77 protein-coding genes and 2 pseudogenes (1 of these 79 only partly in view) are annotated in these 95,060 nt (G+C 56.2%); 38 read left to right on the top strand and 41 right to left on the bottom strand.

Translation table 11 applies throughout. The features are described from left to right. From cadA to KO1_RS05505, 4 genes are all read left to right on the top strand, one after another. Positions 1 to 531 carry the final stretch of a lysine decarboxylase CadA gene (gene cadA, locus KO1_RS05490; RefSeq protein ID WP_004099846.1) on the top strand. The gene continues 1,617 nt to the left of window position 1, outside the view, so 531 of the gene's 2,148 nt are visible here — the last part of the coding sequence; its start codon lies off the left edge, out of view; its stop codon occupies positions 529 to 531. A 60-nt stretch (positions 532 to 591) separates the two neighbouring features. Continuing rightward, positions 592 to 2,067: a dipeptide permease DtpD gene (dtpD, locus tag KO1_RS05495; protein WP_004099848.1), complete on the top strand. Its 1,476-nt coding sequence runs from the start codon at positions 592 to 594 to the stop codon at positions 2,065 to 2,067. A 374-nt stretch (positions 2,068 to 2,441) separates the two neighbouring features. Further along, positions 2,442 to 3,959 (top strand): lysine--tRNA ligase, encoded by a 1,518-nt coding sequence (gene lysS, locus KO1_RS05500; protein ID WP_016808758.1) that lies wholly within the window; start codon positions 2,442 to 2,444, stop codon positions 3,957 to 3,959. A 334-nt stretch (positions 3,960 to 4,293) separates the two neighbouring features. Beyond that, positions 4,294 to 4,707 carry a hypothetical protein gene (locus KO1_RS05505; protein ID WP_016808759.1) on the top strand — a complete coding sequence of 138 codons (414 nt, stop codon included), beginning with the start codon at positions 4,294 to 4,296 and terminating at the stop codon, positions 4,705 to 4,707. A 287-nt stretch (positions 4,708 to 4,994) separates the two neighbouring features. On the opposite strand, the gene KO1_RS05510 is transcribed toward KO1_RS05505, so the two are convergent. After that, entirely contained in the window at positions 4,995 to 5,867 is an 873-nt protein-coding gene (locus tag KO1_RS05510) for an extended-spectrum class A beta-lactamase OXY-2-2 (RefSeq protein ID WP_023329386.1), read from the bottom strand. Between the two features lie 161 nt (positions 5,868 to 6,028). Between KO1_RS05510 and KO1_RS05515 the strand changes: the two genes are divergently transcribed. Next, positions 6,029 to 7,060, top strand: coding sequence for a Gfo/Idh/MocA family protein (locus tag KO1_RS05515; RefSeq protein ID WP_004111092.1), 1,032 nt, complete (start codon positions 6,029 to 6,031; stop codon positions 7,058 to 7,060). 43 nt (positions 7,061 to 7,103) lie between these two features. On the opposite strand, the gene KO1_RS05520 is transcribed toward KO1_RS05515, so the two are convergent. Beyond that, positions 7,104 to 8,111, bottom strand: a complete 1,008-nt coding sequence (locus KO1_RS05520) for a Gfo/Idh/MocA family oxidoreductase (RefSeq protein WP_024273868.1) — start codon at positions 8,109 to 8,111, stop codon at positions 7,104 to 7,106. A gap of 103 nt (positions 8,112 to 8,214) precedes the next feature. On the opposite strand from KO1_RS05520, the gene KO1_RS05525 reads away from it, so the two are divergent. From KO1_RS05525 to KO1_RS05540, 4 genes are all read left to right on the top strand, one after another. Then, a complete protein-coding gene (locus KO1_RS05525; RefSeq protein WP_004099857.1) occupies positions 8,215 to 9,234 on the top strand; it encodes a LacI family DNA-binding transcriptional regulator in 1,020 nt (339 codons plus the stop codon). 449 nt (positions 9,235 to 9,683) lie between these two features. Then, positions 9,684 to 10,607 carry a sugar ABC transporter substrate-binding protein gene (locus KO1_RS05530; protein ID WP_004099858.1) on the top strand — a complete coding sequence of 308 codons (924 nt, stop codon included), beginning with the start codon at positions 9,684 to 9,686 and terminating at the stop codon, positions 10,605 to 10,607. Positions 10,608 to 10,631: 24 nt separating this feature from the next. After that, complete coding sequence (locus tag KO1_RS05535) at positions 10,632 to 12,116, top strand: sugar ABC transporter ATP-binding protein (protein WP_024273869.1); 1,485 nt, start codon at positions 10,632 to 10,634, stop codon at positions 12,114 to 12,116. Positions 12,117 to 12,135: 19 nt separating this feature from the next. Further along, positions 12,136 to 13,158, top strand: a complete 1,023-nt coding sequence (locus KO1_RS05540) for an ABC transporter permease (RefSeq protein ID WP_174545005.1) — start codon at positions 12,136 to 12,138, stop codon at positions 13,156 to 13,158. A 45-nt stretch (positions 13,159 to 13,203) separates the two neighbouring features. Here the strand turns inward: KO1_RS05540 and KO1_RS05545 are convergent, their stop codons facing one another. The 7 genes from KO1_RS05545 to KO1_RS05575 are packed head-to-tail and all read right to left on the bottom strand — an operon-like array spanning position 13,204 to position 19,673. Then, on the bottom strand, positions 13,204 to 14,448 hold the full coding sequence (locus KO1_RS05545; RefSeq protein ID WP_004111098.1) for a Zn-dependent hydrolase: 1,245 nt from the start codon (positions 14,446 to 14,448) through the stop codon (positions 13,204 to 13,206). Beyond that, the gene (locus KO1_RS05550; RefSeq protein WP_004099867.1) at positions 14,445 to 14,927 is read right to left on the bottom strand and encodes an L-2-amino-thiazoline-4-carboxylic acid hydrolase; all 483 of its coding nucleotides are present in this window, start codon (positions 14,925 to 14,927) and stop codon (positions 14,445 to 14,447) included. Before KO1_RS05550 ends, KO1_RS05545 begins: the two co-directional genes overlap by 4 nt. Positions 14,928 to 14,944: 17 nt before the next feature. Next, positions 14,945 to 16,102: a branched-chain amino acid ABC transporter substrate-binding protein gene (locus KO1_RS05555; protein ID WP_024273871.1), complete on the bottom strand. Its 1,158-nt coding sequence runs from the start codon at positions 16,100 to 16,102 to the stop codon at positions 14,945 to 14,947. Positions 16,103 to 16,129: 27 nt separating this feature from the next. Continuing rightward, positions 16,130 to 16,849, bottom strand: a complete 720-nt coding sequence (locus tag KO1_RS05560; protein WP_024273872.1) for an ABC transporter ATP-binding protein — start codon at positions 16,847 to 16,849, stop codon at positions 16,130 to 16,132. After that, positions 16,842 to 17,609, bottom strand: coding sequence for an ABC transporter ATP-binding protein (locus KO1_RS05565; RefSeq protein WP_016809094.1), 768 nt, complete (start codon positions 17,607 to 17,609; stop codon positions 16,842 to 16,844). Before KO1_RS05565 ends, KO1_RS05560 begins: the two co-directional genes overlap by 8 nt. After that, positions 17,606 to 18,712 (bottom strand): branched-chain amino acid ABC transporter permease, encoded by a 1,107-nt coding sequence (locus KO1_RS05570; protein WP_004111103.1) that lies wholly within the window; start codon positions 18,710 to 18,712, stop codon positions 17,606 to 17,608. Before KO1_RS05570 ends, KO1_RS05565 begins: the two co-directional genes overlap by 4 nt. Before the next feature lie 10 nt (positions 18,713 to 18,722). Continuing rightward, the gene (locus KO1_RS05575) at positions 18,723 to 19,673 is read right to left on the bottom strand and encodes a branched-chain amino acid ABC transporter permease (RefSeq protein ID WP_016809096.1); all 951 of its coding nucleotides are present in this window, start codon (positions 19,671 to 19,673) and stop codon (positions 18,723 to 18,725) included. Positions 19,674 to 19,844: 171 nt separating this feature from the next. Between KO1_RS05575 and KO1_RS05580 the strand changes: the two genes are divergently transcribed. The 6 genes from KO1_RS05580 to KO1_RS05605 all read left to right on the top strand — a co-directional run bounded on the left by KO1_RS05580 (position 19,845) and on the right by KO1_RS05605 (position 26,890). Further along, the gene (locus KO1_RS05580) at positions 19,845 to 20,774 is read left to right on the top strand and encodes a LysR substrate-binding domain-containing protein (RefSeq protein WP_004111106.1); all 930 of its coding nucleotides are present in this window, start codon (positions 19,845 to 19,847) and stop codon (positions 20,772 to 20,774) included. A gap of 211 nt (positions 20,775 to 20,985) precedes the next feature. Then, the gene (locus KO1_RS05585; RefSeq protein WP_024273873.1) at positions 20,986 to 22,866 is read left to right on the top strand and encodes a beta-glucoside-specific PTS transporter subunit IIABC; all 1,881 of its coding nucleotides are present in this window, start codon (positions 20,986 to 20,988) and stop codon (positions 22,864 to 22,866) included. Beyond that, positions 22,863 to 24,287 (top strand): glycoside hydrolase family 1 protein, encoded by a 1,425-nt coding sequence (locus KO1_RS05590; protein WP_024273874.1) that lies wholly within the window; start codon positions 22,863 to 22,865, stop codon positions 24,285 to 24,287. Before KO1_RS05585 ends, KO1_RS05590 begins: the two co-directional genes overlap by 4 nt. Then, a complete protein-coding gene (gene licT / locus KO1_RS05595) occupies positions 24,284 to 25,123 on the top strand; it encodes a BglG family transcription antiterminator LicT (protein WP_023320493.1) in 840 nt (279 codons plus the stop codon). The genes KO1_RS05590 and licT overlap by 4 nt, the downstream gene beginning before the upstream one ends. A gap of 149 nt (positions 25,124 to 25,272) precedes the next feature. Next, positions 25,273 to 25,611, top strand: a complete 339-nt coding sequence (locus tag KO1_RS05600) for a helix-turn-helix domain-containing protein (protein ID WP_023320494.1) — start codon at positions 25,273 to 25,275, stop codon at positions 25,609 to 25,611. Beyond that, entirely contained in the window at positions 25,601 to 26,890 is a 1,290-nt protein-coding gene (locus KO1_RS05605; RefSeq protein ID WP_032726132.1) for a type II toxin-antitoxin system HipA family toxin, read from the top strand. The genes KO1_RS05600 and KO1_RS05605 overlap by 11 nt, the downstream gene beginning before the upstream one ends. Before the next feature lie 84 nt (positions 26,891 to 26,974). Here the strand turns inward: KO1_RS05605 and KO1_RS05610 are convergent, their stop codons facing one another. The 5 genes from KO1_RS05610 to cscK form a co-directional block, all read right to left on the bottom strand. Then, on the bottom strand, positions 26,975 to 27,979 hold the full coding sequence (locus tag KO1_RS05610) for a LacI family DNA-binding transcriptional regulator (RefSeq protein ID WP_004099902.1): 1,005 nt from the start codon (positions 27,977 to 27,979) through the stop codon (positions 26,975 to 26,977). Positions 27,980 to 28,009: 30 nt separating this feature from the next. Next, complete coding sequence (locus tag KO1_RS05615; RefSeq protein WP_023329394.1) at positions 28,010 to 29,410, bottom strand: sucrose-6-phosphate hydrolase; 1,401 nt, start codon at positions 29,408 to 29,410, stop codon at positions 28,010 to 28,012. Continuing rightward, positions 29,410 to 30,780, bottom strand: a complete 1,371-nt coding sequence (locus KO1_RS05620) for a sucrose-specific PTS transporter subunit IIBC (protein ID WP_004111111.1) — start codon at positions 30,778 to 30,780, stop codon at positions 29,410 to 29,412. Before KO1_RS05620 ends, KO1_RS05615 begins: the two co-directional genes overlap by 1 nt. Positions 30,781 to 30,915: 135 nt before the next feature. Then, positions 30,916 to 32,433, bottom strand: coding sequence for a carbohydrate porin (locus KO1_RS05625; RefSeq protein WP_004111112.1), 1,518 nt, complete (start codon positions 32,431 to 32,433; stop codon positions 30,916 to 30,918). A 164-nt stretch (positions 32,434 to 32,597) separates the two neighbouring features. Beyond that, entirely contained in the window at positions 32,598 to 33,521 is a 924-nt protein-coding gene (cscK, locus tag KO1_RS05630; protein ID WP_017146430.1) for a fructokinase, read from the bottom strand. Positions 33,522 to 33,910: 389 nt separating this feature from the next. Between cscK and KO1_RS05635 the strand changes: the two genes are divergently transcribed. Both KO1_RS05635 and KO1_RS05640 read left to right on the top strand, forming a co-directional pair. Further along, the gene (locus KO1_RS05635) at positions 33,911 to 34,300 is read left to right on the top strand and encodes a KPN_00521 family repetitive protein (RefSeq protein WP_004099916.1); all 390 of its coding nucleotides are present in this window, start codon (positions 33,911 to 33,913) and stop codon (positions 34,298 to 34,300) included. A 312-nt stretch (positions 34,301 to 34,612) separates the two neighbouring features. After that, positions 34,613 to 35,110, top strand: coding sequence for an RcnB family protein (locus tag KO1_RS05640; protein ID WP_023320497.1), 498 nt, complete (start codon positions 34,613 to 34,615; stop codon positions 35,108 to 35,110). 95 nt (positions 35,111 to 35,205) lie between these two features. Here KO1_RS05640 and KO1_RS05645 read toward each other — a convergent pair whose 3' ends face one another. The 5 genes from KO1_RS05645 to KO1_RS05665 all read right to left on the bottom strand — a co-directional run bounded on the left by KO1_RS05645 (position 35,206) and on the right by KO1_RS05665 (position 41,281). Further along, positions 35,206 to 35,931, bottom strand: a complete 726-nt coding sequence (locus KO1_RS05645; protein WP_023329395.1) for a fimbrial biogenesis chaperone — start codon at positions 35,929 to 35,931, stop codon at positions 35,206 to 35,208. Then, complete coding sequence (locus KO1_RS05650; protein ID WP_004099930.1) at positions 35,928 to 37,259, bottom strand: fimbrial protein; 1,332 nt, start codon at positions 37,257 to 37,259, stop codon at positions 35,928 to 35,930. Before KO1_RS05650 ends, KO1_RS05645 begins: the two co-directional genes overlap by 4 nt. Before the next feature lie 16 nt (positions 37,260 to 37,275). Next, positions 37,276 to 39,804 carry a fimbria/pilus outer membrane usher protein gene (locus KO1_RS05655; protein ID WP_024273878.1) on the bottom strand — a complete coding sequence of 843 codons (2,529 nt, stop codon included), beginning with the start codon at positions 39,802 to 39,804 and terminating at the stop codon, positions 37,276 to 37,278. A 47-nt stretch (positions 39,805 to 39,851) separates the two neighbouring features. Further along, a complete protein-coding gene (locus KO1_RS05660) occupies positions 39,852 to 40,562 on the bottom strand; it encodes a fimbrial biogenesis chaperone (protein WP_004099932.1) in 711 nt (236 codons plus the stop codon). A gap of 161 nt (positions 40,563 to 40,723) precedes the next feature. Beyond that, positions 40,724 to 41,281 carry a fimbrial protein gene (locus KO1_RS05665; RefSeq protein ID WP_004099933.1) on the bottom strand — a complete coding sequence of 186 codons (558 nt, stop codon included), beginning with the start codon at positions 41,279 to 41,281 and terminating at the stop codon, positions 40,724 to 40,726. A 1,473-nt stretch (positions 41,282 to 42,754) separates the two neighbouring features. Between KO1_RS05665 and KO1_RS05670 the strand changes: the two genes are divergently transcribed. The 9 genes from KO1_RS05670 (at position 42,755) to KO1_RS05710 (ending at position 54,599) form a co-directional block, all read left to right on the top strand. Beyond that, positions 42,755 to 43,933 carry a M20 aminoacylase family protein gene (locus KO1_RS05670; RefSeq protein ID WP_004099935.1) on the top strand — a complete coding sequence of 393 codons (1,179 nt, stop codon included), beginning with the start codon at positions 42,755 to 42,757 and terminating at the stop codon, positions 43,931 to 43,933. A gap of 19 nt (positions 43,934 to 43,952) precedes the next feature. Beyond that, positions 43,953 to 44,729, top strand: coding sequence for an ABC transporter substrate-binding protein (locus tag KO1_RS05675; RefSeq protein ID WP_004099939.1), 777 nt, complete (start codon positions 43,953 to 43,955; stop codon positions 44,727 to 44,729). A 131-nt stretch (positions 44,730 to 44,860) separates the two neighbouring features. Continuing rightward, entirely contained in the window at positions 44,861 to 45,814 is a 954-nt protein-coding gene (locus KO1_RS05680; RefSeq protein WP_004099940.1) for an aldo/keto reductase, read from the top strand. Positions 45,815 to 46,155: 341 nt separating this feature from the next. After that, positions 46,156 to 47,238, top strand: a complete 1,083-nt coding sequence (locus KO1_RS05685; RefSeq protein ID WP_064406854.1) for a YncE family protein — start codon at positions 46,156 to 46,158, stop codon at positions 47,236 to 47,238. 57 nt (positions 47,239 to 47,295) lie between these two features. Next, entirely contained in the window at positions 47,296 to 49,497 is a 2,202-nt protein-coding gene (locus KO1_RS05690; protein ID WP_064406855.1) for a TonB-dependent receptor, read from the top strand. Positions 49,498 to 49,637: 140 nt separating this feature from the next. Continuing rightward, on the top strand, positions 49,638 to 51,014 hold the full coding sequence (gene pheP, locus KO1_RS05695; RefSeq protein ID WP_004099947.1) for a phenylalanine transporter: 1,377 nt from the start codon (positions 49,638 to 49,640) through the stop codon (positions 51,012 to 51,014). A 150-nt stretch (positions 51,015 to 51,164) separates the two neighbouring features. Then, positions 51,165 to 52,406 (top strand): MFS transporter, encoded by a 1,242-nt coding sequence (locus tag KO1_RS05700; RefSeq protein WP_023320506.1) that lies wholly within the window; start codon positions 51,165 to 51,167, stop codon positions 52,404 to 52,406. 16 nt (positions 52,407 to 52,422) lie between these two features. Continuing rightward, positions 52,423 to 53,451: a sugar phosphate isomerase/epimerase family protein gene (locus tag KO1_RS05705; protein ID WP_017146419.1), complete on the top strand. Its 1,029-nt coding sequence runs from the start codon at positions 52,423 to 52,425 to the stop codon at positions 53,449 to 53,451. Continuing rightward, on the top strand, positions 53,448 to 54,599 hold the full coding sequence (locus KO1_RS05710) for a Gfo/Idh/MocA family protein (protein WP_023329402.1): 1,152 nt from the start codon (positions 53,448 to 53,450) through the stop codon (positions 54,597 to 54,599). Before KO1_RS05705 ends, KO1_RS05710 begins: the two co-directional genes overlap by 4 nt. 36 nt (positions 54,600 to 54,635) lie before the next feature. Here the strand turns inward: KO1_RS05710 and KO1_RS05715 are convergent, their stop codons facing one another. Both KO1_RS05715 and KO1_RS05720 read right to left on the bottom strand, forming a co-directional pair. Beyond that, positions 54,636 to 55,052, bottom strand: a complete 417-nt coding sequence (locus KO1_RS05715) for an Exc2 family lipoprotein (RefSeq protein WP_004111133.1) — start codon at positions 55,050 to 55,052, stop codon at positions 54,636 to 54,638. Positions 55,053 to 55,179: 127 nt separating this feature from the next. Continuing rightward, positions 55,180 to 55,929: an SDR family NAD(P)-dependent oxidoreductase gene (locus KO1_RS05720; protein ID WP_004099957.1), complete on the bottom strand. Its 750-nt coding sequence runs from the start codon at positions 55,927 to 55,929 to the stop codon at positions 55,180 to 55,182. Between the two features lie 180 nt (positions 55,930 to 56,109). Between KO1_RS05720 and KO1_RS05725 the strand changes: the two genes are divergently transcribed. Then, on the top strand, positions 56,110 to 57,039 hold the full coding sequence (locus KO1_RS05725; RefSeq protein WP_016809118.1) for a LysR family transcriptional regulator: 930 nt from the start codon (positions 56,110 to 56,112) through the stop codon (positions 57,037 to 57,039). A gap of 259 nt (positions 57,040 to 57,298) precedes the next feature. After that, positions 57,299 to 57,996 (top strand): annotated as a pseudogene (locus tag KO1_RS05730) (helix-turn-helix transcriptional regulator). Positions 57,997 to 58,002: 6 nt separating this feature from the next. Here the strand turns inward: KO1_RS05730 and KO1_RS05735 are convergent. From KO1_RS05735 to KO1_RS05765, 7 genes and pseudogenes are all read right to left on the bottom strand, one after another. After that, positions 58,003 to 58,686: a fimbrial biogenesis chaperone gene (locus tag KO1_RS05735; RefSeq protein ID WP_004111136.1), complete on the bottom strand. Its 684-nt coding sequence runs from the start codon at positions 58,684 to 58,686 to the stop codon at positions 58,003 to 58,005. After that, complete coding sequence (locus KO1_RS05740) at positions 58,683 to 60,317, bottom strand: fimbrial adhesin EcpD family protein (RefSeq protein WP_064406856.1); 1,635 nt, start codon at positions 60,315 to 60,317, stop codon at positions 58,683 to 58,685. Before KO1_RS05740 ends, KO1_RS05735 begins: the two co-directional genes overlap by 4 nt. Further along, positions 60,307 to 62,844: a TcfC E-set like domain-containing protein gene (locus tag KO1_RS05745; protein WP_064406857.1), complete on the bottom strand. Its 2,538-nt coding sequence runs from the start codon at positions 62,842 to 62,844 to the stop codon at positions 60,307 to 60,309. Before KO1_RS05745 ends, KO1_RS05740 begins: the two co-directional genes overlap by 11 nt. 8 nt (positions 62,845 to 62,852) lie before the next feature. Beyond that, a complete protein-coding gene (locus tag KO1_RS05750) occupies positions 62,853 to 63,530 on the bottom strand; it encodes an EcpB family pilus assembly chaperone (RefSeq protein ID WP_017146413.1) in 678 nt (225 codons plus the stop codon). Positions 63,531 to 63,594: 64 nt separating this feature from the next. Beyond that, positions 63,595 to 64,173, bottom strand: a complete 579-nt coding sequence (ecpA, locus tag KO1_RS05755) for a common pilus major fimbrillin subunit EcpA (protein ID WP_017146412.1) — start codon at positions 64,171 to 64,173, stop codon at positions 63,595 to 63,597. 70 nt (positions 64,174 to 64,243) lie between these two features. Then, complete coding sequence (locus KO1_RS05760) at positions 64,244 to 64,861, bottom strand: LuxR C-terminal-related transcriptional regulator (protein WP_064406858.1); 618 nt, start codon at positions 64,859 to 64,861, stop codon at positions 64,244 to 64,246. A 680-nt stretch (positions 64,862 to 65,541) separates the two neighbouring features. Next, positions 65,542 to 65,940 (bottom strand): annotated as a pseudogene (locus KO1_RS05765) (NUDIX hydrolase). Positions 65,941 to 66,151: 211 nt separating this feature from the next. Here KO1_RS05765 and KO1_RS05770 point away from each other — a divergent pair. After that, positions 66,152 to 67,132 (top strand): LacI family DNA-binding transcriptional regulator, encoded by a 981-nt coding sequence (locus KO1_RS05770; protein ID WP_004099966.1) that lies wholly within the window; start codon positions 66,152 to 66,154, stop codon positions 67,130 to 67,132. A 3-nt stretch (positions 67,133 to 67,135) separates the two neighbouring features. Here KO1_RS05770 and KO1_RS05775 read toward each other — a convergent pair whose 3' ends face one another. Together KO1_RS05775 and KO1_RS05780 are read right to left on the bottom strand one after the other, a co-directional pair. Then, positions 67,136 to 68,380 carry a mechanosensitive ion channel family protein gene (locus tag KO1_RS05775; RefSeq protein WP_024273885.1) on the bottom strand — a complete coding sequence of 415 codons (1,245 nt, stop codon included), beginning with the start codon at positions 68,378 to 68,380 and terminating at the stop codon, positions 67,136 to 67,138. Positions 68,381 to 68,457: 77 nt separating this feature from the next. Continuing rightward, positions 68,458 to 69,885 (bottom strand): MFS transporter, encoded by a 1,428-nt coding sequence (locus tag KO1_RS05780; RefSeq protein ID WP_004099971.1) that lies wholly within the window; start codon positions 69,883 to 69,885, stop codon positions 68,458 to 68,460. Positions 69,886 to 69,994: 109 nt separating this feature from the next. Between KO1_RS05780 and KO1_RS05785 the strand changes: the two genes are divergently transcribed. The 3 genes from KO1_RS05785 to KO1_RS05795 all read left to right on the top strand — a co-directional run bounded on the left by KO1_RS05785 (position 69,995) and on the right by KO1_RS05795 (position 74,913). Beyond that, complete coding sequence (locus KO1_RS05785; RefSeq protein ID WP_064406859.1) at positions 69,995 to 70,861, top strand: helix-turn-helix transcriptional regulator; 867 nt, start codon at positions 69,995 to 69,997, stop codon at positions 70,859 to 70,861. 193 nt (positions 70,862 to 71,054) lie between these two features. After that, a complete protein-coding gene (locus KO1_RS05790; RefSeq protein WP_016809122.1) occupies positions 71,055 to 72,092 on the top strand; it encodes a hypothetical protein in 1,038 nt (345 codons plus the stop codon). Positions 72,093 to 72,183: 91 nt separating this feature from the next. Beyond that, entirely contained in the window at positions 72,184 to 74,913 is a 2,730-nt protein-coding gene (locus KO1_RS05795; RefSeq protein WP_004111156.1) for a sigma-54-dependent transcriptional regulator, read from the top strand. A gap of 52 nt (positions 74,914 to 74,965) precedes the next feature. On the opposite strand, the gene KO1_RS05800 is transcribed toward KO1_RS05795, so the two are convergent. The 9 genes from KO1_RS05800 to KO1_RS05840 all read right to left on the bottom strand — a co-directional run bounded on the left by KO1_RS05800 (position 74,966) and on the right by KO1_RS05840 (position 81,578). After that, a complete protein-coding gene (locus tag KO1_RS05800) occupies positions 74,966 to 75,952 on the bottom strand; it encodes an SIS domain-containing protein (RefSeq protein WP_004099979.1) in 987 nt (328 codons plus the stop codon). Positions 75,953 to 76,016: 64 nt separating this feature from the next. Next, the gene (locus KO1_RS05805) at positions 76,017 to 77,078 is read right to left on the bottom strand and encodes an SIS domain-containing protein (protein WP_017146407.1); all 1,062 of its coding nucleotides are present in this window, start codon (positions 77,076 to 77,078) and stop codon (positions 76,017 to 76,019) included. Positions 77,079 to 77,095: 17 nt separating this feature from the next. After that, positions 77,096 to 77,950 carry a PTS system mannose/fructose/sorbose family transporter subunit IID gene (locus KO1_RS05810; protein WP_004099982.1) on the bottom strand — a complete coding sequence of 285 codons (855 nt, stop codon included), beginning with the start codon at positions 77,948 to 77,950 and terminating at the stop codon, positions 77,096 to 77,098. Between the two features lie 2 nt (positions 77,951 to 77,952). Further along, entirely contained in the window at positions 77,953 to 78,696 is a 744-nt protein-coding gene (locus KO1_RS05815; RefSeq protein ID WP_004099986.1) for a PTS mannose/fructose/sorbose/N-acetylgalactosamine transporter subunit IIC, read from the bottom strand. A 14-nt stretch (positions 78,697 to 78,710) separates the two neighbouring features. Next, the gene (locus KO1_RS05820; protein ID WP_004099987.1) at positions 78,711 to 79,181 is read right to left on the bottom strand and encodes a PTS sugar transporter subunit IIB; all 471 of its coding nucleotides are present in this window, start codon (positions 79,179 to 79,181) and stop codon (positions 78,711 to 78,713) included. After that, positions 79,174 to 79,608, bottom strand: coding sequence for a PTS sugar transporter subunit IIA (locus KO1_RS05825; protein WP_004111161.1), 435 nt, complete (start codon positions 79,606 to 79,608; stop codon positions 79,174 to 79,176). The genes KO1_RS05820 and KO1_RS05825 overlap by 8 nt, the downstream gene beginning before the upstream one ends. A gap of 248 nt (positions 79,609 to 79,856) precedes the next feature. Beyond that, a complete protein-coding gene (nfsB, locus tag KO1_RS05830; RefSeq protein ID WP_004111163.1) occupies positions 79,857 to 80,510 on the bottom strand; it encodes an oxygen-insensitive NAD(P)H nitroreductase in 654 nt (217 codons plus the stop codon). Positions 80,511 to 80,628: 118 nt separating this feature from the next. Next, positions 80,629 to 80,997 carry an MmcQ/YjbR family DNA-binding protein gene (locus KO1_RS05835; RefSeq protein WP_004099993.1) on the bottom strand — a complete coding sequence of 123 codons (369 nt, stop codon included), beginning with the start codon at positions 80,995 to 80,997 and terminating at the stop codon, positions 80,629 to 80,631. Beyond that, positions 80,997 to 81,578, bottom strand: coding sequence for a TetR/AcrR family transcriptional regulator (locus tag KO1_RS05840; RefSeq protein ID WP_004111165.1), 582 nt, complete (start codon positions 81,576 to 81,578; stop codon positions 80,997 to 80,999). Before KO1_RS05840 ends, KO1_RS05835 begins: the two co-directional genes overlap by 1 nt. A 190-nt stretch (positions 81,579 to 81,768) precedes the next feature. Between KO1_RS05840 and KO1_RS05845 the strand changes: the two genes are divergently transcribed. Both KO1_RS05845 and KO1_RS05850 read left to right on the top strand, forming a co-directional pair. Next, entirely contained in the window at positions 81,769 to 82,869 is a 1,101-nt protein-coding gene (locus KO1_RS05845; protein WP_004111167.1) for an MBL fold metallo-hydrolase, read from the top strand. A gap of 32 nt (positions 82,870 to 82,901) precedes the next feature. Further along, positions 82,902 to 83,243: a RamA family antibiotic efflux transcriptional regulator gene (locus tag KO1_RS05850; RefSeq protein WP_004099996.1), complete on the top strand. Its 342-nt coding sequence runs from the start codon at positions 82,902 to 82,904 to the stop codon at positions 83,241 to 83,243. 36 nt (positions 83,244 to 83,279) lie between these two features. Here the strand turns inward: KO1_RS05850 and KO1_RS05855 are convergent, their stop codons facing one another. After that, entirely contained in the window at positions 83,280 to 85,424 is a 2,145-nt protein-coding gene (locus KO1_RS05855) for a TonB-dependent siderophore receptor (protein WP_004111170.1), read from the bottom strand. Positions 85,425 to 85,577: 153 nt separating this feature from the next. On the opposite strand from KO1_RS05855, the gene KO1_RS05860 reads away from it, so the two are divergent. Next, positions 85,578 to 87,200 (top strand): alpha/beta hydrolase-fold protein, encoded by a 1,623-nt coding sequence (locus KO1_RS05860; RefSeq protein WP_023320518.1) that lies wholly within the window; start codon positions 85,578 to 85,580, stop codon positions 87,198 to 87,200. Here the strand turns inward: KO1_RS05860 and KO1_RS05865 are convergent. Continuing rightward, positions 87,129 to 87,377: a DUF1158 domain-containing protein gene (locus tag KO1_RS05865; protein WP_004100000.1), complete on the bottom strand. Its 249-nt coding sequence runs from the start codon at positions 87,375 to 87,377 to the stop codon at positions 87,129 to 87,131. The genes KO1_RS05860 and KO1_RS05865 overlap by 72 nt on opposite strands. 503 nt (positions 87,378 to 87,880) lie before the next feature. Between KO1_RS05865 and KO1_RS05870 the strand changes: the two genes are divergently transcribed. The 3 genes from KO1_RS05870 (at position 87,881) to KO1_RS05880 (ending at position 94,850) form a co-directional block, all read left to right on the top strand. After that, complete coding sequence (locus KO1_RS05870; RefSeq protein WP_097365599.1) at positions 87,881 to 90,595, top strand: cation-transporting P-type ATPase; 2,715 nt, start codon at positions 87,881 to 87,883, stop codon at positions 90,593 to 90,595. A gap of 69 nt (positions 90,596 to 90,664) precedes the next feature. Further along, positions 90,665 to 91,747 (top strand): efflux RND transporter periplasmic adaptor subunit, encoded by a 1,083-nt coding sequence (locus KO1_RS05875; protein ID WP_017146402.1) that lies wholly within the window; start codon positions 90,665 to 90,667, stop codon positions 91,745 to 91,747. Between the two features lie 10 nt (positions 91,748 to 91,757). Next, entirely contained in the window at positions 91,758 to 94,850 is a 3,093-nt protein-coding gene (locus KO1_RS05880) for an efflux RND transporter permease subunit (RefSeq protein ID WP_064406860.1), read from the top strand. Positions 94,851 to 95,060 lie beyond the last annotated feature (210 nt).

Below are 95,060 nucleotides of genomic sequence, written 5' to 3' on the forward strand. Positions count from 1 at the left end.
GGTATCGATAAAACCAAAGCGCTGAGCCTGCTGCGCGCGCTGACCGATTTCAAACGCGCGTTCGACCTGAACCTGCGGGTGAAAAACATGCTGCCGTCGCTGTATCGTGAAGATCCTGAATTCTACGAAAACATGCGCGTTCAGGAACTGGCGCAGAACATTCACAAATTGATTGAGCATCACAACCTGCCGGACCTGATGTTCCGCGCGTTCGAAGTGCTGCCGACCATGGTGATCACGCCGTACGCCGCGTTCCAGAAAGAGCTGCACGGTCAGACCGAAGAGGTGTATCTCGAAGAGATGGTGGGTCGCGTTAACGCCAACATGATCCTGCCGTATCCTCCGGGAGTGCCGCTGGTCATGCCGGGTGAAATGATCACCGAAGAGAGCCGTCCGGTGCTGGAGTTCCTGCAGATGCTGTGCGAAATCGGCGCCCACTACCCGGGCTTTGAAACCGATATCCACGGCGCCTATCGTCAGGCGGATGGTCGTTACACCGTTAAAGTGCTGAAAGAAGAAAACAACAAATAATCGATGCACAACAGGGAAGTGGCTTGCCACTTCCCTTTTTTCACGCTGCAAGGAGAACATATGAAAACACCCTCACAGCCGCGCGCGATTTATTACATCGTTGCGATCCAAATCTGGGAATATTTCAGCTTTTACGGCATGCGTGCCTTGCTTATCCTCTATCTCACCCATCAGCTCGGCTTTGATGACAGCCATGCCATCAGCCTGTTCAGCGCTTACGCCTCTCTGGTGTACGTCACTCCTATTCTCGGCGGCTGGCTTGCCGACCGCCTGCTCGGCAACCGCACGGCGGTGATTGCCGGCGCGCTGTTAATGACGCTTGGCCACGTGGTGCTGGGCGTCGAATCCACTTCCACCTGGAGCCTGTATCTCGCGCTGGCGATCATTATCTGCGGCTACGGCTTGTTCAAATCCAACATCAGCTGCCTGCTGGGCGAACTCTATGCCGTTGACGATCGGCGCCGCGATGGCGGTTTCTCGCTGCTGTACGCCGCCGGTAACGTCGGCTCCATCGCCGCGCCCATCGCCTGCGGGCTGGCGGCGCAGTGGTACGGTTGGCATATCGGCTTTGCGCTGGCGGGGATCGGCATGTTTGTCGGCCTGATGATCTTCCTCAGCGGTAGCCGCTACTTCCGTGATACCCGCGGCGTCGATAAACAGGCGCTGCGGACGGTGAAGTTTGTGCTGCCGACCTGGGGCTGGCTGGTGGTGATGCTCTGCGTTGCGCCGGTGTTCTTTACGCTGTTGCTGGAAAATAACTGGTCCGGCTACCTGCTGGCGATAGTTTGCGTGTTCGCCGCCCAGATGGTAGCCCGCATTATGGTCAAATCCCCGGAACATCGCCGCGCGCTGTGGCAGATCGTTCTGCTGATGCTGGCCGGTACCCTGTTCTGGGTTCTGGCGCAGCAGGGCGGGAGCTCGATTAGCCTGTTCATCGACCACTTTGTGAACCGCCGCTTGCTGAATATTGAAGTGCCGACCGCGCTCTTCCAGTCGGTTAACGCCGTGGCGGTGATGGCGGCGGGCGTCGTACTGGCGTGGTTGATGCGTCCGGAAGGTTCCGTGCGCTCGGCGCTGCGCGTATGGCTGAAGTTCGCCTTTGGCCTGGTGCTGATGGGCTGCGGCTTTATGCTGCTGGCGCTTAACGCACGCCACGGCGCGGCGCAAGGGCAGGCATCGATGGGCATGATGGTGGCCGGACTGGCGCTGATGGGCTTTGCCGAACTGTTTATTGACCCGGTGGCGATGGCGCAGATCACCCGCCTCAATATGCCCGGCGTTACCGGCATGCTGACCGGCATTTATATGCTGGCGACCGGCGCGGTCGCTAACTGGCTGGCGGGCGTCGTCGCCCAGCAGACCACCGAGTCGCAAATCAGCGATACGGCAATTGCCGCGTATCAGCACTTCTTTGCGCAGATGGGCGAATGGACGCTGGGCTGCGTGGCGATCATTGTCGTCGTCGCCTTCGCCGCCGCGTTCAGCGTTGGCAAACGCCGCGCGGCCGCCGGTGAGCTTCCCGGAGGCGGCGCCTAGCCTTCGGCTGGCGACAGATGCGGCTTTGCGGGAAATCTCCCCCCGGTCGCGCTGCGCTTACCGGGGCGACAAAATTGTGCTGCCTGGTAGCCCGGCTAAGGCGTTTACGCCGCGAGCCGGGGATCGGCAATCTCAACAGCGGAGCGACAAGCCGCTCCTTGCACCCTTTACTGAACAGGAGGAGGATATTCTGGCGAGCGCGGAAGCCGAAGATAAAAAAGTGTTACTGAAGCGATGGCTGAGTGAAATCAGCCGGAATTGAAGCCAGGCTCCTGAAGATTGTTCTTTGGTGTCGTCACCGGGACAGGCCGCGCTGGATAGCACCTGGTTCAATTATCGAAGCAAGTTTGCAAGCAGGGTTATGAGGAACCAACATGTCTGAACAACAAGCACAAGGTGCCGATGAGGCAATTGACCTTAATAATGAACTGAAAACCCGTCGTGAAAAACTGGCCGCGCTGCGCGAGCAGGGCGTGGCGTTCCCGAACGATTTTCGCCGTGACCACACTTCTGACCAGCTTCATGCGGAGTTCGATGGTAAGGAAAACGACGAGCTCACCTCTCTGAACGTCGAGGTCTCCGTGGCTGGCCGCATGATGACTCGCCGTATAATGGGTAAAGCCTCTTTCGTTACTTTACAGGACGTCGGCGGCCGCATTCAGCTGTACGTCGCGCGCGACGATCTGGCGGAAGGCGTCTACAACGAACAGTTTAAGAAATGGGATCTCGGCGACATCATCGCCGCCCGCGGTAAGCTGTTTAAAACCCAGACCGGCGAACTCTCCATTCACTGTACCGAGCTGCGCCTGCTGACCAAGGCATTGCGCCCGCTGCCGGACAAGTTTCACGGCCTGCAGGATCAGGAAGCGCGCTATCGTCAGCGCTATCTGGATCTGATTTCCAACGAAGAGTCGCGCCACACCTTCAAGGTGCGTTCGCAGATCCTCGCCGCCATGCGTCAGTTCATGGTTGCGCGCGGCTTTATGGAAGTGGAAACCCCGATGATGCAGGTGATCCCCGGCGGCGCTTCCGCGCGTCCGTTTATCACCCATCATAATGCGCTCGATCTGGATATGTATCTGCGCATCGCGCCGGAGCTGTATCTGAAACGGCTGGTGGTCGGCGGCTTTGAACGGGTATTCGAGATCAACCGTAACTTCCGTAACGAAGGTATTTCCGTACGTCATAACCCAGAGTTCACCATGATGGAACTCTATATGGCCTATGCGGATTATAAAGATCTGATCGAACTGACCGAGTCTCTGTTCCGCACGCTGGCGCAGACCGTGCTGGGTAAAACCGAAGTGCCGTACGGCGACCAGGTGTTCGACTTCGGCAAACCGTTTGAAAAACTGACCATGCGCGAAGCGATCAAGAAATACCGTCCGGAAACCGAGATGGCGGATCTGGATAACTTCGATGCGGCAAAAGCGCTGGCGGAATCCATCGGTATTCACGTTGAGAAGAGCTGGGGACTGGGGCGTATCGTCACCGAAATTTTCGATGAAGTCGCGGAAGCGCATCTGATCCAGCCGACCTTTATCACCGAGTATCCGGCGGAGGTTTCGCCGCTGGCGCGCCGTAACGACGTGAACCCGGAAATCACCGACCGCTTCGAGTTCTTTATCGGCGGGCGTGAAATCGGCAACGGCTTTAGCGAGCTTAACGATGCGGAAGACCAGGCGCAGCGTTTCCAGGATCAGGTCAACGCCAAAGCGGCGGGGGATGACGAAGCGATGTTCTATGACGAAGACTACGTCACCGCGCTGGAATATGGCCTGCCGCCGACCGCTGGCCTGGGCATTGGTATCGACCGCATGGTAATGCTGTTTACCAACAGCCATACCATCCGCGACGTGATCCTGTTCCCGGCAATGCGCCCGCAGAAGTGATTGCGTGGCGTGAAAGCAAAACCCCGGCCTGCCGGGGTTTTTTAGCACTTGCAAAGCGACTTTCATCCTGCACTCGCATTTCATCAAGAGCTAACCCGCTGCCTTACAGCAGGTTATAAGGAAGCAGGATTGCGATTAGGAAAAATATCGCAGCGATCTCCGAGGCTGTATTACGTACGAAATTTCCCCCTTTTCTGATGAACAGGCATAGCGATTTTTTAAAATACCGCTCCGGATTTTAAACCTTAAATACGGGACTCTATTTAGAAGTAGCTTACTCCATGCATCTTATATGCTATAACAGCGCGCATAAAAAACATAAGGTGTTAATTAAATGAAAAAAATAAAGCTAATTGTTGGCAGCGTGATCTGTGCAAGTTATTTATTAGCGTCAGTGTTATCAATGGCAAGTGATAAAATAAACAGTAATGCCGTCCATTTTGATAAAGGCAGCAGCGGTACGATAATAAAAAGTACCGTGACCGGGAACGATGTCAATGATTTTACGCTGATGGCGAAAGCGGGCCAGATGATGCATATCAGCATGACGAGCCCGTGGCCGCATCCTTATTTTAATGTTATCGCGCCTGATAATAATTCCATTTATAACGGTTCAATGAGCGGAGATACCTTTGAGCAGCGTCTGGCCGTCAGCGGTCAATATACGGTGCGGGTCTATCAGATGGGCGGCGCGCGTGATGAAGGTAAAACCAGCGGTTATGCGCTGACGTTTAAAATCACCGACTAATATTTGGCGGCTGTCTGTTCAGGCTGTCCCGGAGGCGGCGCGTTAAGCGCCGCCCACGGGAGCAGAGTGCGGAGTGGCTGAATTTCCCGGAGGCGATGCTGCGCATCTGTCCGGGCTACCCAACGGCAGACGTCGGTGAATCATGGTGGTTACCGGCCCGCAGACGGCGGTGAATTATGGGGGCTCCCGGTCCGCAGACGGCAATGAACCCGTAGCCCGGCAAGGCGCGTTGAGCGCCGCCCCCGGGAGCAGAGTACAGAGTGTTGCAGAACGGGCCTGTTCCCGGCTTAAAGCCCTTCGGTCACGATTTTTGCCGCTGCGGCTAACACCTCTTTGCGGTTTTTCGCATCCTGCTGCGGCTGGGTAAAGTAGGTGACTAATATCAGCGGAGCGTGATCTTCCGGCCAGATAACCGCAATATCATTGGTGGTGCCGTAATCTCCGGCGCCGGTTTTATCGCCGACCACCCAGCTTTCAGGCAGGCCCGCGCGAATGCTTTGCCCGCCGGTGGTATTGCCTTTCAGCCAGGTGACTAACTGGGCGCGTTGCTGTTCGCCCAGCGCATCGCCAAGCGTCAGCTTGCGCAGGCTTTCAGCCATCGCCAGCGGCGTGCTGGTATCACGCTCATCGCCCGGGATGGCGGTATTCAGCGTGGGCTCCGTACGATCGAGACGAAAGGTGGCATCGCCGATACTGCGGGCGAAGGCGGTGACTTTTTCCGGCCCGCCAAGGTAGCCGATGATCAGATTCATCGCCGTATTGTCGCTATATTGCAGCGTCGCCGCGCTTAGCTCAGCCAGCGTCATTCCGCTCTGGAGATGTTTTTCGGTAATCGGACTCCAGACCACCAAATCGGCTGCGTTAATCTCCAGCCTTTTATTTACCACCTCTTTATTGCTTTCGCTCTGTTTTAATACCGCGGCGGCGGCCATCACTTTACTGGTGCTGCACATGGCAAAACGCTCGTCGCCGCGATATAAGATTTGAGAATTATCTGCCGTGTTGATTAGCGCCACGCCCAACCTGCCGCCTGAACGCTTCTCGAGATCTGTCAGCTTCTGATGGATAGCATCGGTACTGGCCCACAGTGCGCCGCTCGCCAGCAGCAGCGGAACGGCGGCGGCTAGCATTGCAATTTTACGCCACGAACTTTTTATCATTTCTGATTCCTTGAGAGTGATAAGTCGCAGCGGACTATCTGCGACTCCCGCTATTTTGACAAGCAATTTATTGATGATGGAATTCCATCATCAATTCGATATTTGTCCTTCCAGCGCCTGCTTATAGTGTCTCGCCAGACCCATAAAAATAAGGAGCCGCTATGTTCCCGTCACAGTTACCGAAACCGCGCCATCCTGCCGCTGCGGCGATCCCCTCGCTGCGCTGGGCCATTATTGGCCCCGGCTGGATTGCCGAGCGCTTTGTGAAATCGTTAAAAGAGCTCAGCCGCCAGCGGGTGGTTGCCGTCTCCTCGCGGACGCAACAAAAGGCCGATAGCTTTGCCGCCCGCTGGGGGATTCCGCAGGCTTACGCTCAGGTGGACGAGATGCTGGCGCGACCGGATATTGATGCGGTTTACGTTGCCACCCCGCATAACCACCACTTCCCGGACGGGCTGCGGGTTCTGCAGGCGGGCAAACATGTACTGATTGAAAAGCCGTTTGCGCTGAACCGGCGGGAAGGCGCGGCGCTAAAAGCAGAAGCCCTGAAACAGGGGAAGCTGGCGATGGAGGCGATGTGGTGCGATTACGCGCCGAAATATGACGTGATTCGCCAGCTGCTGGATGACGGCGCGCTGGGCGATCTGCATACGCTGCTCGCCGATCACGGTGAATATTTTACTCCGGATCATCGCATTTTTAATGCCGATCTTGCCGGTGGACCGATGATGGATCTCGGCAGCTATCTGACCTCATTCAGCGTGATGGTCGGCGGCGTGCCGCAGGACATTGTCGCCCGCGGGCGCCCCGCCCAAAGGGGCATCAATGGGCAAATTTCGATGCTGTTTAACTGGGAAAACGGCTTACAGGGATTGCTCAACACCACGCTATTCAGCAATACGCCGGGCGGCGCGGTGGTGGCCGGGCGCGACGCGACCCTGGTCCTTGACGGGCAATTCTATGCGCCGGGGAATTTTACCCTCGCCGCCAGCCAGGGGGGACAGGTACTGCGCTGGGAAGAGCCGCGCAACCGCTACGACCAGCTGTTTTATCAGGCCGAACATTTTGCCTGGTGCGTGGGGCAAGGGCTCACGGATTCGCCGATTCGCCCGCTGACCAGAGTTCTGGAAAACCTGAGCGTCATGGATGAAGTGCGGCGGCAGATTGGCGTAATATTTAACGAGGAGCGTTAACGGCGCGCCGTTGCCCCGTATGCCGACCGCATACGGGGCTTTTTTACGCCAGCGGTTCGACGCTGACAAATTGCCCTTGCTGCAGGGAAAGCACGGCGGCTTCGGCGATAGCCTGCGCCCGCAGCCCGTCCAGCAGCCCCGGCAGGTCCGGCTCCTCTTCTCCGCCTGACGAGCGGACAAAAGCATCCAGATGCGCGTAGTACGACTCCTCGACGCGGCTGAACCAGTCCGGATAGAGGCCGGGCTGAATGCAGCGCGCTCCCTGCCACAGCGTCACGCCGCGCGAGGCCTGACTGCCGGACTCCAGTACGCCCTCCGGGCCGAGCAGGCTGATGCGTTCATCGTAGCCGTGGCCGGTGCGCCGGGTGTTGTCCAGCTGCGCCAGCGCGCCGCCGCGCATCCGCAGCATGAGAATGGAGGTATCGACATCGCCGATCCCGGCGAGCTCCGGCAGCGCCAGCGCCTCTCCCATGGCGGCAACCGTTGTCACTTCATCGCCGGTAAGAAAACGCAGCAGATCGAAAAAGTGGATTGCCTGGTCGCGCATCTGGCCGCCGGAGCTGCGCAGATACGCCAGCGGCGGCATAACCGATGCCCGGCACACCATCTGCACCAGTTCAATTTTACCGATAACGCCAGCCTCGACCTGGCGACGCAGCTGCTGGTGGCTGGCGTCAAAGCGGCGGTTAAAGCCCACGGTCACCGGCACGCCGAGCGGCAAAACCCTGTCGACAACCTGGCGCGCACGGGCCAGCGAAAGGTCGATCGGTTTTTCGCAGTAAACGGCCTTCCCGGCGCGCGCTGCGGCCTCCAGCAGTTCCGCATGTGAAGGGGTCGAGCTGGCGATGAGCACCGCATCAATGGCATCGCTACTGATGGCCTCGGCGACGGTGGTTGCCCGCGCGCCGTAGCGGGAGGCCAGCGTTTTCGCCCGCTCGGGCTTGGCGTCTGCCACCATGGCCAGAACGGTTCGCTCATGGCGAGCGAGGTTGGCGGCGTGAACCTGGCCTATAAAACCGCTGCCTAATAACGCAAAACGAATGCAGGTCATTTTGTTCTCCAGAAAGAGGGATTTAGCGTTGCCAAATTAATCTGTTTGCTACACTGACCAACACGGGCGTTTTGATGGATTTCCATCATGGGTGAGGGGAACGATGAAAAGCATTTCACTGGCGGCGCTGGCTAAACGGATCGGCGTGGGCGTGGCGACGGTTGACCGGGTGCTTAACGAACGCGGCGGCGTGTCGCCGGAAACCACGCGCCGGGTGCTGCAGGCGGCGCGTGAAGCCGGTTTAAAGCGTATTTTGCCGGAAGAACGTCGTCTGCCGTGGCAAATCGAAGTGTTCCTGAGCGCTAACGACTCGCGCTTTTTCTCTCGCCTGACGCAGGATTTCGCCGACGTGGCGGATAGCCTTGGCTATCGCCGACTGACGCTGCACCGCACGCTGGTGGCGGAATCCTCCCCGGAAAAACTGGCGAAAAGCCTTCTTCGCAGCAGTAAAAAGCGCCATGCGATAATTGTCTTCGGCAACGAACATCCGCTGGTCTATGAAGCCCTGCGCCAGTGTCGCGAAGCAAACGTACCGGTAATTACGCTGGTCACCGACCTGCCCGGCGCGCAGAGGCTTTGCCATGTGGGAATCGATCAGCAGCAGGCGGGACGTACCGCGGGCATGATGATGGGGCTGATGGCCCATCAGCCCGGGGAAGTGTTGATGCTCTGCGGTCGTCAGGATTTCAGCGCCCACCGCTCCCGGATTCAGGGATTTCGCGAGGTGATAAGCCAGCGCTTTCCGCATCTGCAGCTTGGTGAGGTGCTGGCGGGTGAGGATAACCGGCAGCGGATCGACCGTTTGCTGGAAGAAGCCCTGAACCGTAACCGCGACGCGGTGGGCATCTACAATACCGGTCTGGGCAATAGTCTGGTGGCGCAGGCGCTGGCCCGCCATCGCCGTTATGGTAAGTGCTGTTGGATTACTCATGAACGCTATAGCACCACCCGCGAACAGCTGGCGCAGGGTGGGATGGCGTTGACGGTCGATCAAAATCCTCATCAGCATGCCAGGCTGGCGGTGGAGCTGGCCCTGCGCCACCTGGAAACCGGCTATCAGCCCCATCTCTTTCGTGACGGCAAGGTCGAGTTTATCCTCTATAGCGCTGAAAACGTCGACTGAGCGCCCGCGGCCTGCCGGGCTACATCCCTTTTTACACCGTATCTCCTGTCCCGTTTTAAACCGCTGCCGCTATCGCCGCGCCGGGCGGCAAACCGTCGCCTGCCTCTCATTTTTTGCGCATTTATGCGTCAATGTTAGATGTGTGTCAAAGTTCTGTTAACACGCAGTTTTAAAATTTTCATTTCGGTTATTTACTTATAAACGTTTCATATGTGTTGTTAATGAAATAAACGGTCTGTAATTTTCACCTCGTGATAAATGGACTGATGTTTCAGAAAATCATTTTAAAACAACTGAATTTTGTGATGGCGGTCGGCATTAAAAAATGACGTAGCGCGAAGCCTGTTTTTCCGAAACGCTGAAAAAGCAGGCGCTTAATGCACAATTAATGAAACTAATTTTTCATTTTACCTTACCTAACCGATGTACCTGTGAATAAAGGATCAACTATGAATATCAAGAAAACGGTTGTTGCCTCTTTGATAGCCTGCATGCTGCCAGCGGTCGTGATGGCGAAAGATATTTCGGTCGGTGTTTCTATGGCGCTTTTTGATGACAACTTCCTGACCATTCTGCGCACCGCCATGCAAAAAGAGATGCAAAAAGAGGGCGTGAAGTCCCAGATGGAAGATGCGAAGGGCGACGTCTCGCAGCAGCTACAGCAGGTGCAGAATTTTATTGGCCAGGGCGTCGACGCCATTATCGTTAACCCGGTCGATACCAACGCGGTCAAACCGATTATGGACCAGGCGACCAAAGCGGGCATTCCGCTGATCTTCGTTAACCGTCGTCCGCAGGCGCAGCTGACCGATAAAATGGCCTACGTCGGCTCCGACTCCGTGCTGGCGGGGCGCTTACAGATGGAAGCGCTAGCCAAAGCGATGAACGGCAAGGGCAACGTCGCCATTCTGCTCGGCGACCTGGCGAATGAATCGACCCGCGACCGGACCAAAGGGGTCGAAGAGGTGGTGGCGAAATACCCCGATATCAAAATCGTGCAGAAGCAGACCGCCAAATTTATGCGTAACGACGCCGTTGACGTAGTCAGCAACTGGATGACCAGCGGCGAAGACATTCAGGCGATCGCCTCCAATAACGATGAAATGGCCATCGGCGCGCTGCAGGCGCTGGGGAAAAACCCCAACCATATCCTGATTGCCGGGGTGGACGGAACGCCAGATGCCCTGCAAATGCTTAAAAACGGCAAGATGATCGCCACGATTTTCCAGGATGCCAAAGGGCAGGGCGAAGGCGCGGTAGATGCCGCTATTAAGCTGGCCAATGGCGAAAAAGTGGAAAAGGTCATCGACGTCCCTTACCAGCTGATCACCAAAGACAACATGGCTGAATTCATCAATCGCAACCAGAAATAGTCATTCAGGGTACGGAGGTGAAGTATGAACGCTTTTGCACTTGAAGCCGAAGGGATCAGCAAATTCTTCCCCGGCGTGAAGGCGCTCGACAACGTCTCATTACGCGTGCGCCCGGGGACGGTGCACGCGCTGATGGGCGAAAACGGCGCCGGGAAATCCACGCTGATGAAATGCCTGATCGGGATCTACCGTCCCGATAAGGGCGCGATCCGCGTCAAAGGGGAGCCGGTCCAGTTTCAGGATACGATGGACGCGCTGCGCTCCGGGATTTCGATGATCCATCAGGAGCTTAATCTGGTACCGCATATGACGGTGGCGGAAAATATCTGGCTCGGTCGCGAGCCGATGAAATACGGTTTCGTCGATCATCGCCAGCTTGCCCGGCAGACTCAGGAACTACTGAATAAACTGAATATTCGTTTATCCGCCGATCGCCTGGTAGGGGAATTAAGCATCGCCGCCCAGCAGATGGTGGAGATTGCCAAAGCGGTTTCGTGGAATGCGGATATTGTGATTATGGACGAACCGACCTCGGCATTAACCGAGAGCGAAGTGGCGCATCTGTTTACCATTATTCGCGATTTACGCCAGCAGGGAAAAGCCATTATTTATATTAGCCATAAGATGGATGAAATTTTCACCATTACCGATGAGATCAGCGTATTTCGCGACGGCTCCTGGGTAGGAAGTCAACCTACCACCGAGTTTACCCGCCAGTCGCTGATTACCCGGATGGTCGGGCGGGAGCTTACCCAGCTCTTTCCCAAATTCAATAATACCATTGGCGAAGAGGTGCTGACCGTGCGCAACCTGTCGCGCAAGGGGGTCTTTCACGATATCAACTTTAGCGTGCGCCGCGGGGAGATCCTCGGCGTGGCGGGGCTGGTGGGGGCCGGGCGCAGCGAAGTGATGGAAAGCCTGTTCGGCATGGAGAAAGCCGATAGCGGCGAAGTGCTGATTGACAGTGTGCCGGTCACTATTGATTCGCCTTCGACGGCAATTGAAAAAGGGATGGCGCTGCTGACAGAAGACCGCAAAAAGTCCGGCCTGTTCCTCGTACTGTCGGTGCTGGAGAATATGAGTATCGTCAAAATGCCGGAATATATCGGTAAAACCGGTTTTGTTCAGCACCTCAAAATGGCCGAGGACTGTATGGAGCAGATCCGCCGCCTGAATATTAAAACTCCCACCATGGATCAGATTATTAATAACCTTAGCGGCGGCAATCAGCAGAAGGTGCTTATTGCCCGCTGGCTGCTGGCTCAGCCGAAAATACTCATTCTCGATGAGCCGACCCGCGGAATTGACGTCGGGGCGAAAGCGGAAATATATCATCTGATTAGCGAACTGGCCAACCGCGGCGTGGCGGTCATTATGGTTTCTTCTGAATTACCTGAAATTCTCGGGATGAGCGACCGGGTGATGGTGATGCATGAAGGTCGGATTACCGGCATCCTCGATAAAGAGGACGCCGATCAGGAAACCATTTTGTCGTTGGCATCCCATTGAGGCACAGAGAATGAGCAATATGAAAATAACGGCGACCCCGATCGATGAGAAACCCTCTTTCTTTGGGCAATTACGCCACCGGCTGCCGAAAGATACCGGCATATTTATCGTCATGCTGGTGATTGCCCTGACTTTTGAAATTGCTGGCTGGTACGTCCGCGACCAGTCCTTTTTATTAAACACCAATCGCCTGATATTAATTGTTTTACAGGTAGCGATTATCGGTATTATCGCAGTCGGGGTTACTCAGGTCATTATTACCACCGGGATTGACCTCTCCTCCGGTTCGGTGATCGCGCTCGCCGCCGTGGTGGCGGCGAGCCTCGCGCAAACCTCCGACAGCCTGTCGCCGATGTTCCCGTCGCTGGTCAATATGCCGGCGATAATCCCGATTGGCGCCGGCATCGGCGTCGGTCTTCTGTGCGGCTTAACCAACGGTTTTCTGGTGACCCGCACCGGCATCCCGCCGTTTATTGCCACCCTGGGGATGATGGTGTCGGCGCGCGGTCTGGCGCAGTATTACACTCAGGGCAACCCGATTAGCTTCTTATCCGACAGCTTCACCGCCATCGGTCAGAGCGCGATGCCGGTGATTATTTTCTTCGTCGTTGCCGCGGTCTTCCACATCGCCCTGAAGCATACCCGCTACGGTAAATACGTTTATGCTATCGGCGGCAATATGACCTCGGCGAAGGTCTCCGGTATCAACGTGAATAAATACCTGGTGATCGTCTATACCATCGCCGGGGCGCTCTCCGGCCTTGCAGGCGTAGTGCTGGCGGCGCGCGTCAGCAGCGGCCAGTCGAGCATGGGAATGTCCTACGAGCTGGATGCGATCGCCGCGGCGGTTATCGGCGGCAGCAGCCTGATGGGCGGGGTAGGGCGCATCACCGGCACTTTAATCGGCGCCATGATCCTCGGCCTGATTAAGAGCGGGTTTACCTTTGTCGGCGTTGACGCCTACGTGCAGGATATTATCAAAGGCATCATTATCGTCGCGGCGGTGACTATCGATATGCGCCGCAACCGCAAAAAGCATTGATCGGCAATAGCCCACGGCCCTGGCTGGCGTGGGCTGTATCGCGTTTTACGTCGCGCTGCGAGCGGGCAGCTCATCGGCGGCAAGGCGTAAACTGTTGAGCAGCACGTTAGCCCCTTTCTCGGCCCACGCGGGCAGAATATTTTCCGCCTCGTTATGGCTAATTCCCTTCTCGCAGGGAATGAAAATCATGCTGGCGGGCGCGACCTTGCTGATATAGCAGGTATCGTGACCGGCGCCGGAGACCATGGTTCGCGCGCTATAGCCCAGTTCGTCCGCCGCTCGCTGGCTGCGCGCCAGACACTCGCGATCAAAAGCAATGGGCGCATAATCAAAAATGCGCTCGACGTTTGCCGCCACGCCGCGCGCCGCCAGCGCTTCAGCGGCACGATGCAGCGCCCGTTCCATGGCTTCCAGCGCCGGGGATTGCGGATGACGAAATTCGACGCTGCACGCCACGCCTCCCGGTACTACGTTGCGCGATCCCGGAATGACCTGCGCCATCCCGATAGTCGCGCGCCCGTCTGGATTATGGGCGATGCCGATTTGCTCCACCGCCAGCGCCAGCTCGGCGAAGGCGGTCAGCGCGTCGCGGCGGCTGCCCATCGGCGTGGTTCCGGCGTGGGCGGAAAAGCCCTCCAGGGTGACGTTGAACCAGCGCTGGCCCATTGCCGCGTGAACGAGGCCGATATCAACGCCTTCTTCTTCCAGAATCGGCCCCTGTTCGATATGCACTTCGTAGCAGGCGTGGAGCGGGCAGGCGGCGGCAGGACGCTCCCCACGATAGCCGATAGCCTCCAGCGCCTCGCCGACGCTGATGCCGTCGCGATCTTCGCGGGCGAGCGCGAAGGACTCGCTAAACTGCCCGGCCCAGACGCCGGACGCCAGCATCGCCGGGGCAAAGCGCGCCCCTTCTTCGTTGGTCCAGTTCACCAGCACGATATCGCGTTCGGTCGCAATGCCGCGGTCGTTCAGCGTGCGCAGCGCCTCCAGCCCGGCGAGGACGCCGTAAATGCCGTCATAGCGGCCGCCGAGCGGTTGGGAATCGACGTGCGAACCGGTCAACACCGGGGGCAGATGCGAATGTTTACCGCAGCGGCGAATAAACATATTCCCCATACTGTCGACTTCGCAGGGGAAGCCAGCTTCACGCGCCCACTGGCGCAGCAGATTGCGCGCCTGGCGGTCCTCTTCGCTAAGCGCCAGTCGGGTCACGCCGCCCGCCGGCGTGGCGCCGAGCTGCGCCATCTCGTTGAGCGTCGACCACAGACGTGCGCCGTTGACGGTTATCATGGCTTATCCTTTTTCACGCGATAGCGGAAGTCGCAGCACTTTCCGCCCTGCATAATGGTGGTGGTACGGGTCAGCTCCACATCCGGGGCATAGCCGACGATAAACTTATCGTCGCGGGCGCAGGAGAGCAGATGGCCAATTTCGCCGAGGCCCATTTCGTGGTACATCTCGGCGTAGCGGCAGCGGTTCACGTTGTAGTTATACTGCTGGTCGTCGGCGTCCAGTACCTTGACCTCCAGGGCGTTATCTTTTTCCCACAGGTACTGCAGCGCGACAAAGCTGCGAATATCCGCGCCGTTCGGCTCCTGGCGGGCAAAGGCTTTCCCCGCCTCAATCGCAGCGTTTTCAATCGCTTCGCCGATGACCGCCTGGGCGCGAGCCTTACCTATCTCCCGCACCAGGATGTCGTAAATCGGCTTGATTATTTCTGCTTCAATTTTGCGGCGGGCGAGAATGCCCAGCTCGTTATTATCACTCATCACATTGCCTCACTGCGTTACTTCGTTGTTGCGCCGCCGAGTACGGTTTGCGGCTGCCATTTGCCGTCGACGACTTTATAAACGGTAAAGGTTGGCGATTTCAGGTTGCCCTCTTTATCAAAGGCGATTTGTCCGGTCACGCCGGCGTAGTTAATGGCGCGCAGGGCGGGCAGATAGTCGGCGGGATCGACGGAGTCGGCTTTTTCCATCGCCGCGACCAGCACGCGGGTAGCGTCATAGGCGAACGGCGCGTGCAGTTCGATATGGGTGTGATAGCGCGACTGGTAGGCCTGCTCGAAGGCTTTACCGCCCGGCATCTGCTCAACCGGCAGTCCCGGCTCCAGCGCCACCACGCCGTCGCCCTCTTTTTGCGCCAACTGGAGGAAGGTCTGGCTAACGAAGCCGCCTGCGCCCATCAGGGTGGCATTCATGCCCAGCTGTTTGATGCGGCGCGCCAGCGGGGCGGCCTGACTATCGACGCCGCCAAAGAAAATCAGATCGGCGTTTTTGCTGCGGATGGCGGTCAGGACGGCGCTGAAATCGACGGTTTTGTCATCGACATACTGACGGTCAACGATTTTGATACCCTGCGCTTCCAGCGACTTAATAAACTCATCCGCCAGCCCCTGGCCGAAGGCGGTACGGTCATCAATAACCGCAATGCGTTTGGCCTTCAGGGTTTGTACCGCGTACTGTCCGGCAAACTGTCCGCCGTCATCGTCGTGGCCCATCACGCGGAAGCTGGTGTCGAAACCCTGTTTGGTGTAGGCGTGCCCGGTGGCGACCGGCGCGACCTGGGCGATGCCCGCATCGTGGTAAACCCGCGCAGCGGGAATGCTGGTGCCGGTGTTCCAGTGGCCGACGACGCCCGCGACGCCGCTATCCACCAGACGCTGGGCGACGGCGACGGCGGTGCGTGGGTCGGACTGATCGTCTTCCGATTGCAGCTTGAAGGTCACCGCCTTGCCGCCGATGGTCGGGTGCTGCTTGTTGATATCGTCAATCGCCAGCTGCGCGCCGTTTTCCAGATCCTTGCCGATACGCGCGGAAGGGCCGGTGAGCGGGCCTGCCAGGCCGATAATGACGGTTTCGCTGGCCGCGGACCACGCGGCGGATGAGGCAAAACCACTGAGCAGAATAGCGGCGCTGAGCGCGCTGATTTTTACGGTTTTCATTGTTTTTCCCTGATGCTGGTTGGTGTGTTAAACGGGCATTTCGCCCAAATAAATCTGTGCTATACGATCGTCGGCCAGCAGCGTCTGCGACGGACCGCGCTCGACGATGCTGCCGCTATCCATTACCCAGGCGCTGTCGGTCGCCTCCAGCGCCAGGCGTGCGTTCTGCTCGATCAGCAGCAGCGCGACGCCGCGCTGGCGCAGGGTGGCGATAACGCGAAAAATGTTCTCGACCATCAGCGGCGCCAGGCCCATTGACGGCTCGTCGAGGATCAGCAGGCGCGGCTGGCTGAGCAGGGCGCGGTTGAGCGCCAGCAGCTGCTGTTCACCGCCGGAGAGCAGCCCCGCCAGCTGATGCTGGCGTTCGGCGAGGCGCGGGAAATTAGCGAAGATGGCGCCCATCTCCTGCTTTACCGCCGCCGCGTCGCGTCGGAGCCAGGCGCCCATTTGCAGGTTTTCCAGCACCGTCATGCGCGCAAAGATGCCGCGTCCTTCCGGCACCATCACGAGTCCTTCGCGCAGCAGGGATTCGGCCCGGCGTTTGCGTATCGGTTTGCCGTTAAACAGAATTTCGCCGCTAAAGGGTTCCAGCCCGGTAATGGCGCGGACGGTGGAGCTTTTGCCCGCGCCGTTGGCGCCGATAAGCGTGGTCTGCTCGCCCTCTTTCACGCTGAATGAGACGTCGCGCACCGCCTGGATGCCGCCGTAGTGGACGCTAAGCTGGTTAACGGTTAATAAATCAGACATGGGCGCTGCCTCCCAGCCAGGCGGCGATCACCGCCGGATCGCGGCGTACGCTATCCGGCGTGCCGCTGGTTAACGTTTTGCCGTAATCCAGCACCATCAGGCGATCGCAGATCCCCATCACCAGCTTGACGTCATGCTCAATCATCAGCAGCGTTTTGCCGTCGTCGCGAATACGCAGCAGCAGTTCGCCAAGGGCCATCTTCTCGGCGGCGTTCATCCCGGCCGCTGGTTCATCCAGCGCTAACAGTCGCGGATCGGTCGCCAGCGCGCGGGCAATCTCCAGCCGCCGCTGGTGGCCGTAGGCGAGGTCGCAGGCGCGGTAGTGGGCGAACTGCGCGATACCGGTATAATCCAGCAGGTGCCAGGCCAGCTCGCGGGTTTGCGCTTCCTCAGCGCGGGCGCGTTTATGGCGGGAGAGCGCGGCCCACAGGCCATTACGGGTGCGCACGTGGCGGCCCACCATTACGTTCTCCAGCACCGACATGTCGTTAAACAGCCGCACGTTCTGAAAAGTGCGGGCGATCCCTGCGGCGGTCACTTTCTCAATATTCTTCGGAAAATAGGCTTCGCCGCCGATAGCGAACTCGCCGCTGTCCGCCGGGTAAAGCCCGGTAATCAGATTAAAACAGGTGGTTTTTCCCGCGCCGTTGGGGCCAATCAGGCCGTAGATTTCGCCCTCGTTGATGCTCAGCGATACGTTGTCGACCGCCGTCAGACCGCCAAAACGCTTGGTCATATGGCGTACGCTTAACAGGCTCATGCTTTTGCTCCTTGATGTCGCGCGGGCCAGATGCCCTGCGGGCGCAGCAGCATGACCAGCACCAGCGCCAGACCGTAGAACAGCTGGCGCAATACTTCCGGGTCAATCAGCACTTCGCCAAACAGCGCCTGCTGTACCGGCGCCGCCTGGCTGCGCAGCAGTTCCGGCAGCGCGGTCAGCAGCACCGCGCCGAGGATCACGCCGGGGATGTGCCCCATCCCGCCCAGCACCACCATCGCCAGGACCGCAATCGACTCCTGCAGGGTAAAGGATTCCGGCGAAACAAAGCCCTGAAATGCGCCGAACAGCGCGCCCGCCACGCCGCCGAATGAGGCGCCGATAGCGAAAGCCAGCAGTTTGTAATTACGCAGGTTGATGCCCATCGCGCGGGCGACGTCTTCGTCCTCGCGGATCGCGTGCCAGGCCCGACCAATGCGTGAATGCTGTAGCCGCAGGCAGACGAAAATAATCGCCACGATCGCCAGCATCAGCAGGTAGTACCACAGCCACAGCGCCGGGACTTTAAAACCAAACCAGTGATAGACGCCGCTAAACTTGAGGCCGAACAGATTCAGCGAATCGACCCCGGAAATGCCTTTTGCGCCGTTGGTGATGTTGACCGGACGGTCGAGGTTGCGCATCAGGATGCGAATAATTTCACCGAACCCGAGGGTGACGATGGCCAGATAGTCGCCGCGCAGCTTGAGCGTCGGCGCGCCCAGCACGATACCGCAGCCTGCCGCCACCAGCGCGGCGAGCGGAATAATCACCAGCCAGGAGGTGTGCAGGCCGTCCGGAAACCAGCTATTTAAAATCGGGAAGACGTCCAGCAGATGCGGCGAGGCCAGCAGCGCCGCCAGATACGCGCCGACGGCGTAAAAGGCGATAAAGCCCATATCCAGCAGGCCGGTGTAGCCGACCACAATATTCAGCCCCAGCGCCAGCATAACGTAGAGCAGGGCGAAGTCGATGACTCGCACCCAGTAGTTGCCGCCGAGCTGGCTGGCGACCATCGGCGCCACCAGCAGCGCGCAGACCAACAGGGTCATCCCGGACCAGAAGCGGCGGGAGACGACAGGCGTATCGAGTTGTGCCGTTGTCATGATTTTTCTCCTAAGCCCGGTGCGCGACGCGTTCGCCGAGCAAACCGGCCGGGCGGAAGACCAGCACCAGGATCAGCACCATAAAGGCGAAGATATCCTGGTAGTTGCTGCCGAAGACGCCGTGGGTCAGGTCCCCGAGATAGCCTGCGCCAAGAGATTCGATAAGGCCCAGCAGCAGGCCGCCGATCATCGCGCCGCGAATATTACCGATGCCGCCGAGCACCGCGGCGGTAAAGGCTTTAATGCCGGGCAGAAAGCCCATGGAGAAGCTGGCATTGCCGTAGTTGCTGGCCATCATGACGCCAGCGAGCGCGGCGAATATGCCGCCGATGGCGAAAGTGAGGGCGATAATTGCGTTAGGGTTTACGCCCATTAGCGTGGCGATGCGCGGATTTTCCGCTACCGCGCGCATACCGCGACCTAAACGGGTGTACTCCACCAGCAGCCACAGGCCAAGCATCACCGCGAAGGCCAGCGCGACGGTGACGATTCCGGTGACGGTAACGAGAGCCGGCGGATGCGCTGCGCTGCCGTGGGTCACGGCGATGGCATCCATTGACAGGATCTGCGGGAACATCAGCGGATTACGCGACCAGACGATCATTGCCACGGTTTGCAGCAGTACCGAGACACCGATCCCGGAGATCAGCGGCGCCAGGCGCGGGGCGTTGCGCAGGCGGCGGTAGGCAAAGCGTTCGACCGCCATCGCCAGCAGGGCGCAGACCGCCATGGCCAGCACCAGCGCCAGCCCCAGCTGCGCCAGCGGCGGCAAAGTGGGGAAATGGGCGTTCAGCGCGTGCATCCCGGAAAGCGTGGTCAACGCGCCGACCATCAGAATATCGCCGTGGGCAAAGTTAATAATGCGCAGGATGCCGTACACCATGGTGTAGCCGAGCGCGATCAGGGCGTAGATGCTGCCGAGCATGACCCCGTTGATGATTTGTTGTATGAGTGTGTCCAACTGATTGTTCCGACAAGATGCTCAAATAATAGCTACCATCCAACAAATGAATTAAATTGTAAAATACGCATATATTCTTTCTTATTATAAATGTGTGGTTAACTATCTTTATGATTTTAAATATAATTCAATAATGCATCGGATAGCGAAATGCGCTAAGAAAATCAACATATGAAAAAAACAGAACAATCAGAGGGGCCGGTTAGCTGGTCGGAGAGTACGTTGGCCAACGATCCCCCGCTGCGGGCGGTGCGCGCCTTCGAGGCGATCGCACGCCTCGGCAGCGTAACCCTGGCGGCGCAGGAGCTGGCGATATCGCCCTCGGCGGTCAGCCATCAGCTCAAAGTGCTGGAAGGCTATTTGCAGATCCCGCTCACCGCACGTCAGGGGCGACGGCTGACCCTCAGCCAGCAGGGGCGGGAGTATTACCGCTCGATCCGCGCGGCGTTTAACGTGCTGCGTCAGGCCACTGAGCACCTGGTCGATCAGGTGCAAACCCAGCAGGTGACGATCAGCCTGATCCCGCTGTTTGGCATGGGCTGGTTTATTCCCCGGCTGCCGTCATTCGTGCACGCGAATCCGCATACCGAAATCAACGTGGTTTACGCCAACCACCGCAACTATCTTAGCGACGCTTCCGATATGTCGATCCGCTTTGGCAACGGTCACTGGGTTGGCTATCAAAGCGAAAAGCTGATCTCCGGCAGAATGGTTCCGGTATGCAGTCAGGCTTTTCTCCGCCTCCATGGGCATATTGATACCCCGGAACAGCTGTTACAAATGCCGCTGCTGCATGATGAGGAGCGCACCACGTGGAACCAGTGGTTTGTGCAGCAGGGAGTGAAGCGCCCGCCGCGATCGACCGGGCCGATGTTTGAGGATGGTCTGCTAACCCTGGCGGGCGTACAGGCCGGGTTGGGCTGTGCGCTAATGCGCGAGCCGCTGATCGCTCCCTATCTGAAGAGCGGCGAGCTGGTGAAAATCTTCGATGCGGCAATAGATGATGGCCGGGATTATTATCTCTGCGTGCGCCAGGATAGCGAGATGACCCCCAATGGCAAACTATTACAAAGCTGGCTTCGTCAGCAGGCCTTCGGCTGATATTTACTTAAGAATTTACTTAATCCAGCTCACACTTTTGTCCGGTCATCATTGAATTCATCAAAGGCCGCTTAGATAATCCGCCGAAATAACCCATTTTTATGATGGCGTGCTACTGCGAAAGCAGGCAAGACCAAAATAGAAATGCTCTCCCGCCAAGGGGAGCGTCTCTGTTTTGGTCTTTTTTTTTGCCCCAACACCAGGGAACACTATGAACTATAACGAAACAGCAGACAAAATCCTCCACGCGGTGGGCGGTGCGGAGAACATCCGTATGCTCACCCATTGCGCGACCCGGCTGCGCATGGAGTTCAACGACCGCGCAAAGGTTAACGATGCGCAGATTGGCGCCCTCCCCGGCGTGATCAGCGTAGTGGAGAAGGGCGGCCAGTTCCAGATAGTTATCGGCAATGAGGTGCAGCAGGTTTATCGCCTGCTCAATAAGGCGCTGCCGGAGAAAAAAGGCCCGGCAGGCGGCGATAAAAACGCGAAGCCGGCCGGCATCGTCGCCCGGATTATCAGCGTTATTTCGACCACCTTTACCCCGGTGATCCCGGCGATTACCGGCGCGGGGATGATTAAAGCGCTGCTGGCCATTCTCAAGCTCACCGGGGTGATTAGCGAAACCAGCTCGACGTATCAGCTGCTGAATATTATTGCCGACGCCGCCTTCTTCTTCCTGCCGGTGCTGCTGGCCTACGGCGCATCGCTGAAGTTTGAATGCAACCCGATTCTGGCGATGACCCTCGCGGGCGTGCTGCTGCATCCGGGCATCGGCCAGATGCTGGCGGCCGGTAAAGCGGTGGATTTTGTCGGCATCAACGTCCTGCTTTCCGATTACGCCGGTTCGGTGCTGCCGATTATTCTGACCGTGTGGCTGATGTCGTGGGTGGAGCGCTTCGCCGAAAAAGTGTCGCCATCGATTATCAAGTTTTTCGTTAAGCCGATGCTGATTCTGCTGATTACCGCGCCGCTGGCGCTGGTGGTGGTCGGCCCGGCGGGCATTTTGCTTAACGACCTGGTGGCTGCGGGGGCGGGCGCTATCGACCGCCACGCCAGCTGGTTAATCCCGATGCTGATGGGCACCCTGCAGCCCTTCCTGATCATTACCGGCACCGCCTGGGCGATGACGCCGATCGCCACCGGTCAGCTGAGTAAAAGCGGTTACGAGATGATTAACGGCCCGGGGATGCTGGCCTCAAACGTGGCGATGGGAGCGGCGACGCTGTGCGTGGCGCTGAAAACCAAAAATAGCAACCTGCGCCAGCTGGCCTCCTCGTCGGGATTTACCGCACTGCTGGGGATCACCGAACCGGCGCTGTACGGGGTGCTGCTCAAGTTCCGCCGCGTGCTGATTGCCGCGATGATCGGCGGCGGCTGCGCCGGGGTCTATGCCGGGGTGAGCGGGCTGGTGCGCTACGCGTTTGTCTCGCCAGGCCTCGCGGCGCTGCCGGCGTTTATCGGTGAAAACCCGATGAACATCGTTCATGCGCTGGTGACCTGCGCGATTTCGATCGTGGTGACCTTTACCCTGACCTGGTTTCTCGCCTTCAAAGATGTTCCTGAGGAACAAGAAGCGGTGGACGAGGCGCCGCAGCCTGCGGCGAGCGCTAAAAGCGAGGGGGAGACGGAGGTATTAAGCCCGCTGCGCGGTCAGGTGGTGGCGCTCAGTGAAGTGAATGACGACGTCTTTTCCGGCGGTCTGTTGGGCGAGGGGCTGGCGATTCGTCCCGAAGAGGGAGTACTGCGCGCGCCGTTTAGCGGCACGGTGATGATGTTCCTGCCCTCCTGCCACGCCGTTGGCCTGCAGAGCGACAGCGGGGTTGAGCTGCTGATCCATATCGGTATTGATACCGTTAATCTTAACGGCCAGCACTTTAGCTCATCGCTGAAGGTGGGGGATAGGGTGGAGGCGCGGCAGGTGCTGATCCGCTTTGATATTCCCGCCATCGAACAGGCCGGATACGACCTGATTACGCCAGTCATTGTGGTCAACGGCGATGGGCAGTACGCTCTGCGCTTTACCGACGCCGCCCGGGTGGATTACGGCGAGACGCTGATGGTGCAATCCGTTAAGGAGGCGCAGCCATGATTTATCAACAGCAGGCCCGGTTCCCGGACGGTTTTCTGTGGGGCGCGTCCACCTCAGCCTATCAGGTTGAGGGCGCGTGGAATGAAGACGGTAAAGGACCGTCGGTAGTCGACATGCTTAGCCATCCGCCGGGAACGGCGGACTTCCGCATCGCCAGCGACCACTATCATCGCGTGGAGGAGGACGTCGCGCTGATGGCGCAGATGGGGCTGAAGGCCTACCGTTTTTCGGTGGCCTGGTCGCGGGTGATACCTGACGGCGATGGCCCGGTGAATCAGGATGGGCTGGCCTTTTATCACCGCCTGATCGACGCCCTGACGCGCCACGGGATCACCCCCATCGTGACACTCTACCACTTCGACCTGCCGTGGGCGCTGGAGCTAAAAGGCGGCTGGCTGAACCGCAAAACCGGGGAGGCATTCGTGCGCTATGCCAGGCTGCTGTTCAGCGAATTTGCCGCCAAAGTTCCGCTCTGGCTGACCATCAACGAACAGAACACCATGATTCTGCATCCCGGCGCGATTGGCGTGCCCGCCGATCGTGAACTGCCGGATAAGAAGGCGCTGTACCAGCAGAATCATCATATGATGCTGGCCCAGGCGCAGATCTTCGCCCTGTGCCACCGTGAGTTCCCCGGGCTGCGCATCGGCCCGGCGATAAACACCACGTCGATGTACGCCGAAAGCTGTAAGCCGGAGGACGCCATCGCCGCGCATAACTGGGAGACGCTGCGTTGCTGGAGCTTTCTGGATGTTGCGGTGCATGGGCGCTACAACGCCCTGGCGTGGGCCTATATGCAGGATCGCGGCCTCGCGCCGGAACTGCAGCCGGAGGATGCGCTGATTTTGCAGCAGGGGAGGCCGGACTTTATCGCCATTAATTACTACTCGACCGCCACCATTGCCGCCAGCCGGGGCGACGGCGGGGACGTTGCGCCCCGCGCGGGCGATCAGCAAATTATGCTGGGCGAAGAGGGGGTTTATCGTCCGGCGGAAAATCCATGGGTCGGCAAAACCCCCTACGGCTGGGTGGTCGATCCGGTTGGGCTGCGTCTGACGCTGCGTAAAGTGTGCGAGCGCTATGGTCTGCCGATTCTGATTAGCGAAAACGGGATGGGCGCGCCGGACAAGCTGGAGCCTGACGGGACGGTGAATGACGACTATCGCATCGCTTTCCTCGACGCGCATATCGCACAGATGCGGCTGGCGATTGCCGACGGCGTCGAGCTGATGGGCTACTGTCCGTGGGCGGCGATTGACGTGGTCAGCACCCATCAGGGATACGCCAAGCGCTACGGTTTTATTTATGTCGATCGCGGCGAGGATGACCTGAAGCGCCTGCAAAGGATCCGCAAACGCAGCTTCTGGTGGTATAAGGATGTCATCGCGCAAAACGGCAACCACGACGAGTCGCAGAGATGATTGTTCAGAAGGTGCTCAATAATAGCCTCGTGCTCTCGATGGACGACGATAACAGGGAAGTTATCGTCATGGGGAAAGGCATTGGTTTCAATAGCAGGCCCGGCGATGCAATCGCCCCGGAGAAGATAGAGAAGCTATTCGTAACCCAGGCGCTCGGCGCACGCAGCGGCTATCTTGAGGCGCTCTCCGCCATTCCGGATGAGGTCATTGAGATGGCCGCAATGATTATTTCCCGCGCCAATATGCAGCTCGCCAGCAAAGTCCGCGAGCAGATTTTCTTTACCCTCGCCGACCATCTGACTTTCGCCATCGAGCGCAGCCGCAAAGGGATCGCTATTCAGAACCGCCTGCTGCCGGAAGTCAGGCGCTTTTATCCGCAGCAGTTCCGCGTCGCCAGTGAGGCGGTGACGATTATTCGCCAACAGTACGGGATTGAACTGCCGGAGGAGGAAGCCGGGAATATCGCCTTTCATCTGGTTAACGGCCAGAGCGAGGGCGACGACGTAGCGCAGACCATGCAGTCGGTGAAAATGCTGAAGGATATTTTTAATCTCGTGCAGTACCACTTTAAGCAGCAGATAGACACCGAATCGATAAACTACTCGCGCTTTCTGGTCCATATGCAGTTTTTCCTCCAGCGTTTACAGGAGGGGGAGCTGGACGGCGCGCGGGACAGCTTTCTGCTGGTGCAGGTGATTAAGGCGTATCCGGACGCTTACCGCTGCGCGCTGCTGATCCGCGACTACGTCAAAGCCCAGCTCGATATCACCCTCGGCGGCAACGAGCTGCTGTGGCTCACCGTTCATCTGGTGCGGATCGCGGGGCTGGATGTGTGATTTTGTTCTATTAATGGGGCGTAATAGCCATTTCTGTTTTTTTTATGGGACATGAGCTCTTTGGAATGACTGAGTTGGCTCATTTGTAGTGTTCTATAAACGGGTTATAATCGCTAACTACGTTCTATTAATAAGGCATGAGAAGCATTATGGCAAAGCCGTCGACCCGAACCTACTCTCGTTACAGTCGCGACGCAGCACGGTTGCTGGGAATGATGATCCGTACCGCACGCATAGAATCCAGACTCACTATCGAGGAGCTGGCAGAACGTGCTGGCGTGTCGCGTGGGCTGGTTTATCGTGCTGAGGAAGGCGATATGGGATGTGCGATTGGCGCGGTATTTGAACTGGCGACAATAGTGGGCGTGCCGCTGTTTACGCCAGAGCGTTCTGCTCTGGCGTTACATATTGCTAATGCAGAGAAAACGCTGTCATTAATGCCGCGTGCGGTTCATCACTCAAGGAAGGTGATAAATGATGACTTCTGAGAATAGCCTTGAGCAAGTGTATGTCTGGATCTGGCTGCCTGGAGCAACAGAACCCGTTGTCGCCGGAGTGTTAAGCAGAGACAACGGTCGGTTTATTTTCAACTACGGCCGCAGTTATCTGGAGCGGAAAGAGGCGATAGCGGTTTATGTGCCGGAGCTTCCTTTAGTCAGAGGCGCAATTGTACCTGCCCCTGGTTTGCAAATGGCTGGCGCGTTACGCGATGGCGCTCCTGATGCCTGGGGGCGGCGAGTTATTCTGAACCGACTGATGGGCGCACAAGGCAGAGATACCGATCCCAACACCCTGGATGAAATGACCTACTTACTTGAGTCCGGTTCCGATCGGATTGGTGGGCTTGATTTTCAGCGCTCTGCGACGGAGTATGTTCCACGCGCGGCCCGAGGAGCATCGCTTGAAGAGCTTATGCAGGCAGCGTCGATGGTGGAAAACGGTATACCGTTAACCGTCGATCTTGAACAGGCGTTATTTCACGGCACTTCACTCGGTGGAGCACGACCAAAAGCGATGATCGAATTTGGGAATCGTAAATTTATCGCTAAATTTTCTTCTTCAACAGATACCTATAATGTTGTTAAAGGCGAATATATCGCCATGCGCCTGGCAGGCTGCGTTGGGTTGAATGTTGCGCCTGTTCTCTTTCGCCATACTGCTGGTAAAGATGTTTTGCTTATCGAGCGTTTTGATCGCGTCCAAAGCAAGACCGGTTGGCAACGCCGCCTGATGGTGTCAGCGCTGACTATCTTTGGTCTTGATGAAATGATGGCAAGATATGCGAGCTATGAAGATTTGGCGGACATTATACGTCAGCGTTTTAGTGCCCCTAAAGAGACGCTGCGGGAGCTGTTTGGGCGACTTGTTTTTAACATTATTTGTGGTAATACCGACGATCATGCCAGAAACCATGCGGCATTTTGGGATGGTAAAAGGCTTAGCCTGACGCCTGCATATGACATTTGTCCTCAAGGGAGAGCCGGCAATGAAGCCACGCAGGCTATGCTGATCGTAGGCGAAAATCGGATGAGTAACCTTGCGGTTTGCCTGTCGGCTGCCGACCGTTTTTTACTGAGCAGACGTGAAGCCATTGAGCTTATTGCCCATTATCTTGATACGGTCCATATGAACTGGAAAGCCCTCGGTGATGAGGTGGGGTTAAGTGAAGTGGACAGAAAACTCTTCTGGGGAAGGATGTTTTTTAATCCTTTCATATTTGAAGGCGCGCCAGAAGAGATTTTGAGGCTACGTAAGTCGTGGCTTTAACGCGTCCGGTGCCACTGCATTTTCAACGCGGCAAGACAAATAGTCCGTTAACGCGTTTCGATAACCTTTTAAACCTCCGTAGTATCACCGATGCCGAAACTGCAGCGTCGCCGGCAGGTAGCGCTGTAGCGGTTCAGGCGTGTTGCCCTCGATCAGCTGACTGATTAAATCGTAGCAGTGCCAGGCCAGCTGGCGGTTATCCTGCTGTACGGTATCAATACGCAGCGACAGCGAATCGTAGAGATAGTGATCGTCAAAGCTCGCCAGGTGGATGTCGGAGTCGAGTAAATGGTGCTGGCTCATATAGCGCAGTACCCCTTCCAGCAGCCCGCAGGCGGCGGTAAATAGCGCCTTAGGCGGCCTTCCCAGGCGCGCGCAGAGGGCGGCGAACATCTCATAGCCGGAGCTGGGATGGTAGTTGCCGTTGATCACCCACTCCGGGCGCAATTCAATACCCGCCTGGGCCAGACCCTGCGTAAACCCGGCCAGACGATCGCGGGAGGGCGACAGACGCGGCTGGCCGCCTAAAAACCAGAACTCATCGCTATGCTGAGGCGCGATGCGGGAAATCAGCTCCGTCGTTGGGGTAATCGAATCGGTCATCACCAGCGGCAGCGCGCTTTCATTAGGACAGCGGTCAAACAGCACCACCGGCAGCTGTTCGCTGAGCTTAAGGTAGTCGGCATCGTTGTGCATACAGGAGGCGACGATCAGACCGTCAACCTGGCGGGCAATCATGTTATTGACCACCATGCTCTCCTGACCGGGGTTTTCATCGGTACAGGAGATCAGCAGCTGGACGCCCGCTTCGCGGCACAGCATCTCCAGCTCATGGGAAAAGACCGCAAAGCCGTAGTTGGTGATTTCCGGCACCACCAGACCGATGGTGTGGCTACGGTTGTCGCGCAGCGAGCGGGCGTGGATGCTCGGCTGATAGTGCTGCTCGCGGGCAATCGCCAGCACGCGCTCGCGCGTTTCCTGCGCCACGCGCAGCTCTTTGCCACGACCGTTCAGCACCAGGCTGGCGGTCGCTTTGGAAACGCCCGCCAGTTCGGCGATATCTTTAATGGTTACGCGTTTGGTTTTCATTACGACGCCATGAGCCTGAAAGCAAAACGCTTATTCTACCATGCATGTTCGCAGCGGCCAGTAGCAGAATGCGTCCGGCGCGCTGCCGGAGAAAATCAGCTGCGCCGGATAAGCCGGGAAGCAGCGGCTGCTCATCACCCCCTCGCCGTCGTTGATGAAAATCTCCACGCTCGACCGGTCGATGAAAATCCGCAGCGAACGGACCTCGCCGCGCCAGTAACGATAGTGCATCTCGTCGCCGGCGAGGCTGCGTCGCGCCAGGCGAATCCCGCGGGTATCGCGCTCAAGGGTCAACGCGCCGCCGAAATCGAGGCTTAACGCATCGTCCCGGGCGGTTTGCAGGGCGATCTCCATCGGCGCCAGCGGCAGGGCGTTCCCCGGCCAGCCGTGCGCTTCGCCGCGCAAAGCGGTCAGCTCGCGCAGCGGACGCTGGTAGAGCTGACCGTCGATCAACTCCAGCTCACGCAGGCAGGTCATCTGATGGATCCAGCCGTTGGCAAGAGTCGGCTGAAGCATCTCTTCGCCGTCCGGCACGCCCATCCAGCCGACCAGCAGACGGCGGCCATCGCGGGTGTGCATGGTTTGCGGGGCATAAAACTCAAACCCGGCGTCCAGTTCGCGCAGCTCGCGGTGGCTGAAAGCGGCGCGGTCGTAGTCGAAATCACCGGCCATCCATACCGCCGGATAGGTATTGAGGAAGCGCTCTTCTTCGCGAGCCATCCCCTGCGGGCAGCAGATCAGAATATGCTGGTCGCCGAGCGGAAACAGATCCGGGCACTCCCACATATAGCCGGCGTCGTCGAGGCCATTGAGGCCGTAGCCGGCGATTTCGCCCTCACTCGTCCACTGATGGAGGTCTGCGGAGCTGAACAGCAGCACCTTGCCGCGCTTTTGCCGATCCTGCGCGCCCAGTACCATGTACCAGCGTCCTTCGTGCCGCCAGACTTTCGGGTCGCGTACGTGGCCGGTGTAGCCCTCCGGCAGGGGCTGGACCGGGCCAATTTTGCGGAAGGTGCCGTCGGCGTTTTCCGTTGCCAGGCACTGCCAGGCGGTTCGGCCGCCATCGGCAAACTTCACGTTGCCGGTATAGCACAGGGTGAGCGTACCGTTGTTATCCACCGCGCTGCCGGAGTAGCAGCCGTTACGGTCATACTCTTCGTCCGGCATCAGCGCAATCGGCTCATGCTGCCAGTGCAGTAAATCGGCGGAGCTCCAGTGCCCCCAGCACTTAAATTTATGATCGCAGGCGAGCGGGTTCCACTGATAAAACAGGTGATAGCGTCCGGCAAATTCGACAAAGCCGTTGGGGTCGTTCATCAGCCCGGTAACCGGCGCATGGTGCCAGCGCGGATAGTGACTATCGGCCAGCGCGCGCGGCTGGCCCTGCATAACGGCCTGCAAAATCGCAGGCAGCCGTGATGGAAGTGACATTATTCAGCGTCCGTTTTGTATTTCAGCACCAGGGAAACCGTAAAGGCGACGCCAAAGGCGATAACCATTCCGATAATGTAGTTCAGCAGCGAGCTGGCCTGCACGATGGCCATGCCGGGGATCGCCGTCAGGCCTACCGCGGTCATGTAGACGTGCATGGATACCACCCACGCGCCGCCCGCCGCGCCGCCGATCAGCGCCGCGATAAACGGCTTCACAAAGCGCAGGTTGATACCAAAAATCGCCGCCTCGGTGATGCCCAGCATGGCGGAAAACGCTGAGGGCAGCGTGATGGCTTTAATTTTTGCGTCTTTGGTTTTGAACCACACCGCCAGGCAGGCGCCACCCTGAGCGACGTTAGCCATCGCCCAAATCGGCAGCAGGAAGTTGACGCCGATGGAGGGATTGCCGAGGAGTCCGGCTTCGATGGCGTGGAAGCTGTGGTGAATACCGGTAATGACGATAACCGAATAGAGACCGCCAAACAGCAGACCAGCTAGCCAGCCGGCGTGGCTAATCAGGGTGCTGAGGACAAACGAAATACCGTCGCCGAGCGCGCGACCGGCCGGGCCGATAATCAGCAGGGCGATAAAACCGGAAATAATCACCGTCAGGAACGGCGTCAGTATCAGGTCCAGGGCATCGGGGATCGCGCGGCGCAGCTGCTTTTCAACGATGCTCATAAACCAGACCGCCAGCAGCACCGGGAACACCGTACCCTGATAGCCGATCATGGCGATTTCGAGGCCGAAGAAGTTCATGGTATGGAAACCGGCGGCGACTCCCCAGGCGTTCGTCAGCGCCGGGTGGGTCAGAATGCCGCCGAGCGTTGCGCCGAGATAGGGGTTACCGCCGAATTCGCGGGCGGCGGTAAAGCCAATCAGAATCGGTAGAATGATAAACGCCGCCGAGCTGCACATATCCAGCATGATGTAGATGGCGTTGCCTGGGTCAACCCAGCCGTAGGTTTTGACCATTCCCAGCAGGCCCATCAGCAGACCGGAGGCGACGATGGCCGGGATAATCGGCACGAAGATGTTTGACAGCAGGCGGGCGATGCGCTGGAACGGGTTAAGCTTTTTCGCCGCGATGTCGGCGGCTTCCGATTTACTGGACTCGCTAATACCTGCCGCCTGAATAAAAGCGGCATAGACTTTATTCACCACCCCGGTGCCGAAAATAATCTGCATCTGCCCGGCATTACGAAAGCAGCCCTTAACCCCTTCAATTTTGCCGATGGCCTGCTGGTCAGCCAGCGCGTCATCAACCAGCACCAGGCGCAGACGCGTGGCGCAGTGCGCGGCGCTGGCGATATTTTCCTTGCCTCCCAGAAGCGGAAGCAGCGAGCGGGAAATCTGTTCAAAATCCATAGTACCCTCTGAATGCGTAAACATTTTCGTGTTGTCGTCCCGTGTTCACGGGGGCGCAGTTTCTGCGTCGTTATTGTGTCCGGGGCGACGAAGGCGTTTTGCCGCCCCGGCGGTTCCTGTCGTCTGATGTAACCGTCAGAACCAGGTTTCCATCTGCATACCGAACGACCATTCGCCGCCCGAGTTAAAACCGTTGCTGCCCAGCGCGTCATCGCTGGCGTAATTATTCAGTTTTTTGCTCCAGTCCATCCAGGAGGTGTAGAAACGAATCTCCGGACGACTGAAGAAATCACCGATGCTGCCGACCTTAAAGGTTGGAGCGAAGGTGAGCTTGTAGAAGCTACCGTTCACCGCATGACGATCGTTATAACCTTCGGGTTTGAGATCCATATACTGGTAGCTGCCTTCGTAGGCGAGGGCGAAGTTCTGATTGATCTCCTGGATCAGGCGCATGTTGAATGTTGCCCACTGGTAGCTATCGCCATCGACATAGCGATCTTTGCTGCTTTGCGCCAGGATCGCCGGGGCGATAGACCAGTTTTTGCCGATCGGCGTGGTACCGTAGCTGGCAATGCGCCATGTGTCGGCTCCCGAACGAAGGGCGCCGTCAGAGCCGATACCTTTAACCTCTGCGCCCAGGCCGTGACCGTAGAGTAGGGCGGTTTTGCTGCTACCGTCGCGCAGGCCGTAGAAACTGTCGTTATGCAGGCCGAGCAGCGCGTGTACGCCGGTATTTGCCGCATCGCCTTTCACCAGATTGCCGTTGGTATCTTTACGCTCGTCGTTATCTTTCGCCCGCAGACCGCTGACCATCATCTGCAGCGGACCGGCGAAGTGGTTCATGGTGAGGATATAGTTCTGCACGCTGTTGCTGGAATCATCGATGTCGCCGAAGTTACGCCCGTAAAGGGAGAAATTACTGCGCAGGCTGTCGTTCCACTTCACGTCGTAGATACCGCCGCCGGTACCGGCGAGAAACACGACGTCAGAGTCGATCCAGTGAATATCAAAGTTGTCGCGGTCAAAACGTTTCCCGGCCCACAGGGTGGAGCCTTTAAACGGCCCGGCGAACGTAGGCAGGTTACCCAGTTCGACAAAGGCCTGACGAACGTTCAGATCGCTGGTGCTTGCCGTCCAGTCGTTATAAGTGGTTTGCCCGTCGGCGACCATCACTTTGAAGCGGGTGGTGGCCCCATTATCCAGGGTCTGCTTATGTTCAAGGTTCATTTCAACATAGGTATCGGCCTGGTTTCCCAGACGGCCGATTGCTCCGCCGGTTTCCCCCGCTGGCGTCATGTAGGCTCCGGATTTGGTGCTGGCGCCGGAATCATTCATTATTACGCCGGAGCGGGCGTAGCCGTGAAACTCAAAGCCGCTTTTCTCATCGGCCTTTTTCTCAAGTTTGGCGGTACGCTGAGCCACTTCCTGAGTCGTGTCCTGGTTTTTTTGCTGTTGCGCGGTGAGCTGCTGGACTTTTTTCTCCGCCGACTCGGCGCGGTTTTCCGCCGTTTGCGCCCTGTTTTCCGCTTCCTGCAGGCGCTTTTCCAGTGCGATGAGCCGGGCTTCAATGGTGCTGAGGTCCGTTTGCGCGTGGGCTGAGGCGGCGCCGGTTAGCAAAGCGATAAGAACCGCAAGTGTGCTTTTTCTATACATGCTGGTCGCATCCCAAAAGTAAAATGAAAAGTAGTGTTTTTTGCTAAACCGGTTTAGGCGCTATGTTAAGCCCGACCTTTAACATTTTTAAAATGAATTTGCTAAACCGGTTTAATAAATGTGATGGATGCAACAAAGTGAGCCGCGCAGGGCGGCTTTAATGATTAAAACTGGCGATTAAGATCGCGCTGATAAGGCAGGGCGGTCATCGCGCCTTTCGCCGTTGTCGCCAGGGCGCCGCAGGTTTGCGCCAGCGTGAGGGTCGGTTCCAGCGCGGCGATATCCGTCGGCATCCCGTTGGCGGCAAGGCTGGCGAGCAGTCCGGCGACAAATGCGTCTCCCGCGCCGGTGGTGTCCACGCTGACAACGGGCCTGGCGCTGAAATGGGTAAACTGCTGCTGAAAGGCGGCAAGCACGCCCGCCTTACCCTGGGTCACCAGCAGCAATTCCGGCTGATAGCGCTCGGTTAGGCTGGCGATTCCATGCGCTAAATCATCACTGCCGCTGATGAATACCAGCTCCTCTTCCGATAGCTTCACCACGTTGGCCATCCGCAAAGCGCGATCGAGGCAGGCGTGCAGCAGTTCCTGATCCTGCCAGAGATCCGGGCGGATATTGGGGTCAAAGCTGACCCGACCGCCGGCATATTTAATGCGCTCCATTGCCGCGAAGGTGGTACTGCGGCTGGGCTCGGCGCTGAGCGCAATAGAGCAGACGTGCAGCCACTGCCCGGCGGCAAACGGCGGCAGGTCTTCTTCGGTGAGGAACAGGTCCGCGCTGGGGCGCACCATAAAGGTAAAGGTGCGTTCCCCCTGATCGTCAAGGTCGACTACCACGGTGGAGGTACGGTGCTGGCCGTCGAGGTGCATATGGCTGACGTCGACCTGCTCCTGTTGCAGGGTATGACGCATAAAGCGGCCAAACGGATCGTCGCCGACGCGTCCGATAAACCCGCTGTTTCCGCCAAGGCGGGCGACGCCTACCGCTACGTTAGCCGGCGCGCCGCCGGGGCACTGCAGCAGGCGGCCTTCGCTCTCCGGCAGCAGGTCCACCACCGCGTCGCCCAGAACCCAAACTTTTGCATTCATGCTGAAAATTCTCCATAGCTAAACTTAATTAAACCGGTTTAGCACATTAAAGCATAGCGACAGAGTGAGGGGAACGTTGAAGGCGGAAAAGTGCGATTCCGGGTATAAAAACGTGAGCGGCCTTGCAAAACCGCGGTGATTTGGCCGCGCGGAGGGTCATGCCGATCGCCGCCGTCTGCATAGCGGCATCGAGCGTCAGCCCGGACGGTTACGCTACGTCGCCCAGGAAAGGAATGCTGGCTGAGCAGCCGGCACCTGGATCCGGCAGGTAAAAAACGGATCGAAAAGTCTTAAAATAGTTTTAAGAACAATCCCTAAAGCCAGACGGCAGAATCTTGTGCCATGCTGAATGCGACTCATAACATTAAGTTCGTTAGAGAGAGGACAATATGAAAAAAGCAATGATTGCGTTATCTGCGATTCTGGTAGCAGCTCCTGTTTTTGCTGCAACGACACACGCAACCGATGATACCGTCGCGGCGGCCCACGAAGGGGCGAACACCGCGAAGGAAAAACTGCACGAGGCCCAGCACCAGGGTGAAGAGCAGCAGCTGAAAGCCAAACATGCGGCAGAAGGCAAAAGCGATAGCGTAGGCAGTGAAGTCAGCGAAGGCGCGCAGAAAACCTGGAACAAAACCAAAGAAGGGACTGAGAAAGGCTGGAACGCCACTAAAGAAGGCACCGAAAAAGGCTGGAATAAGACCAAAGAGGTCAGCAAAGAAGGCTGGGATAAAACCAAGCAGGGTGCCGAAGAGCTGAAAACAAAAGTCACTGAATAATCACTGACTATTTGCTAAAAAAGGTCGCGAAAGCGGCCTTTTTTGTTATTCAGGGCATTTAATTCAGCACCGGGATAATATTGATTAATACGTTATACGGCTCTACCCCCTGGATTCCGGGCAGCATTAAGGCGGCCAGTTCATCTTTTCCCATGCGCGCGGGTAACGCTGTAACAAAGGTGAATGAATGCAGCCGACAAAAAAACAACTTAAACGATGAAGGATATTAGCCAGGAATTGTCCTGGTTATAGTGTTACTCACTATTCCTCCACATTTTCCCGGTACAAAGGAAATATATCAGGAGGTGTATTATGAAAAAGATTCTTTCACTGGCAATTATTTTATCGTGTGCTTTTACTTCCGCCTCATGGGCGGATGGCCCTGGCGGCAACAGCCACGGTCAGCAGCAGGTCTGGCAGCAAGACGCCGACCGCGGCGGCCCGGGGGGCAACCGCCAGCAGGGGGCGCAGGCCAACAACCATCAGGGCAATAATCATCAGGGGAACGGTGATAACCGTGGCCCGGATCGCGGCGATAAAGGGCGCGGGGGCCAGGCGCATGATAGTCGACCTCAGGCGCGTCATGAGCAGGATCACTTTGCGTGGAACGGGCACGATTTCCGCAAAGGTCAGCCGGCTCCGGAACGTTTCCGCGGTAATGATTATCGGATTAACGACTGGAACGATCGCGGATTACCGGCACCACCGCGCGGGCAGCACTGGTCGTATATTGACGGCAACTATGTGCTGATTGCCGCCGCCACCGGGATTATTACGTCTATCCTGATTAACGGCGCGCTGAATAACTAATATCCAGCCACCCGGTTAGCGCGGCGCTGCCGGGTGAACCGCTGCGAGCGGTACGGCTTTAATTGCCTCACAGATATTTTCCCGCGACTTTTCAGTTAGGGCTTAAGTAAGACGGTGTGTTCAACAGAAGCGCCGTCATCATTTAAATAACGAAAGCGGATTTTTTGGCCTGTGGGTGGGTTAGCGAATGCCTCCAACGGATAGATGCGACGGCTATAGGCTTTTGTCATCATATCCATCTGCGCTTTGACCCCTTTTTCCTGACCACCGTTTAACAGAGTAATAGAGGTAAATGAAACGTTGAGAGGAGAAGGATTATCACATTCTATTCCCCAACCGCCATTTTCCTGCCGCAGCCTAAAGTTCAGCTTTGCTATTGACTCTTCAAGCGAAGTTGCAAGGGCCTTCGGCCGCCAGAAGAGTTTTAACTGGGTATTCATTGCCAGCGTCAGGCGAGCATCCTGCGACTTTTTTCCCTCCAGCGGAGGGATCTCATAGAGATTAATCCAGAACACCGACTCACGATCCGTCGGCAAGGGATCCTGGTTATATATAATGCGCAGCCCCTGCCGCTCTCCGGGTTCCAGACGGAAAACGGCGGGGAGGATGACAAACGGCGCCTGTTCAAAATCAGGATGGCCCGCACCATCGTCGATCCAGCTTTGAATAATCACCGGATAGGCATTGGTATTTGCCAGCATCAGCGTTTTTTCGCGCTGTCCTTCCGTATAGACCATCCTGGTGGCGGCAGGCATGATCCCGGCATAAAGCGGCGCGGCAGAAAGCATGCCCAGCAAGCAGATAAGGGCGCTCTTCATCATTGCATTTTCACCAGTACATAAGCTGTAGCGTAGACTTTACCCGGCGTGATGCTTTGCCCGTTTAGCTTTTTCAGGCTGGCAATGAGTGAGTAAGTGTAATAGGTATAACCGCTTTTAACGCTTCCGGCCTGGGTTGCGCCCTGCATGACCGGGTACCAGCCCGCATTATTGCCTCCCGGCGTTAAGCTGGAAAAACCGGGCTGGCCAACAAAAATAAGCTCTTCGCCAGGCTTGTTGCTATGGGCAAGCGTAATGCCTACGCCCTTAGCCATATCTGCGGAAAAGTAGTTGTCGGATACCAGCGCGCTGACGCCGCCGCTGCCGTTAACCAGCCCGAGAGACTGCGCTGCGCTGTATGCACCTTCAGAAACCTGGAAACCCATCGCTGTTTGGGTGTCGCCAATGCCGGACTGAACGGTATCACTGCATTCAACTTGTACTGAAAAGGAGGAGGTGGCTTTCATTCCCGCTTCCAGTTCCGGGACCGAAATTGTCGGCAGCATCACGATGGGCGTGGCGCTACGGGCGACGCACGTGGGAACGCTGTAAATGGCGCTGCCCGTACGCATGCCGTAACCAAATCCATTATCTGCGCCCCAGAAATCAAATTTTGATGCGCTGTCCTCACCTACTTTGTCATGACTAAAGGAAAAAGAGACTGAGGCGTCGCCAGCAAGCTGAATATAGCTGTTCGGCTGCGTACAGGTATAAATCGCTCCTACGGCTTTACCAAAGGCAATACCTCTACCATTATCATTGTTGTTGCCACAATAGGCGGAACTGGCGGATTTGCCCGGCAGCGTGCTGACCCGATACAACTCGGCCTGCAGCGGCGGTATATCCTGCAGACGAATTTGGATCTTACCATTAGAAGTGGTATTCCAGCTGGAGAGCGGTAATTTCTTCCAGTAGCGGGTTAAGGTGACGCCGCCCATTGTCTGACGGATGCCAACGTAGGCGAACCACGTCGCATAGACATCGCTTAGCCCGTCGGGACCGCCAATATCATAGTAACCGCCAACCCGATCGTCACCGTTGGTCGCCACCAGGAAGTAAATACCGGAAAGATCTGCCTCATCACACTCCCAGAGCACCGTAGAGGCTGTTGCTCCGCCATAGGTATAGTTAGTGGGAGGAACGACGATGCTGGCCAGTAATGATCCCACCGGCATAAAATATTCATCAGTGAGGTTAATTTTTCCAAATGGAATGATTGCCGTTCGCCCATCTTCCGTTTGTGGCGCGCTGGTTTTGGTGCATCGGCTCCAGCCTGGCGCGGCAGCCAGGAGTAGCATCAGAGTGATACCCAGCTTAATGATATTTTTCATTTCTACTTCGGCTCCATTAACGTGAACAGACTGAGGATAATCTGACCATCGGCAGCTCTGGCTGCGCGCCAGAAATATCAAAAGGCAGCGTGCAGCGTTCTTCTGACTTATCTCCCCAACGGACGACAAAGTGCCCCTGGCTTTTTTCGCTACGCACGTATATTTGTCCTCCCTGGCCCGCCATACCGATGACGTTGCCGCCCTCATCCAGGACATCCGAACCCGGCGGCAATGATTCGCCGCTGGCTAATCGGGCTTTAATTAACAAGGCTGTACCGCTACGGGTGCGAAAAACCACTTTGCTGACGGAGCCTGCCAGAGGGGCAACACGTTTTTCGCTATCCACCAGCTCGGCGCTACCGTCCATATTTTGCGGATCCAGCGTGACCCGGTTGTAGCGATATGGCGTCAACGAAGGGACCAGCGCATAACCCTGGTTATCAATCGTCACTTGTTGAGCGTTAAGCACTTTCGCTCCCGCCGCGCCTTTCGCTTCAACGAGGGCAAAAGTGTCGCCCAGATACGGGCCGAAAGTGAGGCCGCCGGAGTGAATAGCCAGCGCGCCCTGGGCGCTGCCGGATGCCTGCCAGTACCCGTCGCCTTTCGAAGCGTTCACACCAACGGTGGTATCCGAGAACCGTTTTTGCAGGTTGCCGCTGAAGACGGTGTTGCGGTACTGCTGATCGCGACTGATATTCAGGCCATAGCTGGCCGTTTGCTGTTCATCAATCACCCCGTTCAGCGAACTTTGATACTGATCGCCGCCATCGGTCGAATGAGTCCAGGAGGTGCTTAATGTCGGCGCTCGCGTGCTGGAGGTGCCCAGCGGTATTGAGAATGAGAGCGAGGTGATGGTTTGCATGCTACCGTTATCGCCATAGCTGCCCATACGCTGACGGCCGACGGACAGGTTGGTGCTGATGCCGTGAAAACTGTTGCTATAGCCAAACTGTAACTGCGTATCTCGATTGCGGCCATCACGGTAATCCTGCGTCGAACCCGACAAATACAGGCTGCCAAGCTGGCCAATGCTTTGGCTCAATGAAATATCGAATCGGGAACGCTGGCTGTAGGTGGACGATTGCCAGCTATCGCCATAATGTGTGCTATCGCGCAGGCTGAGCACATCGCTAAGGTCGCGATAGCCGCTGGTCGAATAGCGGTATCCGGCAAGGGAGACCGTCGTATCCGTCTCCTGAAACGTTTTGCTCCAGGAAAGGTGCGTCATCCAGCCTTCGGTATAGCCGCTATCGGGCACTTTTGCATGCGACCAGGTGAGGTCCATGCCCAGGGCCCCCAGCCAGCTACCGTAAACGCCGCCGAACATGATTGCCTGGTAGGAGTCTGCGATGCGCAAACCGCTGTTCATAGTGATGGCGTTACTGAGGCCTCGCTGCCAGGTTATGTCGCCGAATAGCGATTCCTCGCCGGTATCGCGGGTTTTCCCCAGCTCGAAGTTGTAGCGGGATATGCCCGCCCTCATCGATTCCGGTACGGCGGAGAAGGGGACGCTGAAGCGGCTGACCGATCCGTCCGCTTCGCTCACCTCAACGTCGAGATCGCCGCTATAGCTCGTCGGATAGAGGTCTGTAATTTCAAACGCTCCCGGAGCGACCGTTGTCTGGTAGATTTCCTGACCATTTTGACGGACGGATACTTTGGCGTTAGTGACGGCAACGCCACGAATAACAGGAGCGTAGCCGCGTTGAGAATCAGGCAGCATCCGGTCATCCGTAGCAAGGCTGAAGCCGCGGTAGTTCAGGCCGGAAAAGAAACGACCTGCCGTGACCAGCTCGCCCGCCGTGAGTTGGCTGCCATATTCGGGTAGAGGTCTCTGCAGGTAGCTACGGATATTTTTCCAGGTACTACCGCCATCGCGGCTCCAGTTTAAATTGGATAACTGCCGATACTGCCATTTTCCAAGATTGATCCCGCCACTTAGCGAAGCCCAGGCCGAGTCCTGATTGCCGCTATTCTTTCCGGAATAGGAAACATGATAATAGTTGCTGATATAGTTTACGAAACCGACTGAAGTCCCCGAATCCAGCTCTTCCGGGTCAACGTACCCGCGAGGCGCTCTGTCCATTTCTGTCTGGGGAACGCTGAGATTAAGACGTAGCTGCGCAACGTTCATATCCACGCTACCGCCTTTTACTACCTGCTTTAAAAAATAGCAGCGGGGGGCTGATGATGAATTGGCGGCGGTTGGCGGCGTAAGTTTAATACCCGCACTTTTGAAAAAGGTCTCAGGTAAGCAAGGAGAAACCGAATCGTCATTGAGTTTGATGAATTCAACTTCAATATTATCGACAAAGTGGCTATTTACAGAGACATCGACTCTGTATTTCCCCGGAGCGATGCTATTTTTCTTCACCAGCTGTGCGAGAGCCGACTGGCTGAATCTTCCACCGCGAAATAATTCAGGCTCGAAAATATAATCATCGGCCGCAGATGAGTCGGACAATGCATTTTCCGGAGTGCTATCCGCTGCGTACGATCCGGAGATTGATGCTATTACAGAACATAAAACAAGAGTGTATTTCACGCTACTCCGCCTCCGAATCGGTACGGTATCATTTTTATTATTGCGTTCTATAAGGTGCGCTCGTTGATGACATCTATGCCGTAATCATTGACCAAAACTAACCGCAGACGTGCGCCCTTGAGGCCGGACACCGGGGCTGAGGGTAACCACTCTGCGGATGATTGCGGCGCGACCATTTGCCTATCAGCTAGCTTAATTTCGCGACCGTTAATCACTAAACTGGCGCGACGGACAACGGCAAAGTACCCAGCAGAATTAGTGACTTTTATTTTTTTGCCGCTAAGCGAAAAGGTCATTTTCTTCGCCGTCTCTCCCGGGGTTCCTTCTATTCCCTGAGGGCGATAAAAAATTTTAACCCGATTGGTGATGGCTAAAACGAGCTGATTACTCCCACTTTTTTCCGATTTTGTCGCCGGAAGTTGGGTGAAATTCATATAAAAAATTGATTCTTTATTTTGCGGTAGACTATTGCCAATATACTTTAGAAGAACCGTTTGCGCGCTGCCCGGCTCCATGCGAAATATATTGGGCGTCAGCAGGAAGTTGCTATCTTCTTCATCAGCTGGTTTCTTTTCACTGCCATCGTCGACCTGAACCTGAACAATATAAGGTTGCTGGTCCGGATTTTTTAGCTGGATAGATTTATTGCTAGCCTGAGCTGGATAAATAATACGCGTCCCGGTCATCACTACGCTAGCACAGACATGATGACTCAGGCATAAAAGAAGCATTGCTACTAATGAGAAATAAATGCGCATCCTTCGCTTTCCTGTATTAAATTAGTACCCTAAGTCTGAGTTTAATTTGCTGCCAGAAGAGATATGTTTGGTATCGCAGCGAAATCTATCGCACACGATACAAAGAAACCGGGTGAAAACTCTGGCTGGACGAGAATGTCTCGCCAGCCAGAGCTGCGCAATTAGAAGTAGCTCAGCGTATATTCGGCTACAGAGGTAATTTTACCCGGGGTAGCGCCTGTCGCTTTAACGACATAATAACGTGCACCGAACTCGTAGCTTGCTTCAGTTTTGGTTGCTTTCAGTACCAGTCCGTTAACAGCCGTTGGGCCAGAGAGCACTACCGGATTTGAACCATCGCTTGAAGCCGTTAACTGAATACCAAATCCGACGGCGGCATCGCTGGTTGCGCGGTTGCCCAGAACGCCGGAGCCGGTATCCACATCATAGCCAAGGAATTTCGTGGCAATGTTAATATCGGTCGCCGGCGCAGTACAATCGCTGATGGAGACGGTGAATGGGGTCAGTCCAGCCGTTTGTCCATTGGCAAGGGTAGGGCCGAAGTCAGTTGTGGCTACGGTAGGCAGCATGACGACAGAGCTGGTTTGCCCGTTAATGCTGACAGAACAGGTCTGGTCGGTGACTTCCCCTTGAAAGGTAACGGTTGGGGTAGCAAAAGCTGCACAAGGCAACATACCGAAAGCAGCGATAATTGCTATCTTCTTGAACTGATTAGTCATTTGTATATCCTTATCTAATTTTCAAAACAGGCCTCGTGATACGAGGCGTTATTACATCAACTGGCTATTCGCCTGGCTATGTAGGCCTTTCAACGCACTATTTAATAAGTTTCTTTATCTCTATATTGCGGTCTTTATCAGGAGCATTAACAGAACGTGCGTCCATGTAATATTCACGCTTCCTGAAGTTACATATTTAGTTTTGGTGGTATTTTGTGAAAAGAAAAGCCGCCTCTTTTATAGGATGTTCTGTTGCGGTGATGATCTGTCAGTTTTTTCTTTTCGTTACCGATGCTGTTTGTCGGGCTCTTTGTGCTAACCGTATTGTCATATTTATCATTCCCACGGTTAGAGCTAACGTAATTCTTTAGTACGCCGCACGTCAGTGAATTTATATTTTCAATGTGAAAAGATTATAAAGATGGGAAACCTCCTGGTGCAAGTCAAAAAGGCCTGGGGCTCTTATCTATCCAAGAATATTCCTAAATAAATGTTTTTGCCAATGCGCAAACATTAGCGATGTTGTGGTATTAAACTCTAAGGTTGTGCATGTTCATAGTTGAAAGCTCTGATTTTAGTATGTTTTAAATTGTCTTTAATTCAGGGTTTATATATCTATAAAATAAATGTTCAATTGTGCGGTTATACATTTCATCTATCAAAATCCTGGTCATTACCTCCTGATTGACTGTTTATATTAAATTTGATTTGTTGGGTGTTGTGATATTTTTTGTGTGAATGCTATTTATCTATGGCATATTCGCTTGTCAATACGAGCCCTGGAGGAGGGTACGCCATAGGGAAATAACCCCGCGAAGCGGATTAAAGGCTGATATTGACTTAGTTAATCAAATATAAGTCTTTTACGCTTGTCAGCCTGGCTTTCAAACGGAAGTATATGACTTTAATTATTTATAAAGCGGGATCTCGGCGCGGCTGATGTCTTAACGTCAATGGTTTAAAAAAACTTTGCTGAATGGAATACTGTGACGCTATTTCACATTATGCATGTACGGCATTTTTATGATGGTTTGTCAATTCAGCTCTTTATCTCATGCAGAAAAATGAGCAACTCATCACTGTTTGAGGTTGAGATAGACGATTTTCGGTTACCGAAAACGGGATCGGCATATTCAGCCTCCTGGAGCGACCCGCGCGGCCTGGTTCCGTCTGACTGCTGGTGGGGTGGATGGAGTAAAATATTCTAGTTAAGCGGTTTGTCAGACGTTTCATGGCGAAATGTTGCTATTTTTATAGTCTGATCTCCTGACGTCGCTGTTAATTTTAGATTATTGAAAAAGAATAACTATATCTAAAGTTATGCCTTGAGCCAGTACCGTGAATTCACAAAATTCATCATTATGAGTAAATAAGATGATGCCTCCTTCCTCTATCACAAATCCTACTTGCATTAAGCCTCTGACAAGTTAAGTTATTCAAACTGAATATCTCATTTTTTGCCCGGAGACCGGCATGACCGACTGTGTAATTCCCGAAATTAAAGCCACTGAAGAAGAAATGATTGCGATCCGTCATTATTTACACGCCAATCCGGAATTAAGTCTGGAAGAGTTTAATACCAGCGAGCTGGTGGCCGGAAAACTGACCGAGTGGGGCTATACGGTAACCCGCGGGCTGGCGAAAACCGGGGTGGTCGGAACCTTGAGCAAAGGCGATTCTCCGCGCACTATCGGCCTGCGCGCCGACATGGACGCGCTGCCGATTTTCGAAGCGACCGATCTCCCGTGGGCCAGCACCGTTGCCGGGAAAATGCACGCCTGCGGCCATGACGGTCATACCACCATTCTGCTGGCGGCGGCGAAGTATATCGCCTCTCCGGCCTGTCAGTTCAACGGCACGGTTCACCTGATATTCCAGCCTGCCGAAGAAGCTATCGGCGGCGCGGATTTAATGATTAAAGACGGCCTGTTTGAGCGCTTTCCCTGCGAGCGCATCTTCGGCCTGCACAATATGCCGGGCCTGCCGGTGGGGAAAGTCGGCTTTTACGCCGGTAATTTTATGGCCTCGGCGGATACGGTAAAAATTACCATTACCGGTTACGGCGGCCACGGCGCGCACCCCGAGCGCACCGTCGATCCGATTGTCACCGGCGCGGCGCTGGTGATGAATCTGCAAAGCATCGTTGCGCGTAACGTACCGCCGGGCGAAACCGCGGTAGTGAGCGTCGGCACTTTCCAGGCGGGCATTGCATCGAACGTCATTCCGGAGAACGTGGTGATGGAGCTGAGCGTGCGGGCGATGAAGCCGGAAATCCGCGACCTGCTGATTAAACGCATCAAGGAGCTTGCTGATTTTACCGCCAAAAGCTACGGCGCCAGCAGCGAGGTAGAGGTCTTTGACTCTTATCCGGTACTGACCAACAGCGTTGAAGAGACCGAATTCGCCAAAGCGCTGGCGCTGGAAGTCTTTGGCGAGGAGGGCGTGCTGGAATCCATCTCGCCGATGAACGCCAGCGAAGATTTTGCCTTTATGCTCCAGCAGCGCCCCGGTTGCTACTTCCTGCTGGGCAATGGCGAGAAAGGCGGGAAGGGCAGCTGTATGGTGCATAACCCTGGCTATGACTTTAATGACGATATTATTTCCACCGGCGCGACGCTGTTTGCCCGGTTAGTTGAAACACACTGCCGTTGATCTCTGGAGTCCATAAATAATGAAAAAATCTCTTCTGCTGTGGGTCGCGCTGATGGCCTCAACCTCAGCCCTGGCCGCAGAAAATAAGGAAATTCGCTTTGGCGTCGACCCGACCTTCGCGCCGTTTGAATGGAAAGATCCGCAGGGTAAGCTGCAGGGTTTTGATATTGACCTCGGCAACGCGATTTGCGCACAGCTGCAGGCGAAGTGCGTGTGGGTGGAAAGCAATTTCGACGGTATTATCCCGGCGCTGAAGGCGCGTAAGTTCGATGCGATCCTCTCCGGCATGTATATGACCGAGAAACGCAAAGAGCAGATTGGCTTTAGCGACAAGCTGTACAACGGCCCGGTATTCCTTGTCGCGCGTAAAAACAGCCTGGCCGGAAACACCGTCGAGCAGTTGAAAGGCAAAACCATCGGCGTCGAGCAGGGATCGGCGCAGGAGACTTACGTTAATCAGCACTGGCGTCCGGCAGGAATCAATATCGTCGCCTATCAGGGGGCGGATCGCGTGGTTCAGGATCTGGAGTCCGGGCGTATTGACGGCGCGGTGCTTTCCGGCATGATGGCCGACTACAGCTTCCTGCAGCAGCCGCAGGGGAAAGATTTTGCCTTCGTTGGCGGACACCTGAAGGACGACAAGCTGTTCGGCGCCGGCGCGGCGATTGGCCTGCGCAAAGAGGACGATGCTCTGCGCCAGGAGATTAACGGCGCGATTGCCACTATTCTTGCCGACGGCACTTATAAAAAGCTCGCCGGGAAATATTTTAGCTTTGACGTCTATTCCGGGACATAATGTTGTTATGCATTCAGCGGGCGCGGAAAGCCCGCTTCAAGCTTCCTTTTCTTACTATCCCGTAATTGTCCTTTTCTGGCCCTCACGGCGTTCCGAAGGATACTGAATATAAGCGATAAGGAGTGAACGGCATGATCACACGTCCCCTGGGCAAAACCGGATTTTCCATCGCCCCGCTGGTGTTTGGCGGTAACGTTTTTGGCTGGACCACCGATGAAAAAACCAGTTTTGCCATTCTTGATGCGTTTATAGACCACGGCTTCGATGCTATCGACACGGCGGATGTCTACTCCCGCTGGGCGGATGGCAACCGGGGCGGCGAGTCTGAAACCATTATCGGCCGCTGGCTACAGGCGCGGCCAGGCATGCGCGAGAAGGTGAAGATCTTCACCAAAGTGGGTTCCGATTTAGGCCTTCCTGGCCATAAAGGGTTGAAAAAAGCCTGGATCCAGCAGGCGGTAGACGATTCGCTCCGTCGCCTGAACACTGATTATATTGACCTCTATTTTGCCCACTGGCCGGACCCGGAAACGCCGGTTGCCGAAACGCTCGAAGCCTTCCACGCCCTGCAGCAGGCGGGTAAAATCCGCGCGATGGGCGCCTCAAACCTTGACGCGCAGCAGCTGTCGAGCGCGCTGGAGGTGTCGCGTAAAAGCGGCCTGCCGTCCTGGCAGGTACTGCAGCCGGAATATAATCTTTATCATCGCTCGGCTTTTGAAGGCGCGCTCTGCGACTTGTGCGTCAGCCGCGAGATCGGCGTGGTGACCTACTACAGCCTGGCGTCCGGCTTCCTGACCGGTAAATACCGCCAGCAGTCCGATCTGGCGCAAAGCCAGCGCGGCAGCCGCATCGGTAAATACCTTAATCCTCGCGGGCTGCGTATTATTGATACCCTGGATGAGGTCGCGGAGCAAAATGGCGCTAAACCTGCCGAAGTCGCTCTGGCCTGGCTGATGACCCGCGAAGGCGTGACGGCGCCTATCGCCAGCGCCACCAGCATTGCACAAGTAGAGAGCTTTGCCCGCGCCGCCGCGCTGAGCCTGAGTGCGGAACAGCTGGCGCGCCTGGACACCGCCAGCGCGTAGTCATTGAGGCCGGATCCTGTCGGGTCCGGCCCTCTGCCTCTCAGCGTTTTGTCGCGCATTGTTCCTCACCTTCAGCTCATCCCTCTGCGGCGAATCCCTTTCACCGAAAAATGAAACGTTTTTCCATTCGCCAAAAGCCAGGCTTGATTACGATAAGATAATGCGTATAGTTCTCATTCTTCTTCTTGTTTGCGGTTTTGTCAGGAGATAACCTGCGTTCGTCGCGGGCTCACAGGGAAACGGCGAAGGCACAGGATGGGGCTCACAGGCGCAAGACCGGAAACGTTAATTTCGGCGGCGGAGTCACTATCGGATCGTTGATTTTGTTCAGGATTGATCTTATGAAATGCACTCTCCCGGCGCTGGCGCTGGCTATTTCTGCTGTCTTAAGCGGCTGCGCCGCCACCTATACCGTTCCGGCTTCTCAACACGTGGCTGGAAAAAGCGCGGTTACCCCCGCACAGCCGCTGAAGCGCGAGCTGGCGGAGGGGCTGTATGAAATGGCGCTCAGCCCGAAAGGCGATGCGCTATACGTGGCCAGCGCTGAAGGCTTTAAAGATGTGCAGGGCGGGGCGGTCTATAAGCTGGACCCGACGACCCTGAAAACCCTCGGTATGACCCACACAGACCTGAAAAACTTTGCCGTACAGCTTAGTCCGGATGGCAGTACGCTGTACGTGACCAACTCGCTGGACGGCGGCATTAGCGCCATTGATACCGCCAGCGGCAAAGTCAAAAAACGCCTGCTGTTCAGCGAGCGTAACAAAGAGGGATTCCCGTACGGCGCGCGGCAGATCCTGTTGCTCAATAACACGCTCTACGTGGGCGCGGTGGCCGATCCGGCACAAATCTGGGTCGTCGATGCCGACACGCTGAAGCTGAAAACGCGGATTAAAAATACCGGCAAATGGATGACCGGCCTGCACTATTCTGCGCAAACCGGACGTCTCTATGCGGCAAACGGCAGCGGCGAGGTGTTGGTGATTAACCCACGCAACAACCGTATCGAGCAGCGCTGGGAGCCGCTGGGCGCTAAGCCAGCCCTGCTGCTGAATATGGCCGAAGATAGCGCCACCGGCCGCCTGTTCGTCACCGACAACTCGCAAGCGAAAACCACGCTGGTGCTTGATATCCATACCGGTAAGCTGATTAAGCAGCTGGAAGTGGGCGATTCGCTGGCGGTGCAGTTCAATCCAAAGCGCAACGAGATTTATATTTCCCAGCGTGAATCCGGCAAAGTAATCAGCCTGGATGGCAGCAGCTACGCGTTAAAAAAATCATGGGATATTCCGGCTAACCCCAACAGCCTGCTGATCTCCGCCGACGGGCAAACATTGTTTGTCACCGTCAAACAGCCGTTCAATAAAGATCATTCGACGAAAGGGCCGGACAGCGTTGTCCGCATTGACCTGACCGCAAAATAAAAAATCTGGCCCGGCAACGGGCCCCTGGCTTTATTTTCCTATCTATGGGACCAAATTATGCGTAGCTCCTGCTCTCCGGCCTTCCCACTGCGAAAAACGCTGCTGGCGTTAACCGTTGGCGCGATCACCCATTCAGCCGCTGCGGTAGAAAACGACGCCGGCGAACGTCAGAAAAACGAAGAAACCATGGTCGTTCAGGCGACGCCCGACAGCCGCTTTAGAGCCGGCGGCGACCTGGTGGTGCCCGCCTATCTCGACGGCCAGGTCGCCAACGGCGGCCTCCTCGGAATGCTCGGCGAACAAAACGCGATGGACGTTCCGTTCAGCATTATCGGCTATACCTCGAAGCTGATTCAGGATCAGCAGGCGAAAACCATCACCGACGTAGTGAGTAACGATGCCGGGGTTCAGCCGGTGCAGGGCTACGGTAACTACGCTGAGACCTACCGCATTCGCGGCCTTAAATTTGACGGCGACGATATGACCCTGAGCGGGCTGGCGGGCGTGGTGCCGCGTCAGGTAGTGGATACCGCCATGCTTGAGCGGGTGGAAATTTTTAAAGGCGCCAACGCCCTGCTGAACGGCGCAGCCAGTTCCGGCGTCGGCGGCATGATCAACCTTGAACCCAAGCGCGCGGAAGATATCCCGACCGCTCGCGTGGGCGTGGACTATACCTCAGATTCTCAGGTCGGCGGCTCGCTGGATTTGGGTCGCCGCTTTGGCGATGATAACCAGTTCGGCGCGCGGGTGAACCTGGTGCACCGCGAAGGCGAGACGGCGGTGGAGAGTGATAAACGCAGAACCACGCTGGCTTCTATTGGTCTCGATTATCGCGGCGAACGCATGCGCAGCTCGTTTGACTTTGGCTATCAGAAAAAAACCTTCCACGGCGGCCCGATGGGGATCAACATTTCGGGCGTCGATTTTATTCCGCGCCTGCCGGATAACACCCACAACTACACGCAAAAATGGGCTTACAGCGATATCGAAAATGAGTTTGGTATGCTGAGGATGGAATACGACATTGTCGATAAATGGACCGCCTATGCCTCTTTAGGCGCGCAGCACGCCCATGAAATCGGCTTATATAGCGCGTCGAAGCTCATCGACCGGGCGGGCAACGCCACGGCGGGGCGCCTGGATACCAACCGCTATATTGATACCGCCAGCGGTATGGCCGGGGTACGCGGCGAGTTCGCCACCGGTTTTGTATCGCACAAAGTCAACGTCGGCTATTCGGCGAAAACCCAAAACGATAAAACCGCATGGCGGATGTCGAAGGCGGCGGATAACCCGCTGGTGAATATCTACGATACTCAGCAGGTTGCGCCTCCAGCGAACGCTTCCTTCGGCGGCGATTATTACGATCCGCTGACCAGCGGCCGTACCCGTTCCCAGGGCTGGCTGCTGAGCGACACCCTCGGCGTGCTGGATGATACGCTACTGTTCACCGCTGGTGCGCGTCATCAAAAAGTGGTGGTGCGCAACTACGATAAAACCACCGGCCTGCAAAGCGATGCGTATGACGACAGCCGCTGGATGCCAACCTATGGAGTGGTCTACAAGCCGTGGCAGGTTATCTCTCTATACGCCAACCATACCGAAGCCCTGCAGCCGGGCAGCAACGCGCCGAACTCCGCCGCTAACTATGGGGAAAGCGTCGGAATTATTCACTCCAAACAGAACGAAGTCGGGATGAAGGCGGATTTTGGCCGCATTGGCGGCTCGCTGGCGCTGTTTGAAATTAAAATGCCGTCGGCATTCCTCGATAGCCAGAAACGCTATGGCCTTAACGGCGAGCAGCGTAATCGCGGCGTGGAATTTAACGTTTTCGGCGAACCGCTGTACGGTCTGCGCCTTAACGCCAGCGCGACCTGGCTGAAAGCCGAACTGTCGAAAACCAAGGATGGTATCAACGACGGTAAAACAGCGATCGGCGTACCGGGGTTCTACGCGGTGCTTGGGGCAGAGTATGACATCAAGCCCATCGACGGCCTGACCGCCACCGCGCGCCTCAACCATTCCGGTTCGCAGTATGCCGATCAGGCGAACAGCAAGAAGATTGATAGCTTCACGACCCTGGATCTCGGCGTGCGCTATCGCCTGGCGCTTAACCAGAACCAGAACCAGATGACGGTGCGTGCGGGGGTGGATAACGTGACGGATGAGAACTACTGGTCCGGCGCGGATGACAGCGGAACCTATCTGTTCCGTGGCGAACCACGGACGTTCAAGGTTTCGGTCGGCTACGAGTTCTAAGCAAAACGCTGGGGCGGGCAGGGCTGCTCGCCCCTTGTGATAAATCAATGAACGTATGAAGCCAGGGCATCTGCGGCTTGAAGTATGACGGGGATAAGTGTTACAAGGTGCCCCTTCATATAAACACACAGGGGATCGACGTGAAAGACGCGTCAACGCCGTCGGATGCCGTAGAGGAAAGCGGCCCGACGCTTCACCGCGGTTTACAGAACCGACATATTCAGCTTATCGCCCTTGGCGGCGCCATCGGTACCGGCCTGTTTCTCGGCATTGGGCCGGCGATTCAAATGGCGGGACCGGCCGTACTGCTCGGCTATGCCGTCGCCGGCATCATCGCATTTCTGATCATGCGCCAGCTTGGCGAAATGGTCGTCGAAGAACCGGTTTCTGGTTCCTTTGCCCACTTTGCTTATAAGTACTGGGGGCCGTTCGCCGGCTTTCTTTCCGGCTGGAACTACTGGGTAATGTTCGTGCTGGTCGGGATGGCGGAACTGACCGCCGCCGGGATCTATATGCAGTACTGGCTGCCGGACGTGCCGACGTGGATCTGGGCCGCCGCTTTTTTCATCATTATCAACGCCGTCAACCTGGTGAACGTGCGTCTGTACGGCGAAGCGGAGTTCTGGTTTGCGCTGATCAAGGTGCTGGCGATTATCGGCATGATCGGCTTTGGCCTGTGGATGCTGTTCGGCGGCCACGGCGGCAGCAAAGCGGGCATTGATAATCTGTGGAAACACGGCGGTTTCTTCGCCACCGGCTGGCACGGCCTGATCATGTCGCTGGCGGTCATTATGTTTTCCTTCGGCGGGCTGGAGCTCATCGGCATTACCGCGGCGGAAGCCCATAATCCGGAAAAGAGCATCCCGAAAGCGGTTAACCAGGTGGTATACCGTATCCTGCTGTTTTATATCGGCTCGCTGGTGGTTCTGCTGGCGCTCTATCCGTGGGTGGAAATTAAATCCGACAGCAGCCCGTTCGTGATGATCTTTCATAATCTGGATAGTAACGTGGTGGCTTCAGCGCTAAACTTCGTCATTCTGGTAGCGTCGCTGTCGGTTTATAACAGCGGCGTTTATTCCAATAGCCGGATGCTGTTTGGCCTGTCGGTACAGGGCAATGCGCCGAAGTTTCTCGCCCGCGTCAGCAAGCGCGGAGTGCCGGTTAACTCCCTGCTGCTATCGGGAGTCATTACTTCGCTGGTGGTGCTGCTTAACTACCTGCTGCCGCAAAAAGCTCTCGGTCTGCTGATGGCGCTGGTGGTAGCGACGCTGCTGCTGAACTGGATTATGATCTGTCTGGCGCACCTGAAGTTCCGCGCCGCCCAGCGGCGCAAAGGGCGCGAATCGAAGTTTAAAGCCCTGCTGTCGCCCGCCAGCAACTATATCTGTATCGCCTTTCTTGGGCTGATCCTGGTGCTGATGTGCACGATTGACGGTATGCGCCTGTCGGCGATTCTGCTGCCGGTCTGGATCCTGTTCCTGTTTGTGGCCTTTAAAACCCTGCGCCGTTCGGCGTAGGGCGATCGCCCCGTCGTCCGGCGGGGCATTATCTCTTTTTATTGTGATCTTCTTCGCGCTTAGCGTATTTTGCCCGCGATCTTCTTTTTGTAATCGATTACTTTTTATTTGAGCGTATTTGTAATCGATTACTTTTTGAGGGCGGTCGAAATGGTCACAACAACCGAAGGTCGTGAAACACCCCGCGTAGCCCACCGTTTTCTGGTGCCGCGGCTGTCGTTAATGATGTTTATGCAGTTTTTTATCTGGGGAAGCTGGTCGGTGACGCTGGGGTTGGTGATGACCCGCTATGAGATGTCGCTGCTGATTGGCGATGCCTTCTCCGCCGGGCCGATTGCCTCTATTCTCTCACCGTTTGTGCTGGGGATGCTGGTCGATCGCTTTTTCGCTTCGCAGAAGGTGATGGCGGTGATGCATCTGGCCGGAGCGGTTATTCTGTGGTTTGTCCCGCAGGCGCTGGTGGCGCAAAACGGCGCGCTGCTGATCGGCCTGCTGTTCGGCTATACCCTGTGCTATATGCCGACGCTGGCGCTGACCAACAATATCGCTTTCCACAGCCTGGCGAACGTCGATAAAACCTTCCCGGTGGTGCGCGTCTTCGGCACTATCGGCTGGATCATCGCCGGTATCTTTATCGGCGTCACCGGTATCTCTGATACCACCGGCATTTTTACCCTGGCGGCGCTCTGCTCGGTGGCGCTGGCCGTTTATAGTCTGACGCTGCCGCATACCCCGGCTCCGGCGAAGGGGACGCCGGTACAGTTTCGCGACCTGCTGTGCGCCGACGCTTTCGCGCTGCTAAAAACGCGCCACTTCCTCATTTTCTCCCTCTGCGCGACGCTGATTTCGATTCCGCTCGGGACCTACTACGCCTACACCGCCTCTTATCTGGCGGATGCCGGGGTGGCGGACGTCAGCACCGCGATGTCTTTCGGTCAGATGTCAGAAATCTTCTTTATGCTGGTGATCCCGCTGCTGTTCCGCCGCCTGGGGGTTAAATACATGCTGCTGATCGGCATGGCGGCGTGGTTCGTACGCTACGCCTTCTTTGCCCTTGGCGTCAGCGAAGAGGGGCGGTTCCTGCTCTATCTCGGCATCCTGCTGCACGGCGTCTGCTACGACTTTTTCTTTGTAGTCGGCTTTATTTATACCGATCGCGTGGCCGGTGAGAAGGTCAAAGGCCAGGCGCAGAGCATGATTGTTATGTTCACCTATGGCATCGGTATGCTGCTGGGATCGCAGATCTCCGGCGCGCTGTATAACCATCTGGTCGCCGGCCAGAGCGTGCCGCAGGCGTGGGTGACCTTCTGGTGGATCCCGGCGGTGGCCGCTGCGGTTATCGCGCTGATTTTCCTTTTCTCTTTCCAGTACAACGAGAAAGAGCAGCGTTAATTTTTCAGGAGGTGGTATGAAAACCATTAAAGGACCGGGCATTTTTCTGGCGCAGTTTATCGGCCCGCAGGCGCCGTTTAATACCCTGGAGGGCGTGGCGCAGTGGGCCGCAGGTTTGGGCTATCAGGCATTGCAGATCCCCTGCAACCATCCGGCGATTTTCGACGTTGAACGCGCCGCCGCAAGTCAGAGCTACTGCGATGAGGTGAGCGGCATACTGGCGGAACAGGGCCTGGCGATCAGCGAGCTGTCCACTCATCTTGAGGGACAGCTGGTGGCCGTCCATCCGGCTTATAATAAGGCCTTTGACGCGTTTGCGCCCGCCGCGCTGCGCGGTAACCCGCAGGCGCGCCAGCAGTGGGCGGTCGAGAAAGTGCGCCAGGCGGCGGTGGCCTCGGCGCGTCTGGGGCTGAAGGCGCACGCCACCTTTTCCGGCGCGCTGGCGTGGCCTTATTTTTATCCGTGGCCGCCGCATAATCAGCCGCTTCTTGATGAGGCCTTCGATGAACTGGCCCGGCGCTGGCGGCCGCTGCTGGACGTTTTTGACGAGCAGGGCGTGGATGTCTGCTACGAAATCCATCCCGGCGAAGACCTGCATGATGGCGTGACATTTGAGCGTTTCCTGCAGCGGGTCGATAACCATCCGCGCTGCAATATGCTCTATGACCCCAGCCATCTACATCTTCAGCAGATGGACTACCTGGGTTACATCGATATCTATCATTCGCGGATCAAAGCGTTTCACGTCAAAGATGCCGAATTCCGCCGCAGCGGGCGCAGTGGGGTCTACGGCGGCTATCAGAACTGGCAGCAGCGAGCGGGGCGTTTTCGTTCGCTGGGCGACGGGCAGATCGATTTCAAAACGATTTTCAGCAAGCTCACAGAATATGATTTTGACGGCTGGGCGGTGCTGGAGTGGGAGTGCTGCCTGAAGGATGCGGAGGTTGGTGCGCGCGAAGGCAGCGAGTTTATCCGCCGCCATATCATCCCGGTCTCCGGGCGGGCGTTTGATGATTTTGCCGCAGGCAAGGAGGGAGGAGAATGATTCAGGTCGGCATTATTGGCTCCGGGTTTATCGGGCCGGCGCATCTGGAAGCGCTGCGTCGGGTAGGCGACATCGAGGTGGTGGCATTGTGCGACGGTTCGCTGGAAGTGGCGCAGCAGAAGGCGCGCCAGCTCAACGTGGCGCACGCCTACGGTAGCGTCGAGGCGCTGCTGGCGCATCCCGGATTGCAGGTGGTGCATAACTGTACGCCGAACCACCTGCATGCGCGGATTAACCGACAGATCCTCTCCGCCGGTCTGCACGTTTTTTCAGAAAAACCGCTCTGCATGACCACCGAGGAGGCCCGCGAGCTGGTGGCGCTGGCGGAAAGCGCCGGGGTGGTTCATGGGGTCAGCTTTGTGTATCGCCAGTTTGCCATGGTGCAGCAGGCGGCGGCGATGATGCGCAACGGCGACGTCGGGAGGCTGTTTGCGGCGCACGGCAGCTATTTGCAGGACTGGATGCTGCTGGAGAGTGACTATAACTGGCGCGTGGATTCGGCGCAGGGCGGGGCCTCGCGGGCGATGGCCGACATTGGTTCCCACTGGTGCGATACGGTGCAGTTTATGACCGGCCAACGCATTGTGGAGGTGATGGCGGATCTGTCTATCGTCTGGCCGACGCGCCAGGCGCCCGTGGCCGGCGACGCGACGTTCAGCCAGCATCGCGATGGTACCGCGTATGAAGCGCGGCTCGTCGATACCGAAGATTTGGGGTCGGTCCTGTTTCGCTTCGACGATGGCAGCAAGGGGAGCTTTATCGTTTCGCAGGTCAGCGCCGGGAGAAAAAACGGCCTGACGGTGGAGATCGGCGGCAGCCGCTGTTCGCTGGCCTGGGATCAGGAGGTGCCGCAGCGGCTGTGGATTGGTCATCGCCAGCGGCCAAACCAACTGCTCAGCGACGATCCGAGTCTGATGCTCGGCGAGGCCGCCGCCAGCGCCCATTTCCCCGGCGGGCATAATGAAGGCTGGCCCGATGCGTTTAAAAATATGATGCTGAGCTTTTATCAGGCGGTGCGCGCCGGTCGAATGCCGCCGGCATCGTCGCGGCGTTTCGCTTCGTTCTACGAGGGGGCGGACGTGATGTACATCATTGCGGCGATAGTGAAAAGCCATCAGCAGCAGCGCTGGGTGAAGGTGGAAAGATAGCAGAAGGCGCGGTGCGCATTTCGCGCACCCGCTGTGTTATTTCACGCCAAAATAGCCATCAAGATACGTCCCGGCCAGTTCGTTACCGAACAATACGGCATCCTTATTTTCCATTTCGTTGTCCCATTTATCGCTGGCGTTACCAGTGAACGCGTGCTGGGTTTTTGTGCCCTCAGCCACCTGCTGCCTGATAGCGTCGGCGGTACGACGGGCATCGCTTTCGCTCATTCCCGATTTTTTGTCCTGCTGGCCACGGGCATAGATTTCGGTAAAGGTCGGCAGATTTAAGCGGTAGTTTTCCTGACGGTTAGTGGCGAAGTTACCGCCGACGAAATCGTTGCGGTGTGAGACAAAATAGTAAGCGTGGCGTTCCGGTGAAGATTTTGAGGAGGTACAACCGGAAAGGGCGGTGAGCGAACAGCCGAGCGCGATAAGCGCTATTTTGAGTTTCATTGATATCATCATCCATAATTATTAGAACAGGTACACCGATCATTCGGCTACAGAACAAAACGGCTAATTATAGATGTACGGTAGCACCTGAAGACCCATGAATCCAAGGGTCTTCAGGCAGCATTTTTTAGATCTGCGCCAGCCCGCCATCAACGTAGATTTCAGCGGCGTTAATAAAGCTCGCGTCGTCTGACGCCAGAAAAGCGACGGTTTTAGCGACCTCCTCGGGCTCGCCAATGCGGCCCAGCGGGACGTCGGCGGCCAGCATATCAAAGAGTCCCTGGCGCTGCTCTTCCGCGACAAGTCCTCCCAGGCCGGGCGTACGGACGGGCCCCGGGCTGACCACATTCACGCGGATACCGCGCGCCTTCAGGTCCAGCGCCCATGAGCGGGCCAGGTTACGCACGGCGGCCTTACTGGCGCTGTACACGCTGAAGTTCGCGGTGCCTTTCACCGCCGCGGTCGAGCCGGTGAGGATGATGGAAGCCCCCTGGGTCAACAGCGGCAAGGACTTCTGGACGGTGAACAGCACGCCGCGCACGTTGGTAGCGAAAATGCGATCGAAGTGCTCTTCCGTTATGGCGCCCAGCGGCATCATATCGCCGCCGCCCGCATTGGCAAAAAGCACATCCAGTCGCCCTGATTCACTGGCAATGGTCGAAAACACCCTATCGAGGTCGCTTAATATCGAGGCATCGGCGCGGATCCCGCTGGCGGCGGGACCGATTAACGCGACCGCCGCATCAAGCTCTTCCTGACGGCGACCGGTGATATAGACCGTCGCTCCCTGCGAGGCCAGCTCCCGGGCTGATGCCAGGCCGATACCCGAGGTGCCGCCGGTGACTAACGCGATTTTTGCCGAAAGTTTTTTACTCATGGTGCACTTCCTTAACTAAAGTATGAATATGCCAATTGAGTCATCCACTTACCGTGACCACCTGGCGACTGAGTACGGGAGTCACTCTACCGTCAGCCACGGATGCAAAAAACGGAGTAATGTGAAAAACACTCTTCACACTGGTGAATAATCAGCGGCTATTATCAGGAAAAATGAATAATGGATCGGTTTTCAGCCCTTAAAGTTTTTACGCGCGTTGTCGAAGCCAACAGTTTTACCCGGGCCGCAGACTCCCTGAATATGCCCAATGCCACCCTGAGTAAAGCGATTCAACAGCTTGAATCGCATCTTGGCGTGTGCCTGCTGCAGCGCACGACCCGACGCATTACCGTCACGCCGGAAGGGCGTGAATACTATGAAAAAGCGGTGCGGATTCTGAAAGAACTGGATGAGGTGGATGCCTCATTTCGCGCTGCCCGCAATAAACCAAAAGGGCATCTGCGCGTCGCGGTAGGCGGCTCCACCGCTCGCGACGTGCTGATCCCGCTGTTGGCTGATTTTATGGCAACCTATCCGGATATTCGTATCGACCTGGCGGTTGCCGACAGCCCCTCGGACCTTATCAGCGGCAATATCGACTGCGCGATCAGAGGAGGTCCGCTGGACGACTCGACCCTAATCGCGCGCAAAATCGGCGAAGCGACGATCGTGACCTGCGCCACGCCGGACTATTTCAGGCTTTATGGTGTTCCCGCGTATCCCGATGAGTTGAAGAACGGACATCGGCTGGTCAGCTATTTATCTCCCGCCAGCGGAAGAGCCTTCCCGTTCCGCTTTCTGGCTAACGGCATCGCGCAAGAGATCAAAACGGAACATCACCTTGGCGTAAATGAGAGCAACACGCATATTGCGGCAGCGGAGGCTGGGCTGGGGATTGTTCAGACCTTCTCATATTCGCTGAGAAATGCGCTGGCGAACGGATTACTGGTGGAAATATTGAATAAATGGCGTCCGGCTCCTTATCCCTTTCATGTGGTTTATGCGCAGAATCGCCATGTCACATCCCGGCTGCGCGTATTTATCGACTGGCTGGCGGAGACATTCCCGGCGGCGGTGAAGGGGTCATTGCCCACAAGAACCAAAGAATGATGATAGCCTGCGAATTTTATGTATTGCGTGATGATAAATTAAGTCACAAAAAAATATTATGCTCGCTTCGACTAAGGGAATCAGGTCAGATATGTTTTGATATATATTATATGATATAGTTAAATTATATGGAGATTCTATTAAAATATTTAATAGGATCTGTTAACGTTATTTTCCTTACGGTCTGGAAGTATAAATTAGTCTTTTGTTTTCTATATTTATAGTAAATATAATAGCGGCAGGGATTTTTGTTTATAGTATGTTTGATATTCCATATGTATCTTTTGGAAAATATTTTTAGCCACTCAAGAGGTAAGCGTAATGCCGGCAGGTGACCATGAGATTAAATGTATGGCGTGTGGTTTAAACTGCCCTATTGAAGCGGAAGATAAAATGGAGCGATCCCTTTGCGGAGAGAGGAAATTTTCTGTATGGCCAGATAAAAACTATTATTTTAAGCGAGCGGTTAATGATTTGGTTTTCCGTGAAATTACCTGTTTTCTGCCTGAAGGAATGGTGGTGGTGGATTTCTCCCTCGACAATATTTTGTATTTTCTGCATGAGGAGTGGGCTGAAAAACTGCAGGAGACCGGGCTGAAAGTTATTTTACTCGCGGATAAGAGCATGCTGCCTATGGCTAATTTTTGGATGTTGCGCTCCGGGTTATTATGGTCGGTGGTAGAGGTCAACGATAGCTTAAGCAGCTTAATCAAGAAAATAAAACGCATCATGCTGGGGCGAAATCTTCGCTGCCGGCGCACACCGTCGCTGACGGAGCATGAAATGAAGACGCTGCGCTTGCTGGCGGACGGGTACTCCAGTCAGGATATCGCCCGCATCATGGCGTGCGATACCCGCAGCGTCTACCGCTTTCAATACTCTTTATGCAAGAAGTTTGGCGGGCTCAACCGCCTGCGCGAGCTGCGCTTCAGGCATAATATCCCCGCTCTGGATTAGCGGCGGTTAGCCTGGCGAATTCATAAAACAGCCCTTGCCTAACTGATGATAGCGGCCTAATGCGACAATATATTTCCTGTTGCTATTCTTCGCCTCGGGGCCTGTCCAGCTCTCCCCAGGCAGCATATAAAATTGCGTTGAACTTTCATCGTCACCATTGCAGCCTTTCTGCAGAATGACTCTAAAATAGGTATTGCCAGTATTTTTAATGGTGCCTGTGGCTTCATTAATTTCATACTGGAATCGCGTCTTACGCGGGCGCACGATGAGGATGGTGCTCATAGACACTGAGGGAACGACATCCATTTGTTTCTGATCCTGACGCCAGGGGAAAATCGTAACCGGGGTTTCCTTAAAGATTACCCGATAATATCTCTCAACAGCATCTTTAGGCCCACGGTAATAGAGTTTAAAATATTCCTGGCCATTCGCCTGTACCGTGAACTTCAGCGGCGACCAGACCAGATCTTTATCCTGGCCTGGAACAGGTCTTTCATCTCCGTTGCCCGGTCGGGAGATTTTATAAGCCGATATGGTATACAAATTGTTGTTTTTTGTATCATTGACTATTGGCCGGGAGATAAAATCTTTACTGGCATCCATATCATAAATAATAGAGTCAAAGTACACCGCAGACGCGGGCGGCATCCACAGCCCGCATAATCCGATGACAAGGATTTTTTTCATCATCCCCCCCGATCGACGCCAATCCAGGTGGCGGTCACTTTCACATCTCCGGTAGCGTTGACGACACCCATCCAGTCATGGCCATTGGTGGTGAACTGTGAATGCGGGTCATCCATCGGAAACAGCAGTTTCAGCGTGGTGGTAAAAAAGAAACCATCGTTAACGTTGGCGTTCCAGGCCGTCTGAACCCAGGCAGCATTGGTCATATCGACAGGATCTTCGCCGCAGCTGTTGCGGACTTTTACCGCTTTACCGGTAGCGGACGTCCATTCGAGGTAGGCCGGGACGGGCACTTTTAGCGTCTCGTCCGCTGAGGTAAACAGGCAGTACGGCAGACCATACATGTTGATGGAGTCGCCGATTACCTGGGCGGTGATGCTATCGGCCTGACGCGATGCGGAGGTGGTGACTTTATACTCAAAGCTGATGGGCTCTTCGCTACCGATCTTGCCGGATGCTTGTGGATGCGAACGCCCGTCGCTGGCGACAATGCTGATGCCGTATTCCCGCGGGATGAGGTTAATTAATGTTGATGGCGTGAACTGATAATAACCCGATTGTGTGGTGACGGCGTTATCAAAATAGAAGGTAAACAGAGAATCCTTGTTGGTTAAATCTACTCCTGCCTTGAGGACTTTTTGGAAAAAGGCGTTGGACAGGAACACGTAGACGTAGTTACCTGACGGTGTGAAAATCTGGTTATAGTCGACGGTAGTGCTACTGTAGTTATACCAGGTTGCCCCATCACCGCTGAACCTTACTTCCGATGCCGAAGGAGAGAATCCCAACATTGCCGTATCAATGAGCATCCGGATATCAAGGCTGGAGGTGAGTACTTTGGTCTCCTGTAAATTGTAAGACACCATTTTACAGATGATTCCCGAAGCGCTCGTCAAACCGCTCCCTACCACGCCCATCTGGCATAAATCAGAGCCGAGGTTAACGCTTGGCGTGCCATCGCTGGCAATCCACACTTCTGCCATAGCACCGGTACTGTTTAACTTCAGATGCGAGACCTTTTCGAGGTTGAACGTGTAGTAGCGCCATGTTCCCCCGCTGGGGAGATCTTTACAGCGAACGCCGGAGGCAAAGTCATAATCGGTATTGGTATTCATGTAGCAAAGATTAAGCTGCAAAGAATCGATGGTCCCCACCGGCCGATCGCGAAAATACTCATAGGCCGACTGGCTCAGCGCGCCGGCGCCGTAATAACCGTTTGCTACGGTGTTGCCGGACATCGCGTGATAGTAGCCGTCTTTATCGATGACATCGGGAGAAATATAGCCAGATGCCGGGCAGTTTGCGCCCGTAGACATGCAGCGGATCCCGAGAAACGGCTGGTTAATGGGCGAATTCTCGATCCACAGGTCGAAGTAGCGGTTGGCGTAAGCCCAGCCTACGTAGGTTATATACCCCAGGCTACGCTGGTTAGTCGGATATTTTGTCCAGACGTTGGCTCCGGTGAAGCGCGGGTCTAGGGAGCTGGTGGTGATGAAATATTCGTCATCGACATCATTGTCGATAAACATATAGGAGTTGCTGCCGCTTCCGCTGTTGCTGGGGGTGAGCGCCATAGCCGGCGTAGCCAGCAGCCAGCCGGCCAGCAGCATGATGCTCTGGGGTTTAATAGACATTCTTAACATCTCCAGTCACTGATGCCGTTTGTTGTTGGATCTCACAAGGGATCTCACCGACCCATACGGCGCCTTTCGCCTCTGTCAGATCCAGATCCACTTCGCAGATGCCGCCGAATTTATCCACCAGGGTGATCACCGGGAAGCGCTTATCGACGTCCATGGCGAACTCACCGAGTTCGTCGGTGCGCGTTTTACCAATGTGGTTATGAATATCGGCGTTGGCGTAGTAACCGCCGCGACGGTCTTTCACCCGGCCAAATACGGTGACCAGCTGTTTGACTTCCGGATTAATCACGCTGACGTTGCCCGGATAGAGCACGACTTTGCTGCGGCGGTCGGTAACGATGTCGACGCTGTCTTCTGAGTTTTTGTCATTCATCAGCTCCACCTTATATTCCGCGTAAGGCGGAAGGCTGATGAAGTTGCTTTTGCCGGTGAGGGGATAGCTTTGACCGTTGATCTGCGCCATCATCCGGCCCTTGCCGCTGAAATTGGTGTTGACCACCAGGCCTGCGGTTTGGGTACCTTTTCCGGCATAGATATTTTTTTGCGTCCAGGCCACGCTGCCCTGCGAACTCAGGCTGTAGTTTGAGCTGTGCTGCGATGAGCGGCTGACGGAGACGGTGCCGGCGTTATATTTGGTGTCATAGCTGACGTAACCATTGGCGGCGTAATCGTCGGAACGATAGCGACTATCGTCATTTTTATTCTGTTTAATCTGTTTCGAAACCGACGCCCCCACCTGGGTAATGGCGCTGTTGTCAAAGCTTTTGCGCAGCGTGGCGTTCGCCAGCATGTTTCCGTTCTGGCTGGACACTCCGGTGCTGAGCCAGGTGGAGAAGGGGATAGAGACATCAATATTGACGTACTTATCGCGCAGATTTTCGTGGTTGTTGTACTGATAATTCTGAATACCGGCGCGCAGAGAAATCGTCGCATAGCGATTGGCTAACAGCGATTGATCGTAATCGACGTTGGTATAGGTGCTTCCGGTATATTTATTATTGGTGCGGCTGACGCTCAGCGTACCAAGGAACGGCGCTATTTTGCGCAGGTTAGCGTTAGCGCCTACGGTAAAGTAGTCGTTCTGCTGCATCGGTAGCGCGTTACCGATGGAACTGTACTGGCGCGACCCCCACAGGCTGCCGTACCCATCCGGTAAACTCATATTGAAGGTGGAGGTACTCTGCCAGCTGCCGTCGGTAGCGAGCAGCCCCTGCTGGTTAAAGCTGAACGCGTTGTTGAAAATAACGTTCGCTTCCGTTTCATTGACGCCGTTATTGTCAAAACCATAGAGCGTGGTTTTCAGATTCACGCCGGAAAGCCAGGGTTGGTTGGTTGCCGCGGCGACTCCGGCTATCCACGTATTCCGTGTGCCATAATTGATGTTGTAGTTGTGGCGATAGTCCATCTTGTTGTATTCGAGGCTGCCCGCGAAGGTTTGCCATGAGAGATCGCCGGTAACGCTGGATTTTCGAGCGAACGTTTTATTGATGTTCGCCGTCCGGCTGCTGACCACGCGCCCGTTAACGACCACCTGTATATCAACGTTGTAGATACCAAACGGCAGGCGCGACGTATCGAGCTCGTAGCTGCCCATCGAGAAGTTTTGAATGCTGAGCAGTTTACCGTCACGGTACACGTGCACTTCACCGGCGGCCGGCAGGAACACCGTGACGGGCACCAGGGCAAGCGTGTTGTCCTGCGTTTGTGAACTGCTTTTATTGCCATAGCTGATGCCGTAAATGCGGCTGGAGTTCAGGGCGCTCATGCTGGCGATCGATTGCAGATTCCAGGTATCCACCATCCCCATCGCCAGGCGGCGCCCCTGATAGTCACGTTCGTACATCGAGCGATACAGTTTACCCTGCTGGTTGCTGGTTCCAATACCGTACAGGGAACCGTTGAAGTTCAGATGGTGCTCGCGCAACGACCAGGTATTGTCCAGCGTCAGGTAGCTGCTGGCGCTATCGGTATTCTCATATTTGTTGTAATAGCTTCCCATGGAGTAATTCAGCACGCTCGAGAGATTCTGGGCAGTGGATTCCCCAAGCATGTTGGTACGCGGCAAAATAGCGGCCTGCATGGCTGCCCGGTTAACCGTCAGCTCAAGATAAAAGGAACGCGTATCGAGTGAAAGCGAGGCGTCTTTGTTGATATAAACGCGCTGACCGTCGCCGATGCTTTTGTCCTGCATCTCGTTAATCAGCGATTTTATCTGAGGCGATAATTCAGTTCGCTCAGGGAGATCGCTGAGGGTGATCTGATTCAGGCGAAACTCATTATCCTTGATGGTAAGGATGGCATCAGCGATTTTTTGCTGGCTGCGTTGGGTACTATTATCGCCTTCATAACGAATAAAAACAGGGACCGACATGCCCTGATATAACGCGTTAGCAAATACCGAAGGAATAACATAGTTACTGACTTTGACTGGCGCTGTAGCATTAGCTGCCCAACCCTGGTTTACCGTAATTAATAACCCAGCGAACAACGTCCCTTTGACATAACCAAGATTATCCATAATATTACTCAGTTTACATTTATATATTGCTCACCGTGCCATATTCCAATTCGCGTTTTTTTGTTGGTGAGATCGGTATGCTTTATTTTTACGCTGATACCAGGCATGACATAATAGCGTTCACGACAGCCTTGCCCCTCATCCTTCGCTTTATCACGACAGGGTCCATAGGAGATAACGCGGAATGAAGCGTTACCGGTATTGGTTACCGTGTCATTATCTCGACGATAGTCGAATCTTTCTTCGCGCGGCGCGACCACCAGAATGGTACCAATAATGGCAGAGGTCGTTGCCTCACCCTGTTTTTTCTTTTTACTGGCTTCAAACTCGGTCACCGGCTCATCGGTCCAGGATATGCGGTAATAACGCTCCTGATTATCCTGTGGCCCTTTGTAAAAAAAACGAAAGTTCTCTTTCGCATTTCCGGGTAATATCAGACTGGCTGGCGTTGACAATAATTCCGATCTGCTCGCCATCGGGATAACCTTGCCGCCGGCCATCGGCGATGAGATACGCTCCACGTTGACGCTAACGTAACGCGCCGTATCGGTGGTATTAATGATTTCTTTTGCCAGCGTCGAGGCATCCGGCCCCATTATTGAAGTGACGTCTCCGACATTTATTGCATGGGAGGAGGGCGTCACGGTGAATAAGAAGAGAGAGAGTAATAATGGATTCAGTTTCATGGCGCATCCTTATAAGGAGGCCAAAGCCTCCTTGTCATACCGGACAGGTGTTGGCTACACCTGATTAGATAGTCCATTCCGCGTTGAACTGAACGCGAACGTCGCCGCTCCAGTAACCGTCGGTTAAATCTTTGAACTCAGCGGCGGTGCTGCCGTCAGAAGTCGCGGAGTCGATAGTGAAATCGAAGTTACCCTGGGTGCTGACGCGATCGGCGCCTGCGAAGGCGGTGGCGACTGCCAGCGCATCCAGACCTGCGGAGATGTTGTTGCCCGCATCAATCATCGTTACCGGCGTGGTTTTGTTCAGCGCGTTGCCGTTCCAGCTCACACCAACGGCCAGAGTAGAGGCGTCAGTGGTACGGCTCAGGGTGTTGCTGACGATTTGAGAGGTCAGCGTGAAGTCAGTCGCGCCAGACTGGCCCTGGATGGTGATGTCAAAAGCGCCTTTCTGGGCGTTAAACGCTTTAATCCCTTCAGCGTACTGGAAGTTCAGGGATTTCAGCGGAGTGACAACCAGCGCGCTGGTGGTGTCTTTAGTTGCGCTAGCATCCCAGCTGGCAGTGGCGGAAGTGGTCACGTTAGCCATTGCATTGGTAGAGATAAGAGCCGCAGCCACAACACCCGCTAATACGATTTTTTTCATTTTAAATTTCCTGAGAATAATTAAGTTAGTTCCATTTATGGAGTTATTGCTGTAAATACTGATAATTTTTTTATCCAGATAGAATAATGTTTAACTTCCCTCTGCCTCCCATCTTATTCTGCAAGCTGAGCTTGATTGCGTAGATTCTCTTTTCTGCCATCTGCAATTCTTTTGCTATCTCTTTAACCGACTTCTCTGCGAGTAAAAGGTCGAGTACCAATACCTCTTGATCGCTGAGTTTTTGACGGTAGCCTCGAGCATATCTTTGACCGAGAAACGAAAGCTGTATTTTCTTTTCAATCTCATCTCGGGTATCGCTGGTATTGATAATCGAAATTATCTGCTGACAGCGGTGTTTCCAGTACAGCGCCAGCGGTTGCGCTAATCTGTCGGCAATCAAAACTACCCGCAGCCCTGTCTTGATCAGATATTCAATCCATTTATCATTGGTGAATAATCTGATGTTGTAGCGAGAAAAATCAACAAAAATAAAGCCAGAATTAGAGAAGTTGTAATGCTTGTTAATTAAAAAACAATGCACACCATTTTTTAAATAGATATTTTTATCAGGCCATACGCAATAGTGAGTTTCAATGCAATTAATCGATTTTATCGTAGGTCGTGGATAGATTTCGCACTGATACTGACAGCTTATGCAGTATACCTTCTCATATTTCTGAGGAAGCATATGTCGATTTATTTCCCTATATTGTCTTACCCTATCGTTCAATGATGTGGCTATATTATGGCTAGTTAATAAATGTGACAACTTTAATTTCTGGAGAGTTATACAGATGAAAAATGTGTAAATTCTTAAGTCCAGAAAATGTCTGGATTTATGCTAACCCACTCTAATAAATAAGAAAAATCTTAAGGTGCGATATTTTATGTCGATCGCTCTTTAAGAATTATCCATTCCGACCAGGAATTTTCTCGCTGAATGGGCGCGGATTGGTTAAAAAAAAACAGCACAAAAGGTCAAAAAAAATGCTATCTCATCGCTTTTTGTTAATTTTGTGTTTTTATTTTGTTTTATTTTGTGGGGTTTGTTCTGTAATGGCCTAATTTTTGTAAGGGAAAGTTGCGATATTTTGGATTATAGGGGAAAGGACTGTCTGGCGAAATATGATCTGGCGTACAAAACCAGGCGTTTTTAAGCGCTAAAACACGTCGCAGTTTGCAGGGAAGTAAATCAGAAGGATGTGCTAAATCTTCACCGGAAGAAGCGGGCAATGCTTCTTGGTGAAATGGGGCGCTTCAGCCTGAACTGGCTTTGTCTGGAAGCCGCCGTAGCGCCACCGGGACGATGGCAGCGTGGATTTTGACTTGCAGACAAATGAGCTAACTCTTTCGCGGTGTCCGGCGAGCTTACGCCCCTTTCAGCAGAGGAAGCAGGTGATTCTCGGTAAGAGGAGCAAGCTTAATATGCCGATCCTGACCTGGCGTATACCAGATAACTTCTTCTATTTCGGCCGTCGGCGTAAAGTTCGCTCAGTTGGTGGCTATCTGAAAGATATCCGCAGAGACCGTATGGCCCGGCTCGTTTGCCGCCGTATCGGTGAAACGGCCGACCGGAACCAGTTCTTCAGGTGAAACGCTAAAGTTGAGCTCCTCTTTGAGCTCGCGGATCAGCGCCGCTTCCGGGGTTTCCCCGATTTCAGGCTTTCCACCGGGCTGCATAAAGTACTCAGTCCCTCGTTTGCGTACTAAAAGACAGCGTCCTTGACCGTCGACGATCGTTGCCGCCGCGATGTGAATATTTTTTATGGTGTTCAAGAGATACCCCAGTTATATACCGATAGTGTTCAACGACGCGCGTTCGTTTTTCTTCTGGCGAAACAACGCCTGGGCCATCATGATAACGGCCTTAGCGTGCTAATCAATCCCGTCAATTCTCGCAAAACCTGCTGACGGCGCGGGCGGCGCTCATTTATGATAGCCTGCGAAATATAACGTCTATGCGGGAAGTGCAGCCTCTATGTCAATTCAGAAAATCGCTCGCCTGGCGGGCGTCTCGGTGGCGACGGTATCGCGGGTATTGAATAACAGCGATACCGTTAAAGCGAAGAATCGCGAACGTGTGCTGCAGGCGATCAAAGAGAGTAACTACCAGCCTAATCTGCTGGCCCGCCAGCTGCGAACGGCCCGCAGCAATATGATTCTGGTGATGGTCTCTAATATCGCTAACCCCTTTTGCGCCGAGGTGGTCAAGGGTATTGAAGAAGAGGCGGAAAAGAACGGCTACCGGATCCTGCTGTGTAATTCCGGCTCGGATTTGGCCCGTTCTACCTCTGGCCTGCAGCTGCTCTCCGGCAAAATGGTCGACGGCATCATCACCATGAACGCGCTCTCCAGCCTGCCGGAACTGACCACCATGATCGGCGACGCGCCCTGGGTACAGTGCGCGGAATATGCCGATAACGGCAGCATCTCCTGCGTCGGCATCAACGATGTCGACGCGGCGCAGGGCGCCGTTTCCCGGCTGGTTGACGGTGGGCGAAAACGCATTGCCTTAATCAACCACGATCTCAGCTATCGCTACTCGCGCCTGCGCGAGCGCGGCTACAAAAGCGTGCTGCACGTTCGCGAACTGGCGTATCAACAGGTCACTTACGCCAGCGACCTGAGCGCCGCCGCCGGTACCCGGGCGATGGAAACGCTGCTGGCGCAGAAAGAGAAACCGGATGCGGTATTTGCGGTCTCAGATTCGCTGGCGGCGGGCGCGCTGCGGGCTATCGCTCAGGCCGGATTGCGGGTGCCGGAAGATATTGCGGTAATCGGTTTTGATGGTACCGAACTGGCCGAAGTGGTATCGCCGCAGTTGACCACCGTGGAACAGCCTTCGCGCGAGATTGGCCGTACCGCCGTGACGCTACTGATGAAGAGAATCGATAATCCCGACGCTGCGGTCGAGCGGGTGATGATGGACTGGCGCGTGATCCCCCGCGCCAGCACCTGAGTTTTACCCGGATACCGCGCCCGCCAGCGAACGAATATCGTTGCCGGTGGGGGACTGGTGAATCCGCAGGCCGAACTCATCAACCACGGCAAAAACGTGGTCGAAAATATCCGCCTGAATGCTCTCATACTCCGCCCACACCACGGTGTTGGTGAAGCAGTAAATCTCAATCGGCAGGCCGCTGGTGTCCGGAGCCAGCTGGCGCACCATCAGCGTCATGTCCTTACGGATGCGCGAATGGTTGCGTAAATACTCCTGCAAATAAGCGCGGAAGGTGCCGATATTGGTCATTTTGCGCTGGTTTAGCACCGACTGGTCGGTGGCGTTCTGCTGGTTCCACAGGCTAATTTCCTGATGACGCGAATCCATATACGGCTTCAGCAGCCGGGCCTGAATTAAGCGCTGCTGCTCCTGTTCATCGAGAAAATGAATGCTGGTGGTATCGATATTCAGGCTGCGCTTAATCCGGCGACCGCCGGATGCCGACATACCGCTCCAGTTTTTAAACGAGTCGGAAACCAGCGACCAGGTGGGAATAGTGGTGATGGTATTATCCCAGTTGCGCACCTTCACCGTGGTCAGGCCGATGTCGATCACCGCGCCGTCGGCGCCATATTTCGGCATCTCCAGCCAGTCGCCGAGCTTGAGCATATCGTTGGCGGAGAGCTGAATACCTGCCACCAGGCCGAGAATCGGGTCTTTAAACACCAGCATCAGTACCGCGGCCATCGCGCCGAGGCCGCTAATCAGAATCGCCGGCGACTGGCCAATCAGTAAGGAGATAACCAGAATGCCGACAATAATCGCGCAGACCAGCTTAATTCCCTGAAATATCCCTTTAAGCGGCAGTTGAGAAGCGGTGGCGAATTTCTGCGATAAATTGAACACCACGTCCAGCAGCGAAAAGAAGGACAGCATCGCGTAGATCATCACCCACAGCTGCGCGCAGGTAGTGAGTATTTCCGCCGCCTCGCTGCCTTTTTGCAACCATAGCACCGCCTGCACGTTGACGATAATCCCCTGCAGGGTGAAGGCCAGACGATGAAATAATTTGTTCTGGGTAATAATTTGCAACCATAGGTGGCTGCTGGCCTGCGCCCGCTTTTCGAAGGTGCGCAGCACCACTTTGTGCAGAATAAGGTGAACGACAATCGCCGTCAGAAAAATAATGCCGAAGATAATAATGAGTGAGGTGGTGGGGGTAATTTTGATGCCTAATGCGGCGATGTGCGATATTAATTCCTGCATAACGTCTCCTTTACATCCAGCGGTTATGATGACCGCTGGATGTCTATTATGCAAATCGCAGGTTACGCCGATGTGAATTATGGCGTCGCTACCGCCGGACGGACGTTAAGGTGTCGGCGTAGCCACAGCGCGATGGCGCCCAGCACCAGCATCATCACCACTTCCACCGCCAGGAAATCGATCAGCGCCCGGGGATAGTCGCCGCCGCTGCGCTGGGCAAGGGTTAAGAATAGCGACCCGAGAATTGCCGGGCCCAGGCCCAGCGTCGCCTGCTGCAGGGTGCTGAGAATTGCGCTCCCGGCCCCGGCGTCAGAAGCGCTGATGTCGCGCATCCCGATGCGATAAAAGCTATTCACGATCAGCGCCTGCCCGTAGCCGATAAGCGCCGTGGAGGGGACCAGCGCCAGGGTGCTGGTGTGGGTAGCGAGGCGATAAAAGGTCGCGCACAGCAGCAGCAGGCCGACAATCTGCACCGACAGGCCAGTCAGCAAAATGCGTCCCATGCTGTAGCGGGCAATCAGCTTCGGCGCGTACAGCGCGGAGATGAAGTAGGCCACGCCGAGCGCGATAAAGCTATTCCCGGACTGCCACGGCGCCATTCCCAGACCGGCCTGCATGGTCAACGCCATACAGAACATAAATCCGGACCAGGCGCTGAAAAAGAGCAGGGCGATGGCCATGCCAAAGCGAATGCTGGTGAGCTTCAGCAGGCGAGGCGGCAATAGCGGCTGCTCGCCGCGCTGCTGTTTGCTCAGCGCGCTGGCCCGCATCCAGACCAGCAGCGGCAGCACCGCAGCTAACATCAGCTGCAGCGTCCACGGCCAGTGCAGCTCCGGCCCCAGCGCCATCGGAAACAGCAGGCAGCAGAGGATCAGCGCAAGGCTGAAGGTGCCCTGCCAGTCGATGCGCGAATGCGCTTCGCGCCGGGTCTCCGGGACGTATCGCGGACTAAAGGCCAGCACCAGCAGGCAGATCGGCACATTAATAAAGAAGGCATTCCGCCAGCCTAAACCGGCGATATCCGCCGAGACCAGCCAGCCGCCGCCCATCTGACCGACGATAAAGGCGATACCGCCAATGCCGCCGTACAGGCTGATGGCCCGGGCGTGGGCGTTGCCTTTGAGGGTGATATGCAGCGTGGCGAGGATCTGCGGCACGATTAGCGCCGCGCCGGCGCCCTGGACCGTGCGCGCCGCCAGCAGCGTGGTGATAGAGTTTGCCATTCCGCACAGCAGGGAGGCGACGCCAAAAATCGCCACGCCCCACATAAACAGACGGCGGCGGCCATAGTTATCGCCAAGTTTGCTGCCCATCGCCAGGCAGACGGCAAAGGCGACGCCGTACAGCGCGACAATCAGCTCCAGCTGGGTGGCGCTGGCGTTCAGCGATTGGGTGATGGAGTCCAGCGCGACGTTGGCGATCGAGGTATCGATCAGCGGCAGCATCTGGCCGGTCAACAGAAGGAATAAACCGGCGCGGCCGGGTGAAACAGCAGACGAATTCATCGGATCTCTCCATTGCGTCATTCAGCGGATGGCCGTAGCATCACCGATAAATTAAACGGGTACCAGTTCCTGCTTATACTGGTATTGGCACTACCATGCTGGAGGTTTTATGACGACCATGCCGCAACGTGAATCGACGATCGCCGCGCCCGATGATGCCCGTAAACAGCTGGGGGCATTTCTGCGCGCCCGGCGTGAGAGCCTCGATCCGCAGCGCCTGGGGTTGCCGCGCGTTGGCCGACGACGCACGCCGGGTCTGCGGCGGGAAGAGGTGGCGATGCTGGCGGAGGTCGGCGTCACCTGGTACACCTGGCTGGAGCAGGGGCGGGAAGTGAATCCGTCCGAGGCCGTGCTGGTGTCGGTGGCGAACGCGCTGCAGTGCAGCCCGCTGGAGACCCGGCACCTGTTTGTCCTGGCCGGACTGACGCCGCCGGAAGCCGCGCAGGTCACGGTATGCGAAGGCATCAGCCCCGGCACCCGGCGGATGCTTGATAGCCTGATGCCGCAGCCCGCCAGTATTCAGAAGCCGAGCTTCGATATTGTGGCCTGGAACGACAGCTTCTGCCGCCTGATGGGTATCGATTTCGCCACCATTCCGGAAGAGGATCGCAACTGTATTTATCTGTATCTGACCAATGAAACCTGGCGCAGCCGTATTGAAAATCGCGATGTGCTGGCGACGTTTGTCTCCTATTTTCGCGCGGCGATGGCGGAGCACCGCGGCGATCCGCTGTGGGAGAATAAGCTGGCGCGCTTTTTTGCCGCGTCGGCGGAGTTTGAGTCCCTCTGGCATCAGCGCTATGAGGTGCGCGGGGTGGAAAATCAGGTGAAAAACTTTAACCATCCGCAGCTCGGACGCTTCAGCCTGCAGCAGATGTACTGGTACTCGGCCCCGCGTAACGGCTCGCGCCTGCTGGTCTATTTGCCGATGGATGAAATGGGCGAACGGGCGCTGGCGTGGCTGGATAAACACTAATGACAAGGAATCAGATTGCTGACAAAGTGCAATCTTCAGGAACTGCCCGGCGGCGCGATGCTTGCGCAGGCCTACAGCGCATTGCATAGCAGGTTGATATTGCGGTTTTTCGTAGGCCCGGCAAGGCGCCGCCCGGCAGAAGTGCGAGCACAATAGCCAAAAAAAGGTTTGTCATCAGTCTCAAGGAATGCCCATGAATATTACCCGTAAAGAGCAGCGCATTATTCAGCGCGCGCTAAAGGCGTGGCAGGCCAGCGGCGATTTAGCCCCTGAGGATAGCCAGCGGCTGGCGCAAACGCTGCGCGTCTCTCCCTTCGACTGGCAGCGGCTGAGCCGCTATGCGTTCTGGACCGCGCTGGCCTGCGTGCTGGTCGCGCTGGGCAGCCTGTTTGCCGACAGCGCCCTGATTGAGCTTCTGCTGAGCCTGTTCAGCCGCTCGGCGCTGACGCGAATCATCCTGCCCGCGCTGCTGGCGGTGGCCTGCTACGCCTGGGGTTTTCGCCGCCAGCGGCGGGAAACGCAGTGGCACTACAGCACCGAGGCGATCCTCTTTCTGGGGGTTATTTTTACCGCCGTGGCGCTGTGGCAGCTTGGCGAACGTCTGGATACCGGCAGCGGTCATATCGCGCCGCTGTTCCTGGCCGGATGCCTGATTTACGGCGCGATTGGCTTTTTTGCCCGCTCCGGGCTGGTGTGGCTCTTTTTTCTGCTGTCGCTGGGCAACTGGTTCGGTGCAGAAACCGGCTACGTTTCGGGCTGGGGCGCCTACTGGCTGGGCATGAACTACCCGATCCGCTTCGTGCTGTTCGGCGGCGCGCTGCTTGCGCTCTGCTACGGCGCGCAACACGCTTTGCGCCAGCGCCAGCTGTTTACCGTTAGTAAAGCGATGGGGCTGATCTATCTGTTTATCGCCCTGTGGATCCTGTCGATTTTTGGCAACTATGACCTGGATAGCTGGTCCAGCATAGCGCAAAGGCAGCTGCTGCCGTGGGGGCTGCTGTTCGCCGTGGCGGCGGGGATCTGTATCTATATCAGCCTGAAAACCGACGACGGCATGCTGCGCGGCTTCGGTCTGACGTTCCTGGCGATCAACCTCTATACCCGTTTCTTCGAGTTCTTCTGGGATGGCATGCACAAAGTCGCATTTTTCCTGATCCTCGCAGTCTCGCTGGCGGTAATTGGCCGCTATGCGGAGCGCATCTGGCATGCGGGAAGGGTAACCCATGAATAATTAAGCTTTTTTAAGAAGTGTGGCAGGGGGCAGCGACGTCTTACGCGAATTGTCGTATAAGCGAATTTTACGCTTTTGACAGGGGCGCAAGATGAATAAGGAGTCGATTTTTCGCCAGCTAGAACAACGGATCGCCGGGCGACCGCTGACCGCGGAAGCGCTTGGCGAGTTTAATGCGATGGCGATTGCCGATAGCCTGAAGCAAAAACGCAGTATCATCAGCCATCATCTGAATAATCTCCATCGCGAGCAGCGGGTGGTCAAAGTAAATGGTCGCCCGGTGCTGTTTTTACCCATTGCCGCGCTGCGCGACCACCACCGCCTCGCGGTTCGACACGGCGAATACGCTTCCCTTCAGGCCCTGTGCGCTGAGCGCCAGGATAGTCTGGCGCAGCTGATAGGCGCTCAGGGCAGCCTGCAGGAAGCTTTGCGACAGTGTAAGGCCGCCATCAGCTACCCCGGCGCAGGTCTACCGCTTCTGCTGCGCGGTCCCACCGGCACGGGGAAAAGTTTCCTTGCGCGCCAGCTCTGGCGTTATGCGATGGAACAGGGCGTTTTACCTGCCGATGCGCCTTTTACCGTGTTTAACTGCGCTGAGTACGCGAATAATCCAGAGCTGCTGACCTCGAAATTATTCGGGCACGCGAAGGGCGCCTTTACCGGTGCGGATAAATCAGTCCCCGGTCTTATCGAGACCAGCAACGGCGGGGTACTGTTTATTGATGAGGTTCATCGTCTGCCCCCCGAAGGACAGGAGAAACTCTTCCATTTTATGGATAACGGTAGCTGGCGGCGGCTGGGGGAGAGCAGCGAGGAGCGCAGCGCCACGGTACGGCTGATTTTTGCTTCAACGGAGGATCTGGAAAAGCACTTCCTGGCGACTTTTATTCGTCGTATTCCGGTGATCGTCAAAATCCTGCCGATCGCCGAACGTGGACAGTATGAAAGACTGGCGTTTATCCATCACTTTTTTCGCCGTGAAGCGCAGCGATTACATCACGATCTGGCGCTGGACGGCGAAATCATCAGCCAGCTGATGCGCGAAACGCTCGAGGGTAACGTCGGCGGACTAGAGAATTTGATCCGCAATATTTGCGCCAGCGCCTGGACATTTGGCGAGCGGGATAGCGATCTTTTACAGATAAAAGCGGGTTTACTGCCCGACCGGTTGCTGGCGGATGCGCCTTTTTCTCTTCAGCAAAATAGCGAACGGGTCATGATTTACCGCGATGGCGACGCGCAGCCTTTGTTTTCCGGTCGTCATCATGAGTATCAACGGCTAACGGAAAATATTTGCAGCCTCTGCGAGGAACTCGGGAAGGACAATATCAGCGCAAGGACCTTTGAAAAGCTCATTTATCAAAACGTGACGCTCTATCTCGATGCGTTGATGAATCAGGAGAGCGCGGTCTCTCTTCAGGACAAGCGGCTGCGCTTTATTGAGGATGTGGGCAAGGCGATCGCCGCCAATTACGATCTCCAGCTGAATGCCGAATTCGCCTATCTTACTGGCCGCTACCTGACCAGCCTGCCTCTTGCTCCGCGCAGCGTTGCCGAGCCCGCGCGTCTGGTGATGCAGCGCTGGCTGGAGTCCTCAGCGGGGCTGGCGCAGCGTATCGCGGGCAAACTACTGGATGTCGTCAATAACAAATACGATCTGCTCATCGATACGCTTGACCGCCTGGCGGTTGCCGCTATCGTCAGCAATGCGATTGATGCGACCAGCGGCGGAAAAGTGAAAGCGGTGATTATCGCCCACGGCTATTCGACCGCCAGCAGCATTGCGGGGGTCGCCAATCGCCTGATTGGCGAGAAGATCTACCAGGCGATGGACATGCCGATGGAGGTGGCGTTCAGCGACGTCAGCCGCGCCGTGGTTGATTATCTCCAGCATACCGATACCCGAGCCGGAGTCATGGTGCTTATCGATATGGGCTATACCAAAGAGATTGCCGATGCGCTTTTGTCGGTGATTAACGGCCCGCTGGTGGTGGTGGATAACGTCACGACGCGCATGGCGCTGAACGTCGCCAGCGAGATCGCGCTGGGGAAAAATATCGAACATATTGCCGAAGAGATCGTGCCGCTCAATCAGTCGCGCTGGGATGTCTTCTGGCCGACAGAAAAAAAAGAGCGTGCTCTGCTGGTGACCTGCATTACCGGAATCGGTACTGCGTTTAAATTTAAAAATCTGATGGAGAAGAGCCTGCTCAGCGACTTTGATATTAACATTATCGCCTGCGAGTATACGCGCTTAAAAAATAGCCGCACGGCGATATCCTTGCTCCACCAGTATGAAGTGATTGCGGTTGTGGGTACGCACGACCCACAGCTGGCGGGGGTGCCATGGGTAGGTATTGAAGAGCTGCTGGGCGAGCAGGGGCATCGGCATCTCAGTCAGCTCTTAAGCGGCTATCTCAATGAGAAGCAAATTGCGCTGATTAATAAAAATATGGTTCGTGAGTTTTCGCTGCATAACGTCGTCAACTCCTTGACGATACTGAATGCCGGAAAAACGATGAGCCATATTGAGACTATTATTGCAGAGTGGCAAAACACGCTTGGCTTTAATTTTAATAATAATTTAATTATTAGCCTGTATGTGCATCTCAGCTGCATGATTGAGCGTCTGGTAATGCGTAATGAAATTACCCATTATAAAAATCTTGAGCAATTTTCTCGCCAGCACGGAGAATTTATTGCTATGGTGAACCACTCGTTTCAGCGCCTGAAAATACTCTATAACGTGACGCTGCCGGTAGCGGAAATTGGTTATATTCACGATATTTTTGAATTACGCGTTGACGATTTTCGCTGGTAATCCTCAGCGCAGCCCCGGAGCAGGTCGCCGGGGCTGGCAGAGGGTTAGCGAATTAATATTCGACTTTCCACATATAGCGGCGGGTGGTCAGAGGATGGTTGCGGGCGGTGGCCAGCGCCAGGTTGTACACATCAAGAACGCAGTTGTGCAGCAGGCCGCAGAAATATTCGCGCACGCTGGCGTGAAGCGCATCAATTCCCACTTTTTCCACGTCAATAATCTGCAGTTTTCCCTGATAGCGTTCGATAAAGCGGATCGCGCGATCGTCCAGCGGACGGGTGCGGCCGCTGCTTTTTAATAAAATGAACGGCGTTCCCGGTTCGGTAATCTCAAAGGGGCCGTGGAAATACTCGCCGCTATGGATGCTGGCGGAGTTAATCCACTGCATCTCCAACAGAATACAGATGGATTCCTGATGCGCGGCACCGAACGAAGGACCGCTGCCCATCATATAAATGACCTTTTCACTTTTCCAGGCTTCGGCAAAATGCTGCGCATCCGCTTGCACCTGCTGCTGAGCGCCGCGCACCACGGATTCAAAACTGGCAAAGGCGCTGACCATCTCAGCGTAATGGTCGTATCCTTCTGTTTGCGCCAGGATCTCCAGCGCCAGCCACAGGCTGTACGCCGCTTTTTGCTGTGTCGGATCGACAGTTTCGGGATAGCGAGCCCAGCAGTATTCGATAGTGTAATCGCTGTGTTCGCACAGCGGCGTGCCGGGGGTATATACCAGTCCAATCGTAGCCGCGCCTTTTTGACGCGCGATGCGGGCGGCTTCGACCGTTTCAGCGGTGTTGCCCTGCTGAGAGGCAAGGATCACCACGCTATTTTCCCCTAATGCTTGCGGCGTCGCGTGGACAAATTCATTACTGGTCACATAGCCGACGGCCAGCTTTTTTGCTTCACAATCGAGAAAATATTTCCCCGGCCAGAAGCCGGTCAACGAACCCCCGCAGCCAACAAACCACACGCGTTCAATACGTTGCCTGGTTAAAATATCGCGAATAATATGGTGGGCGTTTTTCTGAGCTATAGACATATTGGTCTCCTTGAGATGTAAAGGGTCCTCCGCTGCATGGCGGATAACTTTTACAGGGCATTATTTAATTAAGTTTTTTACTTTTCATTTTCTGGTGGAACTGCGGATCCTTAGGTATTGCGGGATCGACACCCTTCACTGGCGGTAGTCTGGCGCAAACCATTTGCAATGGAATAATATATTCAAAGATTGCAAAGTCTGGATCGTTAATAAACGTAAAGGGCATGTTCTTACCGTTATTGTCAACATGCGGGCCAATGCGATAAATATGCGGCGTCCAACCAGACAGTATTTCCGCCAGACGATCCTGGCGCTCATCGGGATGCGGATCGAGCATAATCAGGGTTGAACGCTCATCGAAGGCGTTATAGATCCCGTGGATGAATTCCTCAAATTCATAGCCGGCCACCGGGCAGCGCAGCGTTTCAAGCATCTTTAGCGCGCCTTCCTGAACGGTGCCAAACAGCCCTGCCGGGCCGGTCAGGCGAATATCTGCGCTGTCGATAAGCGGCCGGGCGTGATTGAGAACCCACGCCTGCGAGGCCTCAATGAGCGTCGGCAAATGATTGAACGTCCTCTCCATGCGGACGAGTAGCGCTTTGCGCTCCTCATCGCTCAGGCGCTGCTGGCGGCTGGCGACGGCAAGCGCAAGCAGTATCAGGTTGAGTATGGTGCAGTGATAACCTTTGGTTTTGGCGCCGGCGCGCTCTTCTCCACAGGGGACCGTCAGGATCAAATCTGCCGCCTGGTCGATGGCAGCTGGCGCTTCCCCGGCCATGGAAGCGGTAAGGTGCCCGGCTGCCCGGGCGCGCTCCATTGCGGCGAGAGTGGAGAGGCTGCCGCCTCCCTGAGAAATTCCGATGACCAGCGCTTTGCCGCTGAGGGAAAGTGCCATCTCGTCCAGCAGGAAGGGCCAGTATACATCGACCGGGATGCCGCACCACTGCTGCATAAACGACCGCGCGGTCAGCGCGCCGTGGTAAGACGTACCGGAACCGGTCAGGATGATTCGAGAGATCCCGCGATCCGCCAGCGCTTTCGCCGCTTGCCAGAGATCTTCCCGCGTCTGCGTTAGCATAGCGAGCAGGCGAGCGGGGGTTTCATTCATATAGTCTTCTACGTGCATGGGTAATATTCCTCTTCTTAAAGCAGGCCTAACGCGCTGGCCGCCATGCCAAACGCGATGGTGCCTAACAGGATCCAGTTGATGTTGACTCCCTTACGGATCAGCTTGTACATCCCAAGGGTGAAAAGCAGAGGCAGCAGCGAAGGAAGTATTTTGTCGATAAACTCCTGTGCCTTCATGGTCGTCTGCCCGGCAGTGAAGCTGAGCGGGGTGGTGATATCTATCATACTGGCGGTCATCGCGCCGACGACCATCAGGCCAACGATTGACGCGATATAGGTGACCCGATCCATGAGTCCGCTTTGGTAAATCCGCATCAGCCAGGTGGTGCCAGCCCGATAGCCGAGCTTCAGCCCATACCAGCGGCACAACAGATGCGGTAGGTTATAAACTAACAACGCCATTATCGGTCCCAGGAGGCTGCCCTGCTGGGCGAAATAAATCCCCATCCCGGCGGCAATCACCTTCAATGACCCCCAGAATATGGAGTCACCGATACCCGCCAGCGGCCCCATCAGGCTGGTTTTAATCGCGTTTATCGATTCTTCATTAAATTCGGGATTGCGCTGATTCTCCTCTTCCATAGCGATCGACAAGCCGAAGATAAAGGTGGAGAGGTGCGGCGTGGTGTTAAACAGCACCAGATGGCGCTGCAGGGCGCGCCCCAGTTCCGTCGGGTCCTGATAGATACGCTTCAGGGCCGGCGACATTGCGAAGGCGTAGCCCATATGCTGCTGGCGCTCGTAGTTCCACGAGCCCTGCAGCGTAAAGGAGCGCCAGAACACGCTGCGTAAATCCCGAGCGGTGACCCGGCTTGCGTCATCGCTTTGCGGCTGGGCGGCGCCTGACAGGGTCTGCGTCATTTCACTCATGATTAGCTCTCCTGCTGCTTAAGATTAAGAAACTGGCTGATGATAAAAGCCAACACCACGGCGAATAGCGCGATGGCGATGATATCCAGTTTGGTATATGCCGCTATCAGAAAGCCCAGACCGAGGTACGGCATAAGTTTGCTGCTGAGCATCATGCTGATCAGCAGGGCGAAGCCGAGCGCCGGCAGGATCTTACTGGCGACGATCAATCCGTTGGTGATCACCGGCGGAATCGCCTCAAGGAACCAGCTAACCGCCGAAGAGCCGAGCAGGATGGCGAAAAAAACCGGCAGAAATCCGTTTAAAAAATAGAGCAGCGTCGGACCGCCGAGGTGCATCAGGCCGACCATCCGGGTATTACCTTGCGCCGCATAGCGGTCCGCCAGATGACCGAAGCGGGCGTTCACCACGCGTACCAGAATGCCCAGCGTTTGCGCCAGCATTGAGACGGGGATGGCGATGGTGAGCGCAGCCTCCGGACCGCGGCCGGACATGATCGAAAACGCGGTCGCCAGTACGGAGCCGGTCACGATATCGGGTGGGTGCGCGGCGCCGATGGCGACGTTGCCGAGAAAAATAAGCTCCAGCGTAGCGCCAATCAGAATCCCCTCATGCAGATTGCCGCAGACCAGACCGGTGAGGGCGCACATCACCAGCGGCCGGTCGATCATCGATACCCCAAGCAGGCGGCCATCGAGGATCCCCAGGGCGGCAATCAGTCCGAGTAACGTTGCGGTGAGCAACATAGTGACCTCCGAAGTTAAAGTTGTTCGTTGAGGAGCTCGGCCGAGTGGGCGGGTACCTGACGCATCTCCAGCCGAATGCCTTTCTCTTTCAGCGCTCTGCTATCGGCGATTTCCTCTTCGGTCAGATAGATGGCCTTGCCGAATTGTCTTGCGCCCTCCTTCTGCGGCAGACCGCCGTAGTTAATGGCGTTAATTCCCGGGACTTTTTCTACCAGCGCGAGGGTTTCAGCAGTATTGCCAAGGACCACCATGACTTTTTTATGATCCAACTTGCCGCCGTTAAGCTTTTCCGCCGCCTGTTCAACGGTGGCGATGTCCAGCGTGACGCCCGCCGGCTTGGCCAGGTTAAGCGACATCGTAATGAAGGCATCCGCCGCGGCTTTGGCGTTAGCGACGATGATATGGTCGATATCCAGCGCTCGGGTCCAGGCAAAAACCACCTGGCCGTGCAGCAGCCGATAATCAATGCGCACGAGTTTAATCATGAGATTCTCCCTGTGGGTCAGAGGATGGTTGTGTTAGTAGAGGGTTGATGAAAACAATGGATTCACGCGCCGCGCCGGTGGCGTAGACAATCGCGGCCTCGGTAGTGGCTTCTTCGCACAGCAGAAACTCCAGCAGCAGAGTCAGATTGATGCCGGCGACCACGAAAACGTTACGATGGCGCATCAAGACGCTCACGGCGCTATTGTTGATACTGCCGCCAAGCAGGTCGGTAAAGATCACCACTTCATCACCATTCGCCTGGACGATGAGATGCTCCAGGGTTTGCTCCAGCTGTTCGGTGGTCACGATATCTTCGTCATAGGCGCAGACCGGGATAACGCCGTGTTCGTCGCCAATCAGCAGCGATAAACTGTTCACCAGTCCGCGAGCAAAATGGCCGTGGCTGGCCACATAGATATGTTTCACCCGGTTTCTCCTTCATCCAGATAGTGGTATCTGTTAAGAGCAAAGGGCGTGCCAGAAATAAAAAATATTATTTATCAATTAATTAAAGCGGCTGGTTCACACTAAAGGCGTTATTCCTGGCACAAGCGGGCTTATTAACGCCGGAAACCTGGCACAAAAGGCAGAAAAAGAGGGGGAAAGAGTGGGGGGAGAAAGTCCCGGGCGAGACGCTGCTGCGCCATGGCCCGGGCATTCCCGGCAGAAGGGAATTAAATCTCGGTAATCGTCGTCGCCTGCGGCAGGCGTGATTTCGGCAGGGAGGCGTTAAAATCTTCAACGCTATGATGGCCGACCGGCACCACGACCAGGCTGGTGTAGCCCTTGGCCTTCAGGTCAAATTCGGCATCGAGAATTGCGAAATCGACGCCTTCAATCGGTACGGCGTCCAGGCCCATTGCCGCCACGCCCAGCAGGAAGTTGCCGACGTTCAGATACACCTGCTTCGCCATCCACTGGTCGTCGTCATGCAAATCTTTGCGGTGCATATCGGCGAAGAAGGTGCGGCCTTTATGGTTTGCCGCTTTGGCTTCGGCGTTGGCGAAGCGGCCATCGGCCTCTTCCTGATCGACCACGCGCTCAAGCCAGGCGTCGTCCATTGCGGTTTTGGCGCAGAACACCACCACGTGCGATGCGTCGAGAATTTTACGTTCGTTAAACACGTAGGTGCCGCTCGCCGCTTTGGCGACGCGCGCTTTGCCTTCATCGCTGCTGGCAACGATAAAATGCCACGGCTGGGAGTTGGTGCTTGACGGGCTGTACTGCAGCAGCGTTTTCAGGTTTTCCGCCTGCTCGGCAGTTAGCTTTTTGGTGGCGTCAAATGCCTTGGTGGAGTAGCGCTTTAAGGCAACCGATACGATATCCATACTCTTCCTCACTGTTTACAACCCCTTGCGGGTGCGTTTCGTGAAGGAAGAGTACAGCGATGGCGGGCAAATGATAAGGGGCAAAAATGCGATAACACTTATCGCGCAGCGCTGAAAATCACCCCGGGCGCAGCCGCTGCTGCTCTTTTTTGCTCAGTTTATCGACGATCAGATTCCACGAATCATCAATCAGCTCCGCCAGCAGGTCCACGCTGATATCCTCGCCGGGAACCACGGTGATCCAGTGCTTTTTGTTCATGTGATAGCCGGGCTCGATGCTGCGGTAAATGGCCTGATGAAGCAGCGATTTTTGCGGATCGCACTTCAGGTTGACCAGCGCGCGGCCGCGTACCGTTGCGGTGAGCATAAAAATCCGCCCGCCGACTTTAAACACATCGTACTCCGGGCCGAACGGCCAGCAGTGCTCGGTAAAGGGAAGCTCCAGCGCAATACGGTGCGCGTGGTCATGCAGCGAGCGGTGGTCCATCAGTGCGTATCCTCATGTAACGCCTGCCACATTGCCTCAAAGCCTAGCGCAATGAGCTCCGGGGCACGCTGCGGATCGTTGCTGGCGTACTCAATCGTGGTTTCCGCCAGCGACAGAAACAGCGCATCGCCAAAGGTGCGATAGGCATCGCTAAGAAAAATTGGCTTAACCGAAAGCTGGCATATCTCGTTGAGCTCGGGAAACATCTCTTTAACCCGGGTACGCGTTTCATCGGTAATCCGTTCGCTCAGGGACATGCGGCGTATGGCTTTATGCTCCATCGGTTTGCGCATACCCCAGTCGATATAGCTGTTCCAGATATTGCGGGCATTCTCTTTCGGACGGGATTCGTTCGGTTTAAGACTGGCCACCATGACCTGTACTAACCCCGATTTGATAGAGAGATAAAGCTCGTTAAGCAGATCGTCCTTGGTGGCAAAGTAGCGAAACAGCGTCCCCTCGGCTACCCCGGCGCTGCGGGCGATAGCGGAGGTTGAGGCGGCGATTCCCGACTGGGCAAAGGCGGCGGTTGCGGCCTCCAGTAACGCTTGCTTTTTATCTTCACTCTTAGGACGAGCCACTACACTTTACCTCACAGGTTATAAAACCACGATCTAAGCATGCCCGGTACGGGCACTGCAACGTTGTCTGTCAAAATTTGAAAATCGTCTTGACGACTTTCAGCTTCTTCCTAATAATGAGTGCTTACTCACTCATAATCAACCCTTATAACAAAAACCTCCAGGAAGGAGGATTTCGCCAGGTCAGGATATGAACCGTGTCATTTTCAGCGTGGTCGCCATCATGTTATTAGCGTCAGCAACAACTTTGCCGTTTGTGTTAAATGCCGGATTTGGCCAGGCGCCGCAGGGCGCGCAGCTCAGCCTGGTGGAACAGTCGCCGCACTATCATGACGGCCAGTTTCACAATCAGCTCCCGACGCCGGGTTTTACCGGGCAAAAAAATATGCTGGCCGCGTGGTGGGAGTTTCTCGTCGCCAGGCGCGAGAACGCCAGACCGGCCCAGCCGCTGCCGTTGGTGAACACCGATCTGGCGGGCCTGCCGTCAGGGCAGGACGCGATGGTCTGGCTCGGTCACTCCTCCTGGTATCTGCAGCTGGCGGGCAAACGCATCCTGATTGATCCCGTATTTAGCAACTATGCCGCACCCTTCTCTTTTATTAATAAGGCCTTTACCGGGGATTACCCATGGCACGCTGAGGGAATGCCGGAGATCGACCTGCTGATCATCTCGCACGATCACTATGATCATCTCGATTACGCCACCATCAAAGCCCTGATGCCGAAGGTCAAGCGCGTGATAACGCCGCTGGGCGTGGGGTCGCACCTGCGCTACTGGGGAATGGAGAGCGCGATAATCAGCGAGGCGGACTGGAATCAGGCGCTGCAGGTGAGCGATGAGCTGACGGTACACGTCCTGCCCGCGCGCCACTTTTCCGGCCGCGGCCTCAAGCGCAACCAGACCCTATGGGCCAGCTTTATGTTCGTTACCCCGCAGCAGAAAATTTACTACAGCGGCGACAGCGGCTACGGCCCGCACTTTAAAGCCATTGGCGAACAGTTTGGCGAAGTGGATTTAGCGATCATGGAAAACGGTCAGTATGACCAGGACTGGAAGTACATCCACATGATGCCGGAAGAGACGGCGCAGGCCGCTGACGATATTCATGCACGCGCGGTGCTGCCGGGCCATGCCGGGCGCTTCGTGCTGGCAAAACACACGTGGGACGATCCGTATAAACGACTGGCGGAGGCCAGCACAGGGCGACCGTGGCGACTGCTGACGCCTATGCTGGGTGAGCCGGTTTGGGTCGCTGATAAAACGCAATCATTTAACGCCTGGTGGCGCTAACGATGAGAGTGGTTCAGGAGGAGAGAGGACATATGACTATTTCCGCTCAGGTCATTGATACTATCGTCGAGTGGATTGATGAAAATTTGCATCAACCGCTACGTATTGACGATATTGCGCGCCATGCCGGTTATTCGAAGTGGCATTTACAACGACTGTTTTTACAGTACAAAGGGGAGAGTCTGGGGCGCTATATCCGCGAGCGTAAGCTGCTGCTGGCGGCGCGCGATCTGCGCGATACCGATCAGCGGGTTTACGATATTTGCCTGAAATACGGCTTTGACTCGCAGCAAACTTTTACCCGCATCTTCACCCGTACGTTTAACCAGCCGCCGGGTGCCTACCGTAAAGAAAATCACAGCCGCGCGCACTGAAAAAGCGTCCGCCGGGGAAACCGGCGGAGGCTGTTCTTACCAGGCGTAGCTGACCGTTGCCGTCACCGTCCGACCAATGCCGTAGAAGCAGGCGCTATCGCTGGCGCAGGAGGCCACATATCTGGTATCCGCGATGTTGTTTACGTTGAACTGTACCTGCGCGCCTTTCAGGCTCGAGTTTAGCTCGCCCAATTCATAGCTGACCATGGCGTCATACAGATCTACTGCCGGAACCTTAAAGGTGTTTTTCGCATCGCCATAGCTGGTACCGATATAGCGTACGCCCACTCCCGCAGTCAGGCTTTTCAGCGCGCCGTCCGGCAGGGTATAGCTGGTGAAGGCTGAAGCCATATGGGTCGGAATACGCGCTGGCGTTTTCCCTTCGGTACCGACAACGGTAGTGTTGACGGTTTCTGCATCGGTATAAGTGTATGAAGCGATCAGATTGAGATTCTCAAAGAGCGTCGCGTGCGCTTCGGCCTCAACCCCTTTGGAACGCACTTTACCGCTATTCTCAAACCATCCGGCGGCGCTGTTGTAGGTGGCGACGTTACTTTGCGTTAAATCATACAGCGCAAGGGTGATTAGCGCGTTTGGGTCAGGCTGGTATTTCACGCCGACTTCCACCTGCTTGCCTTCGCTGGGATCGAACGGTCCAACGCCAGGCGCGCGGTTGGTTTGCAGGTTAGGTTCAAAGGAGGTGCTGTAGCTGATATAGGGGGAAAGACCGAAATCAAAGGCGTACAGCAGGCCGGTGCGCCAGGTGAACTTATTATCATTCTGCTGGGTGCTGCTGGCATCGGTAAAATCGGTGGTGCGTACTTCCGCCCAGTCATAGCGCCCGGAAACTAACAGTTCCCAGTTCTGCCAGCTCAGCTGATCCTGAACATAGACCCCAGCCTGATCGAGATTTTGCTGTTCATTAGTGGCGGGGCTGAAGGCGCTTTCATCGACGCTAACGCCGTAGGTCGGGCTGCGCCAGTCGAGATCGTACTGCGAGCCTCCGGCCCGGCCAAGATACTGCTTATCTTTACTGGTTTTGTAATCCAGACCGCCAATCACCGTATGGGCCACCTGGCCGCTGGCAAACTTTGCTTCGAGCTGGTTATCAATGCCAAACTCATCGGTCTGGCGCGTTTCATGCTGGGCGCGGCGGGAGAGTACCGAGCTGTTGGCGGGGCTACTGGAATAAACCAGGTAGCGATACTTCTGTTTGATGGTGGCGTAGCGGGCGTTCTGGCGCAGAGTAAAGGTATCGTCTGGCTGGTGCTCAAATTCATAGCCAATCATCGTTTGTTCCCGCCACGACTGATTGTAGCTGGGATCGCTGACGTTAAAATCACGCGGAATATAGCTGCCGTCGACGCTTTCCACCGTACCGTAGCGCGGCAGGAAGTTACGGTAACCGGCATCCGGGTCTTTCTGATAGCTGGTTAATAACGTCATGCGCGTGGCGTCATCAGGATACCAGGTGAGGGCGGGGGCGATGGCCATCCGCGTCTCTTTATAATCTTCAACCTGGCTATTCTGGGTACGGGCGATCCCGTTCAGACGATAGAGCAGACGGCCATCATCGCTCAGCGGGCCGCCAAAATCGAAAGCGCCTTCGGCAAGATGATGATTGCCGGTGCGGAACTGCAGTTCATGAATCGGCTGGCTGACAGGGCGTTTGCTGGTCATGGCGATCAGCCCGCCGGGGTTTACCTGGCCAAACAGCACCGAGGCCGGGCCGCGTACCAGCTCGACGCGTTCCAGCAGCCACGGGTCGAAAGTACCGGTTTGCGAGGAGGCCGTCGCGCCGTAGCTCAGGCCATCGAGAAACTTGGGCACATAGCTAAAGCCGCGAACGAAAACCTCGTCGTTGCGGTTAGATGAACCGCGATATTCGGTAAAAACGCCCGCGCTATAGCGCAGCGCCTGGGATACCGAGGTGACGTCCAGCGCGCGCATTTGATCGCGGGTAACCACCGATACTGACTGCGGCGTTTTGACGATCTCTGCGGCGGTTTTTGTCGCGGATAGCGTCCTGGTGGCCACTATTCCCTTAAGCGGCGCTGTAGGATCTTCGCTACTGCCCGCGGTGACGACAAGCGTTTCCTCCGCCGCCAGCGCCTGATTCCCGATCGAAGATACCGCCAGAGTCGCAGTCCATAATGCTGTTATCTTATTATATTTAAACATATTTATGATTTTTCCTTGGTTAAATCGCCATCAAAAACCGCCCTCATCGAAGTGAATCCTTCAGCGGTCATCATTAACGGCCTTAATGTTATTGCAAATAGTTATTATTTGCATTAGCGTTATTAACAAATTCTTACAAGGAACTATCGGGCAATGAAAACGGCATGGAGCGGTCTGCTGCTGGGGTTAAGTGCTTTACCGGCGGCGGCGATGAACTGTGAATCCCCTTCGTTACAGGGAGAGCTGGAGGGGAAGTTCGACGCCAGCGGTGAGGTCTGTTTTGACTTGCCCAGGCTAGGAGAGAACTACGTCGCGGCGACGCTCTCCGGCGTTACCGATGCCCGACTGCTGGATGAACATAACCGCCGTCTGCGCACGCTGCTGGCGGGCGGCCCGGCGGATGGCGAGCAAACCCTACTGTTTTCTCTGCCGGTAAACCGCGCCTCCTCGCTGGTGCTCCACGGTGAAGAAGGAGCCCGCTGGCGCTTTCAGTGGCAGATGCGGGAAACCACCGCGCTGGCCAAAATCCAGACGCTGGACCCGGTCAGCCCGCGCCTGCAGCTGCTGAAGAAGGAACTGGCGGCGGGAGGCTCAACGGCGACTTTCTGGCGGGAGCGCGAACTGGAGGGAACCCCAATGGTGGAATCGGTGGACGCCAGCCATAAGCGGGTGACCTTCTTGTGGCGCGGAGCGAGCCGCAACGTGTTTATTCTGGGTTCGCCGGCGGGGGATCACGATCCGCTGTTTCGTCTCGGTGATTCTGACGTCTGGTTTCGTAGCTACGTCGTACCTGCCGATACCTTAATGCAGTATAAGCTCGCCCCGGATGTGCCGCAGGTAGCCGGCGGCGCGCGCGAGCAGCGGCGGGCTATTCTGGTCAGCGCCCAGGCCGACCCGCTAAACCCGAATAGCGTCAATGCCGCCCACGACCGCTGGAGCCGTTACTCCCTGCTGGCTCTTAACCCCGCGCGTTTTTGCTCGGCGCCGCGGATGGCGCAGCCGCTACGCTACGGGACGCTGACCCGCCATCAGCTGCGCAGCGACTTTTTGCAAAACGCGCGTGAAGTCATGATTTATCGCCCACGTTTGCCGCAGCCCGCGCGCTGGACCCTGCTGCTCTTTGACGGTAAAACTTACCAGGACGAATACCGCTTCGCCAACGTGCTGGACGCCCTGATCGCCAGCCACAGGCTACCGCCGATTAACGTGGTGTTTATCGATAGCCTCGATCATCCGCGGCGGGCAAAGGAGCTGCCGCCAAATCCGCACTTTGCCGATTTTATGGCCCATGAGCTGCTGCCCTGGCTGAACCGCCAGGGGCTCAGCCTGACCCGGCAAAAAACCGTGGTTGCAGGATCCAGCTACGGCGGGCTGGCCGCGTCCTGGGTGGCGCTGCGCTATCCCCGGCAGTTTGGCAACGTACTGAGCCTGTCCGGGTCGTACTGGTGGGCGCCGAAAGGGGAAGAGGCCAGCTGGCTGACCCGACAGTATCAGCACTCGCCGCGCTATCCGGTCCGTTTCTGGCTACAGGCGGGAAGATTTGAGACCCGCGGGCCGGACGGCGGTATTTATGCCAATACGCTTGAGTTCGGGCGGGTACTGAGCGAGAAGGGGTATACGGTGAGCTTTCATCCCTCCTCGAGCGGCCACGATTATGTCGCCTGGTGCGAAGGCCTGATCAACGGTATGCGCGACCTGAGCGGATTAGCGCTCAAGAGAGAACCAGCGACGCCAGACCCAGCGCAGCGCCAGATACTCGATGGCGCCCAGCGCTAAAAACCACAGGCAAAAGATCAGCGTATAAAGCTGGTTGAGATCCATCAGATGGAACGTCGCCACCAGCTTCTGCGCCAGCGTCAGACCCAGCGAGGGCGCCGGCAGCAGCAGACAGGAGAGTAAAGCCAGCAGGAGAATGCCGGCGGCACTCATGAGCGTTTCTAGCGGATGTTTCATTATTTGTTAATCATCAGTTAAAAACATATTGTCCGGTAAAAAGGGAATCAATGCAATATCGTTTCGTACGCAATTAAAATACGCTTTAAGTATTATATTTAAACGTTCTCACTCATTTCTTTGTTAATTATTTTGGGATTATTTGTGATTAAGTTAATTACGCTTTAATGTAAATTAACGTCATTATTAAGCCAGCGCTTTTACAAAAGTATAGGTGCTATATCCCACCAGAGTAGCGATAATAATGGCCAGCAGAATGTACAGCACCAGGCGGCGTCCGCGATAGATTCCAAACATAGTAGACCTCGTTTAGTTTAGGTTTATTAATATTCTGCAATAGTTGTTCTATAGAATTAACTTACCATAAATTTTGTATTTGCGAGAGATTAAATATTGCGCAAGCTCAAATTATCTCCCGCCTGTTTAAAATTTTTCTCATTGGCCCGGAATGATTCCAGGCTTTCCGCCTCACGGAATTTTAAGGGAGATATATTTTGACCAAAATGATCAAAACTAATAATACCACCCCCTCAGGGGATGTCGCGCCACGCCGGGCATATCAGCAGACGGTTGATGCGGTGCTGGCGCAGAAAAAAAGCCATGTCGACGGGCTCAGCGCCGCTGAAGCCGCCGAGCGTTTGCAGACCTTCGGCCCGAACGCCTTGCCGGAGAAAAAAGGCAAGCCAGCCTGGCTGCGCTTCCTTGCCCACTTTAACGACGTCCTGATTTTCGTCCTGCTGGCCGCCGCCGCGCTCACCGCGGTTATGGGGCACTGGGTCGATACCCTTGTCATTCTTGGCGTCACGGTGATCAACGCCCTGATCGGCCATATCCAGGAGAGCAATGCCGAAAAATCGCTACAGGGCATCCGCAATATGCTCTCCAGCGACGCGCGCGTGCAGCGCAGCGGTAAACACGAAACCATCCCGACCCGCGACCTGGTGCCGGGCGATATTGTGATTCTGCGCGCGGGCGACCGCGTGCCGGCCGATATGCGCCTGATTGAGAGCCATAATCTGCGGGTTGAAGAAGCCATTCTGACCGGCGAGTCGACGGTGGTGGATAAAACCACCGACGCGCTGGAAGGCGAACTGCCGCTGGGCGACCGTACCAATATGCTCTTCTCCGGCACGACCATCAGCGCCGGCGGCGGCGTTGGCGTGGTGACCGCAACCGGCCAGGATACCGAACTCGGCCACATCAACCAGATGATGGCGGGCATTGAAAAGCACCGTACGCCGCTGCTGGTGCAGATGGATAAGCTCGGTAAAGCGATCTTCGTTATCATCCTGGCGATGATGGCTGCGCTGTTCGTCTTCAGCCTGGCGCTGCGCGATATTCCTCTCGGCGAGCTGCTGCTCTCCCTGATTAGCCTGGCGGTGGCCGCCGTGCCGGAAGGCTTACCGGCGATTATCTCGATTATTCTCTCTCTGGGCGTACAGGCAATGGCGCGTCAGCGGGCGATTATCCGCAAACTGCCGACGGTGGAAACCCTGGGCGCCATGACCGTGGTGTGCTCGGATAAAACCGGCACCCTGACGATGAACGAGATGACCGTTAAAGCGATCATCACCGCCGACTGCTGCTACCGCGTCGAAGGCGACAGCTACGAGCCGCAGGGTAACATCTGCCTGGAAGGCAGCAACGAGCCGGTGCAAATTAAACCGGGCAGCGTGCTGGAAACCTATTTGCGCACCATCGATCTGTGTAACGACAGCCAGATGATTCAGGACGAGCGCGGCCTGTGGGGCATTACCGGCGGGCCAACCGAAGGCGCGCTGAAGGTGCTGGCGGCGAAAGCGCGGCTGGAGCCCGTCGATGCCCGCCTGGTCGCGAAAATCCCGTTCGACTCGCAGTACAAGTACATGGCGACCCACCAGAAAATGGGCGACGTCGAGCAGGTGCTGATTACCGGCGCGCCGGACGTGATTTTTGCCCTGTGCCGCCAGCAGATGAGCAAGCAGGGGGCGGTGCCGTTTGAGCCGCAGTACTGGGAAGAGGAGATGGCGCGCTTTGCCCGCCAGGGCCTGCGTATGGTCGCCGCTGCCTACAAACCGGCTGACGTCGGCAGCACCACGCTGTCCCACGACGATCTGCGCGAAGGGCTGGTGTTCCTCGGCATTGCCGGAATGATGGACCCGCCGCGTCCGGAAGCGATCGACGCTATCCACGCCTGCCAGAACGCGGGGATCCGCGTGAAGATGATTACCGGCGATCACCCGCAGACGGCGATGAGTATTGGCCAGATGTTAGGGATCACCAACAGCAGCCAGGCGATGACCGGCTACCAGCTGGAGCATATGGATGACGCCGAGCTGGCGAAAGCCGCCGTGGAGTTCGATATCTTTGCCCGCACCAGCCCGGAGCACAAGCTGCGCCTGGTGAAAGCGCTGCAGGATAACGGTGAAGTGGTTGGCATGACCGGCGATGGCGTCAATGACGCTCCGGCGCTGCGTCAGGCCGACGTCGGGATCGCCATGGGCATTAAGGGCACTGAGGTGACCAAAGAGGCCGCCGATATGGTCCTGACCGATGACAACTTTGCCACTATTGCCAGCTCGGTCAAAGAGGGGCGCCGGGTCTACGATAACCTGAAAAAGACCATTCTGTTCATCATGCCGACTAACCTGGCGCAGGGGCTGTTGATTATCATCGCCCTGCTGGCGGGGAACATTATCCCGCTGACGCCGGTACTGATTTTGTGGATGAACATGGCCACCTCCGCCACGCTCTCCTTTGGCCTCGCGTTTGAAGCCGCCGAGCGCAACGCCATGAACCGACCGCCGCGTAAAACCGGCCAGCACGTCATGGATGCCTTCGCCGTCTGGCGCGTCGCCTTCGTCGGCACGATGATCGCCGTCGCCGCCTTTATTCTTGAAGCCTGGCTGGCGCCGCGCGGCCACAGCCCGGAGTTTATCCGCACCGTCCTGCTGCAGATGCTGGTCACCGCGCAGTGGGTCTACATGATTAACTGCCGCAGCAGCGACAGCTTCTCGCTGAATATGGGGCTTCTGCGTAACAAAGGCATCTGGCTGGTGAGCGGCGTGCTGCTGCTGATGCAGCTGGTCATCATCTACGTACCGGTGATGCAGACGATGTTTGGCACCGAAGGGCTGCCGCTGCGCTACTGGTTCATCACCCTGGTCATCGGTATCGCGATGTTCCTGGTGGTGGAAGTTGAGAAGCGCCTGACTCGTCGTTTCCGCAAAGCCGCGTAGCGTGTCTGACCCGTCCGGCGTCCCTTCTCCTGCGGGGAAGGGACGCCGCATCGTCGTAAGGAATTCCCCATGAACAAGATCATCCGCTCCGCCCTGCTGGCCTGCGGCCTGGCAGGCTACGCGCTTATCGCCGCCGCCGCGCCGGCTATTCCGGTGCGCGTTGCCACCGTTGAACAAGCGCCGCATGCCGATGAACGGCAAATCTCCGGCCGCGTTGAGGCCATTCACGCCGTCGACGTTCGCGCCCGTACCGAAGGGACGATCGTGCAGCGCCATTTCCAGGATGGGCAGTACGTCAAAAAAGGCGAGCCGCTATTTACGCTGGATGACGCCCAGCCGAAAGCCGCGCTGGCGCTCGCACAGGCCGAACTGAAAAGCGCGCAGGCTTCCCTGCGCCAGGCCCAGCAGCTGTTGAGCCGCTATCAGCAGCTGAAAAATAACCATTCAATCAGCCGTCATGACGTGGATACCGCGCAGATGCAGCGCGATGTCGCCGCCGCCGCCGTAGAGCAGGCGCAGGCGCGCATTACCGCCCAGCAGATAACGCTCGGCTATACCCGCATTACCTCGCCGGTGAGCGGGCGCGTCGGCCATAGTCCTTTTCACGTCGGCAGCCTGGTCAATCCCGCCAGCGGCGTGCTGGTTGATGTGGTCCAGCTCGATCCGATTCGCGTGGCGTTCTCGCTCGATGAATCCGCCTTTTTCGCGAAAGCAGGGCAGCACACGGATATCGCCGCGATGAAGCAGGCGTGGCTGGCGCAGGTGGAGTTGGATGGACGGCGTGAAGACGGCGTCCTGACCTCCGTTGATAACCGTATTGATAGCCGCACCGCCAGCGTGGCGCTGCGCGCTGAATTTGCTAACCCGCAGCACCGTTTACTGCCGGGCGGCAACGTCACGGTTTTCTTCCGTCCGCAGCAACTTAAGGAGAGCCCGATGATCCCGGCCTCTGCGCTACAGCAGGATGCACTGGGCTTTTACTGCTGGGTCGTAACGGCGAACAACACCGTGACGATGCGCCGTTTAGCGCCCGCCGGTCAGCATGGCCAGAGCTTCGTGGTGGCGGATGGCCTGAAAGCGGGAGAGCGCGTAGTGACGGAAGGTGCCCAGCGCCTGCGTGACGGCGCGGCCATTCAGTTGCTGAGTGAATAAGGGAGAGGGGATGCTGACATTTTTTATCCGACGCCCGCGCTTTGCGATGGTGATTGCCCTGCTGATGACCTTTGTCGGCGCGGTCTCGCTAAAGCTGATCCCGGTCGAGCAGTATCCGCAGATTACTCCGCCGGTCATCAACGTTAGCGCCAGCTGGCCTGGCGCCAGCGCGGCGGACGTAGCGGAAGCTATTGCCGCGCCGCTGGAGACCCAGCTCAACGGCGTCGATCATATGCTGTACATGGAGTCCACCAGTTCCGATGAGGGGACCTACAGCCTGAGCCTGACCTTTGCTGCCGGAACCGACGCCGATTTAGCCGCAATCGACGTGCAGAACCGCGTGTCGCAGGCGGTGGCGCAGCTGCCTGCCGACGTGCAGCAGAACGGCGTACAGGTGCGAAAGCGGGCGACAAACCTGCTGATGGGGGTGAGTCTCTACTCTCCGCTCGGCACCCTGTCGCCGCTGTTTGTCAGCAACTACGCCAGCACCCAGGTGCGCGAGGCGCTGGCGCGTCTTCCCGGCGTCGGGGAAGTGCAGATGTTCGGCGCGCGCGACTACAGCATGCGCATCTGGCTGCGCCCCGACCGCATGAACGCGCTGAATATCACGACCGACGATATTGCCCTTGCGCTGCGCGAGCAGAACGTGCAGGGCGCGGCGGGGCAGGTAGGCACGCCGCCGGTGTTTAACGGCCAGCAGCAAACGCTGACCATCAACGGTATTGGGCGATTAAGCGATGCCGCCGGTTTCGGACAAATTGTGGTTCGCAGCGGCGAACGCGGCCAGCTGGTACGCCTGTCCGACGTGGCGACTATTGAACTGGGCGCTCGCAGCTACAGCTCCGGCGCGCAGCTCAACGGCAAAGACTCCGCCTATCTCGGCATCTACCCGACGCCCACCGCTAACTCGCTGCAGGTCGCTACTGCGGTACGCGCCGAGCTGACCCGGCTGCATGCGCGCTTCCCGGCGGATCTCACCTGGGAGGTGAAGTTTGATACTACCCGCTTTGTTGCGGCGACGATCAAAGAGATCGGCGTGTCGCTGGCGCTGACCCTGCTGGCGGTGGTGGTGGTGGTCTCCCTGTTCCTGCAGAGCTGGCGGGCGACGCTGATAGTCGCGCTGGCCATCCCGGTGTCGCTTATCGATACCTTCGCGGTGCTCTACGCGCTGGGCTACAGCGCCAATACCCTGAGTCTGTTTGCGATTATCCTCGCCCTGACGATGGTGGTAGATGACGCTATCGTGGTGGTGGAGAATGTGGAAACAAAAATGGCGGAGGGGCTGGATCGCGGCGCCGCAACCGCCGAAGCGCTGCGGCAAATCGCCGGGCCGGTGATCGCCACGACCCTGGTGCTGCTGGCGGTGTTCGTGCCGGTGGCAATGCTGCCGGGGATCGTTGGCGAGCTGTATCGCCAGTTTGCGGTCACCTTATCGACGGCGGTGACGCTGTCGAGCGTGGTGGCGCTGACCCTGACGCCTGCGCTGTGCGCGCTGCTGCTGCGTCCGCGTCCGGAGCGGCCTGCCGCCATCTGGCGCGGCTTTAACCGCGGCCTGGATACGGTGCGGGACGGCTACGGGCGTCTGGTCGGGGGCATGAATCGCCGTCCCTGGCTGGCGCTGGCGGCGACGGTAGCCGCGGCAGGGCTGGTGGTATTGAGCTTTACCACAATGCCGAAAGGCTTTCTGCCGCAGGAAGATCAGGGTTATTTCTTTGCCAGCGTGCAGCTGCCAGAAGCCGCCTCGCTGGAGCGTACCGAGGCGGTGATGGCCCAGGCGCGGGAGCTGCTGTTGAGGAACCCGGCGGTTGAGGATGTGATTCAGGTGTCCGGTTTTAATATTCTCAACGGCACCAGCGCCTCGAACGGCGGGTTTATCTCCGTGATGCTGAAAGAGTGGCATCAGCGGCCGCCGCTGGACGCGGTGATGGAAAAACTACAGGGCCAGCTGCTGGGGCTGCCGGAAGCGACGATTATGGCTTTTGCGCCGCCGACGCTGCCGGGGCTGGGCAACGCCTCCGGATTTGATTTACGCATTATGGCGCAGGCTGGACAATCGCCGGCGGAGCTGGAGCAGGTCACCCATCAGATCCTGCGAATGGCCAACCAGCATCCGCAGCTTAGCCGGGTCTTTACCACCTGGAGCAGCAATGTGCCGCAGCTGACGCTCACCGTCGATCGCGACCAGGCGGCCCGGTTGAACGTACCGGTGGCAAGAATTTTCAGCAGCCTGCAGACCGCGTTTGGCGGCACCCGCGCCGGCGATTTCAGCATCAATAATCGTGTCTACCACGTGGTGATGCAAAATGAGATGCAGTGGCGCGAGCGGGCCGAGCAGATTAGCGAGCTTTACGTGCGTAGCGACAGCGGCGAGCGGGTGCGTCTGAGTAATCTGGTGACGATTACGCCAACGGTTGGCGCGCCGTTTATTCAGCAATATAACCAGTTCCCGTCGGTATCAATAAGCGGTTCGGCGGCTGAAGGCGTCAGCAGTCGGGCGGCGATGGCGGTGATGGAGCAGATTTTACAATCGAATCTGCCGCACGGTTATGACTATGCCTGGAGCGGCATCTCGTGGCAGGAGCAGCAGACCGGTAACCAGGCGGTATGGATCGTGCTGGCGGCGGTGGCGATGGCGTGGCTGTTTCTCGTCGCCCAGTATGAGAGCTGGACGCTGCCGGCGAGCGTGATGCTGTCGGTGCTGTTCGCTATCGGCGGGTCCCTGCTGTGGCTATGGTGGGCCGGTTATGCCAACGATGTGTACGTGCAGATAGGGCTGGTGCTACTGATCGCGCTGGCGGCGAAAAACGCGATTTTGATCGTCGAGTTTGCCCGGGCGAAGCGTGAAGAGGGGATGTCGATCGTCGACGCCGCCCGCGAAGGGGCTACCCGTCGCTTCCGCGCGGTGATGATGACGGCGGTCTCCTTTATCATCGGGATTGTGCCGATGATGCTCGCCACCGGCGCCGGGGCGCAGAGCCGGCGGATCATCGGTACCACGGTGTTCAGCGGCATGCTGGTGGCGACGGCGATCGGCATTCTGTTTATTCCGTCGCTGTACGTGCTGTTCCAGCGCCTGCGCGAGTGGGCGCACCGCCGGATGTAGGTGGCCCGGACCTGGTAGCCCGGACAGGCGCGTCAAGCGCCGCCTCCGGGACGGTGTTGAGGGGTTCCGTTCACTATTATTCCACAGAAAATGTCTCACCGCGGTAGGTGAACGGGGAAAGGGGGAGAAAACCGTCTCCCCCTTTACAATCCCCGCGGTCCCGCAAAGAAATCGGTGCTACGCACTGCGCTCACCTCCCGGACCTCAGCC

It is taken from the genome of Klebsiella oxytoca NBRC 105695 (genome assembly GCF_001598695.1).
Classification (GTDB): domain Bacteria; phylum Pseudomonadota; class Gammaproteobacteria; order Enterobacterales; family Enterobacteriaceae; genus Klebsiella; species Klebsiella oxytoca.

Excerpts from the sequence above, each read along its gene's own strand:
- KO1_RS05855 (WP_004111170.1), bottom strand. The coding sequence starts at position 85,424 with ATGTTTAAATATAATAAGATAACAGCATTATGGACTGCGACTCTGGCG.
- KO1_RS05640 (WP_023320497.1), top strand. The coding sequence starts at position 34,613 with ATGAAAAAGATTCTTTCACTGGCAATTATTTTATCGTGTGCTTTTACT.
- KO1_RS05875 (WP_017146402.1), top strand. The coding sequence starts at position 90,665 with ATGAACAAGATCATCCGCTCCGCCCTGCTGGCCTGCGGCCTGGCAGGC.
- KO1_RS05790 (WP_016809122.1), top strand. The coding sequence starts at position 71,055 with ATGAATATTACCCGTAAAGAGCAGCGCATTATTCAGCGCGCGCTAAAG.
- KO1_RS05750 (WP_017146413.1), bottom strand. The coding sequence starts at position 63,530 with ATGAAACTGAATCCATTATTACTCTCTCTCTTCTTATTCACCGTGACG.
- KO1_RS05715 (WP_004111133.1), bottom strand. The coding sequence starts at position 55,052 with ATGAAACTCAAAATAGCGCTTATCGCGCTCGGCTGTTCGCTCACCGCC.
- KO1_RS05610 (WP_004099902.1), bottom strand. The coding sequence starts at position 27,979 with ATGAAAACCAAACGCGTAACCATTAAAGATATCGCCGAACTGGCGGGC.
- KO1_RS05515 (WP_004111092.1), top strand. The coding sequence starts at position 6,029 with ATGTTCCCGTCACAGTTACCGAAACCGCGCCATCCTGCCGCTGCGGCG.
- KO1_RS05520 (WP_024273868.1), bottom strand. The coding sequence starts at position 8,111 with ATGACCTGCATTCGTTTTGCGTTATTAGGCAGCGGTTTTATAGGCCAG.
- KO1_RS05800 (WP_004099979.1), bottom strand. The coding sequence starts at position 75,952 with ATGTCTATAGCTCAGAAAAACGCCCACCATATTATTCGCGATATTTTA.
- KO1_RS05605 (WP_032726132.1), top strand. The coding sequence starts at position 25,601 with ATGACTTCTGAGAATAGCCTTGAGCAAGTGTATGTCTGGATCTGGCTG.
- KO1_RS05560 (WP_024273872.1), bottom strand. The coding sequence starts at position 16,849 with ATGTCTGATTTATTAACCGTTAACCAGCTTAGCGTCCACTACGGCGGC.
- KO1_RS05740 (WP_064406856.1), bottom strand. The coding sequence starts at position 60,317 with ATGTCTATTAAACCCCAGAGCATCATGCTGCTGGCCGGCTGGCTGCTG.
- KO1_RS05705 (WP_017146419.1), top strand. The coding sequence starts at position 52,423 with ATGAAAACCATTAAAGGACCGGGCATTTTTCTGGCGCAGTTTATCGGC.
- KO1_RS05735 (WP_004111136.1), bottom strand. The coding sequence starts at position 58,686 with ATGATGAAAAAAATCCTTGTCATCGGATTATGCGGGCTGTGGATGCCG.
- KO1_RS05525 (WP_004099857.1), top strand. The coding sequence starts at position 8,215 with ATGAAAAGCATTTCACTGGCGGCGCTGGCTAAACGGATCGGCGTGGGC.
- KO1_RS05590 (WP_024273874.1), top strand. The coding sequence starts at position 22,863 with ATGATTTATCAACAGCAGGCCCGGTTCCCGGACGGTTTTCTGTGGGGC.
- KO1_RS05670 (WP_004099935.1), top strand. The coding sequence starts at position 42,755 with ATGACCGACTGTGTAATTCCCGAAATTAAAGCCACTGAAGAAGAAATG.
- KO1_RS05585 (WP_024273873.1), top strand. The coding sequence starts at position 20,986 with ATGAACTATAACGAAACAGCAGACAAAATCCTCCACGCGGTGGGCGGT.
- KO1_RS05645 (WP_023329395.1), bottom strand. The coding sequence starts at position 35,931 with ATGATGAAGAGCGCCCTTATCTGCTTGCTGGGCATGCTTTCTGCCGCG.
- KO1_RS05535 (WP_024273869.1), top strand. The coding sequence starts at position 10,632 with ATGAACGCTTTTGCACTTGAAGCCGAAGGGATCAGCAAATTCTTCCCC.
- KO1_RS05870 (WP_097365599.1), top strand. The coding sequence starts at position 87,881 with ATGATCAAAACTAATAATACCACCCCCTCAGGGGATGTCGCGCCACGC.
- ecpA (WP_017146412.1), bottom strand. The coding sequence starts at position 64,173 with ATGAAAAAAATCGTATTAGCGGGTGTTGTGGCTGCGGCTCTTATCTCT.
- KO1_RS05580 (WP_004111106.1), top strand. The coding sequence starts at position 19,845 with ATGAAAAAAACAGAACAATCAGAGGGGCCGGTTAGCTGGTCGGAGAGT.
- KO1_RS05845 (WP_004111167.1), top strand. The coding sequence starts at position 81,769 with ATGAACCGTGTCATTTTCAGCGTGGTCGCCATCATGTTATTAGCGTCA.
- KO1_RS05545 (WP_004111098.1), bottom strand. The coding sequence starts at position 14,448 with ATGATAACCGTCAACGGCGCACGTCTGTGGTCGACGCTCAACGAGATG.
- KO1_RS05685 (WP_064406854.1), top strand. The coding sequence starts at position 46,156 with ATGAAATGCACTCTCCCGGCGCTGGCGCTGGCTATTTCTGCTGTCTTA.
- KO1_RS05815 (WP_004099986.1), bottom strand. The coding sequence starts at position 78,696 with ATGTTGCTCACCGCAACGTTACTCGGACTGATTGCCGCCCTGGGGATC.
- KO1_RS05805 (WP_017146407.1), bottom strand. The coding sequence starts at position 77,078 with ATGCACGTAGAAGACTATATGAATGAAACCCCCGCTCGCCTGCTCGCT.
- KO1_RS05620 (WP_004111111.1), bottom strand. The coding sequence starts at position 30,780 with ATGGATTTTGAACAGATTTCCCGCTCGCTGCTTCCGCTTCTGGGAGGC.
- KO1_RS05555 (WP_024273871.1), bottom strand. The coding sequence starts at position 16,102 with ATGAAAACCGTAAAAATCAGCGCGCTCAGCGCCGCTATTCTGCTCAGT.
- KO1_RS05635 (WP_004099916.1), top strand. The coding sequence starts at position 33,911 with ATGAAAAAAGCAATGATTGCGTTATCTGCGATTCTGGTAGCAGCTCCT.
- KO1_RS05725 (WP_016809118.1), top strand. The coding sequence starts at position 56,110 with ATGGATCGGTTTTCAGCCCTTAAAGTTTTTACGCGCGTTGTCGAAGCC.
- KO1_RS05680 (WP_004099940.1), top strand. The coding sequence starts at position 44,861 with ATGATCACACGTCCCCTGGGCAAAACCGGATTTTCCATCGCCCCGCTG.
- KO1_RS05820 (WP_004099987.1), bottom strand. The coding sequence starts at position 79,181 with ATGATTAAACTCGTGCGCATTGATTATCGGCTGCTGCACGGCCAGGTG.
- KO1_RS05850 (WP_004099996.1), top strand. The coding sequence starts at position 82,902 with ATGACTATTTCCGCTCAGGTCATTGATACTATCGTCGAGTGGATTGAT.
- KO1_RS05510 (WP_023329386.1), bottom strand. The coding sequence starts at position 5,867 with ATGATAAAAAGTTCGTGGCGTAAAATTGCAATGCTAGCCGCCGCCGTT.
- KO1_RS05650 (WP_004099930.1), bottom strand. The coding sequence starts at position 37,259 with ATGAAAAATATCATTAAGCTGGGTATCACTCTGATGCTACTCCTGGCT.
- KO1_RS05865 (WP_004100000.1), bottom strand. The coding sequence starts at position 87,377 with ATGAAACATCCGCTAGAAACGCTCATGAGTGCCGCCGGCATTCTCCTG.
- lysS (WP_016808758.1), top strand. The coding sequence starts at position 2,442 with ATGTCTGAACAACAAGCACAAGGTGCCGATGAGGCAATTGACCTTAAT.
- nfsB (WP_004111163.1), bottom strand. The coding sequence starts at position 80,510 with ATGGATATCGTATCGGTTGCCTTAAAGCGCTACTCCACCAAGGCATTT.
- KO1_RS05710 (WP_023329402.1), top strand. The coding sequence starts at position 53,448 with ATGATTCAGGTCGGCATTATTGGCTCCGGGTTTATCGGGCCGGCGCAT.
- KO1_RS05775 (WP_024273885.1), bottom strand. The coding sequence starts at position 68,380 with ATGCAGGAATTAATATCGCACATCGCCGCATTAGGCATCAAAATTACC.
- KO1_RS05615 (WP_023329394.1), bottom strand. The coding sequence starts at position 29,410 with ATGTCACTTCCATCACGGCTGCCTGCGATTTTGCAGGCCGTTATGCAG.
- KO1_RS05570 (WP_004111103.1), bottom strand. The coding sequence starts at position 18,712 with ATGACAACGGCACAACTCGATACGCCTGTCGTCTCCCGCCGCTTCTGG.
- KO1_RS05665 (WP_004099933.1), bottom strand. The coding sequence starts at position 41,281 with ATGACTAATCAGTTCAAGAAGATAGCAATTATCGCTGCTTTCGGTATG.
- KO1_RS05540 (WP_174545005.1), top strand. The coding sequence starts at position 12,136 with ATGAAAATAACGGCGACCCCGATCGATGAGAAACCCTCTTTCTTTGGG.
- KO1_RS05770 (WP_004099966.1), top strand. The coding sequence starts at position 66,152 with ATGTCAATTCAGAAAATCGCTCGCCTGGCGGGCGTCTCGGTGGCGACG.
- dtpD (WP_004099848.1), top strand. The coding sequence starts at position 592 with ATGAAAACACCCTCACAGCCGCGCGCGATTTATTACATCGTTGCGATC.
- KO1_RS05505 (WP_016808759.1), top strand. The coding sequence starts at position 4,294 with ATGAAAAAAATAAAGCTAATTGTTGGCAGCGTGATCTGTGCAAGTTAT.
- KO1_RS05690 (WP_064406855.1), top strand. The coding sequence starts at position 47,296 with ATGCGTAGCTCCTGCTCTCCGGCCTTCCCACTGCGAAAAACGCTGCTG.
- KO1_RS05810 (WP_004099982.1), bottom strand. The coding sequence starts at position 77,950 with ATGAGTGAAATGACGCAGACCCTGTCAGGCGCCGCCCAGCCGCAAAGC.
- KO1_RS05600 (WP_023320494.1), top strand. The coding sequence starts at position 25,273 with ATGGCAAAGCCGTCGACCCGAACCTACTCTCGTTACAGTCGCGACGCA.
- KO1_RS05550 (WP_004099867.1), bottom strand. The coding sequence starts at position 14,927 with ATGAGTGATAATAACGAGCTGGGCATTCTCGCCCGCCGCAAAATTGAA.
- KO1_RS05785 (WP_064406859.1), top strand. The coding sequence starts at position 69,995 with ATGACGACCATGCCGCAACGTGAATCGACGATCGCCGCGCCCGATGAT.
- KO1_RS05795 (WP_004111156.1), top strand. The coding sequence starts at position 72,184 with ATGAATAAGGAGTCGATTTTTCGCCAGCTAGAACAACGGATCGCCGGG.
- KO1_RS05745 (WP_064406857.1), bottom strand. The coding sequence starts at position 62,844 with ATGGATAATCTTGGTTATGTCAAAGGGACGTTGTTCGCTGGGTTATTA.
- KO1_RS05835 (WP_004099993.1), bottom strand. The coding sequence starts at position 80,997 with ATGGACCACCGCTCGCTGCATGACCACGCGCACCGTATTGCGCTGGAG.
- KO1_RS05880 (WP_064406860.1), top strand. The coding sequence starts at position 91,758 with ATGCTGACATTTTTTATCCGACGCCCGCGCTTTGCGATGGTGATTGCC.
- KO1_RS05675 (WP_004099939.1), top strand. The coding sequence starts at position 43,953 with ATGAAAAAATCTCTTCTGCTGTGGGTCGCGCTGATGGCCTCAACCTCA.
- KO1_RS05625 (WP_004111112.1), bottom strand. The coding sequence starts at position 32,433 with ATGTATAGAAAAAGCACACTTGCGGTTCTTATCGCTTTGCTAACCGGC.
- KO1_RS05780 (WP_004099971.1), bottom strand. The coding sequence starts at position 69,885 with ATGAATTCGTCTGCTGTTTCACCCGGCCGCGCCGGTTTATTCCTTCTG.
- cscK (WP_017146430.1), bottom strand. The coding sequence starts at position 33,521 with ATGAATGCAAAAGTTTGGGTTCTGGGCGACGCGGTGGTGGACCTGCTG.
- KO1_RS05720 (WP_004099957.1), bottom strand. The coding sequence starts at position 55,929 with ATGAGTAAAAAACTTTCGGCAAAAATCGCGTTAGTCACCGGCGGCACC.
- KO1_RS05565 (WP_016809094.1), bottom strand. The coding sequence starts at position 17,609 with ATGAGCCTGTTAAGCGTACGCCATATGACCAAGCGTTTTGGCGGTCTG.
- KO1_RS05660 (WP_004099932.1), bottom strand. The coding sequence starts at position 40,562 with ATGCGCATTTATTTCTCATTAGTAGCAATGCTTCTTTTATGCCTGAGT.
- KO1_RS05700 (WP_023320506.1), top strand. The coding sequence starts at position 51,165 with ATGGTCACAACAACCGAAGGTCGTGAAACACCCCGCGTAGCCCACCGT.
- KO1_RS05760 (WP_064406858.1), bottom strand. The coding sequence starts at position 64,861 with ATGCTTCCTCAGAAATATGAGAAGGTATACTGCATAAGCTGTCAGTAT.
- KO1_RS05530 (WP_004099858.1), top strand. The coding sequence starts at position 9,684 with ATGAATATCAAGAAAACGGTTGTTGCCTCTTTGATAGCCTGCATGCTG.
- KO1_RS05860 (WP_023320518.1), top strand. The coding sequence starts at position 85,578 with ATGAAAACGGCATGGAGCGGTCTGCTGCTGGGGTTAAGTGCTTTACCG.
- licT (WP_023320493.1), top strand. The coding sequence starts at position 24,284 with ATGATTGTTCAGAAGGTGCTCAATAATAGCCTCGTGCTCTCGATGGAC.